The sequence below is a fragment of the Streptomyces sp. NPDC050759 genome, assembly GCF_044456945.1.
In the GTDB taxonomy this organism is placed as follows: domain Bacteria; phylum Actinomycetota; class Actinomycetes; order Streptomycetales; family Streptomycetaceae; genus Streptomyces.
On record NZ_JBITGI010000031.1, the window covers coordinates 1 to 83,443 of the forward strand.

Genomic DNA, 83,443 nt, shown 5'->3' on the forward strand with positions numbered 1-83,443 from the left:
GGGGCGTTTTGGCGCTGTGCCCGGCGCCCGGGGGGGCCGGGGGGGGCCGGTGGGGGGGCGGGGGGGGGGTTTTTTGGGGGGGGGGGGGGTGGGGGGGGGGGGGGCGGGGGTGGGGGGTGTCCGTCCTCGGTCCGGCGGTTGCTGTTGATTGAGCAGTACTGGGTAACGGACGCCGGCCGCTGCGGGCGGACACCCCCCACCCCGTCCCCTTGCCGCCGTACGCGGCTTGCGGCCCGTCGTGGCGCGCGGTGCGGCAGACGGTCCGTTGTGGCGGGGGTGACTGCAACTCCCTAGGGGCGCGGGGAACTGCGCGACCAGCCCCCACCGGCCCGCACCCGCCCGACAGCCCGACCCGGCACCCCCATAGGCGCCCGACCCTACGACGCCTCAGCAGGTCTTCTTCGATGCCGTAGTCGTCGGCTCGGGTGCGCTCAGGGCGGCCAGGGACTTGGCCGCGGCCGTCTTGCTGGTCAGGCTCTTGAAGGCCGTGCCGATGATCAGGTCGACCTCGGCGCCCTTGCGGGTGTCCGTACGGGTCTCGGCGGAGGCCAGCTGTGTCGCGAGGACCGGCAGTGAGGTCTTGAGGGCGGACGACGGACCGAGCAGTACCCCCGTGCCCTTGACCTTCTTGTCGTAGGCCGCCGTCGCGTTGCCCACGTCGCCGATCTTGAAGCCCCGCTTCTTCAGCTCGTCCGCTGTCTTCTTGGCGAGCCCGCCGCGAGCCGTGGCGTTCAGGACGTTGACGGTGATCTGGCCCGGCTTGGGGATGGGGACCGGGGTCGCAGAGGGGGACGCGCCGGCCTTCGTCGTGCAGTTCCCCTTGGAGCCGACCGCGGAGGCCTCGTCCCCGCCGCCCGTGAACACGTCGATGAGCTGGAGCGTGCCCCAGCCGACCAGGCTCAGCGCGGCGACGCAGGCCACCACGCCGAACACGAGCCTGCCGCGCCGCCGGGGTCGACGCATCCGGGGGTACTTGTCGCCCGTGATCCGGTACTTACCGCCCATGCCGGGGGGCGTCAGCATGCTCATGGGCGCAGCGTAGTGCGCCAGGACGGCCATGCCTACTAGATGATCATTGGCCGCCGTGCAGGAGAACCCGAAAGGGCCAACCCTTTACAGCGCGGTCACTCAGTCCAGCTCGAGCACACGCGCGTGCAGCACCTGTCGCTGCTGGAGTGCCGCCCGCACCGCCCGGTGCAGCCCGTCCTCCAGGTACAGGTCGCCCTGCCATTTCACGACGTGCGCGAACAGGTCGCCGTAGAACGTGGAGTCCTCGGCGAGCAGGGTTTCCAGGTCGAGCTGGCCCTTGGTCGTCACCAGCTGATCGAGGCGGACCGGGCGCGGTGCGACGTCCGCCCACTGCCGGGTGCTTTCCCGGCCGTGGTCGGGGTACGGCCGGCCGTTTCCGATGCGCTTGAAGATCACACGGAAAGCCTACCGGTCAAGACCTTCCGGGCGCAGCCATGGCGACCGAGTGTGACGCTGGAAAAAAGCGATGAAACGGCGCGTAACGGGAGCAGGGGTTTGGCATGAGTGAGCGAAAGACCCCGCCGGAGGGCGTCACGGGGGCTGCTGCGGGGACCACCGACCGGTCCATGCCGGAGGCACAGTCCGGCTCCGCCGCTCTGCCCCGGGAGGCCCTGAAGATCGCCTCCTGGTGCGCCTTCACCGGGCCCGCCCTCGATCTGGGCGCGCTGTTGTGGGACGGCGTCTGTCTGCCGGACGCGCAGGTCAGGATCCCGTTGCCGATGCTCAGCCGGCACGGGCTCGTCGCCGGTGCCACCGGCACCGGAAAGACCAAGACGATCCAGCTCATCGCCGAGCAGTTGTCGGCGCAGGAGGTGCCGGTCTTCCTCGCCGACATCAAGAGGCCGTGGTGACGGTGCTGAGCGAGAAGGGGGCTCCCACGCCCGTCGCCGCGACTCGCCCGCGCGCTCTGATGGGCCCTGTCGAGGCCAGTGCGGTGGACTCGGCGGTCAGGGCCTCGCCGCTGTACCGGCGTTACGCACAGGCTGTGGACAGGGAGTCGGCGTACGAGAAGCTCAGCTCGCGTGGCGCCAAGGGTCCGGACGAGATGAAGGCTCCTCCCCCCCCTGGCTCGTCGGAAAGACACCTCCGTCGTCGAACAGGTCGTCGGCAGTGGCGTGTTCAAGTCGCTCGCGCGGTCGCCGGGCACGCAGATCGGGCGTGAGATCACCCGCTCGCTCTTCGGTACGGCCCGGAGGAGGCGGTAGCCCCGCCTCCTCCGGAGGATCAGCCGCGCTTCTTCTCTCCCGACGGCGGCTTCTTCTTCGTGCTCTGCGGTTTCGGCGCACTGCGTGCGGCCTCAGCGCGCAGCAGGGCGCGCAGGATCGCGTACGGGTCGTTGGGCATGACGGTGTTCCTTGCGTGAGGGCTGAGCAGGCGTGCGGGAAGCGGGCTCTGTCAGCAGCGCAGGACCACGGAACGCAGGGCGCGCAGCACGTACGGCGGCCGCGGCGACGCCGGGACGGGGCGGTCCACCGGCACTCCGGGAGCCGTCTGCGGCCGCGGAGCGGGAGGCAGAGGTACGGCCATACGGTGGACGGCCCGGGCCGGTGGCCGCAGGGGGGTGTCGAGGACGTCGTACTCGACGAGCTCCCCGGCCGGAACGGGCGGCATCGCATGCGCCTGGAAATGCGCCCCCGGAACCAGCAGCGCGAGCAGCAGCACGATCGTCCGCAGCCAGTCACGGCTGCACGGGGCACGTCGTACGGAACTCACACAGGTCGTCTCCCCGCCCGGTGCCCGTGATTCATCACTTCGGCGGCGGGATTCACCCGGCCGCAGCAGCGGGGCGGTTGGGAGGGGCGTCGCTCGCCGGTTCCCGGCCTGCGGGGGGTGATCGTCGAGAGTGCGGTGGTGTGGCGAGGGCGTGGCGGAGGTCGGGGGTGGCGCCCGCGGGTTGCCGTCCGTGGGTGTGGCTCGTCATCTGTCCCGGGGGTCACCCGGTCGCGGCAGCGCGTATGCCGGTGGTGGCTGGGTGGCACCCATCGGTTGCGGCGGGTGTGGCTCGTGATTCGACGGTGAGCGACGGTGGCGGTGTGCCGAGGGCCTGGGTGCCAATCGACGGTCGCTGTCGGGCGGGGGTGATCATTTCTTCAGCGGTGGGATTCAGCTGGCCGGGCCATGACCGTGGGGCACCTGTGCCGACAGCCGTGCGCCGCGCTCACACCGTGCGCGGTACCTCCCGCGCCCGGGTGCGGATGCTGAGCGCGGTGATGATCTCCACGGCTCCGACGACGACCAGCCAGATGCCGCCGACCAGGGTGAGCACGGTGACCGATTCGACGGGGGAGTCGATCAGCACGATCCCGGCGGCGAAGGTGAGCGCGCCGAGGAAGATCTGCCAGCCGCGGGCCGGCATCGACCGGTCGGACGCGGCGGCCAGGGTCTGGGTGATGCCGCGGATCAGCCAGCCGATGCCGATCCACAGGGCGAGCAGCAGGATCGATCGCATCGGGCCGCGCAGACAGAACAGGCCCAGGAGGATGGAGAGGGTGCCGCTGATGAAGGCCAGGACGCGCAGGGCCGTCGTCCTGTGGGTGCCGAAGGCCGCGACCAGCTGGAAGATCCCGCTGATCAGGAGGTAGACGCCGAAGAGGACACCGACCGCCAGCAGGGTGGCGTCGGGCCAGACCAGGACCAGGACGCCCAGGATCAGGGAGGCGACGCCGGTGAGCAGGACGACCTGCCAGGCGGCCTGGGCGAGGGTGTGCAGGGGTCCCTCGAAGGGCGGTTCGGGCGCGTGTGGCGAGACGCCCGGCGGGCGGCCCGCGTGGACCCTGCGGTCGTCGAAGCGGTCGTCGAACTCGGTCATGGTCCATGCTGGGACCGCTGGGCGGCGCACTGCCACCGGGGCCGGGCCACCCGGCTGACTAGGACTTCTTGGCCGCCTTCGCCGCCGCCTTCATCTCCTGCTTGTGCGCGCGGACCTTGGTCAGCGACTCGGGGCCGGTGATGTCGGCGACGGACCGGAAGGACTTCGGCTCGCCGTACGCGCCCGCGGCCTCGCGCCAGCCCTTCGGCCGAACGCCGAGCTGCTTGCCCAGCAACGCCAGGAAGATCTGCGCCTTCTGCTTCCCGAACCCCGGCAACTCCTCCAGGCGGCGCAGCAGTTCGCGGCCGTCGGCCACGCCCTTCCACACCAGTTCGGCCTGACCGTCGTAGTGCTCGACCAGGTACTGGCACAACTGCTGGATCCGCTTGGCCATCGAGCCGGGGTAGCGGTGCACGGCCGGCTTCTCGGAGAGAAGCGCGGCGAAGGCCTCCGGTTCCTGTGCGGCGATCTCGTGCGCGTCGAGGTCGTTCGCGCCGAGGCGGTCCGCGATGGTGCGGGGGCCCTTGAACGCCCACTCCATCGGGACCTGCTGGTCCAGCAGCATCCCGACCAGCGCGGCGAGCGGGGAGCGGCCGAGGAGCTCGTCGGCCTCGGGGTCCTGGGCGAGGTGAAGGGTGACGTCCATGTCCCCGATCATGCCTGCGCCGACGGCTCGCCTCTACCGGGAGCCGGCGGGCTGCTCCCTCCAGTAGCCGAGCGCGTTAACCCGCTCCTTGGGGATGCCGAGATCCTTGCGGACGTACGACGACAGCGCCCTCGTCGTCGCCGTGTCGCAGGCGATCCAGACGTACGCGTCCGGGTGGCTCCTCAGCAGAGCGGGCAGGTCCGCCTTCACCTGGGCGACCAGATGCGCGCCGGAGTCGAGGCGGAGGACCCGGCGGACCTCGTGGCGGGACGGGTCGGTGCGGAAGGGGAGGCCCTCGTCGCCGCCCTCGAACCAGACGGTCGCGGGGGAGGAGTCCAGGGCGCCGAGGAGGGAGTTGAGGGCGGGCAGGGAGGCCGGGTCGCCGATGGCGAAGACATGGGTGGGCTCGGGGTCGGGGCGCTCGAAGCCGGTTCCGTGGACGGTGGCCTCGACGGTGTCGCCGGGCTTCGCCGTCCGGGCCCAGTCGCTGGCCACGCCGTCGTGCAGGGCGAACTCCAGGGTGAAGGTGCCCGCCGCGGGGTCCGGGTCGACCAGGGTGTAGGCGCGCTGGTGCGGTTTGCCCGCCGCGGAGAACCACAGGCGCACCCACATCGTCGGGTGGACGCCGGTGACCGCCAGCATCCCGCCGTCGGTGAGGTGCACCCGCCGGTACGCGCCGGTGACGTCCTCGGCGCCCGTCACGGTGAACACGAAGTCCTTCGCGCGCAGCAGCCGCAGGACCGCTCCCTCCCAGCCGTGCCGCCCCTGCCCCATGGTCTTTGCACCCTTCGCGTACGATTCCCCCACCAAGTCAACTTAGGTTAGCCTAACTTAAAGAGGAGCGGGTGTGAGGGTGAGTATCGAGATCTACCGCGACGCCTGGGGGATCCCCCATCTCCGCGCGGGCAGCGCGCGTGAACTCGCCCGCGCCCAGGGCCGGGTCACCGCCCGCGACCGTGCCTGGCAGCTGGAGGTCGAACGGCATCGCGCGCAGGGCACCTCGGCCGCCTTCCTCGGTGCCGGGGCCCTGTCCTGGGACACCCTGGCGAGACGGGCCCGCCTGGACGACACGGCGAGACGCTGCTTCCGGGCGCTGGAGAGACGGGACCCGGAGACGGCCGACTGGGTGCGGGCGTACGTCGACGGCGTGAACGAGGAGCTGCCGGGCACGCGGGCCCCGGAGTTCGCCCGCGTCGGCCTCGCCCCCGGGCGCTGGGAGCCCTGGACCCCGCTCGGCGTCTGGCTCGCCACCCACATCCTGTTCGCCGGCTTCCCGGCCAAGCTCTGGCGGGACGAGGCGCTACGGCACCTGGGCCCGGACGCGGTCGGCCTGTTCGCCGCCGACGGCCCGGGCACCTCCGGCAGCAACGGCTGGCTGGTCGCCGGCACCCGCACCACCACCGGCCACGCCGTCCTCGCCGGCGACCCGCACCGCTACATCGAGGAACCCGGCGTCTACCAGCAGATCCGGCTCGCCTGCCCCGAGTTCGACGTCGTCGGCCTCGCCGTCCCCGGCGTCCCCGGCATCGCCCACTTCGGCCACACCGGCACGGTCGCCTGGTCCATCACCAACGCCATGGCCGACTACCAGGACCTGTACCGGGAGCGACTGCGCCGCACGGGGGCCGGGGTGGAGGCCCTCGGCCCGGACGGCGTCTGGCACCGCGCCGGCCGGCACACCGAGACGGTCGAGGTGGCGGGCGAGATCCCGGTGGAGATCGAGGTGATCGAGACCGGGCGGGGGCCGGTGATCGCGGGGGGTCCGGAAGGGCTGGACGAGGGAGTGCCGGAGGAGCGGCCGGTCTTCCCGGGGGTGCCGGAGGGGCGGCCGGACTTCCCAGGGGTGCCCGAGGGGCGGCCGGACTTCCCGGGTGTACCCGTGGCACTATCCCTCCGCTATCCGCCCCGGGTCACCGAGGACCTCGGCTTCAGCGCCCTGCTCCCTCTCCTGCGGGCCCGCCGTACCGCCGACGTGGACCGGGCGTTCGACCTGTGGGCCGAGCCCGTGAACGTCGTCCAGGCCGCCGACACCGAGGGCGGGCTGCTGCACCGGGTCGCCGGAAGGGTCCCCGTGCGGGCGGAGGCCAATCGGCTGCACCCCGTTCCCGCCTGGGAGCCCGGCCACGACTGGCAGGGCTGGCACGACTCCCCCCGCGCCGGTCTCACCGACGGCATCGCCGTGATGGCCAACCAGCGCGGCCCCGCCACCCCGCTCGGCGTCGAGTTCGCCCCGCCCCACCGGGCGAACCGCATCACCGCCCTGCTGCGGGAGAAGGAGCAGTGGTCGGCCGCCGACATGCCCCTGATCCACACGGACACCCATCTCGCCTCGGCGCAACCCCTGTTGGATCACGTCGAGGCCCTGGAGGGCCTGAGCCCCGAGGCCGTGACCACGAGGGAGACGATCCTCCGCTGGGATCGCCGCATGGTCGCGAGCAGCCGGGAGGCCGCCCTCTACGCCGCCGTACGCAGCGCGGTCGTACGACGGCTCGCCGCCCACCCCGCGTTCGCGGCCCTGACCGCCCCGCCCGCCTACCCGGACGTCCTGCTCCCCTGGCTCGGCCTCGTCCCCCGTATCGCCTTCGCGCTCGAACACCTCCTGCGCGCCGAGGAGTTGTACGGCATCGACCGCGCCGGGGTCGTACGGGCCGCCATGGAGGAAGTGGCCGCCGAGCCACCGCGGGGCACCTGGGGCGACACCCACCGCCTCGCCCCCTGGCGGTCGCTCCCCGAGAACGACTGGGACGCCCCCGCCCTCTCCGGCGACCACGACTGCGTCCTGTGCACCTCCGCGGTGCCCGGACTCACCGACCTCGCCGCCCGTGGCCCGGCCGCCCGTTACGTCTGGGACCTGGCCTGCCGCGAGGACAGTCTCTGGGCCGTCCCGCTGGGCGCCTCCGGCCTGCCCGGCTCACCCCATCACCGCGACCAACTCCCCTTGTGGCTCAGGGGAGATCTCGTCCCGGTCGGCACCGACTGGCAGCAGTTGAAGAAGGAAGACTGAGGAAACCGATGTCCGAGACCTCCATCCGTGAAGCGGTCCACACCCAGACAGTGGACGGTTTCGGCACCGTCCGCGTCCTGCGGCTCGACCCGCACGCCGACGCCGCGACCGTCCACGCCTGGGTGAGCGAGGAACGGGCCGCGTTCTGGGGCATGAACGGCCTCACGAAGGAACAAGTAGCTGATATCTACGCCCACTTGGACACCCTCGACACCCACCATGCCTATCTGCTGGAGAAGGACGGCGAACCGGCCGGACTCCTGCAGACCTACGAGCCGGAGGCCGACCGCGTCAGCGAGTGCTACCCCGTCGAACCCGGTGACATCGGCATCCACCTGCTGCTCCCGCCCCCCGGCCCGCACGGCAAGCACCCCGGCTGGTCGTCGGCGCTGCTGTCCGCCGTGACCTCGTACGTGCTGCTGGTCCTGGACAATCGGCGGGTCGTGGTCGACCCCGACGTGCGCAACGAGAAGGCCATCGCCCGTTTCCTGAAGCAGGGCTTCGTGGCCGGTGCCGCGGTCGTCCTGCCGGAGATCGACCTCCCGGACGTGTACCTGCCCGAGAAGCATGCCCAACTGGCGTTCCTGGCAAGGGAGGTAGCCTTCCCGGGTGACGCCTGACGACCTCGTCGCCCTCCCCCACGCTCGACTTCGCTCGCGCGGGGGGACCCCCATCACCCTGATACCCATCCCCCGCGAGGGCGGACTGTTCCGGCAGACCTGGGCGGGCGAGGAGCGTGGCGACGGCAGACCGCACGGCACGGCGATCGTCGCCCTCCTCACCGCCGACGACTACTCCGCCCTGCACCGCCTGCCCAGCGACGAGATCTGGCACCACTACCTCGGCGACCCGCTGGACCTCCTGTTCCTCGCCCCGGACGGCACGACGGCCACCCCCGTCCTGGGCCCGGACATACGCGCCGGCCAGCACCCCCAGCTGACCGTGCCCGCGGGCACCTGGATGGGGGCCAGGACCCGCGGCGCGTGGACCTTCTTCGGCTGCACCATGGCGCCCGGCTTCACCTACGAGGACTACGAGCACGGGGACGCGGCCGAACTGACGGCGCATTACCCGTCCCAGGCCGCGCGCATCAGGAGACTGTGCCGCCCATGAGACCCCTGGGGGCAGGTCGCCCTGGTCACGGGTGCGAGCGGCGACATCGGTCGGGGCAGCGCGCTGCGGTTCGCCCAGGAGGGAGCGTCGGTCGCACTCGATTGCCGTACGGCGGTGGCGGCGGCCCGTGAAGTGACGTCCCGGATCGAGGCCTCGGGCGCCCGGGCCGTCGTACCGGAAGCGGATCTGCGGGACGAGGACGAGGGCCGGCGGCTGGTCGTGGAGGCCGCCCAGTGGGGTGGCGGACTGACCGCGCCGGTCAACAACGCCGGTGTGGCGATCGTGACGCACGCGCGGTCGGCGGCCCCGGAGTACGGAACGCGGGCCATCCGGCGGGGTAACCGCCCGGCCGACGTGGTGAGCGCCCGCGGCCTCGCGTGCGTACCTATCGGGAAGACCGCGAGCCCAGGTACGGAGTAGTGACGTGAGGTGTGAGCGTGCAGGCAGCAGCACAGGCCGGCGAAGGCGAGGACTTCAAGGGCTGGTGCTGCTGGGCGCCGTGCTGGTCCTGCTCCTCTTCGGCGGTGCGGGAGCGGCGTCGGCCCACGCGGCCCTCAAGGCCACCGACCCCGAGGACGGAAGCGTCCTCAAGTCCGCCCCCCGGGACATCACCCTGACCTTCACCGAGTCCGTCGGCCTGCTCGACGACTCCTTCCGGGTGCTCGACCCCGACGGCCGGCGCCTGAAGGTCACCGACGCCGGACACGGGTCGGGCGGCTCGGACACGGCCCGTGTCTCGCTGCCCGCCAAGCTCGCCCAGGGCACCTACACGGTGGCCTGGCGGGTGGTCTCGGCCGACAGCCACCCGGTCTCCGGCGCCTTCACCTTCTCGGTCGGCAAGCCGTCCCCGGCCACCGTGGTCACGGACAGCGGCCCGACCGAGGACCCGGCCACGGAGAGCCTCTTCAACATGGGCCGCTACCTGGCCTACCTCGCCGCCGCCCTGCTCATCGGCACGGCTGTCTTCCTCCTCGCCTGCCGCCCGCCGGAGCCGTCCCGGCTGCGCCGGCTCCTGTGGGCGGGCTGGGGCACCCTGCTCGGCTCGACCGTGTTCCTGCTGGTGCTGCGGGCACCGTACGAGTCGGGGGCGGGCCCGGCCTCCGCCTTCTCGCTGAAGGCCTTCGAACGCACCCTGACCACCCGCCCGGGCGAGGCGCTCCTGGTCCGGCTCGCGCTGCTGCTCGTCGGGTACTTCTTCGTCGTACGACTGCTGCGGCTCGGGGAGTCGAGGCTGCCCCGCGCCTGGCAGGCGGCGGGCGGCGCGCTCGCCGTGGGTCTCGCGCTGACCTGGGCCGCCGCCGAGCACGCGTCCGCCGGGATCCAGGTGCCGGTGGCGATGACGTCCGCGGTGCTGCACGTCCTGGCGATGGCGGTCTGGCTGGGCGGCCTCGCGGCCCTGCTCACCACGCTGTACCGGGCGTCGTCGCAGATCCCGGCCGCCGTGGTCGCCCGTTTCTCCCGGCTGGCCTTCGCCTCCGTGACCGTCCTCGTCGCCACCGGCGTCTACCAGTCCTGGCGCGGCCTCGGCTCCTGGGGCGCGGTCACCGGCACGACGTACGGCCATCTGCTCGTCTTCAAGCTGCTCGCGGTGACAGGGCTGCTGGCGGCGGCGAGGCTGTCGCGGCAGTGGACGGGACGGCTCGTGACGGTCGGGGCGCAGGTCGAGTCGGAGTCCGTCGTACGGGAGCGGGTGCCGGAGTCGGTGGGGGGACCGCCGGCCGCCTCCGACGCGGAGCGGGAGCCCGCCGACCCCGGGGCGGACTCCCCGGCGTACCGGCGTGGCCTGCGCCGTTCCGTCCTCGCCGAAGTGGCCGTCGGTGTCGTGGTCCTGGTGCTCAGCACCGTGCTGAGCGGCACGCTGCCCGGCCGGGCGCAGGCCGAGGCGGCCGAGGCGGGCCCGGCCACGGGCGGGCTGCCCGCCGCGTCCCTGACCGACGTCCCCTTCGCCGTGGGGGGCGCCACGGGCAGGGTGCAGATCACCCTCGACCCGGGCCGCACCGGCGACAACTCGGTCCAGGCCATCGTCTACGCGGCCGACGGAGGCCTCGCCACCGTCCCCGAACTCCGCCTGTCCTTCACCCTCCCGGCCAAGGAGATCGGCCCGATCGACGCCGAACTGAAGAACAAGGGCGGCTACTGGGGCACCAACGACCTCACCCTGCCCCTCGCGGGCGACTGGAAGATGAAGACGACGATCAGGGTCTCCGACGTCGACCAGATCAGCGTGACGAAGACGGTGAGGATCGTCGGCTGAGCAGGCCGGCCATGGTCTCGGCGGCCTGTACGGCGGCCGCTCCGCAGCAGTTGTTGAACAGGACGTGGACCTCGTCGACCTCCTCGGCCAGGGCGTACAACCGCGGTAACCACTCGGTGAGTTCGGCGCGCGAGTAGTCGTACCGGAAACGCTCCTCCTTGCTGCCGCGCCCCCAGGAGGCACTGCGTCCGTGGAAGCGCACGACGGACAGCCGGCGTGCGGTGACGGGGGTGACCGGCGGCAGGGAGGCGGGCAGGTCCTGGCTCATGTCCACGGCCACGGCGGCGAAGCCGTGCGTGCGTAGGAGCGCGCAGGTGAGGTCCCGCTGCCCCTCTGCCCACCACGACGGATGCCGGAACTCCACATGGACGGGCCATCCGGCGGTCCGCGCCGCGGTCTCCTCCAGGAACCGTTCCGCCCGTGCCCCGGGCCGCAGCCACGGCGGGAACTGGAACAGCACCCCACCGAGCCGCCCGGCCTCCCGCAACGGCTCGATCCCGGCGGCGAACCGCGCCCACACCTCGTCAGGAGCCACGTCCGCGAGGGCTGCCTGCCTCACCGGATGCCCCGTGAGCGGCGCGTACGCCTTCACGTCGAACACGAACCCCACGGGCGTGCGCTCCACCCACAGACGGCTGTTGCGCTCGCTGGGCAGGGCGTAGAACGTGCCGTCCACCTCCACCACCGGGAACCGCTCGGCGTAGTACCGCAACCGCCCCTCGGCGTCCCGCCGGCCGGGCGGGTACCAACCGCTGCGGACGAGCGCGGGATCGGTCCAGGAGCACGTGCCGACGAGAGTGCGGGTCATGGGAGCCCGGGTACCGACTTAGGGTGCGGGCATGACTTACCAGGCGTATCTCTCCCAACTCTTCTCGCTGGACGGCCGGGTGGCGCTGGTGACCGGCGGGAGTTCGGGCATCGGCAGGGCGATCGCGGGGGCGTTGGCGCGGGCGGGGGCGAGCGTGGTGATCGTGGCGCGCAGGGAGCCGGAACTGGCCGCTGCGGTGGAGGAGTTGGCGGCCGACGGCTGCCGGGCGGGCTGGGTGAGCGGCGACTTGAGCACGAGGGAGGGTGTGCGTACGGCGGCGGAGGCGGCCGCCGGGGTGTTCGGTGAGCCGGACATCCTCGTCAACTCCGCGGGGATCAACCTACGTCCACCGATGACCGAGCTCACCGACGACGTGTGGGACACCACCCTGGCGGTCAACCTGGAGGCCCCCTACCTCCTGGGCCAGCGCTTCGGCCCCGGCATGGCCGAGCGCGGCTTCGGCCGGATCATCCACATCACCTCCCAGCAGGCCCACCGCGCCTTCGTCCAGAGCGGTGCCTACGGCGTCTCCAAGGGCGGCCTGGAATCCCTGGCCCGCTCCCAGGCCGAGGCCTGGTCCCCGCACGGCGTCACCTGCAACACCCTCGTCCCCGGCTTCGTCCTGACCCCCCTCAACGCCCGCCTCGCCACCGACCCGGAGCAGGTCGCGTCCCTGGCCGCCCGCACCATGACCGGCCGCAACGGCCTCCCCGAGGACTTCGCGGGCGCCGCGGTCTTCCTGGCGAGCGGGGCGTCGGGCTATGTCACGGGTCAGTCGATCTTTGTGGACGGGGGGTTGTCGGTGCACTGATCTCCCACCGTCCAGGATCACCTCGCCGTCCGGTCGGCCGCCGGGCCTTCTTCTCATCCGGGCAGGACGCTCATGACGCCGTGGATCCGGGAGAGGGTGAAAACGCGCTCGGCTTCCCGCAGGTGGCACCAGGCCTCGAGATAGGGCGGGTCCAGCAGGAGACTGCTCAGGGTCCGCACGGTCCGGTTGCCCGAGGTGGCGACGTACTCGACGGTGACGGCCTCGCCGGCATCGATGGCGTGGGCGAGCTGGCGGACGTCGCTGTACGGCAGGAGCTTCGCCCACCCGGCGACGATCTCCTCGGTGTCCGTGGCGAAGGGCGCTCCTCCGTCGAACGGCGCCGGATCAGGAATCGTCAACGGGGCGGCCAGCAACCGGGCCGCCAAGGTGTCCGGGTCGATGGGGGCGGATGCCTTCACCCCGCGCGTTGCGGCGAGCCGGCGGGTGTCCCCCGGGCCGGCGCCGCGCGGAGCCGGCACGGGAGCGGCGGCCCGCCGGGGCCGGGCTTTCTCGATGCGCACGGTGCCGTCGGCCGTCTCGGCGACAGGGGCGTATCCCTCGGCCCGGAGCGCGGCGAGAGTGGTGTCGAGCGGGCTGCGGCTGATCAGGACCGTCGGCGCCAGCTGCCGCAGAGCGAGCCCGGCGAGCCCGCGGTGCGCGGCGAGTTCGGCCAGAAGTGCGGGTTCGTCGCCGTGGATGACGCAGGCAGCAGGGGCGATGCGCACGCGCCCGTGTCCGCGCGCGGTGTCGGCGATCAGGTACGACAGCGGCTGCGGCAAGGGCCCGCCGGCGACAGCGGTCAGGCCGGCCGTGATGTCGTCGGGGATACGGCCGGCGTCCAGAGCCCGGCGGATGCTGCCGGCGCTGAACCGCCACACCACTGCCGTGCCACTGGTCTCCCGGTCGGCGACGGAGTCCAGGAGTGCGGCCAGCCTCGCGGACGGTGTGCCCGTGACGACGGCGGTGAGGTCGGCGCCGATCCGGGCCACCGCGGTGGCCGGGTGCAGCAGCCGCCGGCACTCGGCGCTCAGTAGCTCCGTGTCGTCGGTCCACAGGTGGATGCCGAGGGCGGACAGCGCGCCGCGAGCGAGCACGCCGAGGAGTTCGGCCTCACGGATCACGTCGGCGAACTGCGTTCCGTCCTGGGCCGATGCGTCGGCGAGCGGCCGGTGCCAGGCGATCAGGGTCCCCAGCTCCGAGGCCGCCCGCACGCCCTGCCTCGGCGGGAGCTCCGCAGCCGCGGTCAACAGCCCGTGACGGGCCTGCACACAGCCGTCGCAGGGCGGTGCTGCCACGAGAGCGGGAAGCGCCTTGTTGTCCTCGTCGCGCGCCCGGGTGGGGGTGAGCGGCAGGTCCCGCCAAGCCTGGAGCAGTACGGCGAACTGCTCCGGGGGTTCCTGTTCCGCCCAGGCGTCGTACGCCTCGGTCGGCGCCACGTGATCGCCGTCCCGTCCCAGCAGCCCGGCCGCGTACGCCGTTTCGAGAGCAAGGCGTACGACGGCCTCGTCGGCCTGGGCGGCCTTGCCGATCCGGGCCAGTTCCCGCGCACCGACCCCACCGGACTTCAGCCGGGCCGGCGCAGCCGCCGAGCAGGCCGACAGAACCGAGGCGGCACGGGCAGCGAAGGCCGAGGCCACAGCTGACGCCTCGCGGTCCACCTCTGTCGGGGTGACAGACGCCAACCGCGGGTAAGGCGGGACGGGTTCGAACGGCGCGTGCCAGCCGGGCCCGCGCAGCGCGAGCGCCACCTCGGCAGGCATACGCACCGGACCATAACCGTGACGGTCCTGGATCAGGAGCCCCCGGTCCAGTGCCCACCGGTCGCCCGGTTCGAGGCCGGGGTTCGGATGCCCGACCATGACGAACTGCGCGGGCTCCGCCGGCCCACCCGCCGCTCGGCGTTCGAGCAGCTCGCGGGCGGCCGCAGGGGCTTTCGCGACCAGCGAGGCAACGTGTTCCGGGTTGCTGTGGTGTGCCACCAGTGCGGCCAGTCGCTGCGGCTTGGTGCCCGGCGGCTTGACGTCCAATGCCGTCAGCATGCGGCGCAGTTCGTCGGAGGTCGCGCCCGCGAGCAGCTGCTCCAGCGGAGCATCCAGTCCCAGGGGTGCGTCCCATGCCTGGCGCAGCGATCCGGTCATCCGGAGCTTGCCCGCGCCGTCCGGCCAGACCAGAGCATGATCGGCCAGCACTTCCAGCACGGCGTCCAGGGCGTGACTCGTTTCGTCGTCCGACGCGCCCAGCAACTCCGCCAGGGTTTCGCGCGACGCGGGCGCACCCAGTGCCGCCAGCGCCTCGGCCACCTGGAGGTGCGGCAGGGCGAGCCGCGGCAGGACCAGTGCCACCGATCCCGGGCGCTGAAGCCGGTCCGCCAGTTCCCCCACCGAGCGCGGCTCCGGAGGCGATATGGCGTCCTTTCGCGCGTCGAGCACGCGTGCCAGACGAGTGCCGTCGAGGCTGCCCAGCCATGCTGCCAGTGTGGATCGGGACTTCACGCGGGATGCACCTCGTCGGACCAGGGAGTCACATAGGGCCCGGAACCTCGACACCGGGTTCAGGAACTACTACCTTGCCTGCGCGCCCGTTGGTGGACAAACCAAGTGAGGGGCTGCCCCCAACCACAGGAGTCCGGCCACTGCTTACGCTCTGCGCCAGGCGCTGAGCAGTTCCTCGGGACCGTACGCCGCCTGGAGCCCTGAACAGCTCACCCCGTTGCGGGAGACCGCCACGAGCGGCACGGGTTCGTCGGTGATCGCCGCCCGGTGCTTCTGCAGCGCGGCAAGGTCGTGGCTGTCGAACGGGGAGTTCTCAAGCCACTTGACCGAGCCGAGGAAGAGCAACTGCTTGGCCACCGGCTGCCGGTCGGCACCCACCAGGTCGATTTCGACGTCGTTGCTGCGGGTCCAGTACGCGCCGATCGCCGGGGCGGCGGGCAGGAGCGCGTCCGGCAGGAGGCGGGCGAGGGATTCCCGGACGAGGGGTTCGACCGCGCGCCCCCGCCAGCTTGTCCACCGCTCCTTGATCCGGCTCAGTGTGAGATCTCCCCGCAGGCGCTCGATCTCCGCCATGTGGGGGTCCAGAAACGCGAGCCAGAAGCGCAGGTAGGGGTCGGCCACTCGGTAGCGGCGTTCCTTCGACGGTCGCCGCGAAAGGGGCAGCTCAGCGGCCACCACCCGTTTCTCCGTCAGGACATCCGTGGCTCGGGTGAGCGTGGTGTGGGCGATGCCGCCGGCCGCGCGTGCGATGTTGGTGAAGGTCCGCTCTCCGGATCCGATGGCCCGCAGGACCTCCCGGCTCATCGCCTGCGGTGGGAACTCCGCGGCCAGCGAGCGCTCCGCGGAGACCAGGAGCGCCGAGATCGGGTTGTCCAGCGAGTCACGGAGGAACTCCCAGACATCCGCTCCGGGCCGCCATTCCGCACAGATCAGCGGGAGCCCGCCGGTGACCAGGGCGGCGTCGAAGGCGGCTGCCGGCTCAAGCCCGAGCATCTCGCCGATGTCGGCAGGGTTCAGCGACCCCAGGACCATTTCCCGGCCCCGCTGGTGGAAGGGGCGGTCGTAGCTGTTCAGCCTCTCCATCATCGACAGATCGGAGCCGACCAGGAGGAGGAGTACGGGCTTGCGGCTGAGCAGACGATCCCACGCCCGCTGGAGCATGCCCTCGAAGGCGTCGATGCGGTCCATGAGATACGGAACCTCATCAATGACGACCACACTGGGCCTGTCGTCGGGCAGGACCTCAGCCAGCAGCCTGAACGCCGCATTCCACTGGTCGGGGGTCTCCTCCGAGAACAGTTCCCGCTCCGGCAGGGTGGATCTGAGGACGGCGTCGAGCAGTTCCGTCAGTTCGTCCTCCGCAGTACCGCCCGCCGCGGTGAAGAAGAGGTTCGGGGCCTCGGTACGCCGGAGGAACTCCTCGATGAGGCTGGACTTGCCGACCCGTCGCCTTCCGCGCAGCAGGATGCACTGCCCTGGCCTGGGCGATCCGACAGCATCCTGAACCGCCTGAAAGGCGTTTCGAAGTACACCCAGCTCCCGGTCCCGCCCGATGAAACGACGCATGTGGACGCCCTCGCAGAAGATAGTATCGGTAGAGATACTATCGCTGTCGCTACCATTCTCCCAGCCGCCTGGGGAACCTCGAGACACCCGCTGCGGACAAAAACCAGGACAACGAGGGCTGAGAACAACGACGAAGGGCCCCACCTCGCGGTGGGGCCCTTCGACATCGTGCCCGGTGAGGCACTGGCGGAGGATACGAGATTCGAACTCGTGAGGGTGTGAACCCAACACGCTTTCCAAGCGTGCGCCCTAGGCCTCTAGGCGAATCCTCCGCCGCAAACAATACAAGACGTTGAGGAGTGCTCGCGAACTCGTTCCCACCCGCTGCCATCGGGTACTGTTTGGGCAGCCCCTCACGCGGCGCTATCTGACTGAACTCCCCCAGGGCCGGAAGGCAGCAAGGGTAGGTCGGCTCTGGCGGGTGCGTGGGGGGCCCTTGCGTTCCCGGCGGAGCGCACGCGCGGGCCCGGGTGTCAGTGGGCGCCTATAACCTCGTATGCGTGTCGTCTCTCGCGTTGTACCGCCGCTATCGCCCGGAGTCCTTCGCCGAGGTCATCGGGCAGGAGCATGTCACCGACCCGCTGCAGCAGGCGCTGCGGAACAACCGGGTCAATCACGCGTACCTGTTCAGCGGTCCGCGCGGATGCGGCAAGACGACCAGCGCGCGCATCCTCGCCAGGTGCCTGAACTGCGTGCAGGGGCCCACCCCCACCCCCTGCGGTGAGTGCCAGTCCTGCCAGGACCTCGCCCGCAACGGCCCCGGTTCCATCGACGTCATCGAGATCGACGCCGCCTCCCACGGTGGTGTGGACGACGCCCGTGAGCTGCGCGAGAAGGCCTTCTTCGGGCCCGCGGGCAGCCGCTACAAGATCTACATCATCGACGAGGCCCACATGGTCACGTCGGCAGGGTTCAACGCGCTGCTGAAGGTCGTCGAGGAGCCCCCGGAGCACCTCAAGTTCATCTTCGCCACCACCGAGCCCGAGAAGGTCATCGGGACGATCCGGTCGCGAACCCATCACTACCCCTTCCGGCTCGTCCCGCCCGGCACCCTGCGGGACTACCTCGGCGAGGTGTGCGGCAAGGAGAACATCCCCGTCGAGGACGGCGTCCTGCCCCTCGTCGTGCGGGCGGGCCAGGGTTCCGTGCGTGACTCCATGTCCGTCATGGACCAGCTGCTCGCCGGAGCCAAGGAGGAGGGTGTGACGTATGCCATGGCCACGTCCCTCCTCGGTTACACCGACGGCTCCCTCCTCGACTCCGTCGTCGAGGCCTTCGCCACAGGTGACGGCGCCGCCGCCTTCGAGGTCGTCGACCGCGTCATCGAGGGTGGCAACGACCCGCGCCGCTTCGTCACCGACCTGCTGGAGCGGCTGCGGGACCTGGTCATCCTCGCCGCCGTTCCCGACGCCGCCGAGAAGGGGCTCATCGACGCCCCCGCCGATGTCATCGAGCGTATGCAGGCCCAGGCCGGCACCTTCGGCGCGGCCGAGCTCAGCCGCGCCGCCGATCTCGTGAACGAAGGCCTGACCGAGATGCGCGGCGCCAATTCGCCCCGCCTCCAGCTGGAACTCATCTGCGCGCGCGTGCTGCTCCCCGCGGCCTATGGGGACGAGCGCTCGGTGATGGCCCGCCTCGACCGCATCGAGCGGGGCGTGAACTTCTCGGCCGGCGGTGCCCCTGCGATGGGGTACGTGCCGGGGCCGGAAGCCCACGGGGGAGCGGCCCTGGGCACCCCGGGCGTCCAGGGCATCCCTGGTGCCTCGGGTGTCTCAGGTGCCTCGACGGCCGCCGTCCCGCCACCGGCACCGGCACCGGTCCCGCCCGGCGGCGGCCCGGCCGCGGCGCGTGCGGCGGTCCGGGCTTCGGGCGCGGGCACGCCCGGTGGCGGAGGCTTCGACAGCGGCACCCCGGGTGGAGTCGGCGTTCCGGGTGGCGGTGTTCCGGCCGGAGCAGGTGGCACGGGCGGATTCCCTGGCGCTACGGCCGACTCGGCGCCGCCGACCGGCGAGGCCCCTTGGACCTCCGGGGCCCCCGGGACCCCTGGGACCCCCGGGACCTTTGACTCACCCTCCGGTGCTCCCTCAGGCCAACCCTCCACCGCCCACGCGGACCAGTCCCGACCGCCCCACCAGCAGCCGTCGGCCACACCGCCCGCGGCTGCGTCGGGTTCCGCACCCGCCCCCGGAGCCTGGCCCGCCGCCGCCCCCGTCGGCGGTGGCCGGCGTCCCGGTGGCTGGCCCACCGCGGCCCCGGCGGGCGGTGGCGGCCAACCCCAGGCGCCCGCCGCATCGCACCGGCCCGCGGCCGCCCCGGCACCGGCCCAGCCCGCCCCCGCGGCCCCCGCGCCCGGACCGGGCGCCTACGCCCCGCCGACCGGCGGCCCCGACCCCCGCCAGCTCTGGCCCAACATCCTGGAAGCCGTCAAGAACCGCCGCCGCTTCACATGGATCCTGCTCAGCCAGAACGCCCACGTGGCCGGCTTCGACGGCACCACCCTCCAGCTCGGCTTCGTGAACGCCGGCGCCCGCGACAACTTCGCGAGCAGCGGCAGCGAAGAGGTGCTGCGGCAGGCGCTGGGCGAGCAGTTCAGCGTCCAGTGGAAGATCGAGGCGGTCGTCGACCCGTCGGGCGGCGGAGGAGCGCCCCCGGCATCCGGCGGTTTCAACGGCGGCGGTGGTGGAGGCTATGGCGGGGGCGGCAGCGCCGGCGGCTACGGCACCGGAAGCACCGCGGGCTACGGCACCCAGTCCCCCCAGGCCCCGTCCCCGTCCTCCCCCCAGTCGGCGCCCGCCCCGGCGGCCCGGCCCACGCCGACGTCGACGTCGGCCCCCGCACCGGCCCCTGCCCCGCAGCGGTCCGCGCCGGAGCCCCCGCCGGTCTCCATCGAGGACGACATCCCCGAGGACGACGACCCCGATCTCAACGAGGCAGCCCTTTCGGGTCGCGAACTGATCGTGCGCGAGCTCGGCGCGACCGTGGTGGAGGAGATCACCAACGAATAGAACGAACAAGGGGACGACGGAGGGACGCGCCCGAGAGCTCATCTCGGAGGAACCTACGACTCCCCTCCCCCCGCCTCTTAGGAACCCCCCACAAAAACCCCGTTAGGCTGACCCCCGTGAAGGTCCTCGTCATCGGTAACGGCGCCCGCGAACACGCCCTGTGCCGCTCCCTGTCCCTCGACCCCGACGTCAGTGCCCTGCACTGCGCCCCCGGCAACGCCGGCATCGCCGAGGTCGCCGAGCTGCACCCGGTCGACGCCCTCGACGGCGCGGCGGTGGCCGCGCTCGCGCAGCGGCTCGGTGCCGACCTGGTCGTCGTAGGCCCGGAGGCCCCGCTCGTCGCGGGGGTCTCCGACGCCGTGCGCGAGGTGGGCATCCCGGTCTTCGGCCCGTCCGGGGAGGCCGCGCAGCTCGAGGGCTCGAAGGCCTTCGCCAAGGACGTCATGGCCGCGGCCGGAGTCCCGACCGGGCGCTCCTACGTCTGCACGACCCCCGAGGAGGTCGCCGAGGCCCTCGACGCCTTCGGCGCCCCGTACGTCGTCAAGGACGACGGTCTCGCCGCGGGCAAGGGCGTCGTCGTGACCAGCGACATCGAGGCCGCGGCAGCGCACGCCAACGCCTGCGACCGGGTCGTCATCGAGGAGTTCCTGGACGGCCCCGAGGTCTCCCTCTTCGCCATCACCGACGGCGACACCGTGCTGCCCCTCCAGCCGGCCCAGGACTTCAAGCGCGCCCTCGACGGCGACGAGGGCCCGAACACCGGCGGCATGGGCGCCTACTCCCCCTTGCCCTGGGCCGACCCCAAGCTGGTCGACGAGGTCATGCAGACGGTCCTGCAGCCGACGGTCGACGAGATGCGCCGCCGCGGCACCCCCTTCTCCGGCCTGCTCTACGCCGGTCTCGCGATCACTTCGCGAGGCGTGCGGGTCATCGAGTTCAACGCCCGCTTCGGCGACCCCGAGACCCAGGTCGTCCTGGCCCGCCTCGAGACCCCGCTGGCCGGCATCCTGCTCGCCGCGGCCACCGGCAACCTGGCCGACCTGGAGCCGCTGCGCTGGAGCGAGGAGGCCGCGGTCACCGTGGTCGTCGCCTCGCACAACTACCCCGCCACCCCGCGCACCGGCGACCCGATCACCGGGCTCGACGAGGTGGCCGCCGAGGACGCCCCGCACGCGTACGTGCTGCACGCCGGCACCAAGCGGGACGGTGACGCCGTCGTCAGCGCCGGCGGCCGTGTCCTGTCGGTCACGGCGTCCGGCAAGGACCTCACCGAGGCCCGCGAGCGCGCGTACCGGGCGGTGGCCCGCATCCGGCTGGACGGTTCCCAGCACCGGACGGACATCGCGGCGAAGGCGGCGTCCGGAGCCTGAGAAGCTCGAAAAACCGGGGCGAAACCCCCGCTCCCGAACAACCCGATCGGCCCCGGATCCGTCTAAGGATGCGGGGCCTGATCTTTGCTGTACGTCATCCACCTCTCCCCAAAGCCATTCCATCGAGTGACCGGGTCCCCATACGGCTGACGGGGGACCGGGGCCCAACTATGGTGCGGCGCAAGCGGTCCGGCACTTGGCCCACCGGCATTGCGATGTCAGTGACGGGTGCCACAGTGGGGGAGTGAGCAACGCCAGGACAGCTGGGCATTCAGGACGGCAGGGAGGGGGTGAGGTCCGGTCATGACCGGTATCGGTGTCGAGGTGGCCGCGCAGGCCGCGCGCTCCCGGGCCCTCGCCGTGCTGCGCATCCGCAGCCGTGCGCTGGCCGTGGCGCTGCTGCCCGCGGCGGTGGCCGTGGTGCTGCTCGCCGGAGGTTCCACCAGTCATCTCGTGGGCGGGGTCTGGGACACCGCCCGCCTGGTCATGACCGTTCTCGGGGCCGTGGTGCTGCTCGCCGCGGGAGCCGTGGCCCTGGTCATCGCCCGCGCCCGCCCCGCCGTCAGCCCGACGGTCGCGATCGCCGAGGAGTCCGCGCCCGATCTGTATCGCATGGTGCGCGACCTGGCCGACCGCCTGGACGTCCCCGCCCCCTCCGCGATAGCGCTCACCCCGGACTGCGACAGCTGGCTGGAGGACCGCACCCACCCCGCCCACGGCCCACCCCCGCAGGAGGGTCGGGACGACGAGATCGCGGGCGTCCGCGGCTCCCACCGCCGTGTCCCGGCCGCACCGGTGCTGGTCATCGGCTCGCCGTTCCTGTGGTGGATGCGCGTCGGCGAGCTGCGCGCGGTCCTCGCCCCGGTCGTCGCCGGTACGGGACCTTCGGCCCACCCCGACATAGCGGCGGCCCGCCGTTTCGTGCGGGGTCTGGACGCGGCCGTGGCCGTCGGCTCCGTTCCGGGCCGCTGTCCGCTCACCCGTGTGATGTGCGCGGGGGTCGCCTGGGTGGCCCGCCTCCTGCTGCGCAGCTGCCGGGAGCACGCGACCCAGATGGAGCGCGGGGTCGCGGCCGCGGCCGCGGAGCGTGCACAGGCTGTGGACTACGGCCTCAGGATCGTGGCCCAGGAACAGGTGGGCCTGGCGTACGCGGGCTGGGACCGACTGCTGACCCGGGTCGCGCTCCCCGCCTGGCGGATGGGCCGCTGGCCTTCCCGTCTGGACGCGGGGGTGGTGGCCGCCCTCACCGAGCTGTCCCGTCGAGACCGTCTGGCCGAGGGTTTCGCCTCCCGCCTGGGTGAGCGCCCCGCCTGCGATCTGCTCGAAGAGCCCGGCGCGGTCGACGAGGCCGCCTCGCTCCTCGCCGCTCGCCTCTTCCACGGCGGGCCCGCGGAGACCGGACAGGACTGGTCGCCGGTGGACTGGCAGGAGTACCCGGAAGAGGTCGTGGACCGGAAGTGGCGCCTGGACGCGGCCCGCCTCCACCGAGTCCTCGACGCCCAGGGCGTGAGCCGCACCCCGGGAACCGCCCCGCCGGAATCCCACGCCCCCACCCTCTCCCGAGTCCTGGCCCACCTGTCGGCTCCCGGGCACACCGACCCCACCTCGGCAGCCGACCGACCGGCCACATCAGCCCCCACGTACGCCCCCACCACAGACCTCGCCCCGCCTCCGCCGGCCAACGGCGTGGCGGCGACCGGCGAACTGACCTCGGCGGACGACCCCGGCGCCGTTGAGCAGGGGCCCGAGCAGGGGCCCGCTCGGGCGGACGCGGAGGGGTTCGCGCCCGCCGAGGCCCCAGCGCCCCCGCATGACCCCGCTTCCACAGGCCTCGCCCCGGCTCCGCCGGCCGATGCCGTGGCGGCGACCGATGGACCCGCCTCCCCGGACAGCGCCGGCGCCGACGCCGCACAGCAGGAATCGGTTCAGGAAGACGCACTCGCGCCCGCCGCCCCTGCACCGATCCGGCACGACCGCGCTCCCGCCGCCCCCGTACCGACTCCACCGGCCCCCGCCATGGCGGCGGACCCGGACGGTAACCGGGCCCCGGTCGACGTCCCGGCGGTTACGCAGCCCGACCGGGCGTCGGCCGGCGCCCCGGCGACCGGGCAGCCCGACCGGGCCTCGGCTGGCGCCCCGGCGACCGGGCAGCCTGACCGGGCCTCGGTTGCCGCCCCGGCGGCTGCACAGTCCGACCGGGCCTCGGCCGGTGCCCCGGCGACCGGGCAGCCCGACCGGGCCTCGGTTGCCGCCCCGGCGGCTGCACAGTCCGACCGGGCCTCGGCCGGCGCCCCGGCGACCGGGCAGCCCGACCGGGCCTCGGTTGCCGCCCCGGCGGCTGCACAGTCCGACCGGGCCTCGGCCGGCGCCCCGGCGACCGGACAGCCCGACCGGGCCTCGGTTGCCGCCCCGGCGGCTGCACAGCCCGACCGGGCCTCGGCCGGCGCCCCGGCGACCGGGCAGCCCGACCGGGCCTCGGTTGCCGCCCCGGCGGCTGCACAGTCCGACCGGGCCTCGGCCGGCGCCCCGGCGACCGGACAGCCCGACCGGGCCTCGGTTGCCGCCCCGGCGGCTGCACAGCCCGACCGGGCCTCGGCCGGCGCCCCGGCGACCGGACAGCCCGACCCGGCCTCGGTTGCCGCCCCGGCGGCTGCACAGCCCGACCGGGCCTCGGCTGGCGCCCCGGCGACCGGACAGCCCGACCCGGCCTCGGTTGCCGCCCCGGCGGCTGCACAGCCCGACCCGGCCTCGGCTGGCGCCCCGGCGACCGGACAGCCCACCCCGCCCCCAGCTGACGTCCCGGCGGCTGCACCGCACACCCCGCCTCCACCCGACGATCCCGCAGCAGCCGACCGCGAGATCGCCCCCCAGGGACCACCCGCAGCCGATGACGAATATGGCGTTGGTAGCGCGGGCGGCGCGGGCGGGGCGCGTGGGAGCGCTGACGGCGAAGCCGAGACGCTCGCCGCGGCGCTCACCGCCGAGCTCGCCCGTGAGGAAGCCGCCGCCCCCCAGTCCCGCACCACGCCCGACACCACCCCCTGGGACGACACGGCCCTCCCCCTCTTCCCGCTCCAGCCACCCCGCAGCGCCCGAGAACTCCTCACCGACCACGTCACCGCGATGGTCTGCTGCGCCGCGATCGACACCGCCGGCGCCGCCCCGGGCCTGGACTGGCTCGACGGTCCGTCCCTCCTCATCAACGGCGAACGTGCCGCGGACCTCACCCCGCGCGTCCTCAGCCTCGTGGAGGACGGCGACCCGGCCCCGCTGCGCGCCTGGCTGGTCAAGTCGGGGATACGCCCCGAGAAGCCGGTCCGCCTCGTCTGACAGATCCGGAGTGCTCGCTTCCACTTTCGGCCAGTTCGCAACGAATAGTGACAGCCTGGGTGCGGAATGTGATGTGCTGAGACCGATCGCGCACATGGCCGCACGCACATGGCCGCGCGCACATGGCAAGGGCTTGTGCCACAGGACAGACGCACGGCACGCGCACAAAGCACCGTGCAGGACGAACAACGGGGGCACGAGGGAGGGGAGCGACCATGGGCCCAGGACCGGAGCACATCCGCCGCTGGGAGTCGGGAGCACTCGCGCACGCCGTGACGGACCCCTTCGGCCAGGGCCCGGTCCCCTGGCTGCGCGGCAGTGAGACGTACTTCGACGACACCGGTCAGGTGGTCCCCTGGTACGTCGAGACGGACCCCGCCCACACCCCGAAACAGGGCGCCCCGCGCGTTCCCTCCCCGCGCTCCGACCCCGGCGGCGGCCCCCGCTCCTCCGACGACGTCCGCCGCCAGATCAAGGGCTTCACCTCGACCGGCGCGGTCGCCCCCGGCGAGGCCGTCGACTTCCACATCACCGTCGACCCGCCGCAGGAGTTCGGCGTCGACATCTACCGCATCGGCCACTACGGCGGTGACGGCGCGGCGAAGATCACCACCAGCCCCCGCCTCTCCGGCATCGTCCAGCCCCCGCCGCTGACCGCGGACCGCACGGTCTCCTGCCACCACTGGTGGCTGTCCTGGCGGCTGCAGATCCCGTCCTACTGGAGCGTCGGCGCGTACGTCGCCGTCCTCACGACCGCCGACGGCTACCGCTCCCACATCCCCTTCACGGTCCGCGAGAACCATCCCGCGGACTTACTGCTCCTCCTGCCCGACGTCACCTGGCAGGCGTACAACCTCTATCCCGAGGACGGTCGCACCGGCGCCAGCCTCTACCACGCGTGGGACGAACAGGGCCGGCTCCTCGGCGAGGCCGACGCCGCGACCACGGTCTCCTTCGACCGGCCGTACGCGGGCGCGGGCCTGCCGATGCACGTCGGCCACGCCTACGACTTCATCCGCTTCGCCGAGCGCTACGGCTACGACCTCGCCTACGCCGACGCCCGCGACCTGCACGCCGGACACCTCGACCCCACCCGGTACCGGGGCCTGGTCTTCCCCGGCCACGACGAGTACTGGTCGACGGCCATGCGCCGTACGGTCGAGCGAGCCCGCGACAGCGGCACCTCTCTCGTCTTCCTGTCCGCCAACACCATGTACTGGCAGGTCGAGTTGGGCCCCTCGCCGTCCGGTGTCCCCGACCGCCTGCTGACCTGCCGCAAACGCAGGGGTCCGGGCAAACCGGCGCTCTGGCGCGAAGTCGACCGCCCCGAACAGCAGTTGGTCGGCATCCAGTACGCGGGCAGGGTGCCCGAGCCGCACCCCCTGATCGTCCGCAACGCCGAGCACTGGCTGTGGGAGGCGACCGGTGCCCAGGAGGGCGACGAACTCCCCGGCCTGGTCGCGGGTGAGGCCGACCGCTACTTCCCGCGCACCCCCCTGCCGGAGCACGACGACCGGATCCTGCTCGCCCACTCGCCGTACGCCGACAGTGAGGGCGCCCTCCGCCACCAGGAGACGTCCCTCTACCGCGCGCCCTCCGGCGCCCTGGTCTTCGCCGCCGGCACCTTCGCCTGGTCCCCGGCACTGGACCGCCCGGGCCACGTGGACACCCGCGTCCAGCGCGCCACCGCCAACCTCCTGGACCGCATCTGCAAGCGTGACTGAGTTCACCCAGCAGCACACGCACCGCTCCCGCAGCACACGCACCGCTCCCGCAGCACACCCACCGCTCCCTCAGCGCACCCCAAGTCCAAGGTCAGCGCCTCGTACGGGACAATCGACCTGTTGGACATACTCACGGGGAGGAACCGTGTCCGGATTCGTAGAAAAGCCCGAGCCGCTCCAGGTTCCGGGCCTGGTGCACCTGCACACCGGCAAGGTGCGCGAGCTGTACCAGAACGAGGCGGGCGACCTCGTGATGGTCGCCAGTGACCGTATCTCCGCCTTCGACTGGGTGCTGCCGACCGAGATCCCCGACAAGGGCCGCGTCCTCACCCAGCTGTCCCTGTGGTGGTTCGACCAGATCGCCGACCTGCTGCCGAACCACGTCCTGAGCACGGACGTGCCGGAAGGCGCCCCCGCCGACTGGGCGGGCCGCACCCTGGTCTGCAAGTCGCTCCAGATGGTCCCCGTGGAGGCCGTAGCCCGCGGCTACCTCACCGGCTCAGGACTGCTGGAGTACAACGAGTCCCGGACGGTCTGCGGCCTCGCTCTCCCCGAGGGCCTGGTCGACGGCAGCGAGCTCCCCGCCCCGATCTTCACCCCGGCCACCAAGGCCGCCGTCGGCGAGCACGACGAGAACGTCTCCTACGAGGAGGTCGCCCGCCAGGTCGGCGCCGACACCGCCGCCCGGCTGCGCCAGGCGACCCTCGCGGTGTACTCGCGGGGCCGGGCCATCGCCCGGGACCGCGGGATCATCCTCGCGGACACCAAGTTCGAGTTCGGCTTCGACGGGGACACCCTGGTCATCGCGGACGAGGTCCTCACCCCGGACTCCTCCCGCTTCTGGCCGGCCGACCAGTGGGAGCCGGGTCGCGCGCAGCCGTCGTACGACAAGCAGTTCGTGCGGGACTGGCTGACCTCGGCGGAGTCCGGCTGGGACAGGAAGAGCGAGCGGCCCCCGCCGCCGCTGCCGCAGGAGGTCGTGGACCGCACCCGCGCCAAGTACATCGAGGCGTACGAGCGCCTGACCGGCACGAGCTGGTCGTAACGTCGTAACGGAGAAGCCCCCGGTGAAAACCGGGGGCTTCTCGATGGAGCGAACGACGAGGTTCGAACTCGCGACCTCAACCTTGGCAAGGTTGCGCTCTACCAACTGAGCTACGTTCGCATACGCCGTGGCGCGAGAACCACTATACCCAACCTCGCTCGCGCGCGAGCCGCACGGCCGTGTGACGGTTCTCCGCTCCCAGCTTGGAGACGGCCGACGACAGATAGTTCCGTACGGTGCCCTGCGACAGCGCGGCCCGTTCGGCGATCTCCGCGACGGGCGCCCCGTCGGCGGCGAGTTCCAGCACCTCGGCCTCCCGTGCGGTCAGGGGGGAGTCCCCGGCGGATATCGCGTCGGCGGCCAACTCGGGGTCGACGTAACGGTTTCCCCCGTGCACCGTGCGGATGATCTCCGCGAGCCGCTGCGCGCTCACGGTCTTCGGAACGAACCCCCGCACACCGGCCTCCAGCGCCCGCTTGAGATGGCCGGGCCGTCCGTGACTGGTGACGATCAGCACCTTGCACGAGGGCAGTTCGGTCCGCAGGGATGTGGCGACCTTCACACCGTCCGCACCGGGCATCTGGAGATCGAGTACGGCCACGTCGGGTGCGTGTGCCCGGGCCATCGCCAGCGCCTCGGGACCGGTCGCCGCCTCCGCGACGATCGCGAGGTCGTCCTCCAGGGAGAGTAGCGCGGCGAGCGCGCCCCGAATCAGATGCTCGTCATCGGCGAGCAACACCCGCACGCTCATGAGCCCATCCCCTCCACCACCACGTCCACGGTCACGGGCCCACCTCCGGTGACACCACACATACGGTCACGGACCATCTCCTGCAACGTCACATGCACGGTCAGAGCCCACCTCCGGCACCTCACGCGCACAGTCACGGACCATCCCCTCCCACACCACGTGCCCAGTCACGAAACCCCCTCCGTCACCGCCACCGGCACCTCCGCCACCAGCCGGAACACACCCTCTCGGACAGGTCCCGCCTCCAGCGTCCCGGCCACGGCCGCGAGTCGCTCCCGCAGTCCGGCGAGCCCCGACCCCCCGGTGCCCGGTGACCGCGACGCCCCGTCGTTCTCCACGGTCAGCACCACCCGCTCCCCCTCTCTCCGCAGAGCCACCACGCACAGCTTGGGGTCCCCGTGCCGCAGGACGTTCGTGGTGGCCTCCCGCACCACCCAGCCGAGCGCCGACTGCACCTCGGCGGGCAGCCCGTTCGGCTCCCCGGTGACCGTGCAGGTGATGCCGGCGGCGGTCAACACCCCTTGTGCTCCCGTGAGTTCGATCCCGAGATCGGCCTCCCGGTATCCCCGTACGACGTCCCGCACCTCGCGCTGTGTCTCCTGTGCGATCCGCTGGACCTCGGTCATCTGGTCCACGGCCTCGTCGCGTCCCCGACGCGCCAGCTGCACGGCCAGTTCGCTCTTCAGCGCGATCACGGCCAGGTTGCGCCCCATCACGTCGTGCAGGTCCCGCCCGAACCGCAGCCGTTCCTCGGCGACGGCGAGCCGGGCGCGGGTCTCGCGGGCCGCGTCGAGTTCGTAGACGGCGTTCAGGAGCCAGACGGAGAAGACCGAGGTGAAGGCGAGGAACCCGGCGGCGATCAGTACCACGACCCCGGTGACCAGGGACTCCGGGAGGGCGTGCCCCAGGGGAAAGCCGCCGAGCACCGCGCCCGCGGCGAAGCCGACCACGACCGCGAGCACCCGCCGTCGCCTGCGGACGCCGAGCGCGCCGATGCCGGCCGCGAAGGTCAGCACGCCCGCGAAGACCGCTCCCGTGGCCATGTCGAGCCCGTCGCCGTGCGGCCCCCGCTCGGCGATGCCGATCACCGCGACGGAGATGGCGGCGGTGACCGCCCCGAGCACCCACAGCGTCCGCACCGGCTGCTCGCGCCGCCCGCGCGTCCAGTCGAGCGCCCGCGACGCGGTCACCGCGCACACCACGGCATGCGCGCACACCAGCAGCACCAGCCAGACCGCGAGCTGCCCCGGCACCTGCCCGAAGACCGGCAGTCCGATCGAGGCGACGTAGATCACCGCGAAGAAGTGGAACGACCAGCGCGTGTACGTCTCCACCTTCGCCGGCGTGCTCTTCCGCCGCCACCAGCCCCCTGCCTCGCGCATGCTCTCCCCGTACGTCAGCGCCTCGGCTCCCACCGGAACCACCGCTGTACAGCAAACACGGCCAGCACGGTCCAGGCCACCGCCGTGCCGAGGGCGCCCAGGGCCTCGTAGGTCGAGAGCGTGCCCGCCCAGCCGCCGCGGACCAGAGTGATCACGGGCGACAGCGGCAGCAGCTCGCACACCGACGCGAGCCTGTCGGGCAGCAGCTCCAGGGGCACGGCGACGCCCGAGAGGACCATCGAGATCATCACGAACGGCAGCGTGGTGACCTGAGCGCTCTCCACGGTCCGGGTCACGGCCGCCGTCACGGCCGCGAGCGCCGCGCACATCACCAGCCCCAGCAGCAGCCCCAGCACCACGAGATGGGGCGCGTGCGGTGCGGGCACGTCGAGCAGGGCCGTGCTCGCGGCCACCAGCACCACGGACTGGGTGAGCCCGGTCGCGCCGATCGGCAGCGCGGTCCCGCAGAGGATCTCCACGTCCCGCAGCTCCCCGGTGCGCAGCCGCTTGAGCACCAGTTCCTCACGCCGGGCGGTGTAGATCCCGACGAGGGCTCCGTACACACCGAACAACAGGGCGAAGCCGACCGCGGCCGGCAGCAGGACCAGGCCGACACTCAGCCCGGCCTCCTCGACGTCCATGTCGTCCACGACGGACCGCAGGCTGAACGGCAGCGCGAGCGGCACCAGTACGGCCGCGACGAGCGTGGCCCTGCTGCGTCCGAGCAGCGTGAACTCGGCGCGGGCGAGGGCGCCCAGCCTGCTCGCGGGAGTGGTGACCGTGCTCATACCGAGACCTCCTCGCGCGCCGCGATCCCCAGGAACGCCTCCTCCAGTGAGGCCGACCGCACATCGAGCCGCCGCAGTTCGACCCCGGCCCTGTCGGCCCACACCAGCAGTCCGGTGGCCGTCCGCTGCAACTCCCGCGTCCGCAGCCGTACGACGTTCCCGTCGACCTCGTGCCCGCTCACCCCGAGCTCCGCGAGCGGTGGCAGATCTCCCACGAAGTAGCCCTCCGGCAGCTCGAACGAGATCCGCGCCGGTTGCGCGGCGGTCACCTCGGCAGGTGTCCCCGTGGCAGCGATCCGCCCCTCGTGGAGGATCGCCAGCCGCCCCGCGAGATCCTCGGCCTCCTCCAGGTAGTGCGTGGTGAGCAGCACGGTCGTGCCACGGTCCCGCAGCGCCCGCACCAACTCCCAGGTGTCCCGGCGCCCTTCGGCGTCGAGGCCGGTCGTCGGCTCGTCGAGGAACAGCACCTCGGGGTCGCCGAGCAGCGCGAGCGCCAGGTCGAGGCGCCGCCGCTCGCCTCCGGACAACTGCTTGACCCGTACGCCGGTCCGCCGCGCGAGCCCGACGAGTTCCAGCACCTCCAGCGGCGGCCGGGCCCCGCTGACGCAGCCCGCCCACATCCGCGCGGTCTCGTCGACGGTCAGCTCGGACGGGAAACCGCCCTCCTGGAGCATCACCCCGGTACGCGGGCGTACGGCGGCGCGCTCGGCGTACGGATCATGGCCGAGGACGCGGATCCGTCCGTCGGTCGGCCGGGCGAGCCCCTCGAGGAGTTCGACGGTGGAGGTCTTTCCGGCGCCGTTGGTGCCGAGCAGGGCGAAGACCTCTCCGCGGTCCACGGTGAAGCTGATCCCGCGCACGGCCTCGAACCCGCCCCCGTACACACGTCGCAGGCCGGTGACCTCAATCACGTGTTCGTGTTCGTCGGTGTTCATGAAGCCAGCGTCCCGGCGGACCGGATGCGACAGCAGTGCGCGCTGTCACCACTCCGTGTGACAAATGTCAGAAGGCCCCGGACATGAAAAAGCCCTCCGGCAGAAGCCGGAGGGCTTGATTCCGAGCGGACGACCAGGTTCGAACTGGCGACCTCAACCTTGGCAAGGTTGCGCTCTACCAACTGAGCTACGTCCGCATTGCCTCCGACCGGCTCTCACCGATCGGCGCGAGCACCATCCTACCCGATCCACCGGAGTGGTTCGGACGGCGATGCAGAGCGGGTGACAGGAATTGCACACTGCGCCTTCCCCCTGGAAGGGGGATGTTCTACTACTGAACTACACCCGCGTGTACTCCGTGAGCTGGGCCTTTCGGCCTCGCCCCTCGGCGTGCTCCAGACTCTAGCTGACCAGGTGGGGTGCAACGCAAGTCGGTTGACCCGAGGGGCGGATGACCCGGTGTCGACCGGCCCTACTGGGCCTCGGCGAACGCCTCGTAGACCTTCTTGGGGATCCGTCCGCGGGCGGGGACGTCCATCTTGTTGGCCTGGGCCCAGGCCCTGACCGCCGCCGGGTCGGGAGCGACCTCGGTCTGCCGGTACGCCTTGCCGGACCTGGACCGCTTGCGGCCGGCCTCCACGTAGGGCTCGAGTGCCTTACGCAGTTTCTTGGCATTGGCTTGATTCAGGTCGATCTCGTACGACTTGCCATCGAGTCCGAAGGCGATCGTTTCCGCCGCTTCCGAGCCGTCGATGTCGTCAAAGAGAGTGACCACGACCTTCTGCGCCACGAATATCGGTCCCTTCGTGCGGCACGTTGTCAATTCATTTGTACAGTGCCCGACAATGCATGGTGGAGCTCGACTAAATCCTTCCGCGTGTCTGAGCGCAATAGGTATCGGGTGTCGATCTGAGATCTTTCCGGGAAATTTTCACGGACGTCCGCCTCGATGCTGGGCCGTGATGGCCGTCACGTAGATTCCTCCAACTCAACGCGCGTAGAAATTTTGTGCGGGTAGTCTGAAGGAACCTGCTCAGCACCACACCACCGGGAGTGCCAGTGGCACGCGTCGTAGTCGACGTCATGCTCAAGCCGGAGATCCTCGACCCCCAGGGCCAGGCGGTGCAGCGTGCACTGCCGCGACTGGGTTTCGACGGCATCTCGGACGTACGTCAGGGAAAGCGATTCGAACTGGAAGTTGACGGACCGGTCGACGAGGCCGCGCTCGCCCGCATCCACGATCTTGCGGAATCCTTCCTCGCCAACACCGTGATCGAGGACTTCACCGTCAAGGTGGAGGAAGTCGCGGAGGCCGCGAAGTGACCGCTCGTATTGGCGTCGTCACTTTCCCCGGCAGCCTCGACGACCGGGACACCCAGCGCGCGATCCGCCTCGCGGGCGCCGAACCGGTCGCTCTCTGGCACAAGGACAAGGACCTCCACCAGGTCGACGCCGTGGTGCTGTGCGGCGGTTTCTCCTACGGCGACTATCTGCGCGCCGGCGCCATCGCGCGCTTCTCGCCGGTGATGGAGCCCCTCATCGAGCAGGCGAAGGCCGGCCTCCCGGTCCTCGGCATCTGCAACGGCTTCCAGATCTTGACCGAGGCCCACCTGCTCCCGGGCGGGATGCTCGGCAACGACCACCTCCACTTCATCTGCCGCGACCAGAAGCTGCGGGTGGAGAACGCGGACACCGCCTGGACGACCGACTACGCGGCCGGCCAGGAGATCAACATCCCGCTGAAGAACATGGACGGCCGGTACGTCGCCGACGAGTACACGCTGGACAAGCTCGAGGCGGAGGGCCGGGTCGCCTTCCGGTACCTGGACTTCAACCCCAACGGCAGCCTCCGTGACATCGCCGGCATCACCAACGAGGCGGGCAACGTCGTAGGCCTCATGCCGCACCCGGAGCACGCCGTGGAGCCGCTCATCGGCACCGGCCGCACCGACGGCCTCCCCTTCTTCACCTCGATCCTCAAGAAGCTGGTCAACGCATGAGCCGGACGCCTCTGGACACGGTCGAGCACGCGACCGCGACCCCCGACGTCGAGCTGCCCTGGGCCGAACTGGGCCTGAAGAAGGACGAGTACGAGCGGGTCGTGGAGATCCTCGGGCGTCGGCCCACCGGTGCCGAGCTCGCCATGTACTCGGTCATGTGGTCCGAGCACTGCAGCTACAAGTCGTCGAAGGTGCACCTGCGCCAGTTCGGCGAGAAGGCCCCGCAGAGCGATGCGCTCCTCGTCGGCATCGGCGAGAACGCGGGCGTCGTGGACGTCGGCCAGGGTTACGCCGTGACCTTCAAGGTCGAGTCGCACAACCACCCCTCGTACGTCGAGCCCTACCAGGGCGCGGCCACGGGTGTCGGCGGCATCGTCCGCGACATCATCGCGATGGGCGCGCGACCGGTGGCCGTGGTCGACCCGCTGCGCTTCGGTGCCGCGGACCACCCGGACACCAAGCGCGTGCTCCCCGGTGTCGTCGCCGGCATCGGCGGCTACGGCAACTGCCTGGGCCTGCCGAACATCGGCGGCGAGGTCGTCTTCGACGCCTGCTACCAGGGAAACCCGCTGGTCAACGCCGGTGCCATCGGTGTGATGCGGCACGAGGACATCCACCTCGCGAAGGCGTCCGGCGCGGGCAACAAGGTCATCCTGTACGGCGCCCGCACCGGCGGCGACGGCATCGGCGGCGCGTCGATCCTGGCGAGTGAGACCTTCGACGACGCGAAGCCCTCCAAGCGCCCCGCCGTCCAGGTCGGCGACCCCTTCCAGGAGAAGCTCCTCATCGAGTGCACCCTGGAGGCCTTCAAGGAGAAGCTGGTCGTCGGCATCCAGGACCTGGGTGCGGCCGGTCTGTCGTGTGCGACGAGTGAGCTCGCCTCCAACGGCTCCGGCGGCATGCGCGTCACCCTGGACGACGTACCGCTGCGCGACTCCACGCTCTCGCCCGAGGAAATCCTCATGAGCGAGTCGCAGGAACGCATGTGCGCGGTCGTCGAGCCGGGGAAGGTCGACCGGTTCCTGGAGATCTGCGACAAGTGGGACGTCATCGCCACCGTCATCGGTGAGGTCACCGACGGCGACCGCCTGGAGATCTACTGGCACGGCGGCAAGATCGTCGACGTCGACCCGCGCACGGTCGCACACGACGGCCCGGTCTACGAGCGCCCGTACGCCCGTCCGGACTGGCAGGACGCGCTCCAGGCGGACGACGCGAACAAGCTGCCGCGGCCTGCTTCGAGTGAGGACCTGAAGGACCAGGTCCTGCAGCTGGTGTCCTCCCCCAACCAGGCCTCCAAGAAGTGGATCACCTCGCAGTACGACCACTTCGTGCAGGGCAACACCGTGCTGGCCCAGCCGGAGGACTCCGGCATGATCCGCATCGACGAGTCGACGGGTCTGGGCGTGGCGATCGCGACGGACGGCAACGGCCGTTACGCGAAGCTGGACCCGTACACCGGCGCGCAGCTGGCGCTGGCGGAGGCGTACCGCAACGTGGCGACGACCGGCGCCAAGCCGCTCGCCGTCTCGGACTGCCTGAACTTCGGCTCCCCCGAGGACCCGGCCGTGATGTGGCAGTTCGCGGAGGCGATCCGTGGACTGGCCGACGGTTGCCTGCAGTTGGGCACGCCGGTCACGGGCGGCAACGTCTCCTTGTACAACCAGACGGGCGAGGTCGCCATCCACCCGACCCCCGTGGTCGCGGTCCTGGGTGTCATCGACGACGTCGCCCGCCGTACGCCGGTCGCCTTCCAGGAGGAGGGCCAGTTGCTGTACCTCCTCGGCGACACGCGTGAGGAGTTCGGCGGCTCGGCCTGGTCCCAGGTCGTCCACGACCACCTCGGCGGCCTGCCCCCGAAGGTCGACCTGGAGCGCGAGCGCCTGCTCGCCGAGATCCTGATCTCCGCCTCCCGCGACGGCATGATCGACTCCGCGCACGACCTCTCCGACGGCGGCCTGATCCAGGCGGTCGTGGAGTCGGCGCTGCTCGGCGGCAAGGGTGCGCGTCTGGTCGTACCGGACGGTCTGGACGCGTTCACGCTGCTGTTCTCGGAGTCGGCCGGCCGCGCGGTGGTGGCGGTCCCCCGCTCCGAGGAGCTCCGCTTCAACGACATGTGCGGTGCGCGTGGCCTGCCGGTCACCCGTATCGGTGTCGTGGACGGCGACTCGGTCGAGCTCCAGGGCGAGTTCGAACTGTCCCTGGAGGAGCTGCGCCGGGCGCACGAGGACACGATCCCGGCCCTGCTCAAGTAGGCCATGGCCGTACGACTCCGAAGGCCCCGCCCGCCGTTGTGACGGGCGGGGCCTTCGCGTGGCTTCCCTCCTTGTCCCACTTCCCCGCCGATTAGGCTCACCGCCATGCCCACGACCAGGAAGCGCGCCCGCGTCTACGACCCCGCCAAGATCCGCCCGGCCGTCCAGGCCCAGCTCGGGAACGTACGGGAGGCCGTACGCACGCTGACCCCCGAGCAACTGGCGCTGCGGACGCGGCTGGGGGAGTGGACCGTACGGGAACTGGTCGCGCACATCGGGATGGCGGTCACGGCCGTCCACCGGGCCCTGGACCGGCCCGCGCCCGCGCGGCAGGACGCCGTGCTGCTCGATTGGCCGTTCGCCACCTCCGCGAGCTCCGCGGCCATTGCCGACTTCACCCGGGGCCTGGCCCAGCAGCACCCCGACCTCGACGCGTACCTCACCGACGTCGACCGGACCCTGACCGAGCTGCTGGACACCCACGCCGGCACCCGGCTCCTGGAGACCAACGCCGGCGCTCTGCCTCTCGCCGACTACCTCGTCACTCGGACCGTCGAACTCGTCGTCCACACCGACGACCTGAACGCAGCCGTCCCCGGCCTCGACATCCCCTACGACCGTCAGGCCCTCGCCGCCTGCACGCGCCTCCTCGCCGACGCCCTCGCCGCGAAGGCGCCCGGTGGTTCGACCGAGGTGCGGGTGCCGCCGTACGCCGTCGTGCAGTGTGTCGAGGGGCCGAAGCACACCCGCGGCACCCCGCCGAACGTCGTCGAGACCGACCCGCTGACCTGGATCCGGCTCGCCACCGGGCGGCTGACCTGGAAGGACGCGCTCGACGCGGCCAAGGTAAGCGCGAGCGGGGAACGGGCGGACCTGGGCGGACTGCTCCCGCTGATGAGCTGAACCCTTTACGGGGCTCGTGCGTCAAAGAGCCATGAAGCGGACGACATACGCCAAGTACGCGGCCGCAGCCCTGGCCGGGACCACCGTCCTGGCCGCCTGTGGCACGGAGACCGTGGGGACCAGGACCCAGGACGTCTCCACCATCGCGGACACGTCCTGGGTGCCCCAGAAGGTCACCGTCGACGGCAAGGACTACGTCCTGCCCCGGAAGGGTGCCCAGCGCAAGGCTCACATCGACTTCAAGCCGGGAACTGCCGAGCCGGACGGCGACGGTGGTGAGTCCGGCGGCTCTGTGGGCTGCAACAGCATCGGCGTCGACGTGGCCATAGAGGGCGACACCGTGAGGGTCTCCGACCTCGCCATGACACTGATGGGCTGCCCAGGTGCCGTAGGGGAGTTCGAGGAGAAGTTCGTCGGCGTCTTCGACAACGACCTCAAAGCCCGCCTGGTCGGGCCTTCCGGCTCCCGGACCCTCACGCTGACCAGCCCGCAGGACGACACCATCACCCTGCGCGAGAAGAAGGCCCCCGCCCTCAAGGGCACTCGCTGGTCCCTCGGCGAGAACGCCTACCTCACCCTCACCAGGAACAACACCGTCACCGGCAGCCTCGGCTGCAACACCTTCAAGGGCAGGGCCACCGTCAAGGACGGCACCATCGAGTTCGGGCGCCTCGCGACCACGCGCATGATGTGTTCGGGCCCGGTGATGAAGACGGAGCGCGAGCTCGCCGAAATCCTCTCCGGCAAGGTCTCCTACCAGCAGAAACAGGGTTCCCTGAAGATCACCAAGGCCTCCGGTGAGAGCGTCACGGCCCACGCGGAGTAAGAAAGCCCACTCTCCGCGAATTCGGACCAGTGGTCGATCTCGCCTACACTCGGAGCCGTGCCACGTGGTGACGGACGACTCAACCACGACCTGCTCCCCGGTGAGAAGGGCCCCCAGGACGCTTGCGGCGTCTTCGGTGTCTGGGCTCCGGGCGAAGAGGTCGCCAAGCTCACGTACTTCGGGCTCTACGCCCTCCAGCATCGGGGCCAGGAATCCGCGGGAATCGCGGTCAGCAACGGCTCCCAGATCCTCGTCTTCAAGGACATGGGCCTCGTGTCCCAGGTCTTCGACGAGACCTCTCTCGGTTCGCTCCAGGGTCACCTTGCGGTCGGTCACGCCCGCTACTCGACCACCGGCGCCTCCACCTGGGAGAACGCCCAGCCGACGTTCCGTGCCACCGCGCACGGTTCCATCGCGCTCGGCCACAACGGCAACCTGGTCAACACGGCGCAGCTCGCCGAGATGGTCGCCGACCTGCCCAAGCAGGAGGGCCGTAGCCCGCGTGTGGCCGCCACCAACGACACCGACCTGCTCACCGCGCTCCTCGCGGCCCAGGTCGACGAGGACGGCAAGCCCCTGACCATCGAGGAGGCGGCCCACTCCGTCCTCCCGAAGGTGCGCGGCGCCTTCTCCCTCGTCTTCATGGACGAGCACACCCTCTACGCCGCCCGCGACCCGCAGGGCATCCGCCCGCTGGTCCTCGGCCGCCTGGAGCGCGGCTGGGTCGTCGCCTCCGAGTCCGCCGCCCTCGACATCTGCGGCGCGAGCTACGTCCGCGAGATCGAGCCGGGCGAGTTCGTCGCCATCGACGAGAACGGCCTGCGCACCTCCCGATTCGCGGAAGCGAAGCCCAAGGGCTGTGTCTTCGAGTACGTCTATCTGGCGCGCCCCGACACCGACATCGCCGGCCGGAACGTGTACCTCTCCCGCGTGGAGATGGGCCGCAAGCTCGCCAAGGAAGCGCCCGTCGACGCCGACCTGGTCATAGCGACCCCGGAATCCGGCACCCCGGCCGCCATCGGCTACGCGGAGGCCTCCGGCATCCCCTTCGGTGCGGGCCTGGTGAAGAACGCCTACGTCGGCCGTACGTTCATCCAGCCCTCCCAGACCATTCGCCAGCTCGGCATCCGCCTGAAGCTGAACCCGCTCAAGGAAGTCATCAAGGGCAAGCGTCTGGTCGTCGTCGACGACTCGATCGTCCGCGGCAACACCCAGCGCGCCCTGGTCCGCATGCTCCGCGAGGCGGGCGCCGCCGAGGTCCACATCCGGATCTCCTCGCCCCCCGTGAAGTGGCCCTGCTTCTTCGGCATCGACTTCGCCACCCGCGCCGAGCTCATCGCCAACGGCATGACCATCGACGAGATCGGCACCTCGCTGGGCGCCGACTCCCTGGCGTACATCTCCATCGACGGCATGATCGAGGCGACCACCATCGCCAAGCCGAACCTCTGCCGCGCCTGCTTCGACGGCGAGTACCCGATGGAGCTCCCGGACCCCGAGCTGCTCGGCAAGCAGCTCCTGGAGACCGAGCTGGCCGCAGGGCCCGCCGCCACGGCCGCGGCCGACGCGATCCGTCGCCCGTAGGCAGCCCGTCATACCTGCCGTACGACACGAAGGTTCTCTACTGCCATGTCTGAGACAACTGGTGCCAGCTACGCAGCCGCGGGCGTCGATATCGAGGCGGGCGACCGCGCCGTAGAACTCATGAAGGAGTGGGTGAAGAAGACCCAGCGCCCCGAGGTCCTCGGCGGCCTCGGCGGGTTCGCCGGCCTCTTCGACGCCTCCGCCCTCAAGCGCTTCGAGCGTCCCCTGCTCGCCTCCGCCACCGACGGCGTCGGCACCAAGGTCGACATCGCGCGCCAACTCGGCGTCTACGACACCATCGGCCACGACCTGGTCGCGATGGTCATGGACGACATCGTGGTGTGCGGTGCCGAGCCGCTCTTCATGACCGACTACATCTGTGTCGGCAAGGTCCACCCCGAGCGGGTCGCCGCGATCGTCAAGGGCATCGCCGAGGGCTGTGTGCTCGCCGGCTGCGCCCTGGTGGGCGGTGAGACGGCCGAGCACCCGGGTCTGCTGGGCCCGGACGACTTCGACGTCGCCGGCGCCGGTACGGGCGTCGTGGAGGCCGACCGGCTGCTCGGCGCGGATCGCATCCGTAAGGGTGACGCGGTCATCGCCATGGCGGCCTCGGGTCTTCACTCGAACGGGTACTCGCTCGTGCGGCATGTGCTCCTGAACGAGGCGGGCCTCGCCCTGGACGCCCGGATCGGCGAGCTCGGCCGCACCCTCGGCGAGGAACTCCTGGAGCCCACCAAGATCTACTCACTGGACTGCCTGGCCCTGCTCCGCACGGCCGAGGTGCACGCCTTCTCGCACGTCACCGGCGGCGGTCTGGCGGCCAACCTGGCCCGTGTGATCCCCGACGGCCTGCACGCCGTCGTGGACCGCACCACCTGGACCCCGGGCCCGGTCTTCGACCTCGTCGGCAGGACGGGTCAGGTCGAGCGCCTGGAGCTGGAGAAGACCCTGAACATGGGCGTCGGCATGATCGCGATCGTGCCCGAGGAGTCGGCGGACGTCGCCCTGGCCACCCTGGCCGACCGCGGGGTCGAGTCATGGGTCGCGGGCGAGATCACGGACCGCGGTGAGCACACCACGGGTGCCGAGCTCGTCGGTGACTACGCCTAGGAACTGACAGGCAGCGCAAAACCCGGTCCGGTGGTGTGGACCACCCCGGACCGGGTTACGCACAGCTGGGTCGTCAAGCTCCGCGGCGTTGAGACGCAGGACCGGACTCGTCGTCCTCGTCCTCGTCGTCGTTATAGAGATCCGCGTACTGGGCGTACGGGTCGTCTTCTTCGTCGTCCTCGAACGGCTCGCCATTCGGCGGCTGACTCGAAGTCGAAGCGCCCAGCTCATTGGCCAGACGCGAGAGGTCAGTCCCGCCGCTGCTGTACTTCAGCTGGCGGGCGACCTTCGTCTGCTTGGCCTTTGCCCGGCCGCGCCCCATGGCTCGACCCCCTCGAATACGGGGCTCGGTGGCCCCAGAGTCTTGACACGCGTTCATGATCTAGAACGGGCTCTCCGCGGAGAGACCGGTCCGTAGGGCTTCCACGGTACCTGAGCCCACGCCCATACGGTACGTCGCCCGCAGCACGTGCCCTGGCCCAGAACCCTCGGGGAGCCCCGTCCCCGCTGGTCAACCGCGATTTTAACCACTTCTTCGCGGCCGACCCGCCGACGAACGTGAGAGTTCTCTCTAAGTGTGCGCCGACGGGTACCGGTCAAACGTCAGCGCACCGGTTTCCTGGCCGCCTCGTGCATCCGCTGCTCGGCGATCCGGTCGGCCGCCGCGGCCGGCGGAATCCCGTCTTCCTTCGCACGTGCGAAGATCGCCAGTGTGGTGTCGAAGATCTTCGCGGCCTTCGCCCGGCACCGCTCGAAGTCGAACCCGTGCAGTTCGTCGGCGACCTGGATGACCCCGCCGGCGTTCACCACGTAGTCCGGCGCGTAGAGGATTCCGCGGTCGGCGAGGTCCTTCTCCACGCCCGGGTGGGCGAGCTGGTTGTTGGCGGCGCCGCAGACCACCTCGGCGGTCAGCACCGGCACGGTGTCGTCGTCCAGCGCCCCGCCCAGCGCGCAGGGCGCGTAGATGCCCAGACCGTCGATGCGGATCAGCTCGTCGGTGTCCTTCACGGCCATGACGTCCCGGTGCCGCTCGGTGATCCGCCGTACGGCGTCCTCGCGCACGTCCGTGACGAAGACCTCGGCGCCCTCCTTCACGAGGTGCTCCACCAGGTGGTGGCCGACCTTGCCGACGCCGGCGATGCCGACCCGCTTCGCGCGCAGTGAGGGGTCGCCCCACAGGTGCTGCGCGGAGGCCCGCATGCCCTGGTAGACGCCGTAGGCGGTGAGGACGGAGGAGTCGCCGGCGCCGCCGTTCTCGGGGGAGCGGCCGGTGGTCCAGCGGCATTCACGGGCGACAACATCCATGTCGGCGACGTACGTGCCGACGTCGCACGCGGTGACGTAGCGCCCGCCGAGGGAGGCCACGAAGCGGCCGTAGGCGAGAAGCAGTTCCTCGCTCTTGTCGCGCTCCGGGTCGCCGATGATCACGGCCTTGCCGCCGCCGTGGTCGAGCCCGGCCATGGCGTTCTTGTACGACATCCCGCGCGCGAGGTTCAGCGCGTCGGCGACGGCCTCCTGCTCGCTCGCGTACGGGTAGAAGCGGGTCCCGCCGAGGGCGGGGCCGAGCGCGGTGGAGTGGAGGGCGATGACGGCCTTGAGGCCGCTCTTGCGGTCCTGGCAGAGCACGACCTGCTCATGACCGCCCTGGTCCGAGTGGAACAGGGTGTGCAGCACGTCGGCAGCGGCGCCGGTTACGTCGGTCACTGTGGTGACTCCTGGGTACATTGCGGCGATGGGACACAGGCGCCCGTAAGGGTGGCGGGACCTGTGAGCACGAGATTAGGGCTTGTGGCGGCCCGTGACCGTGCAGTGCTCAGGATCACCTCCTCCCGGGGGACGGTCGTGCGACGATTTGCATAGTTTTCCCGCGCGTTTGTGTGCGGGTTTCGCAGGTTTTCCCGGCAGGCGGCGGGGGAGAGAGCAGGCGTGCCCAAGGTGTCCTCGGTGATCGTCCCGTACGCGACCTATCTGCGCGTGTACGAACCGCTGGCCGCCTTCCCCGAACCCGAGCGCAGTCACTGGGCCCGGTACGCCCGCCGCCCGGACCGTCCGTCGTACCAGGACGAACTGCGTCGCTCCCTGGCCGACCTGCTGCCGACCCCGCCGGTCCCGGTGCCGGTGCACGAGAGCAGCGACGCCTTCGTGCTCGACGTGGACGGCGTGGTGTGCGTGTGCCCGTGGCGCACCCGGCTGCGCGGCTGGCTGGCCCTGGAGGAGCTCGGGGAGGAGCTGCCGGGGCCGGTCCTGGACGCGGTGCTGCCCGAGGTCGTACGCCGCCAGACCGCCCAGGACTACGAGCGCTGGCTCGCCCGGAACCCGGACGCCCGGCCCTGGATCCGCACCGCGACCTGGCAGGTGCCGCTGAACTGGTTCGTGCTCGTCTCCGACGAGGAGCGGCGCTTCGACAAGGGTTCCGGCGACATCCCGCCGATGCTGCGCTACCGCACACCCATGGTGCAGGCCCGGCGGCGCGTGGCGCGGGCTCTGAGGGCCTTGAAGGACGCCATCGACGAGGGGCCGCTCATCGACGGTCTGATCGACGTGGGGCGCTGGCTGGAGGAGTTCCACCCGCGCTCGCTGGTCGAGCTCGACTACGGCGGTCTGGTGCATGTGCTGCCGCCCGGCGAGCTGGAGGACGACCACTCGGCGGCGGACGTGGCCGAGGGCATCGAGGCGCTCAGGCACGGCGACGGGGCCGCGGCGGGCGAGGCCTACGGGCGGCTCGTGGAGCGCTGGCGGGGCATCAGGGACCGGCGCTCGGCGAACTGAATGTGCGCCATGTCACGAACTGGCGTTTGACCTGACGCCCGTTTTGGGGTTTCGTCCTCGCTCAAGGTGTCAGCTTCCCCTGAAGTCTCACCGACAAGGGACGTAGGTTCCCGATCCGGGCGTACACCTCACGGAGTGTCAAGCGTGACGGACGGCACGTACCCGGCTCTTGCGTCTCTTGCCCCTCCTCATGCCAAAATAGGACAAGGGGCCCGGGGGAGGTTCCGCTTTGGGGGGTCTGGTGACTCCTGATCGCTCTGTGACTGATCGTCACAGTGGCGTGACTGTCCGCTATGGCATGGTCCATCGGCTTCCGTCGCCGATGAACACCTGGGGGGCAATTCCATCGGTTTGGCCGACGCGGCTGGACGGATGGTGTAGTTGTAGTGCCGAGGACAAGCCGTTCGTCCTATAACCGACTCGACCCGCATCCGCCATTTCGGGCAACGCGGGTCAAGGTGCAGAATTTAGAGGAAAGAACCGAGAACGATCGGTTCTCCCGAGGAGGCCGCTCATGACCGCTCGCACCCCTGACGCCGAGCCGCTGCTGACCCCGGCTGAGGTCGCCACGATGTTCCGCGTGGACCCGAAGACGGTCACGCGGTGGGCGAAGGCCGGCAAGCTCACTTCGATTCGTACGCTCGGCGGGCACCGCCGTTACCGCGAGGCCGAGGTCCGCGCTCTGCTCGCGGGCATCCCGCAGCAGCGCAGCGAGGCCTGAACAACTGAATAACCGGGCAAACCGGCTGGCCCCCCAGTTGGCCGCGCCGCCCGAACCCTGGCTCCAAGCGACGCGGGTCCTGCCCCAACAGGGCCCATTCTCCACCTCGTCGTCGATCGCGCTGGACTCCGCCGAGTCCAGCGCGATCTTTTTTGTGTGTGGAAGGTGCGCGGTCGGCAGCCCTGTGGGCGGGCTTGTCGGAGTCTGGGGAGGGGTGTCGGGTCTCCTGTGAGGGGGCCCCTGGCAGGCGTGCGAACAGGAGTGCAATTGCACATATTAAATTGACCTGTTGTAGGGGAGGGGTAAGTTCCACGGTTTCAAAAACTCATGCAGTGACTCCCGTCACATGCCAGAGTCCTTGTTGCCTCCGGCTCCCCTGCGCTAAAGGAGGCATGCGTCCCGGACTCCCGTCGGCGGGGCGGGGGTTGGGCTCCCTCGACGGTCACGCCGGGGAGGGGCTTTCGTCCTCGACGGCCTCGACGGCGTCGTCCCGGGCCGTGACGGTCCGTGGAGCGGAGTCCATCGCCAGTCGCAACAGGCGGTGGCAGATGGGGCAGTGGCGGGTCAGATGCCGGTACGACGTCGCGGCCGCCAGGTGTGCGCGCAGCAGCGCGCGCGTCTCGTGCCTGGCCGTTGCCGCCATACGCCACCTCCGGGCTCCGCTGGGAACGGGGGCCTGGTTTCTGGGTACCGGTGCGACGCGGCGCCGTCAAGATGGCGTGGACGCCGCCAGGCCCTCACGGGGCGCCGAAGTGACCGCCCTGGGGGCTGCCGCCCCCAGCCCCCGGCTTCGGCCTGAAAGGCCTCGTCCTCAAACGCCGGACGGGCTGAGATTGCCTGAACCGGCGTATCGGCCTGAAACGCCGGACGGTCTGGGATTGCCTGGGCCGGGCGTACACACACGAAGAAGACCCGCTCCCCGTTTCCGGGTTGCGGGCCTGACTTCCACTTGCGGTCCTGACGGGATTTGAACCCGCGGCCTCCACCTTGACAGGGTGGCGAGCACTCCAAACTGCTCCACAGGACCAGGTTTCGCGGCGCTTACTGCTGCGTTGCGCTGCGAGAAGGACTGTACAGGAGCAGGGAGGTCCTGGTCGAACTCACCCTGTGTGCGGGTGCCGTCACGGTGCCAGCGTGTCGATCGTCTTCACGATCCGCTTGTCGGAGATCGGGTACGCCGTGCCGAGCGCGTGGGCGAAATAGCTGACCCGCAGCTCCTCGATCATCCAGCGGACGTCCAGAACCTGCTGGGGCACGGGCCGGCCCTGCGGAAGCTGCTCCAGGAGCCAGGCGTACTCGTCCTGCATCTCGTGGACCTTCTCCATACGGGTCGTGTCCCGCTGGACGTTCGTCGGCATCTGCTGGAGGCGGCGGTCCGCCGCGACCAGGTAGCGCATCAGGTCGGGCAGCCGGCGCAGCCCCGTCGCCGTAACGAACCCCGGCTTCACCAGCGCGTCCAGCTGCGCCCGTACGTCCGCCAGGTTCGCCAGCAGCGCCGGGCTCCGTACGGCCTTCAGGCGCCGCTCACAGGCCTGCCAGGCGGCGAGCACCTGCTGCACCTGACCGACCGTACGGACCGTGGTGTCGACGATCTCGGCGCGCACCTTGTCGTACAGCTTCCGGTACGACTCCTCGTCCCACGCCGGCCCTCCGAAGTCCCCGATCAGCTTGTCCGCGGCAGCGGTCGCGCAGTCGTCGAACAGCGCCTGGATCGAGCCGTGCGGATTCGACGACAGGGCGAGCTTCTGGGGGTTCGTCAGCTTCTCGGACGCGAACTTCGCCGGGCTGACCGGGATGTTGCGCACGATCAGCCGCCGCGTGCCCTTCCACATCGCCTCGGCCTGCTCCGCCTCCGTGTCGAAGAGCCGGACCGAGACGGTGTCACCGTCGTCCACCAGCGCCGGGTACGCCTTCACCGGCTGTCCCGCCCGGCGGGTCTCGAAGACGCGCGTGAGCGTGCCGATCGTCCAGTCCGTCAGGCCCTTGCGCTCCAGGGACTCGCCGCCCTCGCGGGACGCGGTCGCGGCCGCCGCCTGCGACAGGGCCTGGCGCGCCTTCGGCCGGAGCTTTTGCCGCAACGCCTCCAGGTCCTTGTCCTCGGCCAGATTCCGGCGCCGCTCGTCGACGATCCGGAAGGTGATCCGCAGATGCTCCGGGACCCGCGTCCAGTCGAAGTCCTCCGCGTCGAACGGCACGCCGACCATGCGCTTCAGCTCGCGGGCCATCGTGACCGTCAAAGGCTCCTGGAGGGGGACGGCCGTATCCAGGAAGCGCCGCGCGAAGTTCGGCGCCGGTACGTAGTTGCGGCGGATCGGCTTGGGCAGGGAACGGATCAGCTCCGTCACCAACTCCTCCCGCAGACCCGGGATCTGCCAGTCGAAGCCGTCGTCCGTCACCTGGTTCAGGACCTGGAGCGGGATGTGGACCGTCACACCGTCCGCGTCCGCGCCCGGCTCGAACTGGTACGTCACCCGGAACTTCAGAGGCCCCTGCCGCCAGGTGTCGGGATAGTCGGCCTTCGTGACCGCCTCCGCCGACTCCCGGATGAGCATCTCCCGCTCGAAGTCCAGGAACTCCGGCTGCTCGTGCCGCTTGTGCTTCCACCACGAGTCGAAGTGCGCCCCGGACACCACGTGTTCGGGCACCCGCTGGTCGTAGAAGTCGAACAGCGTGTCGTCGTCGACCACGATGTCCCGGCGCCGCGCCCGGTGCTCCAACTCCTCGACCTCGCTGAGGAGTCTGCGGTTGTCGGCGAAGAACTTGTGATGCGTACGCCAGTCACCCTCCACGAGGGCGTTGCGGATGAAGAGCTCACGGCTCGACTCCGGGTCGATACGGCCGTAGTTCACCTTCCGCTGGGCCACGATCGGCACGCCGTACAGCGTGACCTTCTCGTACGCCATCACCGCGGCCTGGTCCTTCTCCCAGTGCGGTTCGGAGTACGTCCGCTTCAACAGGTGCTCGGCGAGCGGCTCGACCCACTCCGGCTCGATCTTCGCGTTGACGCGCGCCCACAGGCGCGAGGTCTCCACCAGCTCCGCCGACATGACGAACCGCGGCTGCTTCTTGAAGAGCGCCGAGCCCGGGAAGATCGCGAACTTGGCGCTCCGGGCGCCGAGATACTCGTTCTTGTTGCCGTCCTTCACGTCCTTCATGCCGATGTGCGAGAGCAGACCGGCGAGGAGGGAGACGTGGACGCTCTGGTCGGGGGCGTCGTCCTCGTTCAGATGGATGCCCATCTGCTTGGCGACCGTGCGCAGCTGGGAGTAGATGTCCTGCCACTCGCGGATGCGCAGGAAGTTCAGGTACTCCTGCTTGCACATCCGGCGGAAGGACGACGAGCCGCGCTCCTTCTGCTGCTCGCGGACATAGCGCCACAGGTTGAGGTAGGCGAGGAAGTCGCTGGTCTCGTCCTTGAAGCGGGCGTGCTGCTGGTCGGCCTGGGTCTGCTTGTCGGCCGGGCGCTCGCGCGGGTCCTGGATGGAGAGCGCGGCGGCTATGACCATGACCTCGCGGACACAGCCGTTCTTGTCGGCCTCCAGGACCATACGGGCCAGGCGCGGGTCGACGGGCAGCTGGGCGAGCTTGCGGCCGGTGTCGGTCAGCCGCTTGCGGGCGTCCTTCTGCGCCGGGTCCAACGCGCCCAGTTCCTGCAGGAGTTGGACGCCGTCGCGGATGTTGCGGTGGTCCGGCGGGTCGATGAACGGGAACTTCTCGATGTCGCCGAGGCCGGCCGCGGTCATCTGGAGGATGACGGAGGCGAGGTTCGTCCGCAGGATCTCGGCGTCCGTGAACTCCGGCCTGCCGTTGAAGTCCTCTTCGCTGTACAGCCGGATGCAGATGCCGTCCGACGTACGGCCGCAGCGGCCCTTGCGCTGGTTGGCGCTGGCCTGCGAGACCGGCTCGATGGGCAGCCGCTGGACCTTGGTGCGGTGGCTGTAACGGCTGATCCGGGCGAAACCGGGGTCGATCACGTACTTGATGCCCGGGACGGTGAGGGAGGTCTCCGCGACGTTGGTCGCCAGAACGATCCTGCGCCCGGTGTGCTGCTGGAAGACGCGGTGCTGCTCGGCGTGCGAGAGCCGGGCGTAGAGGGGCAGGACCTCGGTGAACCGGTAGTTCTTCTTCGTCAGCGCGTCCGCGGTGTCGCGGATCTCCCTCTCGCCCGAGAGGAAGACGAGGATGTCGCCCTTGCCCTCGCCCTGGAGCTCCTCCACGGCGTCGCAGATCGCGGTGATCTGGTCGCGGTCGGAGTCGTCGGAGTCATCTTCCAGGAGGGGGCGGTAGCGGACTTCCACGGGATACGTCCGCCCGCTCACCTCTACGATCGGCGCATCCCCGAAGTGCCGCGAGAACCGCTCGGGGTCGATGGTCGCCGAGGTGATCACGACCTTGAGGTCGGGGCGCTTCGGCAGCAGCTGGGCCAGATACCCGAGCAGGAAGTCGATGTTGAGGGACCGCTCGTGGGCCTCGTCGATGATGATCGTGTCGTAGGCGCGCAGCTCGCGGTCGGTCTGGATCTCGGCGAGCAGGATGCCGTCCGTCATCAGCTTCACGAAGGTCGCGTCCTGGTTCACCTGGTCGGTGAACCGCACCTTCCAGCCGACGGCCTCGCCGAGCGGGGTGTCCAGTTCCTCGGCGACCCGCTCGGCGACCGTACGGGCGGCGATACGACGGGGCTGGGTGTGCCCGATCATGCCCTTCACGCCCCGGCCGAGCTCAAGGCAGATCTTCGGGATCTGGGTGGTCTTGCCGGAGCCCGTCTCACCGGCGACGATCACGACCTGGTGATCGCGGATGGCGGCCGCGATGTCGTCCTTCTTCTGGCTGACCGGGAGCTGCTCGGGATAGGACACGGCGGGCACGCGCGCACTGCGCGCACGCACGCGCTCCTCGCCCTTGCCGACCTCCGCCTCGATCTCGGACAGCACGGCGGACCGCGCCTCCGGCTTGCGGATCCTGCGCGCGCCTTCGAGCCTGCGCCCGAGCCGGTGCGCGTCGCGCAGGGACAGCTCGGTCAGGCGGGCGGCGAGATCCCCGAAGGCGGGGGTACGGGGGGCGGGGGCAGGGTGCGTAGACATACGCGATCCAGGATCTCATCCCCGGGAAATTACTGGCGAACGGTTTTGGCCCCGGTCGTTCACAGACACGTGCACATACAACAAGACCCCGATCCGGGGATCGGGGTCTGTGCTGTGGCTGGGGCCGGGGTCGAACCGGCGACCTACCGCTTTTCAGGCGGTCGCTCGTACCAACTGAGCTACCCAGCCGCGAGGCTTCCGGGGAAACCTCAGCGGTCCTGACGGGATTTGAACCCGCGGCCTCCACCTTGACAGGGTGGCGAGCACTCCAAACTGCTCCACAGGACCAAGCGTTGCGCACGAACAGTGTCGCACACGGTGATGCGTGCCCCCAACGGGATTCGAACCCGTGCTACCGCCTTGAAAGGGCGGCGTCCTAGGCCGCTAGACGATGAGGGCTATCGGCCCGCCTGGGCGCTTCGCAGCGCGTCGGGGACGTGAGAAGCATATGGGATGCCGGGAGGTATCGCCAAAACCGTTTAGGGGCTGCCCGTGGGCGAGGCCGTCGGGGAACCCGTGCGCGAACCCGTGGGGGAGGGGGTCGCTCCCGGCTGGTTGTCCTCCGGGAGGTGGCGGCTGACCTCCGCCGTCGTGAGGCCGAGGCCGCCGAGTTTGATCTCGTCCCAGGCCTGCAGACGGCGGGTGTCGCGGTCCATGTAGAGGATCGAGGCCTCGATGGGGTCGGGGTACTTGCCCTCGACGGCCCGTAGCCCGCTGCCGCCGGTGGAGCCCTCCACCCGCAGGCGGGTGCCCTTCTTCATGACCTCCATCTCCTGGTGGTGGAGGTGGCCCGAAAGGATCATCGGGACCTCGCCGTCGACCTCGCGGGCCGCCGAGGGCTCATGGGCGATCGCGAGGTCGACCGGCGTGCCCGCGGCCCGCTGCGCGCGCAGGGCCGCGGCCAGGCGGTCGCCCGCGGCCTCCTGGGACTCGTCGGCACCCGGGTTCGTGGAGCGGTCGGGGGTGAACTGGGGGTCCCCCATGCCGGCGAAGCGCAGTCCCGCGATCGTCTCCGCCTCGCCGTTGTCCAGGACGTGCACCCGCTTCAGGCCCTCCATGTAGCGCTGGGTGGTGAGGGAGTCGTGGTTGCCGCGGACCCAGACGTAGGGCGCGCCGAGGTCGGGGATCGGGTCCAGGAAGCCGTTCTCCGCGGCCGTGCCGTGGTCCATGGTGTCGCCGGAGTCGACGATCACGTCGACCTTGTACTGCTCCACGAGCGAGGCGATGATCTTCCAGCTCGCGGGGTTCAGATGGATGTCGGAGACGTGCAGGACCCGGATGGTGGTGGGGTCCGGCTGGTAGGCGGGGAGGGTGGACGTGACGTCGTAGAGCTTCGTCACGTTCGTCACCAGGCGGGCCAACTCCTTCTGGTAGACGTCGAATTCGGTGACGATGCTGCGCGCGTTGCCGACCAGGGACGGGGCGGAGGAGAGCAGTCCGGAGAACTTCGGCTCCAGGACGGACTCCGGGTTCCAGGTGGCGTACGCCGTGCCGCCGCAGGCCGCCAGGAGGGTCAGGGCGAGGCCGCCGGCCGCGAGGGCCCGGCGCGGGCGGCGGTAGACGGCGAGGCCGAGGGCCGTGGCGCCGGACACCACGGCGACGACGGAGCGGACGGCCAGGTCGAGGGTGCCGTGCTCGACATCCGTCGCCACCTCGTCCTGGAGGCCGGAGAGGCGCTCGGGGTGGTCGACGAGGGCCTGGGAGCGTTCCGGGTCGAGTTGGTCGACGTTGACGTCGAGGCGGACGGGCGCCTGGTGGCTGTCCAGCTGGAGCGCGCCGAGCGGGGACACGTTGATCTTCGTGCCGCCGGTCAGGGACGGGCGCAGGGTCATCGTCGTGTTCATGGGGCCGACCGGGACCCGGACGTTGCCGACGATTAGCAGACCGAGCCATGCGCCCAGAAGGACGACGGCGACCAGGCCGAGGGCGCGGGTCCAGGGGTGCGGCTGGGGGACGAGCTCGACGGACGGGTGGGATCGGCGCCTGCCGTACTGGCGGGCGAGGGCTCGCGGGGGCTTGCGTAGGGCGTTCAGGATGCTCCGGACGTTCAGGACTGCGGCGGGGACGCGGGCCATTGGTCCCGTATGCCCAAGTCCGCTCGTGGATATGCGGGCGTGCTCATGACTCTCGTACGGATGGGTCGTACCGGAGAATGGGCGTGTGCTGGAGATGACGCGCGAGGAGTTCGAGGAACTGGTCGCCGAGGCCCTGGACCGGATTCCGCCGGAGTTGACGCGGCTGATGGACAACGTCGCGGTGTTCGTCGAGGACGAACCGCCGACGGACGATCCCGAGCTGCTCGGGCTGTACGAGGGCACTCCGCTGACCGACCGGGGCGAGTGGTACGCCGGGGTGCTGCCGGACCGCATCACGATCTACCGGGGGCCGACGCTGCGGATGTGCGATTCGCGGGAGGACGTCGTCGCGGAGACCGAGGTGACGGTCGTGCACGAGATCGCCCATCACTTCGGGATCGACGACGCGCGGCTGCACGCACTCGGCTACGGCTGAGTCCGTTTCGGACGGGGCGCGTGTCCTCTTGTGGGCGGCGGGAGTTGGGCAGGTTGACTTTTTGACGACCGCCCTCGGAGGTGGCTGCTCGTGCGCCCCTTGTACGTACCCGTCCGTCTGGCCGCCACGGTCATGGCCGTCGCCGCCGCCGCGGGCTGCATGAGCGTGGGCGGGACCGGCGGAGACGACGGCGCGAAGCCGTCGCACTCCGCCGGTGAGCGGGGCGGTGCGGCGCCGGACGGGGGATCCGCGGGCTCGGGCGGTTCCGTGGGGCTCGGCGGGGCGGGCCCGGACGGCAAGCACGGCAAGCACAAGGGGAAGGGTGGCGAGGAGCCGGCGTCCCCGTCGGCGTCGGCCTCGGCGCGTGCGTCGGCCTCCGCGGGGGCGAGGCCGGGGAAGTCGGCCCAGCCGGTGCCGTCGGCGACGAGGAGCGACCCGGCACCCACCCGTACGCCCGATCCGGAGCCGCCGGCCTCCAGCGAGCCGCCCGCGTCGCCCACCCTGTCGCCGCCGCCCGCCGAACCGTCGTCGTCGGCGCAGCCGGAGACGGGCCCGCAGCTGAGCCAGCGGGAGCCGGCGCCCACGGCGGGGTCGCCGGTGTGACGGAGACGGGCCGCGAGTGACCTCGGATACATACAGGGCACTTGGTTTGCCTTCGTGGGTGGGGGGTGCGTATGGTTATAGATCGTTTGATCATTTGCCCGGCGCCAAAGCAGAAGAGCGCCGTGTGGCGCGTTCTCTCCCTTACCGTGGCTGACCGCATAGAGGCGGTCGTATTGCGAATCACGGAGTTGACGGGCGCGTGCCGACGAGACTCCGGAAGGTTTCGCATACGCATGTCCATTTCCAGTACTGATCACGTCGTCGTGCCCGAGAACGAGGGCACCGAGGACGTCACCGAGGCCACCACTGACGAAGTCACCTTCGCGAGCCTCGGTCTCCCCGAGGGCGTTGTGCGCAAGCTCGCCCAGAACGGCGTGACCACCCCCTTCCCGATCCAGGCCGCGACCATCCCGGACGCCCTGGCCGGCAAGGACATCCTCGGCCGTGGCCGCACCGGCTCCGGCAAGACCCTCTCCTTCGGTCTGCCGACCCTGGCCCGCCTCTCCGGCGGCCGCACCGAGAAGCACAAGCCGCGCGCCGTCATCCTCACCCCGACCCGTGAGCTCGCGATGCAGGTCGCGGACGCGCTCCAGCCCTACGGCGACGTCCTCGGCCTGAAGATGAAGGTCGTCTGCGGCGGTACGTCCATGAGCAACCAGATCTACGCCCTGGAGCGCGGTGTCGACGTGCTCGTCGCCACTCCGGGCCGGCTGCGTGACCTCATCAACCGCGGCGCCTGCTCCCTGCAGGACATCGAGGTCGCCGTCATCGACGAGGCCGACCAGATGTCCGACCTGGGCTTCCTGCCCGAGGTCACCGAACTGCTCGACCAGGTCCCGGCCGGCGGCCAGCGGATGCTGTTCTCGGCCACGATGGAGAACGAGATCTCCACGCTGGTCAAGCGCTACCTGAGCAACCCGGTCACGCACGAGGTCGACAGCGCCCAGGGCAACGTGACGACCATGTCGCACCACATCCTGATCGTGAAGCCCAAGGACAAGGCGCCGGTCACCGCGGCCATCGCCTCCCGCAAGGGCCGCACCATCATCTTCGTCCGCACCCAGCTGGGCGCCGACCGCATCGCCGAGCAGCTGTGCGACTCCGGTGTGAAGGCCGACGCGCTGCACGGCGGTATGACGCAGGGCGCGCGCACCCGGGTGCTGGAGGACTTCAAGAAGGGCTACGTCAACGCGCTCGTCGCGACCGACGTCGCCGCCCGTGGCATCCACGTCGACGGCATCGACCTGGTCCTGAACGTCGACCCCGCCGGTGACCACAAGGACTACCTGCACCGCGCCGGGCGTACCGCTCGCGCGGGCCGCACCGGCACGGTCGTATCCCTGTCCCTGCCGCATCAGCGCCGGCAGATCTTCCGGCAGATGGAGGACGCGGGCGTCGACGCCGGGCGTCACATCATCAACTCCGGTACGGCCTTCGAGCCCGAGGTCGCCGAGATCACCGGCGCCCGTTCGATGACCGAGGTCCAGTCCGAGTCCGCGGCCAACGCGGCTCAGCAGGCCGAGCGCGAGGTCGCCGACCTCACCAGGCAGCTGGAGCGGGCGCAGCGGCGCGCGACCGAGCTGCGCGAGGAGGCCGACCGCCTGGTCGCCCGGGCCGCCCGCGAGCGCGGTGAGGACCCGGAGACGGCGGTCGCCGAGGCGCAGGCCGTGGTGGCCGAGGCCGTGGAGGCGGCGGTGGCCGAGGCCGCTGTCGCCGCGCAGGCCGCCGAGCGTCCCGCGTACGAGCAGCCGCGTCAGCGCCGTGACGAGCGGGGCAACTACGAGCGTCGTGACGACCGTGGTGGCCGTTCCTTCGAGCGTCGTGACGACCGCTCCTCGGGTGGCTTCAACCGCGACCGCCGTGACGGCGAGCGGGGCGGGTTCCGCCGTGACGACCGTCGGGACGACCGTGGTGGCCGTTCCTTCGAGCGTCGTGACGACCGTCCCTCGGGTGGCGGTTTCAACCGTGACCGTCGTGACGACCGCCCCAGTGGTGGTGGGTTCAACCGTGACCGTCGTGACGAGCGTCCCTCGGGCGGCTTCCGCCGCGACGACCGTCCCACGGGCGGTTTCAACCGTGACCGTCGTGACGACCGCCCCAGCGGTGGTGGGTTCAACCGTGACCGTCGTGACGAGCGTCCCTCGGGCGGCTTCCGCCGCGACGACCGTCCCACGGGTGGCTTCAGCCGCGACCGCCGTGACGAGCGTCCGTCCACCCACCGGGGCAGCGACCGTCCCTTCAACCGCGACCGTCAGGGCGACCGCCCCACCGGCGGCGGCTTCCGCTCCGGTGGCCACGACCGCCCCTCCGGACGTCGTGACGACCACCGCGGCACCGGCACCGGCACCGGCACCGGTTCCTTCGGCCGCCGCGACGACAAGCCGCGCTGGAAGCGCAACGGCTGACGCCTCTGAGAAGTGAACGCCGTGGCCCCCCGTCGTATCCGACGGGGGGCCACGGCGTTTGTCGTGTCACCCCGTGTGCCCCGACAGAAAGGGCTCTCCGTGAAGGTGAGGAGAAGGTAAGATCAGCCCACTTATGAGACGGGCGTGATGGCCGGGGGGCCAGGGACACCGCACGCCGGTGGGCCGTCCGTCTCCTTCTCAGGGGGTCTTCCTTGGCTCGTCATGCCGCCGTACGTCTACGTCTCGTCGCCGCTTCCGCCGTACTGGCGGCCGGTCTGAGCCCGCTGCTGCCGTCGACGGCCGTCGCGGACGTGCCGCAGGAGACGGTGGTGCCGGCAGCGCTCCGGGACTACGGTCTCTCGGCGGCGCTCAAGTCGCCGTCGACCGGCAATGGTCATGACGCCGCCGGTGCGCAGGGTGTCTTCCACACGATGGAGGGCCGCGGCGGACTGCTGTGGACGCGTTACACCGACGGCGAGTCGGTGGTCGTTCCGGAGGCGCCCGCGGGCACGGCCCTCGGGACGACCGGCACCGACGTCCTGGCGTACCAGTCCGCGGACCGCGTCGACTTCTGGGACGCGAGGGACGGCACCAGCCGCAGCCTGCGGATCCCGGACGGACTCGGCTACGACACGTCGTACGACAATCTCACGATCGGCTTCCGGATCGTGACCGCCGAGGACGGCACGTCCACCCGGCAGATGCACCTCCTGACGCCGGGACCGGACGGGGCCACCGCCGATCTGACCGTCACGGGTGGACCGGCCGGTCTCGTGCTCGGGTGGGCCCTCGGTGCGGATTCCGGGATGCTGTACTTCCGTGCCTCGGTGGCCGGGGAGACAGGGCTGGCCGCGGTGGACCGCGCGACCGGTGAGGTGCGGGGCTGGAGCGGCCCGCTCCCCGTTTCGTACCGCAGGGTGAGCGTGGGCGGCGGCCACGTCGTCGTCCACGCCCTCGACAAGGCCACGGTTCTGGTGCTGCCGCGGGACCTGTCGGCCGCCCCCGTGGAGCTCAGGCTCGCCGGCGTCAGCGACGGGGCGAACGCCACCTACAACCTCGCCGTGGTCGGTGACTGGCTGGTCAACGGGGTCAATTCGACTACCGCGCAGCCCCTGGCCGGCGGTGCGCCGGTGACCCTGCTGCGGACCTCGCAGAACGGGATCGCGGCCGGCCACGACGGCACCGCCGTGAAGATCGGCAGCGGCACCGGTGAGCAGGCCATCCAGCGCCTCACCCCGGGCGCGGACGGCGGTCCGCCCGTCGTCACCCTGGTCAAGCCCCTGCCCAAGCCGCCGCGGCCGATCCAGGGGCTGTCCCTGGAGCAGGGGCGGCTCGTCGGTATGGACTACCCCCGGGAGCCGACGCGTGCCGACTGGGTGCGGACCGTGGCCGCGTCCGGGACCCCCGCCTTCGGTGAGCGCGGCAACTTCACCACCGATGTGGTCCATCCCGTCTGCACGGACACGGACGTGGCCTGCGGCCAGGTCAACGGCACCGCGGACGGCCGTATCGTCTGGCTCTCGCGCGACGGGACCTCCGACCGGATCAGCGTCCACGGCCCCGGCGACGACGGTGTCTGGGAGCGCACCGGCCTTCCCACGGGCGGGCGGGTCACCGATGTCTCGGGCCGTTACCTCCTCTTCACGTCGCCCACCACGCAGTACGTCCTCCGGCTCGACGACGACGGCGCTCCGGTCGTCACCCGCGCCCCCGGCGCCGCGGCCCTCTCCGGCGACGTGCTGTGGACCCCGGGCACCACCCCGGGCGCCGTCACCGCGTACGACCTGACGGCGAAGAAGACGACCGAGACCCTGACGACCGACGCGGGATGCACGCCGACCGAACTCCAGGCGCTGGGCCGCTATCTGTACTGGACGTGTGACGGCAAGGCCGGCGTCTACGACCGTACGGCGAAGCAGTCCGTGTCCGTGCCGACGGGCGAGGCCAAGCTCGGTGACGGGTACGTCGTCACGCACGACGAGCAGGCCGGGAAGCTGACGCTCACCACGGTCGCCGGTGGGACGCCCGCGAGCCGGGTGATCGGCGATATGCCGGGCACCGGGGTCTCGCAGCGTGACGTGCGCTGGACCGTCGACGAGGCGGGCGCCAACGCGGCCTATGTGGATGCCGGCGAGCAGGTCCACCTCGTGCCCTCCGGCGTGGCACAGCAGCCGCTGCGGCTGCTCGCCCCGGCGACGAGCGCGTCCACCGTCAAGGCACGTGAGTTCGACACGATCCCCGACACCCTGACCACCGTGCTGCTGTCCAAGCCGTCCTCCGGCTGGGACCTGACCGTCCGCAACCGCGCGACCGGCAAGGTCTACACCGATGGCCGGCAGGGCACGGCGGCGCGCGGCGAGCTGAACGTCGGTTGGTTCGGTCTGGACCCCGACCCCACGAGGACCGGTGACGCGTTCGTGCCGAACGGTTCCTACGACTGGACCCTGACCGTCACCCCGGCGGACGGCGTCGGCGCCCCGCTCCAGGTGCGCGGCACGGTCCGGCTGGTGAAGGGCGAGCCGGTCCGCCACGACCACGCGGGCGACGACGGGTTCGGCGACCTGCTCACCCTCAACTCCTCGGGCACGGCGACCTTCCAGCAGGGCACGGGCAAGGGCACCTTCTCGGGGAAGGTGAGCGGCAACGGCTGGCCGACGAGCGCCAAGTTCGTCTCGTTCGGCGATCTGAGCGGCGACCGCTGCAACGACGTGCTCGTACGGCTGAGCAGCGGGGCCCTGCGCCTGTACAAGCCCGGCTGCGGGGCCGCGGTGAAGCCGTCGACGTCGTACACCTCGCTGGGGGCCAGCGGCTGGAACCAGTACGACGTGCTGACCTCGGCCGGTGACCTCACCAAGGACGGCCGTCCGGACCTGATCGCCCGCAATTCCGCCACCGGGACGGTCTACCTGTACAAGGGCACCAGCTCGGGCAAGCTCTCCGCGCGCGTGAAGCTCTACGACAACTGGAAGACGTACAAGAAGGTCGTGGGCGCCGGGGACCTCAACGGCGACGGCATCGGTGACCTGCTCGCGCAGGACAAGGCCAACACGCTGTACCGGTACTACGGCAAGGGCAATGGCACGTTCTCGGCGCGGACCAAACTGTTCGCGAACTGGGGCGGGTCGTACAACGCCGTGGTCGGGGTCGGGGACATCACCGGGGACGGGAAGAGTGACCTGGTCTCCCGGGACAGCGGCGGCAATCTGTACCGCAACGACGGCAACGGCAAGGGGTCGTTCGGGGCTCGGGTGAAGATCGCGAGCGGCTGGCAGGTCTACAAGGGCATTTTCTAGCCAAGTTGTGATGCATGTCACGCCCCTGGTGAGGGAATCGCTGGGGGCATGACAGATGACGCCATAGCGAGCGGGCAGAAAGGCCCTTCCGAATCGGGCCTTTCCGACGAAGAACGGCTTGCCCAGCTCGGCTACACGCAGGTCCTGGCCCGCCGCATGTCGGCGTTCTCCAACTACGCGGTCTCCTTCACGATCATCTCGGTCCTGTCGGGCTGCCTGACTCTCTACCTCTTCGGCATGAACACGGGCGGTCCGGCCGTGATCACCTGGGGCTGGGTCGCTGTAGGCCTGATGACCCTGTTCGTCGGCCTGTCGATGGCCGAGATCTGTTCGGCGTACCCGACGTCCGCGGGCCTGTACTTCTGGGCCCACCGCCTGGCGCCGCCCCGGACCGCGGCCGCCTGGGCGTGGTTCACGGGCTGGTTCAACGTGCTCGGCCAGGTGGCGGTGACGGCGGGCATCGACTTCGGCGCCGCGTCCTTCCTCGGGGCCTATCTGAACCTGCAGTTCGACTTCGAGGTGACGCCCGGCCGGACCGTGCTGCTGTTCGCCGCGATCCTGATCCTGCACGGCCTGCTGAACACCTTCGGCGTACGGATCGTGGCCCTGCTGAACAGCGTGAGCGTGTGGTGGCACGTGGTCGGCGTGGCGGTGATCGTCGGAGCCCTCACCTTCGCCCCGGACCACCACCAGTCGGCGTCCTTCGTCTTCGGCGAGTTCGTCAACAACACGGGCTGGGGCAGCGGCTTCTACGTCGTCCTGCTCGGCCTCCTGATGGCCCAGTACACCTTCACCGGCTACGACGCCTCGGCCCACATGACCGAGGAGACCCACGACGCGTCGACGGCCGGCCCGAAGGGCATCGTCCAGTCGATCTGGACCTCGTGGATAGCGGGCTTCGTCCTGCTCCTGGGCTTCACGTTCGCGATCCAGTCCTACGACGGCGCACTTTCGTCGCCGACGGGGGCACCGCCGGCCCAGATCCTCCTGGACGCCCTGGGCGCGACGGCGGGCAAGCTGCTCCTGCTGGTCGTCATCGGCGCCCAGCTGTTCTGCGGGATGGCCTCGGTGACCGCCAACAGCCGCATGATCTACGCCTTCTCACGCGACGGCGCGCTGCCGTTCTCGCATCTGTGGCACACGGTGAGCCCCCGCACCCGGACCCCGGTGGCGGCGGTGTGGCTGGCGGCGGCGGGGGCACTGCTGCTCGGGCTGCCATACCTGATCAACTACACGGCCTACGCGGCGGTGACGTCCGTCGCGGTGATCGGCCTCTACATCGCCTACGTCATCCCGACGTTGCTGCGGCTGCGCAAGGGTGACGCCTTCGACCGCGGACCGTGGCACCTGGGCCGCTGGTCACGTGCGATCGGCGTGGTCTCGGTGGCGTGGGTCGTCGTCATCACGATCCTCTTCATGCTCCCGCAGGTCTCCCCGGTCACCTGGGAGACCTTCAACTACGCCCCGATCGCCGTCCTGGTCGTCCTCGGCTTCGCCTGGACCTGGTGGGTGGCCTCGGCCCGCCACTGGTTCCTGAACCCCGACCACGAACGCACCAGGGCCCGCGAGGCGGCCCGCGCGAACGCCCCCGAACCGGTCGATCCCTGACCTTCCACCCCGTTCCGCCGCCCCGACACGGCCGTGTCCCCGATACCCGATCGGAGACACGGCCACGTCCCGCTATGCTCGGGGAGGCAACATCGCCTGGGCCCTTAGCTCAATTGGCAGAGCAGTGGACTTTTAATCCATTGGTTGTGGGTTCGAGTCCCACAGGGCCTACCCCGAAGCCCCAGTTCAGACCACTTCTGAGCTGGGGCTCGCTGCGTTTTGGGGAGCTCGCTGATCGTTAGCTCGCCCATTGCTCGCCCGAAGTGCAGACGATCATGGGTTCTTGCCGTCCTGCTCGTCCAGGAGCTCGACTAGTTCTCCGGGCGCGACGTGGCCCAGGCCGCCAGCCCACTTGACTGGGTGAATCCCGTGCGCTTCGAGGCCGGGGACGAACTCCTCGGGCAGTATGCCGCCCTCTCGGAGGTTGAGGCCGCGAAGCGCCTGCTTCGCCGAGAGGGGTAGGTCATTCCAGAATTGCGTGATTCGCGCCTTATACGTATTCATGTGCCCTAGGAGAACAGAAGGGCGCGGGGTCGAGCGCCTCCATTAAACGTGCACATGGAGCGGCCCCGGTCGGCGACGGAATCAGCCGGCCAGGGCCACTGCAGCTGTCAGGTGCCGGCCTGGACGATGAGTGTGCCCACCGTGCGCGGGCCGGGCGGCGCGGCCAGCACCTGCGTGCGCACGTCCGTGTAGCCGTACCGGTCGAGCAGCTGCTCCCACACCTCCGGCTCGTAGTCCCAGCGCTTCACGACGAGCGGGTCCTCGTCGGGACCGCGCGGAATGTACGACGCCTGGCAGCCGTAGCAACCCTCGACCGGGGGCCGCTGGGAGAAGACGAACCGGCCAACCGGGCGCAGCCGCTCACGGACGGCAGGCAGCAGCAGCGCCGGGTCGGTGAACCAGGCGGCGCCGTACACCGAATACACGGCATCGAAGCCGTCCAGGTCCTCCTGCAGGAAACGGACCGCCTCCGCGCGGAGCAGTTCCAGTCCCGACATCTGCCCCGACCGCTCGCGCGCCGAGCCCAGCTGCCTGGGCGAGAAGTCGACACCTACGGCGCGCATGCCGAGGGCGGCCAAGTGCGCGGCGTTGCCGCCCTTGCCGCAGCCGAGATCCAAGACCCGGCCGCCGCCTGGAAGCTCGAGGAGTTCGGCGCCAGGGCCGTGGTCTTCGTACTGGGTCCAGTTGAACCAAGTCGTCTCGCCGCGGGCGTTCATTCGCCGGCGCTCGGGCCTCTGTCGTGCGTAGGTGTCCCAGGCGACCGCCGCGTCTGTCACTGCCTGCTCCGCTCCTAGGGCCAGCCGCCCGGCACGAGACCGGACGGCTGGAGTGTCCTACTTCTCCGGCAACGGCGCCATGGTCGGCCACGAGACGTCAGACGACCCCGCCGCCGCCAAGCTGTGCTCGGAGGCGTTCACTGCCGTCTGGGACCGCGCGATCCCCCCCGACCAGTACGACATCCGCTGACCAGAAAGCACCAGCTGCCAGCCCATGCCTTCCTCACCGTCCTCCTCTGCCCAGGCCGCACGTGAAGCCGTCGCCCACCGGCTGCGTGACCTCCGCAAGGAAGCCGGCCTGACGGTCGTGCAACTGGCTGCCGCTTGTGGCTGGCACTACTCGAAGACCTCCCGCATCGAGAACGCCCTCACCGGTCCATCGGCAACCGACATCCGCCGATGGTGCGCCGCCACCCACGCCGACGACCAGGCACAGGACCTCATCGTCCAGTCCGTCAACGCCGAGTCGATGTACCGGCAATGGCGCGACCAGGTCCGTTCCGGTCTGCGGCACCTCCAGGAAAGCCGGGTGCAGGTCTTCCGCACGACGGAGTCCCACCGCATGTACTCCGCCGGCCTCGTCCCCGGTCTCCTCCAGACCGAGGGGTACGCGCTCGCCGTTCTCGGGATCGCCGCGAGCGTCCACGGCGTGGACGTCGACGACAGCGCACAGGCCGCGCGCGCCCGCGTCGAGCGCTCCCGCATAGTCCATGAGCAGGGCCACCGCTTCGTCGTGGTCATCGAAGAGCCGGTCCTGTACTGCCAGATCGCCGACCCGGACGCGATGGCCGCGCAGCTCGGCTACCTCCTCACCGCCGGCGCACTGCCCGCGGTGTCCCTCGGCATCATCCCCATGACGATCCGGCGCACGCACTGGCCGGAGGAGACCTTCCACATCTACGACGACCGGCTTGTGTCCGTCGAACTCGTGTCCGCCGAGGTGAGCCTGACCCACCCCGGCGAAGTTACCCAGTACCTGGAGACGTTCGACCGACTGCGGGCCATGGCCGTGTACGGCAGCGACGCCCGCAGCCTGATCCTTCGCGCCATCGATGCCCTGCACTGACCCCGGACACACGAAAGCGGCCCCGCGGGGCTGTACGGGAGCGGGTCGGCCGTCGGGGGCCCGTCTCCGTCAAGACGTTGCGTTCTGAATTATTCAATAGCTGTGCCCGTGAGGTGAGATTTCAAGCGAACACGCGGACAGGTTCTTTGACGTAAAAGGCAGAGTGGGACTTCTTACCGCACACAGGCCGCTGCGGCGTGCTACTGTCGATCTCAGTTGCAGGTGTGGTTGCCGGTAGGTTCATTTTCCGACGGGTTAATCACCGCGATTCCCCCAAGGAGATATGACATGGCTGCCGGTACTGTTAAGTGGTTCAACGCGGAAAAGGGCTTCGGCTTCATCGAGCAGGACGGTGGCGGCGCTGACGTGTTCGCCCACTACTCGAACATCGCCGCCCAAGGCTTCCGTGAGCTGCTCGAGGGTCAGAAGGTGACCTTCGACATCGCGCAGGGCCAGAAGGGCCCGACGGCCGAGAACATCGTTCCCGCCTGACGCTTACGCGTACTTGCAGCTGGGGCCCGCATCCTTCGGGGTGCGGGCCCCAGCTGCTCGCATTTCCGGCGTTTCCCGCAGCGATAAACAGCGATAGACAGCGATAAATATCGCGTCCGCGCCGCGTCCACTCCTTTCAGCACCTGTGCCCGTACGCATTTTCCGTCGGCCAGATTCGCTGCCCGTTCCACCGGCCCTTCTTGCAATTCACCGTGCTGCTCATCGCTGCGGGAATTCCTTGATATGTGCCGCATCGAGGAAGGTTCCGCATGAACCGCACACGTACGAACGACCGCTTCGCCCGCACCCGTAACGGCAGTGCCGACGCCGGAAGGGCCGGAAGGGGTGGCAGCCGGTTCGGTTCGCCGGCCCCGCGCCGTTCCGGTGGCCAGGGCCGCCGACCCGCCGCCGTACAGGGGGAGTTCGCCCTCCCCGAGTCCGTCACCCCCGCGCTTCCCGCCGTGGAGGGCTTCGCCGATCTCGACATGCCCGGGGAACTGCTGGCCGCGCTCGGCGCGCAGGGCGTGACCGTACCGTTCCCGATCCAGGCGGCGACCCTGCCGAACTCCCTGGTCGGCCGTGACGTCCTCGGCCGTGGCCGCACCGGCTCCGGAAAGACCCTCGCCTTCGGCCTTGCGCTGCTGGCCCGTACGGCCGGTCGGCGCGCCGAGGCCAGGCAGCCGCTCGGGCTGATCCTCGTACCGACGCGTGAGCTGGCGCAGCAGGTCACCGACGCACTCACCCCGTACGCCCGTTCCGTGAAGCTGCGGCTCGCCACGGTCGTGGGCGGGATGTCGATCGGTCGGCAGGTCAGCGCGCTGCGTGGGGGCGCCGAGGTCGTCGTGGCCACCCCGGGACGCCTCAAGGACCTCATCGACCGCGGCGACTGCAGGCTGGACCAGGTCACCATCACCGTCCTGGACGAGGCGGACCAGATGGCCGACATGGGCTTCATGCCGCAGGTCACCGCGCTGCTCGACCAGGTACGCCCCGAGGGCCAGCGCATGCTGTTCTCCGCCACCCTCGACCGCAACGTCGACCTGCTCGTGCGCCGTTACCTCAGTGACCCCGTCGTGCACTCCGTCGATCCCTCGGCGGGCGCAGTCACCACGATGGAGCACCACGTGCTGCATGTCCACGGCGCCGACAAGCACACGGCCACCACCGAGATCGCCGCCCGCGACGGCCGCGTGATCATGTTCCTCGACACCAAGCACGCCGTCGACCGCCTCACCGAGCACCTCCTGAACAGCGGGGTACGGGCCGCGGCGCTGCACGGCGGCAAGTCCCAGCCGCAGCGCACCCGCACGCTGACGCAGTTCAAGTCCGGGCACGTCAACGTGCTGGTGGCGACCAACGTCGCGGCGCGTGGCATCCACGTCGACAACCTCGACCTCGTCGTCAACGTCGACCCGCCCACGGACCACAAGGACTACCTGCACCGCGGCGGCCGTACGGCCCGGGCCGGCGAGTCCGGCAGCGTCGTCACGCTGGTCACCCCGAACCAGCGCCGCGAGATGACCCGGCTGATGGTGGCGGCCGGCATCGTCCCGGTGACCACCCAGGTCCGCGTCGGTGACGAGGCCCTGCACCGCATCACCGGGGCCCAGGCGCCTTCCGGTGTCCCGGTTGTCATCACCGCACCGGTGGTCGAACGCCCCAAGAAGCGTGGCGCCACCTCGCGCGGTCGACGCCGTCCCGCCTCGGCGGCCCGCCGCGTGTCCGTACGGCAGTCCGCCGTCGTAGCGGCGGCATAGCCCTTCGTGATCAGAAGTGATCAAGAGTGATCAGGAAGCCGGCCCATCTTCGCAGGAGGCACCCTTTGACGCTGCTCCAGACGCAGACCCGCCCCGTGTACGCCCACCCCGGGCACGGCACGCCGGCCGACACCAGGGACGTGGCCGGCCCACGGGTCTGGGGGGACATGACCGTCGAGGTGGCCCTGTCCGTGATGGCGGCCGCCCGTACGGGCCGTCTGGTCGTCTGTGACGAGGACGGCCAGCGCATCGGCCTGGTCACCCGGGCCCAGCTCACCTCCGTTCGCGACGGCCTCGGCTACACGGACCGAATCCGCCTGCGTGACGTCACCGACGGCAACGGGCTCCTCGCCCTCTCCCTCTTTCACTGAGCACTGAGCACTGAGCCGCTGAACCGCTGCACGGCTGTCCCGGACCCGTCTCCCCTTCTCCCTGTGAGGCATCATGCGCTGCGTCATCGCCCGCTTCCCGTTCGACCTGACCAAGAGCGGCGTTCTGGAATCGATGAAGGGTGTCAAACCCGAACCGGTCACCGGCGAGTCCGTGATCATCGGACGACGCCACTACCCCCTCAAGCAGGTCGGCCAGGTCATCACCCGTCAGGACCGCCGCGATTTCAGTGCCGGTGAGGTCCTCCGGGCCATGGCCCAGCTCGGCTTCACCTGCCGCGCCCTTCCCGCGGCCGCGCCGGCGCCCAGCGAAAGCCCGTTGGAGCGGGCTTCCGCACTGCTCGGCACCCCGTTCTCCGTCTGACTGACGTTTCCTATGGTGGCGGCGGGTGCGGACCGGTAGCGTCTGTGCCAGCTGTCGTGGTTCGGAGTTCCCCTTGCCCACGCCTTTGGTGTGGGCGCTTTGCTGTGCTGTGCCGCAGGGACCAGGGCGATCACCTCCGTCTTCCCCACAGGGGGAGGGCGTTTCATCGACTGGAAGGCATGACTATGGCTTCGGGAACTGTGAAGTGGTTCAACGCGGAGAAGGGCTTCGGCTTCATCGCCCAGGACGGCGGCGGTCCGGACGTCTTCGCGCACTACTCCGCGATCAACTCCTCGGGCTTCCGTGAGCTCCAGGAGGGCCAGGCCGTGACGTTCGACGTCGTCCAGGGCCAGAAGGGCCCGCAGGCGGAGAACATCACCACTGCGTGATCTTTCACGTGACGTTCGGGGCCGCGCGGCGCACGCCGTGCGGCCCCGGCGTTTTGTGTTGACGTTTCTTGGCCACAGCTTGATCAGACGTGTCTCCTCGCTTTGATCCGCCATGTCCGTGGCGTGCCTAGTCTTGGCCCGCCTTGGGGGTTTTGAGGGGGAGTTGAAGATGGTGCGACGGAGATCGCTCGCTTTCGTCGGGGTGGCCGCGCTGGTACCGCTGCTCGCTTCCGCCGTGTCCGCGCAGGCCGCGTCGGGCTCACTGGCCGTCACCACGCTGGGGCGGCACGGCGCCAAGGTCTCGACGACCGTCACCGTCGTCGCCGTGCCGTCCGGACAGACGTACCGCGTCACGTCGGGCAAGCGGATCAGCCTGCCGGTGGGCCGCTACCTCGCGATGACCGACATCTGGGAGCAGGCCACGGACGGTCTTGGCACCGACACCATCGGCGCGCAGGTCGTGCAGGTGTCGGGGAGTACCTCCGTGACGCTCGACGCGCGCAAGGGCAAGGCCGTCAAGGTGTCCCTCGACACGCCCGCCGACGTGACCGGCCTGCCGCGGATCAGCGCGCAGGTCTGCGCGGCCACCGTCAGTAACATGCCCTCCGCCTTCAGTTCGGGCGGCTGGAACTACCAGGGATCCCTCTACGCCATCCCGAACTCCTCCAAGCTGCTGCAGTTCGGGTACCTGGCGCAGTGGTCGGGCAACGACAGCTACGTCGCCGTGAAGAACACCACGGGCATCCCGGCCGCGCCGGGCGGTTCGTTCAAGCGGGCGAACCTGGCCACGATGCGCTTCTCGGTGCGCAGCGGCACGCAGATGGCCCGGCAGAACGACACCGCGCTCCAGGCGATGCCCAGGACCGACGACTGCACGACCGACCTGATGGCCGAGGTCCGCGAGGACAACGCGCCGTACAGCGCCACCGTCCATGTGACCCCCGGGACCTGGCAGCCGCGCGACGACCTCATCGCTAGCAACGGCGACGACGTCGGCGGCGGTTTCCCGAAGATCAGGACGCTGACGGCGGGACAGAGCTTCACCCAGTCGTTCGGGCGGGCCGCGTGGAGCCCGATGCACTACCTGCCGGTGATCAGGAACAAGTCCGTCACCTTCATCCCGGACGCCCTGATCGGCGACCCCGACGTCGGTGTCAACGGGGCCGACCCGACGAAGGAGACGGTGGTCCTGTCCAAGGGAAGCACCACCGTGAAGAAGCAGACCCTGACCAACTGGGGTACCGGCGACGCCGAGTTCTCCGCCGGCATCCACTCGGTCGGCTGGTACGACCTGACCGTCGACGCCCATCGCTACCGTCCCGGCATCACCTTCCCCGCCGGCATGCTGTCGTCGCGCGTCACCCTCGACTGGCACTTCAAGGCCGACCCGAACAAGGCGATGGTCGCGCCGGTCTTCATGACCCGCTTTCTGCCCACCGGGCTCAACAGCCACAACCAGGCCGCGGCGAACAGCACCACCACGGTCGACGTGAGTGCCGGACGCGGTTCCCAGGGCCCGGATCTGAGGTTCACCGCGGTGACCGCCAAGTCCGTGCGGGTCTGGTCGTCCGCCGACGGCGGCAAGACCTGGAGGGCCGCGACCGTCAAGCACTCCGGCTCGGCCTGGCAGGCGTCCGTCCACAACCCGGCGTCCGGTGCGGTCGCCCTGCGCTCCGAGGTGACCGACGCCGCCGGGGACCGTTCGGTGGAGACGGTGTACCGGGCGTACGCCATCGGCTGAGACCGGCCGGGGGTCCGGGGCGACTCAAAATTTCGGTCGACGCCGGTTCACAGCAGGTGGCGGTTGGGCGCCTTCGCGCGGCCCTCGTACTCGCCCAGCACCACCACGTCCACGCCCGCCCCCGTGAGCAACCCCGTCCCGTCGGCCCCCGCCACGAACGTGTCCGGCTCCCGCCACGCCGTCACCACCCGGCGTACTCCCGCGTCCAGGATCAGCCGGGCGCAGGGGAGGGGGCGGGACGCCCGCCGGGTACAGGGTTCCAGGCTCGTGTACACGGTGGCCGTGGCCAGGCGGGGGTCGGCCGGATCGATCTTCGCCAGGGCCGCCTCCTCGGCGTGGACCACCGGATCGCCGGCCTCCCTGGAGTGGCCGCGGGCCAGCTCCGTGCCGTCGGCGGCCACCACCACCGCGCCCACGCTGAACGCCGTCTGTGAGGGCGGGCACAGGGGCGCCAGCTCGCAGGCCAGGGAGAGCCAGTGGCGGTCCGCGGGGGACGGGTGCAGGCCGGTGCCGGGGGCGGTGGGTTCGTAGCGCATGAGGACCACGTCCTCGATCCGGCGGGACTCCACGAGGCGGAGGCGGCCTGCCTGGTAGGTGCCCGGGCCGAAGAGGCGGGGGGCGTCCGGGGTGCCCACGAAGAGGGGGGCGAGGACCAGCTGCAGTTCGTCCGCCAGGCCCTGCTGGAGGAGCTGGGTGTGGACCCGGCCGCCGCCCTCCACCATCAGGCGGTCCACCCCGCGCTCCTCGTGCAGGTGTTCCAGCAGACGGTGCCAGTCCAGTTCGGGACCGAGAGAGACCACGTCGGCCGCGAGACCGAGGGCGCCGGCCCGCTCCGCGCCCTTGTCCGTCGTACAGAGAAGCTTCTCGCCGCCCGTGTGCCAGAAGTTCGCGGACGGGTCCAGGTCGCCCGAGCCGCTGACCGTGACCTTCAGGGGGAATGGCGGCTTTCCGGCGGCGACCCGGGCCGCGCGGCGTGCCTCGGAGTTCACCAGCAGGCGGGGGTTGTCGGCGCGGATCGTGCCCGCGCCGATGAGGATCGCGTCCACGGAGGCGCGGACCTCGTCGACGCGGTCGAAGTCGGCCGGGCTGGACAGGAGGAGCCGGTCGGGGCCGGTGTCGTCGAGGTATCCGTCGAGGGATACCGCGGCGGAGAGGAGGACGTAGGGATGGGGCATCGGGGCTGTCCCTCTCGCATACGGATGGCGGGGCTTGGTTAAAGTTTGAAGCAAACCTACACTGGGGGCATGACGACCCGCTGGCTCAGCCCCGACGAGCAACGCGCCTGGCGCGCGTACATCGCGGCCGCGTTCCTCCTGGAGGACACCATCGACCGGCAGCTCCAACAGGAGGCCGGTATGCCGCACGTGTACTACTCCATCCTGGCCACCCTCTCCGAGGCGCCGGAGCGACGGCTGCGGATGACCGAGCTCGCCGAGGGGCTGAAGATCACCCGGCCCCGGCTGACGTACGCCGTCGCCCGGCTGGAGAAGGACGGGCTGGTGCGGCGCGAGAGCTGCGAGTGGGACAAGCGCGGCAGCGTCGCGGTCCTCACGGACGAGGGTATGACGGTGCTGGAACGGGCGGCGCCCGGGCATGTGGAGACGGTCCGCGCCGCGCTCTTCGACCGGCTCACCCCCGAGCAGGTGGGGCAGCTGGAGGAGATCTTCACGAGCGTGACTGAAGGGCTTCTGGGTGAAGGCGGCGGCTCCGAGGAGGTCCCCTGGCGCCGACGCTCGTCCCCGTCCTGCTCGTAAGGAACGCCCCGCGTGACGAGCGCCATAAATCCATTGCTTCAAATTTAAAGCATGGGGTAGTGTCTCGGATCAGTAGAACTGCTTCAAAACTGAAGCAGGTATGCCTACGAACCGGAGTACCCGCATGCCCGACCTGCCCGCCGCCACCCAGCGCTCCCGCGTCCGCGTCCCGCTGCGCTTCGGGGACGGCTACCGCGTAGACGCCGAGCTCGTCACCTTCCACGGCCTGACCGACGGCCAGGAGCACCTCGCCGTCGTCCTCGGCGACCCGGGACCCGCCCCCCTGGTGCGCCTGCACTCCGAGTGCCTCACCGGCGACGTCTTCGGCTCCGCCCGCTGCGACTGCGGCCCGCAGCTGCGCGAGGCGGTCGAGCGCATCGCCGAGCGCGGCGGCGTCCTGCTCTACCTCCGCCAGGAGGGCCGCGGCATCGGCCTCTACAACAAGCTCGACGCGTACGCCCTTCAGGACCAGGGCCTCGACACCTACGCCGCGAACACCGCGCTGGGCCTGCCCGAGGACGCCCGCGACTACACGGCGGCCGCACAGATGCTGCGGGCCCTGGGGATCGAAGAGCTCGACCTGCTCTCCAACAACCCGGACAAGGCGGGCCAGTTGCGCGACCTCGGCATCGACGTCCGCGACCGCGTCCCCACCGGCGTCTTCACCACCGCCCACAACGTCCGGTACCTGCGCGCCAAGGTCCTGCAGACCCAGCACACGCTGCCGCTGGGGGAGTTGACCGAGCTCGGCGTCGGATGAGCGTCACTTGGGCGTGTGCGCCAGATAGGCCAGTACCGCCAGCACCCGCCGATGGCCGCTGTCGCTCGGCGGCAGGCCCAGCTTGAGGAAGACGTTGCCGATGTGCTTGCTGACCGAGCGCTCGGTGACGACGAGGGTCTTCGCGATGGTGGTGTTGTCGTGGCCCTCGGCCATCAGCTTCAGCACCTCGCGCTCGCGCGGGGTGAGGGAGTCGAGGGGGGTGTCGCGGCGGCGGGTGAGGAGTTCGGTGACGACCTCGGGGTCGAGCGCGGTGCCGCCGGCCGCGACCCGCTCCAGCGCGTCGAGGAACTCGTCGACCCGGCCGACCCGGTCCTTCAGGAGGTAGCCGACCCCGCTGCTGCCACCGCCCAGCAGTTCGGCGGCGTACGACTCCTCGACGTACTGCGAGAGCACCAGCACCGGGAGCCCGGGGATCCGCTCGCGCGCCTCGAGGGCGGCCCGCAGCCCCTCGTCGCGGAAGCCGGGCGGCATGCGCACGTCGAGCACCGCCACGTCCGGCCGGTGCTCCAGCACAGCGGGCAGGATCTCCGGACCGGTGCCGACGACGGCCACCACCTCGTGCCCGGAGGACGTCAGCAGGAGGACGAGCCCCTCCCTCAGGAGGGCGTTGTCCTCGGCGATCACCACACGCACGGCAGCTCCACATCGATCACGGTCGGGCCCCCGGCGGGGCTGGTCACTTCGAAGGTCCCGTCGAGCGCGGCGACCCTGCGCCGCATCCCGAGCAGCCCCGAACCCGCGGACTCGTCGGCGCCGCCCCGGCCCTCGTCCCGCACCCGCACGGTCAGGCCGCGCCGGGTGCGGGCGAGCCGGACCTCGGCATGGTCGACCCCGCTGTACTTGGCGACATTGGTGAGGGACTCGGCGACCACGAAGTAGGCCGCGGCCTCCACCGCCGCGGGCGCCCGGGTGCCCGCCTCCAGACCGCCGTCCTCGACGCCGACCGTGAGCCCGCTGCTCGACGCCAGGGCCCGCACCGCGCCGACGAGACCCCGGTCGGTGAGGATCGGCGGATGGATGCCGCGCACCACCTGCCGCAGTTCCGTCAGCGCCTGTTCGGCCTGGTCCTGGGCGTCGTCCAGCAGTCTGCGGGCGGCGGCGGGGTCACGGTCGTAGGCCCGCTTGGCGAGTCCGATCCGCATCGAGAGGGCCACGAGGTTGGCCTGGGCGCCGTCGTGCAGGTCCCGCTCGATGCGGCGCAGTTCGGCCTCGTGTGCGGCGATGGCGTCGGCCCGGGTCTCCTTCAGCTCCTCGACCCGCCGGGCCAGCCTGGCCTTCGGGGAGGGCATGAGCAGCGCGGTCGACCAACGGGCCTCGGTGTCCGCGAGCTTCACGATCAGCGGCAGGACGACCGGGCCGCGGCGCAGGATCCCGGCCCGCACACCGTCGACCACCAGGCCGAGGGGCCACAGCGGGAGGGCGAGGGCGAGGAGGGCGCCGTAGAGGTAGTAGGCGACCATCCAGCGGAGGTCCCTGAGCGTGCCCGGGTCCCGCACGGAGATCCTCAGCCGCTCGCGGAGCGTGCCGGTCATCGGCGTGTACGCCTCGGGGATCTCCCTGCCCGTCCACAGGGCGGTCAGGTTGCGCTTGGCGCCGGCGATCCGCCGTATCAGCAGCACGGCCTCGGGCAGCAGCCAGCAGCCGACCACGGCGACCGTCCCGATGGCGGCGATCAGCAGCACGGTGATGAAGATGTACACGCCGAAGCACATCGCCGCGGCCACCACGAGGTGCACGGTCGCCATCGCCGCACGCTGCACCGACTTCCCCATGCGGCTCACGCTAGATGATCGGGCCCGGGAGCACGGTGTAGCCCGCTACACCACTACGGCCTCCCGTCGTCGATCCGCACGGAAACAACCCTGGCGCGAACCACGCCGCGGATGACGTATGCTGGTCACACAACGACGCGGGGTGGAGCAGCTCGGTAGCTCGCTGGGCTCATAACCCAGAGGTCGCAGGTTCAAATCCTGTCCCCGCTACTCACGGCTCAGGGCCGGAGTCCAGTTACTGGACTCCGGCCCTGAGTGTTTCCCCGGGTCGGGCCGCTGCTCGTGACGTGGGGTGAGCGGGTGAGCGCCCTCCGCTTAACCACTGACAGGCAGTCAAAACCTGTGGGTTGGCTGAGGCGAGGTCAACTCGCCCGTTTTTCACCGTTCATGGGCCGTAAGTCCTGCGGGATTTCGTTAATGATCAAGCGGAACGGCTTGGAATCGGGCCCCCGGGTCTATTAACGTTCGATAACGCAGCGCGGTCGTCCCAGCCGTCACAAGAGACGGCTCCGTGCTCACGCGCCGAATTCCGCAAGGAAACCGGGGAACCACCAACTTGGGGTGAATCGCTCGTAGTCCGCCGTGGCAGCACGGCCGGTATACGCGCGTAGGAGACCTTCCTGCTCCGAACCCGTCAGCTAACCCGGTAGGCGAGAAGGAAGGAAAGGAGCGCGCCCACGTGGCGTCCAACCCGCCTGCCCCCGAGGCGCCGTACGTTCCGAGCGACACCCTCGTGTACGACGGCTACCGCGCCGACGACGAGGCCCCGCTCGGCGAGTGGAACCCGACCGCGGAGTCCCTCGCCCCCGTACGAGGCCGGCACCGCGTCGCCAAGCAGCGTGGCGGAGGATTCGCCCGTAGCTCCACCGTTCTGGGCGTCGGTGTCATAGCCGCCGTCAGCGCCGGCGGGATGGCCAGCGCCAACACCGGCAAGCCGCCGGTCTCCCTCTCCATCCCCGACCTGCCCTCCGTGGGTTCGCTCATCTCGGACGACTCCGACTCCGCCGCGGACGACACGAGCGCCTTCAGCAGCGTCGGCGCCACCACCGCCGACACCGCCAAGGGCACCTCGGACGCCGGTGAGGCGCTGCGCTCGCGCATCCTGGCCCAGGCCGAGGTGCAGCAGGGCCAGATCGACACCAAGGCCGCCCAGGCCGTCGCGGCCGCCGCCGAGAAGGAGGCCGACGCGGCCGCCGCCAAGGCGGAGAAGGACGCTCAGGAGAAGGCCGCCGCCGCGAAGAAGAAGGCGGAGGAGGAGGCCGCGAAGAAGGCCGAGGCCGAGCGCCTGGCCGAGCTCGCCAAGCAGTACACGCTGCCGACCTCGTCGTACACCATCACGGGCACCTTCGGTCAGGCCGGCTCCCTGTGGTCCTCCGGCTATCACACGGGCCTCGACTTCGCCGCGCCCACGGGCACGCCGATCAAGGCCATCCACAGCGGCACCATCACGGAGGCCGGCTGGTCCGGCTCCTACGGCTACCGTACGATCCTGACCCTCGACGACGGCACCGAGCTGTGGTTCTGCCACCAGTCCTCGATCAGCGTCAGCGTCGGCCAGAAGGTCGGCACCGGTGACGTCATCGGCCGCGTGGGCGCCACGGGCAACGTGACCGGCGCGCACCTCCACCTGGAGGTCCACCCGGGCGGCTCGGCCGACGGGATCGACCCGATGGCGTGGCTGCGCGGCAAGGGTCTCAACCCCTGAGGTTTACGGCGATTTTGCGGCCGTTGTGGAAGACGGGCGTCCGGGGCTTGCGTTGACGTAGGACATGACTACTTCTCCGCTTCGCAAGCTCGGCTCCTCCGACCTCGAGGTCTTCCCGCTCTCCCTCGGTGGCAACGTGTTCGGCTGGACGGCCGACGAGGCCCAGTCCTTCGCCGTCCTCGACGCCTATGTCGCCGCGGGCGGCAACTTCGTCGACACGGCCGACTCCTACTCGGCCTGGGTCGACGGCAACTCCGGCGGTGAGTCCGAGAGCGTCATCGGCAAGTGGCTGGCGGCCCGGGGCACCCGCGACGACGTGGTCATCGCTACGAAGGTCAGCCAGCACCCCGACTTCCCCGGCCTGACCGCCACCAACATCAAGGCCGCCGCCGACGCCTCGCTGCAGCGCCTGGGCACCGACCACATCGACCTGTACTACACCCACTTCGACAAGACCGAGGTGCCGGTCGAGGAGATCATCGGCGCGCTGGACGAGCTGGTGAAGGCGGGCAAGGTGCGGGCGATCGGTGCCTCCAACATCTCCGCCGCGCGCCTCGCGGAGTCCCTGGCCTTCTCGGACCGCGAGGGCCTGGCACGCTATGTCGCCCTGCAGCCTCACTACAACCTGGTCTCCCGTGACACCTACGAGGGCGAGCTGCAGGCGGTGGCCGCGCGCGAGGGTCTCGCCGCCGTCCCGTACTACGCCCTCGCCTCCGGGTTCCTCACCGGCAAGTACCGCCCCGGCACGACCGTCGACAGCCCGCGGGCCGCGGCGGGCGCCGGCAAGCACCTGGAGACCGAACGCGGCCGGAAGGTCCTCGCGGCCCTGGACGACATCGCCGAGTCCCACGGCGTCCCGGTCGCCACGGTCGCCCTCGCCTGGCTGGCGTCCCGGCCGACGGTCGCGGCCCCGATCGCTTCCGCGCGTACGGTGGAACAGCTGCCGGCGCTGCTGGGGGTGGCGGAGCTGGAGCTGACGGAGGAGGAGGCGGCGCGCCTGACGGAGGCGTCGGCCTGACTCCCGGGCGGCAGGTGCCGACCGGGCTCTGAGCAGCCCTACGTCCGGTACGGGTTGTACGCGGGGTACGGCACCGCCGGGTGGGGCGGCTGGACCGGGTGCGGCGGATGGCCGTACACCCCGTACACCGGCCAGGGCGGCGCGGCCACCGGTACCGGCGGCGCCGTCATCCGGGCCGCATGGTCCAGCGCCGGCCGCGCGACGTCCCGCCGTCGCCACAGCTCGTGCAGCAACTCCCGCTCCCGTACGACGAAGTCGGCGTTCGCCCGCCCGAGCCGCCCCCGGCGCCGGAGGAACGCCAAGGACGTCGCGTACGCCTCGTACTGCGAGACGGCCCGTGCCGCGGCCCGCCCGCCGAACTGGCGCCGTGCGTACTCCCGCGCCACCCGTCGCGCCCGCATCGAGCCCAGCACATACGGCTCGGTCGGCGCCAGCCACCCGGCGACGGCGTACGCGGGCAGTTCCTCGCGCACGGTCTTCAGCTCCCGCTGCCGCGTCCAGATGACCAGCCAGGTCAGCAGCGCGAACGCCGGCACCATGAACATCGCGTACACCGCGAAGAATCCGAACTCCCCGAACGTCGACGAGCCGTTCCACGTCGCGTGCATGCCCATCGCGAGCAGCAGCCCGGACAGTGGGACGAGCACCCGTCGCACGTGCTGGCGTTCGGCCGAGAGCGCGGAGATGCCGAAGCCGATGCCGGTCAGGACGGTGAACAGGGGGTGCGCGAACGGCGACATCACGACGCGCACGAAGAAGGTCGCGGCGGTGACGGAGGCGATGCCGCCGTGGCCGTTGAGCTGGTCGGTGCCGAAGGCGGTGCCGAGGTAGAGGATGTTCTCGGTGAAGGCGAAGCCGGTGGCGGTGACCCCCGCTATCACCACACCGTCGACGATTCCGGTGAAGTCCCGTCTGCGGAACAGGAAGACGAGCAGCACGGCGGCGGCCTTGGCCGACTCCTCGACGATCGGCGCTATCACGGTCGCGCCGAGGGTGTCGGCGCCGGACGGGTCGGCGGTCGCCGTCGCTATCCACTTCGTCGCGAAGCTGTTGGCGATGATCGCTATCAGCGCCGCCGCGCAGGCGCCCCACGCGAAGGCGAACAGCAGATTGCGCCAGGGCCCCGGTTCGACCCGGTCGAGCCAGCGGAACGCGGCTATGAGCAGCGGTACGGGCAGGACGGCGAGCCCCAGGCCGACCAGGAACCCCTCGGTACCGGTCTGTTGACGGACCAGGGCGAGGATGACGAGCCCGGACAGCGCGAGGAGCGTGATCAGGGCGCCGTAGCGCAGCCTCCCCCGGAGGAGGTGTCCCCACCGCTGCCACCAGTGCGCATGCCGCAGCGCGGCGCCACCGGTGGGGTCACCGGGGTGCGTCGGATACGGGGGACAGGTGGCCACAGCATCGACCTTAACGAGACAGAGGCGCCGCCCGCAGGCGGGGCGGGTGATCAGGCGCCGGTGGGGGGCCGGTCGGGTCGGTCGCCGTGCTGTACGCGGCGGAACAGCAGGTCGTTCACGACATGTCCTTTGTCCAGTCCCTGCCCCTCGAAACGAGTCAGCGGCCGGAAGTCGGGACGTGACGCGAAACCGCCGTCGGCCTGTGTGTTCTCGAAGTCGGGGTGCGCGGTGAGCACGTCGAGCATCTGTTCGGCGTACGGTTCCCAGTCGGTCGCGCAGTGCACCAGCGCCCCCGGCCGCAGCCGCGTCGCGGCCAGGTCCAGGAACTCCGGCTGGATCAGGCGCCGCTTGTGGTGCCGCTTCTTGGGCCAGGGGTCCGGGAAGTAGACGCGCAGCCCGTCGAGCGAGTCCTCGGTGAGCATCTCGCGCAGCAGGATGATGGCGTCGCCGTTGCCGACCCTGATGTTGGACAGCTTCTGCTGCTCGGCGAGATTGAGCAGGTTCCCCTGCCCAGGGGTGTGCACATCGACGGCGAGGATGTTGATCCCCGGCTCCGCGGCGGCCATCTGCGCGGTGGCCTCACCCATCCCGAAGCCGATCTCCAGCACGACCGGGTGGTCGTTCCCGAACATCTCACCGAGGTCGATCGTGCGCTGTCCGTCGATGTCGAGGCCCCACGTGGGCCACAGCCGCTGCAACGCGTCCGCCTGCCCCGCCGTCACCCGGCTCCGGCGCGGCTGAAAACTCCGGATCCGCCGCTCGAAGTGCGATCCCGCGGGATCGGCACTGGGACCGTCGGGAAACCGCGGCTCCCCTTTGGCCCGGGTGTGCCGAACGGGGACACCGGGGGCGTGCAGAGCGGACTCGCCGGCGGCGGCGGGCCGGGACCGGGGGGCTTCGGGGGCGTTGAGGGAGTCAGACACAGTGGGGTCGATTTTACGGTGACCTCTGGGATGAACGCCGCCCTGGGATGTTCCGGCCGTCACGTCCGGGGCGGGGCAGGACCCGGTCGGCGCCGAGGGCGTCGGTGACCGGCTGCGTGGAGTCGCCCGCGCTGGCGGTGTCGGTGCCGGTGCCGGCGGCCATGCGGCGGGCCGTCGTCTTGGCTTCTGGGCTGTCACGTCCGGGGCGGGGCGTCTGAGTCGTTACGTCCGGGCCGGTCACGTCCGGGTGGCCGCGGCCGGGCAGCCAGTCCGGGCGGGCTGTGTCGGGGGCAGCCGCGTCCGGGCCCGTCGCGTCCGGGTAGCCGGTCCGGGTGGCCGGTCCGGGGCAGCTGCGTCCGGGTCGTAAGGGCCGGAGGCGGCGCCTGCGGACTGGCGGCACCTGCGGACGGGTGGTGGCACCCGCATCCGTCACGCTGAGCGCAGCGTTTCCAGTGCCCGTCGGGCCGCCTCGGTCGCGTGCGGGGGGGGTGCCCCTATGTGTTTGGTCAAGGTCGAAGGCCAGTAGGTTCGTGTGGTCGAGGGCGGACTGAGCTGTAGGGGTGGGCATGAGTGATGGCCAGGTCACGATCAAGCTCACGAGTGACGAGGCGCTGGTGTTGTCGCACGGGCTGGAGAAGCTCCAGATGACGGACCTCAGCCAGGTTGTCGACGATCCGGCGGTCTGGGCGCCGATCCATAGGATCGCCGGAACGCTCGACAAGGCGCTTCCTGAGCTGTTCGCATCCAACTATGACGAGCGGCTTGAGGCGGCTCGTCAGAGGCTTCGGCCGGAGGACTGATCGAGCGGCCTGAACTCCTCAGCTGGCTGCGGCGGGTTGGGGTTCGTAGAAGGTGCCGTCGCGGAGCATCGCGAAGAGGACGTCGGCTCGTCGTCTGGCGAGGCAGAGCAGGGCCTGGGTGTGGTGCTTGCCCTGGCTGATCTTCTTGTCGTAGTAGGTCCGCGATGCCGGGTCGCCCAGGGCAGCGAACGCGGAGAGGAAGAAGGCCCGTTTGAGCTGTTTGTTTCCCCTCCGGGAGGGCTGTTCGCCGCGGATCGAGGAGCCTGAGCTCCGGGTCGCCGGGGCGAGGCCCGCATAGGCGGCGAGGTGGCCGGCGGTCGGGAAGGTGCTGCCGTCGCCGACCTCGATCAGGATGCGGGCTCCGGTCCTGACGCCGATGCCCGGCATGGACGTCAGGACCTTCGAAAGAGGGTGGGCCTCCAGCAGTTCCTCGATCCGCCCGGCCAGCAGCTTGCGCTGGTCAAGCACGGCGGTCAGCGAGCCGGCCAGACTCGGGACGATCAAAGCGGCCGCCTCGGTGCCCGGAACAGTGACGGTCTGCTCGTCCAGGGCAGCAAAGATCTCCTCGACCAGCCGCTCGGCCATCCTCGGCGCCTTCGGCCGTAACAACGTGACGAGGCGCCGTCGTCCTGCCTTGCGGATCTGGGACGGAGAGCCGAACCGCTCCAGCAGGGCCAGGACGGCCGGGTGTTGCAACCGCGGCCCCAGCACCCGCTCCAGCGAGGGATGGATCTGGGTCAACAGGCCGTGCAGCCGGTTCGCGACGCGGGTGGCCTCGCCGGCCAGGTCGTCGTCGAAGCCGACGACCATCTCCAGCTCGGCGATCGTCTCGTCCTCGCCGTCGATGGCCCGCAACGTGTGAGGCATCGCCCGGGCCGCGTCCGCGATGATGAACGCGTCCCGCGCGTCCGTCTTGGCCTCGCCCGGGTAGAGGTCGGCGATCCGGCGCATCGTCAGCCCGGGCAGGTAGGCGATGGGGCAGCCCATGTCCCGCGCAACCGCCAGCGGCAGAGCGCCGATCGAGGCCGGCTGGTCAACCACGACCAGCACCGTTCCGTGCTTGGCCTGGAGTTTCGCGAAGAGCTCGCGGAGTTTGGGTTCGGTGTTGGGCAGCCGCTTGTCGAAGGCTTTCTTCCCAGCCGGGGTGACGGCGGTGGCATGGTGTTCGCCCTTGCCGACGTCCAGGCCGAGGAAGACGTCGATGTCGCCGGTGTCGATCACGTGCAGGCCCCTCCGGTCACGCTTTTCGTCCGGCCTTGCCAGGGCACCGAGCTGCCACATCCACGTTACGGAGAGCTCTTCCGGCCCGGGTGAAGCCGGTGCTCAAGCCCCTCATCAGCGGTCCGTCGATGCCTCCGGACCCGGTGACACCACCCCCCGGATCATCAACAACAAGGGGGGGAAGTCATGCCGGACCCGAAGGCCGGAGACCCCATTGCGGAGCCGCGAAAACGGTAACGGGGGGGGCAGCCGCGTCCGGGTCGTCGGGGACGGTGGCGGCGCCTGCGGACGGTTGGCGGCGCCTGCGGACGGGTGGTGGCGCCCGCATCCGTCACGCCGAGTGCAGCGTTTCCAGCGTCGGTCGGGCCGCCTCGGTCGCGTGCGGGGGGCAGCCGCGTCCGGGTCGTCGGGGACGGTGGCGGCACCCGCGGACGGGTGGCGGCGCCCGCATCCGTCACGCCGAGCGCAGCGTTTCCAGCGCCCGTCGGGCCACCTCCCGCCCGATCGGCAGGGAAGCCGTCGCCGCGGGCGAGGGCGCGTTCAGCACATGCACCGCCCGAGCTCCCTCGCGGATCAGGAAGTCGTCCACCAGCGTGCCGTCCCGCAGCACCGCCTGTGCCCGCACCCCGGCCGCCGAAGGCACCAGATCATCAGCCGTGACGGCAGGCAGCAGCCTGCGCACAGCCGCGGTGAACGCCCTCCGCGACACCGAGCGCCGCAGCTCCCCCGTGCCGTACCGCCAGTGCCGCCGAGCTATCTGCCACGACCCCGGCCAGGCCAGCGTCGCCGCCAGCTCCCGGGGCCGTACGGTCCCCCAGTCGTACCCCTCCCGGGCCAGCGCCGGCACCGCGTTGGGCCCGACGTGCACGCCCCCGTCGATCCCGCGCGTGAGATGCACCCCGAGGAAGGGAAACGCCGGATCCGGCACCGGATACACCAGTCCCCGCACCAGCTCGGGCCGCGCCAGCGAGTAGTACTCCCCCCGGAACGGCACGATCCGCATCCCCGGCTCGTCCCCGGTCAGCCGGGCCACCTCGTCGCAGTGCAGCCCGGCGCAGTTCACCAGCACCCGCGCCCGTACGACGTCCCCGGCGCCCGTCAGCACGGCGACCCCGAGCTCCGGCCGCCGGTCGATCCGCCGTACCTCGGCGCCGTACCGGATGTCCGCGCCCGACGCCTCGGCCAGCTGCCGCGCGACCCCGACGAAGTCGCACACGCCGGTCGTCCCGACGTGTATGGCGGCGAGCCCCTCGACCTCGGGTTCGTACTCCGCGATCTGGGCGGCGCCCAGCTCGCGCACCGGAATGCCGTTCTCCCGGCCGCGCTGCACCAGTCCGTGCAGCCGCGGCAGCTCGCTGCGCTCGGTGGCGACGATCAGCTTGCCGGTGACGGCGTGAGCGATGCCGTACTCCGCGCAGAACTTGACCATCTCGGCGGCGCCCCGCGCCGCGTACCGCGCCTTGAGCGACCCGGGCCGGTAGTAGATCCCGCTGTGGATCACCCCGCTGTTGCGCCCGGTCTGATGCCGAGCGGGCCCGGCCTCCTTCTCCAGCACGACGACCCGGGTACCGGGCGCGCTGCGCGTGATCGCATACGCCGTGGACAACCCGACAATGCCCCCACCGACCACGAGCACGTCACAGTCGTAAGCGATCCCCGTCGACACCTGCACCACCTCCCACACCCGATAGTGCACTGCACCACTGACAGTCACTTCAAACGCGGGGGACGGTGACGGTCTCCGGAGCTCAGACAGCTCAGGCCGGAGCCATCAGCAGCGGCCGGGCTCGTTCCCGGAGCTCCACCACCCGCGGTTCATCACCGTACGGCTCCAGCCGATGAAGCAGATCCTTCACGTACTCGGTGGTACGGGCCGAGGAGATCCGCCCCGCGACCTCCACCGCCCGCACGCCCTGCTCGCACGCCGCGTCGAGATTGCCCGACTCGAGCTCGGCGACCGCCGAGACGACGAGGCGGAGCCCGTGCGACCGTACGAACTCCTCCGTCGGTTTCGACAGCGCCTGCTCCGTGAACCGTCGCACCTGACGCGGTGCCTTCAGGTCCCGGTAGCACTCGGCCGCGTCGGCGGCGAACCGGTCGTACGAGTAGAACCCGAGCCACGACGGATCGTTGTCCCCGTCCCGGGACCGCTCCAGCCACCCCTCGGCCGCCTTGAGCGCCGCCCCGGCCGCGGCGGCGTCACCCGCACGCGCGTGTGCCCGCGCCTCGACGAGCCGGAAGAAACTCATGGTGCGGGCGGTCGCCAGACCCCGGTTGCGCTCCAGCGCGGCCTGCGCGAGATCGACGCCCTCGTCGCCGAAGCCCCGGTAGGTCGCCTGCAACGACATCGACGCCAGCACATACCCGCCGAGCGGTACGTCGGCGGCGGCCCGGGCCAGCCGCAGTGCCTGGATGTAGTACCGCTGCGCCGCCTCCTGCTGGCCCGTGTCGAAGGCCATCCAGCCCGCGAGACGGGTGAGTTCGGCGGAGGCCCCGAACAGGGCCCGGCCCACCTCGTCGGAGTACGAACCGAGCAGCAGCGGCGCCGCCTCCACCCGCAGACACTCCGGCACCATGGACGAACGCCAGTCGCCGCCTCCGTACTTGGAGTCCCAGCGCCTGGCGTCCTCGGCGGCCTCCCGCAGCTTCTGCACGTCGCTGTGGCCGACTTTGAGCGGTGCGCCGGAGTCCTCGGAGTGGTTCACCTCGCGCGCGACCGAGCTGTCGGCCGGAGTTATCAGCCACCGTGAGGCGGGCGTTGCGTATGCGCTCACTGCGAACGAACCGGCGAGGGACTGCCAGATGCCGCCCGCGCCCGACCGGCGGCCGGCGAGGTCGAGACGGTAGAGCTCCGTGGCCGACCTGACGGCCTGTCCGACGTCCCTGGGGAAGGCGAGGCCCACCTCCGGCGCGGGATCCGCGTCCGCCAGGCCGATCTCGTGGAGCGGCACCGGGCGGCCGAGCTTCTGGCCGATGGCGGCGGCGATGAGATGCGGCGCCGCACCTTGCGGCACCATTCCCTTCGACACCCAGCGCGCCACCGACGTCTTGTCGTAGCGAAGAGTCAACCCGCGTTGAGCGCCAAGATCGTTGACGCGACGCGCGAGTCCTGCGTTGCTGATTCCCGCGAGGGCGAGAACGGTGCCGAGTTTTTCGTTCGGCCCGCGTTGCTCCCTGGACATGCGCCACCCCTCGACACAGACGGCTGCCGCGCTGGCATAACCATGCGGCATTCGTAAACCCAGCGTAGTTCGCCGCATCCCAAGCGTTAAGAGGCATTGTTCCGGATGGCGGGATTGTGGTCCGTACTGAAGTACGGGTCCGATACGCGCAGTTGTGTCGTGCTCCCGTTGTGTGGCCGTGCGCCTGTCCGTGCGCTCTTCTCCGGCCAATGGGGGAGCGCTTCCATGGATGATGCGTGGGTCGGCCCGCTGTACTGGATCCAGTGGGCTGGGGGACACCGCCGCCTACATCCCCGCGGGCGGCGGACGGGCCCGGGGGGCGAAGTGGCGTCTCCCGGGCTGCGCGCCTGTCGTGCGGCGCGCGGACTGTGTACGGAGCGTGCGCGAGCCTGTCCTCATGACGCCGATTTGGCTGAAAAAAGACCCTCGTCTTCGCGGGCTATCAGCCCTCCTACCATGGCAGTTGAGGGCGCGTTAGGCGTTTTGGGGGAGCGTATCGGGGGCGCATTCGCGTCGTACGCCCCTTGCCTCGCGTGGGTGTTCGCAGGCGTACGCGGGTGTTCACAGGGGCGCGTTCCCCGCATCTCAAGCGACTCCACCGGCCCTCCGGCACGCTTCCTTCATGGCAGCATGGTGACCGGTTCGTACGGTGCACTGGTTGTCCACAGCCTGTGGAGGCGTCGATGCGGTGGTTGGTGGGATGGAGCAGCACCGCCGCGGGCGTCTCCGGGATCGGGGCGGCGGGGGCGACCGGAAGCGACGGCGAGACCGTGCACCCGGTGGGTTCCCACCTGTTGTGGGGTGACCCGGATCCGCTGTGGGCGGTCGGCGACTGGCGCCCCGACGAGGTGCGCGTGGTCACGGTCGACGCGCAGACCCGGATCGCGGTCCTCGGCACCTGCGGGGCCTCCGACGAACAGCTGCGGGTCGGACTGCTCGCCGCGCGCGGAGGGGCACTTCGGCATCTGACGGCCTGGTCGGGGGCGTACACGGCGGTGGTCCAGGTGGGCCGCCGGATCACCGTGGGCGGCGATCTGGCGGGCGTACGGCCGGTGTTCTACACGCCCTGGGCCGGCGGTACGGCCTACGCGACCGCGGCCCTGCCCCTGGCCGACCTCATCGAGGCCAACCTCGACTTCGGGCACCTCGCCGCGCTGCTCGCCGCCCCCGACGTACCGGCCGCGCTCCACGACTCCACGCCCTATGAGGGTGTGCGGCGCATTCCGCCGGGTCACGCGCTGATCCTGCGCAACGGCGCGCGCGAGATCGCCGGCTACGAGCCGGTCGCCTCCCTCGCGGTCGCCGCGCCCTCCGCCGACCCGGACAGCGCGGTCGACGGTGTGCGGGACGCGCTCATCGAAGCCGTGCGCGCCCGGCTGTCCGCGCCCCGGCATGTGCCCGACATCGACCCCGGCCCCGTGCCCGGCATGGGGCCCGCCGAACGCCGTGCCGCGCGCGGGATGCCGGTTCCCGGGATCGGCGCCGACCTGTCCGGGGGGCCCGCGTCGGGGACGCTCGCCCTGCTGGCCGCCGGGCTGCCCGGCATGCCGGGGACGGTCCTGGGGCACGGCACCGGGGCCGGCGAGCGGCTGCTCGCGGTCACCTTCAACGACCTCGCCGTGGGCGGTCGGGAGGCCGAACTGGAACGGGCGGGGACGCTCGCGGCGAATCCCCGGCTGCACCATGTGGTGGTGACCGGCGGTGAGGAAACGCTTCCCTACGCTGAACTGGACGGGCCGCTGACGGACGAACCCGGGCCGTGCCTGGTGACGGCCGCGCGGCACCGCGCTCGGCTGGCCGCGGGCAGCGCCGACCACTTCACGGGGTACGGGGCCCGGCAGGTGCTGGACGCGCATCCGGCGCGCCTCGCGGACCTGCTGATGGACCGCAAACGGCGCCATCTGGTCAGGCCGGTGGCCGCCCTGGCCAAGGCGGACGGTTCCGTGCTCGTCCCCGCGCGCGTGTACGGCGCCGCGCGGCGGCTGGCCCGTACGCCGTACCGGGTCGGTCTGGAGATGTTGGCCGACCGGCTCATGCACCAGCGTTTCGACGAGCCCGGGGGTGCGGTGGGGGCGTCTCTCGCCGCGCTCACCTGGGCCAGACCGGGGCCCGCGGCGCGGTGGCTGACGGGGGAGGCGCTGGCTGAAGTATCGGTTCGCCTGCAGGGGGCCACGCATCGGTCCGGGGTAGGGCCCGGGCAGCATCCCGGCGATTTCCGCGCGCGTGCGGCACTCGCGCGTCACGCGTCGGACCTCCGCGTGCTGGAGCAGGCCGTGGAGATCCGCTCCCAGCGGCTGCACGCGCCGTTCCTGGACAACCAGGTGGTGCGTGCCTGTCGTGCCCTTCCCGAGGCGCTGCGGGTCCGGCCGGGGGCCCGTGCGGAAATCCTCCGTACGGTGCTGGAGGGCGCCGGTGTCTCCGACCTTCCGCCCGGCTGGGGTGCCCCGTCCCACGCCTCCTCCGCCGCGGCGACCCGGACGGGGCTGCGGGTGGCGGCGGACTCCCTGATGTCCCTGTTCGGCACGCCGTTGCTGGCGCAGGCGGGTCTGGTGGAGGCACGGGTGGTCCGCAAGGCGCTCCGGGCGGCGGCGGAGGGCGAACCGCTGCCGTTGGACGGGCTGGCGGACCTGGTCTCGCTGGAACTGTGGCTGGGCCGGCTGCTGGCCCGCCGGGGGACGTGCTGGACGGGAACCCCGGCACGCGCGCGTGCGGTGCCGGCGGGGATTCGGCCGCAGCGGGGGGCGTTGGGGGCGGGTGCCTCCGGCGGTTGAGCGTTGTTCGGCTGCGGGTTCGGTGGGGGCGGGCGTTTTTGCGCAGTTCCCCGCGCCCCTGGGTGCCTGCGGCGGCCCGTTGCGGCTCCGGTGGGGGCTTGTGTAGC

Annotated in this window: 68 protein-coding genes, 10 tRNA genes, 1 other RNA gene, 1 pseudogene and 1 riboswitch; of the genes and pseudogenes, 43 read left to right on the forward strand and 37 right to left on the reverse strand. The window is 70.9% G+C overall.

Features of this window, described 5'->3' with window-relative positions:
- Positions 1 to 387: 387 nt before the first annotated feature.
- Both ACIBJB_RS46045 and ACIBJB_RS46050 read right to left on the reverse strand, forming a co-directional pair.
- Positions 388 to 1,029, reverse strand: coding sequence for a LytR C-terminal domain-containing protein (locus ACIBJB_RS46045; RefSeq protein WP_398940143.1), 642 nt, complete (start codon positions 1,027 to 1,029; stop codon positions 388 to 390).
- Between the two features lie 99 nt (positions 1,030 to 1,128).
- On the reverse strand, positions 1,129 to 1,425 hold the full coding sequence (locus ACIBJB_RS46050; RefSeq protein ID WP_003999914.1) for a type II toxin-antitoxin system VapB family antitoxin: 297 nt from the start codon (positions 1,423 to 1,425) through the stop codon (positions 1,129 to 1,131).
- Between the two features lie 170 nt (positions 1,426 to 1,595).
- Between ACIBJB_RS46050 and ACIBJB_RS46055 the strand changes: the two are divergent.
- Positions 1,596 to 2,234: pseudogene (locus ACIBJB_RS46055) on the forward strand (helicase HerA-like domain-containing protein).
- 190 nt (positions 2,235 to 2,424) lie between these two features.
- Here ACIBJB_RS46055 and ACIBJB_RS46060 read toward each other — a convergent pair.
- From ACIBJB_RS46060 to ACIBJB_RS46075, 4 genes are all read right to left on the reverse strand, one after another.
- A complete protein-coding gene (locus ACIBJB_RS46060; protein ID WP_398940144.1) occupies positions 2,425 to 2,742 on the reverse strand; it encodes a hypothetical protein in 318 nt (105 codons plus the stop codon).
- A gap of 445 nt (positions 2,743 to 3,187) precedes the next feature.
- Positions 3,188 to 3,838 (reverse strand): HdeD family acid-resistance protein, encoded by a 651-nt coding sequence (locus tag ACIBJB_RS46065; RefSeq protein ID WP_398940145.1) that lies wholly within the window; start codon positions 3,836 to 3,838, stop codon positions 3,188 to 3,190.
- 58 nt (positions 3,839 to 3,896) lie between these two features.
- Entirely contained in the window at positions 3,897 to 4,484 is a 588-nt protein-coding gene (locus tag ACIBJB_RS46070) for an HhH-GPD-type base excision DNA repair protein (RefSeq protein WP_398940146.1), read from the reverse strand.
- A gap of 33 nt (positions 4,485 to 4,517) precedes the next feature.
- Complete coding sequence (locus tag ACIBJB_RS46075) at positions 4,518 to 5,258, reverse strand: siderophore-interacting protein (protein ID WP_398940147.1); 741 nt, start codon at positions 5,256 to 5,258, stop codon at positions 4,518 to 4,520.
- Between the two features lie 79 nt (positions 5,259 to 5,337).
- On the opposite strand from ACIBJB_RS46075, the gene ACIBJB_RS46080 reads away from it, so the two are divergent.
- From ACIBJB_RS46080 to ACIBJB_RS46100, 5 genes are all read left to right on the forward strand, one after another.
- Positions 5,338 to 7,488: a penicillin acylase family protein gene (locus ACIBJB_RS46080; protein ID WP_398940149.1), complete on the forward strand. Its 2,151-nt coding sequence runs from the start codon at positions 5,338 to 5,340 to the stop codon at positions 7,486 to 7,488.
- Positions 7,489 to 7,496: 8 nt separating this feature from the next.
- Complete coding sequence (locus ACIBJB_RS46085) at positions 7,497 to 8,108, forward strand: GNAT family N-acetyltransferase (protein WP_398940150.1); 612 nt, start codon at positions 7,497 to 7,499, stop codon at positions 8,106 to 8,108.
- Positions 8,098 to 8,601: a cupin domain-containing protein gene (locus ACIBJB_RS46090; protein WP_398940151.1), complete on the forward strand. Its 504-nt coding sequence runs from the start codon at positions 8,098 to 8,100 to the stop codon at positions 8,599 to 8,601. Before ACIBJB_RS46085 ends, ACIBJB_RS46090 begins: the two co-directional genes overlap by 11 nt.
- Positions 8,602 to 8,622: 21 nt before the next feature.
- Positions 8,623 to 9,021 (forward strand): SDR family NAD(P)-dependent oxidoreductase, encoded by a 399-nt coding sequence (locus tag ACIBJB_RS46095; RefSeq protein WP_398940200.1) that lies wholly within the window; start codon positions 8,623 to 8,625, stop codon positions 9,019 to 9,021.
- Positions 9,022 to 9,085: 64 nt separating this feature from the next.
- Positions 9,086 to 10,855: a copper resistance protein CopC gene (locus ACIBJB_RS46100; protein WP_398940152.1), complete on the forward strand. Its 1,770-nt coding sequence runs from the start codon at positions 9,086 to 9,088 to the stop codon at positions 10,853 to 10,855.
- Here the strand turns inward: ACIBJB_RS46100 and ACIBJB_RS46105 are convergent.
- On the reverse strand, positions 10,821 to 11,663 hold the full coding sequence (locus tag ACIBJB_RS46105; RefSeq protein ID WP_398940153.1) for a DUF72 domain-containing protein: 843 nt from the start codon (positions 11,661 to 11,663) through the stop codon (positions 10,821 to 10,823). The two genes, ACIBJB_RS46100 and ACIBJB_RS46105, sit on opposite strands and share 35 nt — an antisense overlap.
- 31 nt (positions 11,664 to 11,694) lie before the next feature.
- Between ACIBJB_RS46105 and ACIBJB_RS46110 the strand changes: the two genes are divergently transcribed.
- Positions 11,695 to 12,474, forward strand: a complete 780-nt coding sequence (locus tag ACIBJB_RS46110) for an SDR family NAD(P)-dependent oxidoreductase (protein ID WP_398940154.1) — start codon at positions 11,695 to 11,697, stop codon at positions 12,472 to 12,474.
- A 53-nt stretch (positions 12,475 to 12,527) separates the two neighbouring features.
- Here ACIBJB_RS46110 and ACIBJB_RS46115 read toward each other — a convergent pair whose 3' ends face one another.
- The 3 genes from ACIBJB_RS46115 to ACIBJB_RS46125 form a co-directional block, all read right to left on the reverse strand.
- Entirely contained in the window at positions 12,528 to 14,966 is a 2,439-nt protein-coding gene (locus tag ACIBJB_RS46115; protein WP_398940155.1) for a helicase-associated domain-containing protein, read from the reverse strand.
- A gap of 144 nt (positions 14,967 to 15,110) precedes the next feature.
- The gene (locus ACIBJB_RS46120) at positions 15,111 to 16,532 is read right to left on the reverse strand and encodes an ATP-binding protein (protein ID WP_398940156.1); all 1,422 of its coding nucleotides are present in this window, start codon (positions 16,530 to 16,532) and stop codon (positions 15,111 to 15,113) included.
- Between the two features lie 184 nt (positions 16,533 to 16,716).
- Positions 16,717 to 16,804 (reverse strand) — tRNA-Ser (locus ACIBJB_RS46125).
- Positions 16,805 to 16,876: 72 nt separating this feature from the next.
- Here ACIBJB_RS46125 and ffs point away from each other — a divergent pair.
- The 6 genes from ffs to ACIBJB_RS46155 all read left to right on the forward strand — a co-directional run bounded on the left by ffs (position 16,877) and on the right by ACIBJB_RS46155 (position 27,006).
- Positions 16,877 to 16,973: signal recognition particle sRNA small type (gene ffs, locus ACIBJB_RS46130), an RNA gene on the forward strand.
- 59 nt (positions 16,974 to 17,032) lie between these two features.
- On the forward strand, positions 17,033 to 19,537 hold the full coding sequence (locus ACIBJB_RS46135; protein ID WP_398940157.1) for a DNA polymerase III subunit gamma and tau: 2,505 nt from the start codon (positions 17,033 to 17,035) through the stop codon (positions 19,535 to 19,537).
- A gap of 116 nt (positions 19,538 to 19,653) precedes the next feature.
- Positions 19,654 to 20,907, forward strand: coding sequence for a phosphoribosylamine--glycine ligase (gene purD / locus ACIBJB_RS46140; protein ID WP_398940158.1), 1,254 nt, complete (start codon positions 19,654 to 19,656; stop codon positions 20,905 to 20,907).
- Between the two features lie 303 nt (positions 20,908 to 21,210).
- Complete coding sequence (locus tag ACIBJB_RS46145) at positions 21,211 to 24,237, forward strand: hypothetical protein (protein ID WP_398940159.1); 3,027 nt, start codon at positions 21,211 to 21,213, stop codon at positions 24,235 to 24,237.
- Positions 24,238 to 24,452: 215 nt separating this feature from the next.
- Complete coding sequence (locus ACIBJB_RS46150) at positions 24,453 to 25,961, forward strand: N,N-dimethylformamidase beta subunit family domain-containing protein (protein WP_398940160.1); 1,509 nt, start codon at positions 24,453 to 24,455, stop codon at positions 25,959 to 25,961.
- Positions 25,962 to 26,106: 145 nt separating this feature from the next.
- The gene (locus ACIBJB_RS46155) at positions 26,107 to 27,006 is read left to right on the forward strand and encodes a phosphoribosylaminoimidazolesuccinocarboxamide synthase (RefSeq protein WP_398940161.1); all 900 of its coding nucleotides are present in this window, start codon (positions 26,107 to 26,109) and stop codon (positions 27,004 to 27,006) included.
- Positions 27,007 to 27,050: 44 nt separating this feature from the next.
- Here ACIBJB_RS46155 and ACIBJB_RS46160 read toward each other — a convergent pair.
- From ACIBJB_RS46160 to ACIBJB_RS46195, 8 genes are all read right to left on the reverse strand, one after another.
- Positions 27,051 to 27,126, reverse strand: a tRNA-Gly gene (locus ACIBJB_RS46160).
- A 22-nt stretch (positions 27,127 to 27,148) separates the two neighbouring features.
- Positions 27,149 to 27,757, reverse strand: coding sequence for a response regulator (locus tag ACIBJB_RS46165; RefSeq protein WP_398940162.1), 609 nt, complete (start codon positions 27,755 to 27,757; stop codon positions 27,149 to 27,151).
- A gap of 167 nt (positions 27,758 to 27,924) precedes the next feature.
- Positions 27,925 to 29,139, reverse strand: coding sequence for a sensor histidine kinase (locus ACIBJB_RS46170; protein ID WP_398940163.1), 1,215 nt, complete (start codon positions 29,137 to 29,139; stop codon positions 27,925 to 27,927).
- 14 nt (positions 29,140 to 29,153) lie between these two features.
- Entirely contained in the window at positions 29,154 to 29,927 is a 774-nt protein-coding gene (locus ACIBJB_RS46175) for an ABC transporter permease (RefSeq protein ID WP_398940164.1), read from the reverse strand.
- On the reverse strand, positions 29,924 to 30,862 hold the full coding sequence (locus ACIBJB_RS46180; protein ID WP_398940165.1) for an ABC transporter ATP-binding protein: 939 nt from the start codon (positions 30,860 to 30,862) through the stop codon (positions 29,924 to 29,926). The genes ACIBJB_RS46175 and ACIBJB_RS46180 overlap by 4 nt, the downstream gene beginning before the upstream one ends.
- Positions 30,863 to 30,986: 124 nt before the next feature.
- Positions 30,987 to 31,059, reverse strand: a tRNA-Gly gene (locus ACIBJB_RS46185).
- 80 nt (positions 31,060 to 31,139) lie between these two features.
- A tRNA-Gly gene (locus ACIBJB_RS46190) sits at positions 31,140 to 31,211 on the reverse strand.
- A gap of 123 nt (positions 31,212 to 31,334) precedes the next feature.
- Positions 31,335 to 31,652 (reverse strand): Lsr2 family protein, encoded by a 318-nt coding sequence (locus ACIBJB_RS46195; protein WP_062041418.1) that lies wholly within the window; start codon positions 31,650 to 31,652, stop codon positions 31,335 to 31,337.
- A 269-nt stretch (positions 31,653 to 31,921) separates the two neighbouring features.
- Between ACIBJB_RS46195 and purS the strand changes: the two genes are divergently transcribed.
- The 7 genes from purS to purM all read left to right on the forward strand — a co-directional run bounded on the left by purS (position 31,922) and on the right by purM (position 39,540).
- The gene (gene purS / locus ACIBJB_RS46200; protein WP_007383088.1) at positions 31,922 to 32,185 is read left to right on the forward strand and encodes a phosphoribosylformylglycinamidine synthase subunit PurS; all 264 of its coding nucleotides are present in this window, start codon (positions 31,922 to 31,924) and stop codon (positions 32,183 to 32,185) included.
- Positions 32,182 to 32,862, forward strand: coding sequence for a phosphoribosylformylglycinamidine synthase subunit PurQ (gene purQ, locus ACIBJB_RS46205; RefSeq protein WP_398940166.1), 681 nt, complete (start codon positions 32,182 to 32,184; stop codon positions 32,860 to 32,862). The genes purS and purQ overlap by 4 nt, the downstream gene beginning before the upstream one ends.
- Positions 32,859 to 35,117: a phosphoribosylformylglycinamidine synthase subunit PurL gene (gene purL / locus ACIBJB_RS46210; protein WP_398940167.1), complete on the forward strand. Its 2,259-nt coding sequence runs from the start codon at positions 32,859 to 32,861 to the stop codon at positions 35,115 to 35,117. The genes purQ and purL overlap by 4 nt, the downstream gene beginning before the upstream one ends.
- A 105-nt stretch (positions 35,118 to 35,222) precedes the next feature.
- Positions 35,223 to 36,020, forward strand: coding sequence for a sterol carrier family protein (locus ACIBJB_RS46215; RefSeq protein WP_398940168.1), 798 nt, complete (start codon positions 35,223 to 35,225; stop codon positions 36,018 to 36,020).
- A 31-nt stretch (positions 36,021 to 36,051) separates the two neighbouring features.
- Entirely contained in the window at positions 36,052 to 36,846 is a 795-nt protein-coding gene (locus ACIBJB_RS46220; protein WP_398940169.1) for an META domain-containing protein, read from the forward strand.
- Between the two features lie 57 nt (positions 36,847 to 36,903).
- Positions 36,904 to 38,430: an amidophosphoribosyltransferase gene (purF, locus tag ACIBJB_RS46225; RefSeq protein ID WP_057609342.1), complete on the forward strand. Its 1,527-nt coding sequence runs from the start codon at positions 36,904 to 36,906 to the stop codon at positions 38,428 to 38,430.
- A 45-nt stretch (positions 38,431 to 38,475) separates the two neighbouring features.
- Positions 38,476 to 39,540: a phosphoribosylformylglycinamidine cyclo-ligase gene (purM, locus tag ACIBJB_RS46230; protein WP_398940170.1), complete on the forward strand. Its 1,065-nt coding sequence runs from the start codon at positions 38,476 to 38,478 to the stop codon at positions 39,538 to 39,540.
- 73 nt (positions 39,541 to 39,613) lie between these two features.
- On the opposite strand, the gene ACIBJB_RS46235 is transcribed toward purM, so the two are convergent.
- Both ACIBJB_RS46235 and ACIBJB_RS46240 read right to left on the reverse strand, forming a co-directional pair.
- Positions 39,614 to 39,862: a DUF3073 domain-containing protein gene (locus tag ACIBJB_RS46235; protein WP_053849467.1), complete on the reverse strand. Its 249-nt coding sequence runs from the start codon at positions 39,860 to 39,862 to the stop codon at positions 39,614 to 39,616.
- A 281-nt stretch (positions 39,863 to 40,143) separates the two neighbouring features.
- On the reverse strand, positions 40,144 to 41,244 hold the full coding sequence (locus ACIBJB_RS46240) for a Leu/Phe/Val dehydrogenase (protein ID WP_398940171.1): 1,101 nt from the start codon (positions 41,242 to 41,244) through the stop codon (positions 40,144 to 40,146).
- Positions 41,245 to 41,466: 222 nt separating this feature from the next.
- On the opposite strand from ACIBJB_RS46240, the gene ACIBJB_RS46245 reads away from it, so the two are divergent.
- Together ACIBJB_RS46245 and bldC are read left to right on the forward strand one after the other, a co-directional pair.
- Positions 41,467 to 42,309 carry a hypothetical protein gene (locus ACIBJB_RS46245; protein WP_398940172.1) on the forward strand — a complete coding sequence of 281 codons (843 nt, stop codon included), beginning with the start codon at positions 41,467 to 41,469 and terminating at the stop codon, positions 42,307 to 42,309.
- Positions 42,310 to 42,823: 514 nt separating this feature from the next.
- Positions 42,824 to 43,030, forward strand: a complete 207-nt coding sequence (gene bldC, locus ACIBJB_RS46250) for a developmental transcriptional regulator BldC (RefSeq protein ID WP_003949541.1) — start codon at positions 42,824 to 42,826, stop codon at positions 43,028 to 43,030.
- Between the two features lie 442 nt (positions 43,031 to 43,472).
- Here bldC and ACIBJB_RS46255 read toward each other — a convergent pair whose 3' ends face one another.
- The 7 genes from ACIBJB_RS46255 to ACIBJB_RS46285 form a co-directional block, all read right to left on the reverse strand.
- Positions 43,473 to 43,673 carry a DUF6274 family protein gene (locus ACIBJB_RS46255; protein WP_398940173.1) on the reverse strand — a complete coding sequence of 67 codons (201 nt, stop codon included), beginning with the start codon at positions 43,671 to 43,673 and terminating at the stop codon, positions 43,473 to 43,475.
- A 309-nt stretch (positions 43,674 to 43,982) separates the two neighbouring features.
- Positions 43,983 to 44,057, reverse strand: a tRNA-Asp gene (locus ACIBJB_RS46260).
- Between the two features lie 94 nt (positions 44,058 to 44,151).
- Positions 44,152 to 48,111, reverse strand: a complete 3,960-nt coding sequence (hrpA, locus tag ACIBJB_RS46265; RefSeq protein WP_398940174.1) for an ATP-dependent RNA helicase HrpA — start codon at positions 48,109 to 48,111, stop codon at positions 44,152 to 44,154.
- Between the two features lie 115 nt (positions 48,112 to 48,226).
- A tRNA-Phe gene (locus ACIBJB_RS46270) sits at positions 48,227 to 48,300 on the reverse strand.
- Positions 48,301 to 48,324: 24 nt separating this feature from the next.
- Positions 48,325 to 48,399 (reverse strand) — tRNA-Asp (locus ACIBJB_RS46275).
- Positions 48,400 to 48,437: 38 nt separating this feature from the next.
- Positions 48,438 to 48,510: transfer RNA gene (locus ACIBJB_RS46280), tRNA-Glu, on the reverse strand.
- Positions 48,511 to 48,590: 80 nt separating this feature from the next.
- Complete coding sequence (locus ACIBJB_RS46285) at positions 48,591 to 50,186, reverse strand: metallophosphoesterase (protein ID WP_398940175.1); 1,596 nt, start codon at positions 50,184 to 50,186, stop codon at positions 48,591 to 48,593.
- A gap of 85 nt (positions 50,187 to 50,271) precedes the next feature.
- On the opposite strand from ACIBJB_RS46285, the gene ACIBJB_RS46290 reads away from it, so the two are divergent.
- The 6 genes from ACIBJB_RS46290 (at position 50,272) to ACIBJB_RS46315 (ending at position 58,702) form a co-directional block, all read left to right on the forward strand.
- A complete protein-coding gene (locus tag ACIBJB_RS46290; RefSeq protein ID WP_280858677.1) occupies positions 50,272 to 50,622 on the forward strand; it encodes a metallopeptidase family protein in 351 nt (116 codons plus the stop codon).
- Positions 50,623 to 50,712: 90 nt separating this feature from the next.
- Positions 50,713 to 51,225: a hypothetical protein gene (locus ACIBJB_RS46295; RefSeq protein WP_398940176.1), complete on the forward strand. Its 513-nt coding sequence runs from the start codon at positions 50,713 to 50,715 to the stop codon at positions 51,223 to 51,225.
- A 233-nt stretch (positions 51,226 to 51,458) separates the two neighbouring features.
- The gene (locus tag ACIBJB_RS46300; protein WP_398940177.1) at positions 51,459 to 53,630 is read left to right on the forward strand and encodes a DEAD/DEAH box helicase; all 2,172 of its coding nucleotides are present in this window, start codon (positions 51,459 to 51,461) and stop codon (positions 53,628 to 53,630) included.
- A 212-nt stretch (positions 53,631 to 53,842) separates the two neighbouring features.
- The gene (locus ACIBJB_RS46305) at positions 53,843 to 56,923 is read left to right on the forward strand and encodes an FG-GAP repeat domain-containing protein (protein WP_398940178.1); all 3,081 of its coding nucleotides are present in this window, start codon (positions 53,843 to 53,845) and stop codon (positions 56,921 to 56,923) included.
- Positions 56,924 to 56,971: 48 nt separating this feature from the next.
- A complete protein-coding gene (locus ACIBJB_RS46310; protein WP_398940179.1) occupies positions 56,972 to 58,531 on the forward strand; it encodes an amino acid permease in 1,560 nt (519 codons plus the stop codon).
- Between the two features lie 98 nt (positions 58,532 to 58,629).
- Positions 58,630 to 58,702: transfer RNA gene (locus ACIBJB_RS46315), tRNA-Lys, on the forward strand.
- 102 nt (positions 58,703 to 58,804) lie between these two features.
- On the opposite strand, the gene ACIBJB_RS46320 is transcribed toward ACIBJB_RS46315, so the two are convergent.
- Complete coding sequence (locus ACIBJB_RS46320; protein ID WP_398940181.1) at positions 58,805 to 59,035, reverse strand: hypothetical protein; 231 nt, start codon at positions 59,033 to 59,035, stop codon at positions 58,805 to 58,807.
- Positions 59,036 to 59,142: 107 nt separating this feature from the next.
- Complete coding sequence (locus tag ACIBJB_RS46325) at positions 59,143 to 59,811, reverse strand: class I SAM-dependent methyltransferase (RefSeq protein ID WP_398940182.1); 669 nt, start codon at positions 59,809 to 59,811, stop codon at positions 59,143 to 59,145.
- Here ACIBJB_RS46325 and ACIBJB_RS46330 point away from each other — a divergent pair.
- The 8 genes from ACIBJB_RS46330 to ACIBJB_RS46365 all read left to right on the forward strand — a co-directional run bounded on the left by ACIBJB_RS46330 (position 59,783) and on the right by ACIBJB_RS46365 (position 66,009).
- Positions 59,783 to 60,001, forward strand: a complete 219-nt coding sequence (locus tag ACIBJB_RS46330; RefSeq protein WP_398940183.1) for a DUF6879 family protein — start codon at positions 59,783 to 59,785, stop codon at positions 59,999 to 60,001. The two genes, ACIBJB_RS46325 and ACIBJB_RS46330, sit on opposite strands and share 29 nt — an antisense overlap.
- 24 nt (positions 60,002 to 60,025) lie before the next feature.
- Positions 60,026 to 60,877 (forward strand): helix-turn-helix domain-containing protein, encoded by an 852-nt coding sequence (locus tag ACIBJB_RS46335; RefSeq protein ID WP_398940184.1) that lies wholly within the window; start codon positions 60,026 to 60,028, stop codon positions 60,875 to 60,877.
- Between the two features lie 288 nt (positions 60,878 to 61,165).
- Positions 61,166 to 61,369 (forward strand): cold-shock protein, encoded by a 204-nt coding sequence (locus ACIBJB_RS46340; RefSeq protein WP_023586116.1) that lies wholly within the window; start codon positions 61,166 to 61,168, stop codon positions 61,367 to 61,369.
- Between the two features lie 269 nt (positions 61,370 to 61,638).
- A complete protein-coding gene (locus ACIBJB_RS46345; RefSeq protein ID WP_398940185.1) occupies positions 61,639 to 63,126 on the forward strand; it encodes a DEAD/DEAH box helicase in 1,488 nt (495 codons plus the stop codon).
- A 65-nt stretch (positions 63,127 to 63,191) separates the two neighbouring features.
- Positions 63,192 to 63,497 (forward strand): CBS domain-containing protein, encoded by a 306-nt coding sequence (locus ACIBJB_RS46350; protein ID WP_398940186.1) that lies wholly within the window; start codon positions 63,192 to 63,194, stop codon positions 63,495 to 63,497.
- A gap of 73 nt (positions 63,498 to 63,570) precedes the next feature.
- Positions 63,571 to 63,879, forward strand: a complete 309-nt coding sequence (locus tag ACIBJB_RS46355) for an SCO5918 family protein (protein WP_398940187.1) — start codon at positions 63,571 to 63,573, stop codon at positions 63,877 to 63,879.
- Between the two features lie 185 nt (positions 63,880 to 64,064).
- Entirely contained in the window at positions 64,065 to 64,268 is a 204-nt protein-coding gene (locus tag ACIBJB_RS46360) for a cold-shock protein (protein ID WP_067022489.1), read from the forward strand.
- A 169-nt stretch (positions 64,269 to 64,437) separates the two neighbouring features.
- Positions 64,438 to 66,009 (forward strand): hypothetical protein, encoded by a 1,572-nt coding sequence (locus tag ACIBJB_RS46365; protein WP_398940188.1) that lies wholly within the window; start codon positions 64,438 to 64,440, stop codon positions 66,007 to 66,009.
- 47 nt (positions 66,010 to 66,056) lie between these two features.
- Here ACIBJB_RS46365 and ACIBJB_RS46370 read toward each other — a convergent pair whose 3' ends face one another.
- Positions 66,057 to 67,184: a dihydrofolate reductase family protein gene (locus tag ACIBJB_RS46370; RefSeq protein WP_398940189.1), complete on the reverse strand. Its 1,128-nt coding sequence runs from the start codon at positions 67,182 to 67,184 to the stop codon at positions 66,057 to 66,059.
- 69 nt (positions 67,185 to 67,253) lie between these two features.
- Between ACIBJB_RS46370 and ACIBJB_RS46375 the strand changes: the two genes are divergently transcribed.
- Both ACIBJB_RS46375 and ribA read left to right on the forward strand, forming a co-directional pair.
- Positions 67,254 to 67,763, forward strand: a complete 510-nt coding sequence (locus tag ACIBJB_RS46375; RefSeq protein ID WP_398940190.1) for a MarR family winged helix-turn-helix transcriptional regulator — start codon at positions 67,254 to 67,256, stop codon at positions 67,761 to 67,763.
- A gap of 124 nt (positions 67,764 to 67,887) precedes the next feature.
- Entirely contained in the window at positions 67,888 to 68,523 is a 636-nt protein-coding gene (gene ribA / locus ACIBJB_RS46380; protein ID WP_398940191.1) for a GTP cyclohydrolase II, read from the forward strand.
- Between the two features lie 3 nt (positions 68,524 to 68,526).
- Here the strand turns inward: ribA and ACIBJB_RS46385 are convergent, their stop codons facing one another.
- Positions 68,527 to 69,177: a response regulator transcription factor gene (locus ACIBJB_RS46385; protein WP_359390182.1), complete on the reverse strand. Its 651-nt coding sequence runs from the start codon at positions 69,175 to 69,177 to the stop codon at positions 68,527 to 68,529.
- Positions 69,165 to 70,316 (reverse strand): histidine kinase, encoded by a 1,152-nt coding sequence (locus ACIBJB_RS46390; protein WP_398940192.1) that lies wholly within the window; start codon positions 70,314 to 70,316, stop codon positions 69,165 to 69,167. Before ACIBJB_RS46390 ends, ACIBJB_RS46385 begins: the two co-directional genes overlap by 13 nt.
- Before the next feature lie 136 nt (positions 70,317 to 70,452).
- Here ACIBJB_RS46390 and ACIBJB_RS46395 point away from each other — a divergent pair.
- The 3 genes from ACIBJB_RS46395 (at position 70,453) to ACIBJB_RS46405 (ending at position 73,039) form a co-directional block, all read left to right on the forward strand.
- Positions 70,453 to 70,526, forward strand: a tRNA-Met gene (locus ACIBJB_RS46395).
- 300 nt (positions 70,527 to 70,826) lie between these two features.
- A riboswitch (cyclic di-AMP (ydaO/yuaA leader) is annotated at positions 70,827 to 70,984 on the forward strand.
- An 11-nt stretch (positions 70,985 to 70,995) separates the two neighbouring features.
- The gene (locus ACIBJB_RS46400) at positions 70,996 to 72,021 is read left to right on the forward strand and encodes a M23 family metallopeptidase (RefSeq protein ID WP_398940193.1); all 1,026 of its coding nucleotides are present in this window, start codon (positions 70,996 to 70,998) and stop codon (positions 72,019 to 72,021) included.
- Positions 72,022 to 72,085: 64 nt separating this feature from the next.
- Positions 72,086 to 73,039: an aldo/keto reductase gene (locus ACIBJB_RS46405; RefSeq protein ID WP_398940194.1), complete on the forward strand. Its 954-nt coding sequence runs from the start codon at positions 72,086 to 72,088 to the stop codon at positions 73,037 to 73,039.
- A 38-nt stretch (positions 73,040 to 73,077) separates the two neighbouring features.
- Here the strand turns inward: ACIBJB_RS46405 and ACIBJB_RS46410 are convergent, their stop codons facing one another.
- Complete coding sequence (locus ACIBJB_RS46410) at positions 73,078 to 74,439, reverse strand: PrsW family intramembrane metalloprotease (protein WP_398940195.1); 1,362 nt, start codon at positions 74,437 to 74,439, stop codon at positions 73,078 to 73,080.
- Positions 74,440 to 74,489: 50 nt separating this feature from the next.
- Entirely contained in the window at positions 74,490 to 75,362 is an 873-nt protein-coding gene (trmB, locus tag ACIBJB_RS46415; RefSeq protein WP_398940196.1) for a tRNA (guanosine(46)-N7)-methyltransferase TrmB, read from the reverse strand.
- A gap of 566 nt (positions 75,363 to 75,928) precedes the next feature.
- On the opposite strand from trmB, the gene ACIBJB_RS46420 reads away from it, so the two are divergent.
- Positions 75,929 to 76,162 carry a hypothetical protein gene (locus tag ACIBJB_RS46420; RefSeq protein ID WP_398940197.1) on the forward strand — a complete coding sequence of 78 codons (234 nt, stop codon included), beginning with the start codon at positions 75,929 to 75,931 and terminating at the stop codon, positions 76,160 to 76,162.
- 18 nt (positions 76,163 to 76,180) lie between these two features.
- On the opposite strand, the gene ACIBJB_RS46425 is transcribed toward ACIBJB_RS46420, so the two are convergent.
- The 3 genes from ACIBJB_RS46425 to ACIBJB_RS46435 form a co-directional block, all read right to left on the reverse strand.
- Positions 76,181 to 77,383 carry an IS110 family transposase gene (locus ACIBJB_RS46425; protein WP_398940198.1) on the reverse strand — a complete coding sequence of 401 codons (1,203 nt, stop codon included), beginning with the start codon at positions 77,381 to 77,383 and terminating at the stop codon, positions 76,181 to 76,183.
- A 454-nt stretch (positions 77,384 to 77,837) separates the two neighbouring features.
- A complete protein-coding gene (lhgO, locus tag ACIBJB_RS46430) occupies positions 77,838 to 79,058 on the reverse strand; it encodes an L-2-hydroxyglutarate oxidase (protein WP_398940201.1) in 1,221 nt (406 codons plus the stop codon).
- Positions 79,059 to 79,140: 82 nt separating this feature from the next.
- Positions 79,141 to 80,565, reverse strand: a complete 1,425-nt coding sequence (locus tag ACIBJB_RS46435; RefSeq protein WP_057609392.1) for a hypothetical protein — start codon at positions 80,563 to 80,565, stop codon at positions 79,141 to 79,143.
- Between the two features lie 683 nt (positions 80,566 to 81,248).
- Here ACIBJB_RS46435 and ACIBJB_RS46440 point away from each other — a divergent pair.
- On the forward strand, positions 81,249 to 83,336 hold the full coding sequence (locus tag ACIBJB_RS46440) for an asparagine synthase-related protein (RefSeq protein ID WP_398940199.1): 2,088 nt from the start codon (positions 81,249 to 81,251) through the stop codon (positions 83,334 to 83,336).
- Positions 83,337 to 83,443: the final 107 nt, after the last annotated feature.

What these genes read in the sequence shown, in the direction of transcription:
- ACIBJB_RS46045 (WP_398940143.1), bottom strand. Translation starts at nt 1,029, where the DNA reads ATGAGCATGCTGACGCCCCCCGGCATGGGCGGTAAGTACCGGATCACG.
- ACIBJB_RS46065 (WP_398940145.1), bottom strand. Translation starts at nt 3,838, where the DNA reads ATGACCGAGTTCGACGACCGCTTCGACGACCGCAGGGTCCACGCGGGC.
- ACIBJB_RS46070 (WP_398940146.1), bottom strand. Translation starts at nt 4,484, where the DNA reads ATGGACGTCACCCTTCACCTCGCCCAGGACCCCGAGGCCGACGAGCTC.
- ACIBJB_RS46075 (WP_398940147.1), bottom strand. Translation starts at nt 5,258, where the DNA reads ATGGGGCAGGGGCGGCACGGCTGGGAGGGAGCGGTCCTGCGGCTGCTG.
- ACIBJB_RS46085 (WP_398940150.1), top strand. Translation starts at nt 7,497, where the DNA reads ATGTCCGAGACCTCCATCCGTGAAGCGGTCCACACCCAGACAGTGGAC.
- ACIBJB_RS46105 (WP_398940153.1), bottom strand. Translation starts at nt 11,663, where the DNA reads ATGACCCGCACTCTCGTCGGCACGTGCTCCTGGACCGATCCCGCGCTC.
- ACIBJB_RS46110 (WP_398940154.1), top strand. Translation starts at nt 11,695, where the DNA reads ATGACTTACCAGGCGTATCTCTCCCAACTCTTCTCGCTGGACGGCCGG.
- ACIBJB_RS46120 (WP_398940156.1), bottom strand. Translation starts at nt 16,532, where the DNA reads ATGCGTCGTTTCATCGGGCGGGACCGGGAGCTGGGTGTACTTCGAAAC.
- ACIBJB_RS46145 (WP_398940159.1), top strand. Translation starts at nt 21,211, where the DNA reads ATGACCGGTATCGGTGTCGAGGTGGCCGCGCAGGCCGCGCGCTCCCGG.
- ACIBJB_RS46150 (WP_398940160.1), top strand. Translation starts at nt 24,453, where the DNA reads ATGGGCCCAGGACCGGAGCACATCCGCCGCTGGGAGTCGGGAGCACTC.
- ACIBJB_RS46165 (WP_398940162.1), bottom strand. Translation starts at nt 27,757, where the DNA reads ATGAGCGTGCGGGTGTTGCTCGCCGATGACGAGCATCTGATTCGGGGC.
- ACIBJB_RS46170 (WP_398940163.1), bottom strand. Translation starts at nt 29,139, where the DNA reads ATGCGCGAGGCAGGGGGCTGGTGGCGGCGGAAGAGCACGCCGGCGAAG.
- ACIBJB_RS46175 (WP_398940164.1), bottom strand. Translation starts at nt 29,927, where the DNA reads ATGAGCACGGTCACCACTCCCGCGAGCAGGCTGGGCGCCCTCGCCCGC.
- ACIBJB_RS46180 (WP_398940165.1), bottom strand. Translation starts at nt 30,862, where the DNA reads ATGAACACCGACGAACACGAACACGTGATTGAGGTCACCGGCCTGCGA.
- purL (WP_398940167.1), top strand. Translation starts at nt 32,859, where the DNA reads ATGAGCCGGACGCCTCTGGACACGGTCGAGCACGCGACCGCGACCCCC.
- ACIBJB_RS46215 (WP_398940168.1), top strand. Translation starts at nt 35,223, where the DNA reads ATGCCCACGACCAGGAAGCGCGCCCGCGTCTACGACCCCGCCAAGATC.
- ACIBJB_RS46220 (WP_398940169.1), top strand. Translation starts at nt 36,052, where the DNA reads ATGAAGCGGACGACATACGCCAAGTACGCGGCCGCAGCCCTGGCCGGG.
- purM (WP_398940170.1), top strand. Translation starts at nt 38,476, where the DNA reads ATGTCTGAGACAACTGGTGCCAGCTACGCAGCCGCGGGCGTCGATATC.
- ACIBJB_RS46235 (WP_053849467.1), bottom strand. Translation starts at nt 39,862, where the DNA reads ATGGGGCGCGGCCGGGCAAAGGCCAAGCAGACGAAGGTCGCCCGCCAG.
- bldC (WP_003949541.1), top strand. Translation starts at nt 42,824, where the DNA reads ATGACCGCTCGCACCCCTGACGCCGAGCCGCTGCTGACCCCGGCTGAG.
- ACIBJB_RS46255 (WP_398940173.1), bottom strand. Translation starts at nt 43,673, where the DNA reads ATGGCGGCAACGGCCAGGCACGAGACGCGCGCGCTGCTGCGCGCACAC.
- hrpA (WP_398940174.1), bottom strand. Translation starts at nt 48,111, where the DNA reads ATGTCTACGCACCCTGCCCCCGCCCCCCGTACCCCCGCCTTCGGGGAT.
- ACIBJB_RS46285 (WP_398940175.1), bottom strand. Translation starts at nt 50,186, where the DNA reads ATGGCCCGCGTCCCCGCCGCAGTCCTGAACGTCCGGAGCATCCTGAAC.
- ACIBJB_RS46300 (WP_398940177.1), top strand. Translation starts at nt 51,459, where the DNA reads ATGTCCATTTCCAGTACTGATCACGTCGTCGTGCCCGAGAACGAGGGC.
- ACIBJB_RS46310 (WP_398940179.1), top strand. Translation starts at nt 56,972, where the DNA reads ATGACAGATGACGCCATAGCGAGCGGGCAGAAAGGCCCTTCCGAATCG.
- ACIBJB_RS46320 (WP_398940181.1), bottom strand. Translation starts at nt 59,035, where the DNA reads ATGAATACGTATAAGGCGCGAATCACGCAATTCTGGAATGACCTACCC.
- ACIBJB_RS46335 (WP_398940184.1), top strand. Translation starts at nt 60,026, where the DNA reads ATGCCTTCCTCACCGTCCTCCTCTGCCCAGGCCGCACGTGAAGCCGTC.
- ACIBJB_RS46340 (WP_023586116.1), top strand. Translation starts at nt 61,166, where the DNA reads ATGGCTGCCGGTACTGTTAAGTGGTTCAACGCGGAAAAGGGCTTCGGC.
- ACIBJB_RS46345 (WP_398940185.1), top strand. Translation starts at nt 61,639, where the DNA reads ATGAACCGCACACGTACGAACGACCGCTTCGCCCGCACCCGTAACGGC.
- ACIBJB_RS46355 (WP_398940187.1), top strand. Translation starts at nt 63,571, where the DNA reads ATGCGCTGCGTCATCGCCCGCTTCCCGTTCGACCTGACCAAGAGCGGC.
- ACIBJB_RS46360 (WP_067022489.1), top strand. Translation starts at nt 64,065, where the DNA reads ATGGCTTCGGGAACTGTGAAGTGGTTCAACGCGGAGAAGGGCTTCGGC.
- ACIBJB_RS46365 (WP_398940188.1), top strand. Translation starts at nt 64,438, where the DNA reads ATGGTGCGACGGAGATCGCTCGCTTTCGTCGGGGTGGCCGCGCTGGTA.
- ACIBJB_RS46370 (WP_398940189.1), bottom strand. Translation starts at nt 67,184, where the DNA reads ATGCCCCATCCCTACGTCCTCCTCTCCGCCGCGGTATCCCTCGACGGA.
- ACIBJB_RS46375 (WP_398940190.1), top strand. Translation starts at nt 67,254, where the DNA reads ATGACGACCCGCTGGCTCAGCCCCGACGAGCAACGCGCCTGGCGCGCG.
- ribA (WP_398940191.1), top strand. Translation starts at nt 67,888, where the DNA reads ATGCCCGACCTGCCCGCCGCCACCCAGCGCTCCCGCGTCCGCGTCCCG.
- ACIBJB_RS46390 (WP_398940192.1), bottom strand. Translation starts at nt 70,316, where the DNA reads ATGGGGAAGTCGGTGCAGCGTGCGGCGATGGCGACCGTGCACCTCGTG.
- ACIBJB_RS46405 (WP_398940194.1), top strand. Translation starts at nt 72,086, where the DNA reads ATGACTACTTCTCCGCTTCGCAAGCTCGGCTCCTCCGACCTCGAGGTC.
- ACIBJB_RS46420 (WP_398940197.1), top strand. Translation starts at nt 75,929, where the DNA reads ATGAGTGATGGCCAGGTCACGATCAAGCTCACGAGTGACGAGGCGCTG.
- ACIBJB_RS46435 (WP_057609392.1), bottom strand. Translation starts at nt 80,565, where the DNA reads ATGTCCAGGGAGCAACGCGGGCCGAACGAAAAACTCGGCACCGTTCTC.
- ACIBJB_RS46440 (WP_398940199.1), top strand. Translation starts at nt 81,249, where the DNA reads ATGCGGTGGTTGGTGGGATGGAGCAGCACCGCCGCGGGCGTCTCCGGG.